Below are 109,750 nucleotides of genomic sequence, written 5' to 3'. Positions count from 1 at the left end.
GACACGACGGCCCACAAGGATCTGAACAAGGTCTTCGTCACCGCCGCCGACGTGACTGAAGCTGGCGTCGTCATCGACGGCAACTACAACGCCTTCAACGGTGCTGGCGGTTCGGCGGCTCTGGGTACGGCCATGGTGATCAACGCCGGCGCTACGACGGCGACCCATGCTTCGACCCCGGCCATCGCTGCCTCGCTGACGGCTGGCGCTGTTCCGTTCATCGTCACTCGTGAAACGGCAGCGACCGCCATCCCGAGCTCGACCTACAAGGCGACCATCAGCTACAAGCTGGACGCGGCTGCCTACACCCAAGAAGGTCCGGTCTCGGGCGATCTGGAAACCATCGGTCGCGACGGCACCAACGTCGTCTTCCCGTGGATGAACAGCAACTCGATCCAGGCTGTCAGCGGCACGACCAACATCATCCGTCTGGGCAACGTCTCCGGTTCGGCTTCGGGCCCGGTCTACGCTCAAGTCCTGAACGCTGCCAGCTCGGGCGCCGGCTACACCGCCGCCGCCGCTCCGGTCCTGCTGTTCCCGAACATCGCCGCCAACGGCGAGCGCGTGATCAACACCGCCACCCTGACGACCGCCCTGGGCGAGTTCGGCCGCGGCGACGTTCAGATCAGCGTCGAAGCTCCGTCGGGCACCATCACCGCCCGCCGTTACGCCACCCTGGCCAACGGTTCGGTGACTGAACTGACCAGCGGCACCGTCGCTTCGGACCAAAACCAAGTCAACGTGCCTTAAGTAACCGAGTGATCCTCGGATCATTTGGGAAAGGGGAGGGCTCACGCCCTCCCCTTTTCTTTTGCGCCACAGGCCTGTCAGCGGCTATCACTCGGACCTGTTTCCGTCGGAGAGCCCCGTGGCCGAATTCAAAGATCAAACCCTGAGCGGCGCCGTCACGCTGGACGACAACATCTTCATCAACATCGACTTCAACGACGCCGTTCTGAACTATGACGGCGGCGTCCCCCCCGGCTTCGACAACTGCCGTTTCCACAACGCCACCTTCACCCTGGGCGGCGCGGCCGGAAGCACCGTGAACTTCCTGCGCTCGATGGCGCCGGCGGCGACGAACATGCGCTCGGTCGTCCTGGGGCTGATCCCCGAGCTTCAGGGCTAAGGCCCTCGCCGCGCCCCTTCCGTCGTCGGAGCATCCCCGCGTGAGCCAGTCCGCCGCCGTCCATCTCAGCCCTGCCCCGGACAGAGGGCGCCGTCGTCTGGGCGAGGTGCTGGTCGAACGTGGCCTGGTGCGCCCCGCCGACATCGCCAACGCCCTGTCGCTGCAGGCGCAGAACGGCGGCCTGATCGGGCTGAATCTGGTGCGTCTCGGCGCTCTGTCGGAAGCCCAGCTTCTCGACGTCCTGTCCGAACAACTGGGCCTGCCGGTCCTCCTGCCCGAGGACGGACCGGCGCCCGAGCGCATCTCGACCTTCCTCGACGAGATCCGCTCGCCCCTGGGCTGGTGGGCCGAGCGCGAGGCCGTGGCCTGGCGCGACGGCGAAGCGGACGATTCCCGCATTCTCTGCGCCGCGGTCCAGCCGATGGACCCGGCCCTGGCCGAGCGAATCGGTCAGGCCCAAAGCGGTCAGGCGACCCCGGAACCCGTCGTCTTCCTGCTGGCCCAACGCTCGCTGATCGAGGCCCTGACCGAGGATCTCAGCCGCGACCACGCCCCGGCGCTGGACATGGGGCAGGGCGGGGCCGGCGCCGACGCCGCCCGCCTGCGCGAACTGGCGCAGGAAGCGCCGACCATCGACTTCGTCAACGCCGTCTTCGCCGAGGCCCTGACGCGCCGGGCGTCGGACGTTCACGTCGAACCCTATGAGGACCGCTTCCTGGTCCGTATGCGGATCGACGGCGTTCTGACCACGGCCCGCAGCGCCCCGCGCTCGAACTTCGACGCCGTCTGCTCGCGCATCAAGCTGCTCAGCGGCATGGATATCGGCGAGCGGCGTCTGCCGCAGGACGGGCGCCAGTCGATTCGCGTCTCGGGCCAGGAGGTGGACCTGCGCGTCTCGACCCTGCCGTGCTCGTGGGGCGAATCCATCGTCCTGCGTCTGCTGGGCAAGACCAGCCGCCTGCCGCAACTGTCCGAACTGGGCGTCAGCGCCGAACAGGAAGCCGGCTTCCTGCGTCTGGCCGAACACCCCAACGGCGTCTTCCTGATCACCGGCCCGACCGGCTCGGGCAAGACCACGACCATCTATCGCCTGCTGACCCACCTGAACGACGGCGAGCGCAAGATCATCACGGTCGAGGACCCGGTTGAACTGGACCTGCCCGGCGTCATCCAGGTGCGGGTGCGCGCCGAGATCGGGCTGACCTTCGCCGCCGGTCTGCGCTCCATCCTGCGTCAGGACCCGGACGTCATCATGATCGGCGAAATCCGCGACCCTGAAACCGCGCGAATCGCCGTCCAGGCGGCGCTGACCGGCCACATGGTCATCTCCACCGTCCACACCAATACGGCGCTCGCCGCCATTCCGCGTCTGCTGGACCTGGGCATCGAGGACTATCTGCTGGCCGACGTCATGCGCGGCGTGGCGGGGCAGCGACTGATCCGGCGTCTGTGCGACGACTGCGCCCGCCCCTCGACCCCGGCCGAGGCCGCCGCCCACGAACGGGCGATCCCGGCCCACCTGCGCCCCGTCGCCGATCGCGAGCCCGCCGCGTGGCGCGAGGCGGTCGGTTGCGCCAAGTGCGGCGGCAGCGGTTTCCGCGGCCGCGTCGGCGTCTATGAGCTGGCCCCCATGTCGCCGGCTATCATCGCCGGGCTGCGCGCCTCGGCCGACGAGGATCAACTGACCGCCGCCGCGCGAAGCGAGGGCTTCCTCAGTTTCGCCGACGACGGCTTCCTGAAGGCGCGGCGCGGCGAGACGGCCCTGTCCGAAGTCTATCGAATCGCCGGTGCCGAAGGAGCGTCCAGTGTCCCATAGCGGCTATTATGATCAGGACGCGGTCAGCGCCGGCGTGCGCGACGGTCATCATCGCCAGGTGATCGGCGGCCTGTGGGACGAGATCGGCGACCTGCAGATGCGCTTCCTGATCGCCCAGGGGATGCAGCCCGGCCACCGTCTGCTCGACGTCGGCTGCGGCTCGCTGCGCCTCGGGGCGCGCGCGGTCGCCTATCTCGACGCCGACCGCTACTTCGGTTCGGACCTGAACGAATCCCTGATCCGCGCCGGCTATGAGCAGGAACTGACCGAGGCGCAGCGCGCCCGGGTTCCGTGGGGCCATTTCGGCGTCAACGACGACTTCAGCTTCGACTTCCTGAGCCAGCCGATGGATTTCGCCGTCGCCCAGTCGGTCTTCACCCACCTGCCGCTGAACCACCTGCGCCGCTGCCTGCACAATCTGGCGCCGCACATGGCCCAGGGCGGTCGGTTCTTCGCCACCTATTTCGAGTGCCTGGACGGTCAGGACCTGTTCGCGCCCCTGGCCCAGCCGGGCGGCGGGATCACCACCTACGACTATCAGGACCCCTATCATTACCGCCTGAGCGATCTGGCCTGGACGGTGGACCCGGCGCAGTGGGCCTTCGAGCCGATAGGCGACTGGGATCATCCGCGCGGCCAGCGCATGGCCTGCTTCCGCAAGCTGTAGGATGACCGACCAACTGACATTCCAGTATGAGGCCGCCGGTCGCGACGGGCGGATGGTCAAGGGTCTGATCGGCGCCGCCGACGAGGCCGTGGCCATGCGCCGCCTGGCCGCCGACGGCCTGACCGTGGTGCGCATCAAGCCCGCCGCCGCCGCCAAGGCGGAGGGACGCGAGCGTGGCCTGCGCACCGGCGAACGGGTGCTGGTGCTGCGTCAGATGGCCCTGATGCTGGAGGCGGGCGTCTCGCTTCTGGAGGCTCTGGATACGGTTGCGCAAGGCATGCAGGCTCGCAAGGGCAAGCGCCAGTTCCAGGCCGCCATCGGCGCCCTGCGGCGCGGCGATTCGCTGGGCGACGCCCTGGAGGAGCACGTCCCCGGCTTCCCCGACTATGTCTACGCCATGGCCCGCGTGGGCGAGGCCTCGGGCCGGATCGCCGACGTGCTCAAGGAGGCCGCCGAGCAGATGGCCTATGAGGACCGGCTGCAGCGCGATTTCGCCAACGCCATGACCTATCCGGGCTTCCTCGGATTCGCGGGCGTGGCCGCCATCGGCTTCATCTTCACCCAGGTGGTGCCGCGCTTCGCCACCATGATCGGCGACGACCGCGAGAACATTCCCGCCATGTCGCGCTGGGTGCTGGAGACCGGCGAGTTCGCCAACGCCAACCTGGGCGTGGTCGGCATCGGCGCGGCCCTGCTGGTCGCCGCCATCTTCTTCGTCGTGACCAACAAGGCGTTTCGCGAGCGGGCCTATACCGTGGCGCACGGTCTGCCGGTCGTCGGGGTGGTGATCCAGGCGCGCGAGGTCGCGTCCTGGGCGCGGCTGACGGCCTTTGCCCTGAACAACGGCGTGCCCCTGCTGTCGGCGGCGGCGCTGGCGCGGGCGGCGGTGCCGATCGGCCCCTTCCGTCAGGGGCTGGACCTGCTGGACAGCGACCTGCGCGCCGGCATGACGCTGGACGCCTCGCTGGGGGCGCACACCAAGCTGGAGGCGATGGACCTCAGCCTGCTGCGCGCGGGCCAGAAGTCAGGGGCTATCGGCGCCATGTTCGGCTTCATGGCCGACAACTACGAGGCGCGGTTGCGCGACCGGATGAAGCGGATGACCGCCCTGCTGGAGCCCATGGCCATCGGCATCATCTCCATCGTCGTCGGCTTCGTGGCCCTGTCGCTGGTTCTGGCCCTGTCGAGCGTTTACGAAGGCGTCGTCTGATGTCGGCGGCCACGCGGGGACGCGACGGCTTCAGCCTGATCGAGGCCCTGGTGGCCCTGGCGATCGCCTCGATGACGCTGATGGCGATCTTCGAACTGCAGATTCAGATGGCCCGCAGCCAGCAGCGCGCGGCCCTGGCCATCGAACAGGTGGCGGCCCAGGAGAACGCCCTGGCCCTGACGCGCAACCTCAATCCGATGGCGCAGCCGCAAGGGCGGATTGAACTGCCCGGCGGCGACACCGTCGTCTGGTCGGCGGAGCCCAAGAGCGAGCGCCGCATCAACGCGGGATTCCCGGCGGGCGACGGCGCCTTCGAGGTGCAGCTTTATCGCGTCACTGTCGGCGTCGAGCGGGCGCAAGGTAGGCCCCCCGCGCCCCTGGTGTTCGATCGCCTGGGCTGGCGACGGCTTCAGTCGCTCGAGGGCTGAGGCCTCAGTCGGCGGCCGGTTCGGCCGGCGGCGTCGGGGCCGGGGCAGTCGCCGACGGCGCAGCGGGCGCGGCTTCCACGCGGCGATCCGAGGGACGGTTCGGCGACGGCAGGTCGAAGCCGACCCCCCGCACGCCGAAACCGGCGTTGAACGGCGTCAGCGTATAGGACCAACCGCGGCCGGTGCGGAAGGCCGCGTTCATGTCGCTGGCGTAGCGGTCGGCATAGTCGGCCATGTCCTCGTCGCCACGAATGACGTGCGGGGTGATCAGGACCAGCAGTTCGGTACGAGCGCCTTTCACAGCATTGTTTTGGAAGGCCGAGCCGACGATCGGCACGTCCTTCAGGAAGGGCACGCCCGTGTTGACCTTGCTGTAGGTGTTGCTGATCAGACCGCCCAGAACTCCGGTCCAGCCATCGGTGATGGCGATCTGAGTGGTCAGGCTGCGGTTCAGGATTGGCGGGCTGGCGATGGCGGGATTGCTCGATTCGCCGACCTCCGAGATTTCCTGGCTGATGGTGATGTCCACCCGGTCGCCATAGACCACGGGCTGCAGATCCAGGATCACGCCGGTCTGGCGATACTGGACGCTTTGCAGAATGTCGGTGCCGCTGTTGCCTGATTGGTTGTCGGTGGCACGTTGCGAGGTGATGATCGGCACGTCGGTGCCGACCTGGAAACGGGCGGTGCCGCCGCTGCGGGCGACCAGTTGCGGCCGTTGCAGGATATTGACCCGGTTGTTTCCAGCTTCGGCGTTCAGCCGGGCGCGGAAGTCCGGGCCTGTGAAGGTCATGAGGAGCCCGCCTGCACCAATCTTGATGCCCTCGGTGCCGCCGCTCAGCACGCCGTCGCCGCGCACGTCGGTGCCGAACAATTGGACGCCCAGGCTGGTGTTGTCGGTCAGGGTGACCTCGGCGATCATGACCTCGATCACCACCTGGGGCGCTGGGGTGTCCAGCGTGGTCAGCAGGGCGCGAAGCTGGGCGAACTCGGTCGCCGTGCCGGTGAAGATGATGCGGTTGCCGATGGGATCGGTCAGCACCTGACCGTTCATGAACTGGCCGCCGCCGCCTTGGCCGGACGCACCCTGTTGCCGAGGCGCGCCTTGCTGGCTGCTGAGGCCGGCATTGGCCGGGGCGGGCGGCGTGCCGGGGACTCCGACCGGCGGCCGGGCCTGAGCCGTCGTCGGCGTCTGGCCCATGGCCAGTTGGCCGAGGGAGGCGGCGTCCGTGTTCCTGACCTGATAGACAAAGGTCGAGGCCTTGTCGCCCAGGGCTGCGGGCTGATCCATGGTCTCGGCCCAATAGCGGGCCCGCGCCAGGATGTCGGGATCCTTGGCGAAAATCAGGATCTGGTTGGCGGTGGGGAAGGACAGAATAACCAGGGCGCGGCTAGCGAGGGCGCTACGCGAAACCACATAGCCCTCGGTTGTCAGCGCCTGCTCCAGCGCCCCGGCCAGGGCGTCGGTGGCCCAGAAGGACGGCTCGATGCGTAGCACTTCGGTCCCGGCGAAGCGCGGCTGGTCGATCTCGCGCAGGGCGCGGACGACCTGGGCCACCTCGCGGCCCGGACCCGAAATGATCAGACTGTTGCTCAACTGATCGGGCGTGATCCGGGCGCCGGACAGGTTGGGATAGAGGTCCTGCAGCAGGCTCTGCAGGACATTCACCTCGATGGTCTGGACCGTGTAGAATTGGACCACGCGACCCGCTGTAGCCGAGGGGGTGCGGCTGCGGTTCACCTCGACGCCAGATCCGCCTTGCGGCGTCGCGCCGACGGTGACGAAGCCGCCGTCGACATAGACCTCGACGCCGTACTGCTTCAGCGCCTGCTGGGTCAGGCTGAACAGGGCGCGCTTGCTGATCGGGCCGCCGCTGCCGCCAGCCATGACCTCGGTGCGGGTGGCGACGTCGGGGGTCAGGGTGAAGGGGACCTTGAGCACGCCGCCGAAGACGGTGGCGGCGAACTGCGGGATCGACTGGGGCGACAGGTTGGCGTCGACCATCTCGTCCGAGACCAGGGCGGCGATCTGCTCCGGGGTGGCGGGCAGGCGGGTCGGACCGGCAGGGGCGGCAGGGCCGGGAATGGCCAGGGTGCTGGCGGCGGGCCGGGCGCGCGATCCGCGGTCCACGGCGACGCCGCCGCCGATCAGGCCGTCCTGCGACGCGCCTTCGACCCGCGTGTCGGGGCGCGACACCATGGTGTTCATCTCGGGGAAGGCGGCGCAGCCGGCCAGGATGATCATGGGCGCCAGACAGACGGCGGCGCGCAGGCCTGCACGACGCAGAACTGTCGGGCGTCGGAAGGGACCCGCGGTCAGGTTCGTCATGCCGTTCTCCTCGATACTCAACCGAACACCCGCACGACGCGCGTCTCGCGTCCCTTGGCCAGGGTTACGGCTTCAGCCGAAATGGTCTTGATGCGCCAGCCGTCGCCGAAGCGGCCGCCTTCGTTGATGGCCGAGACTCCGCCCGAGGCGTCGCTGACCAGGGCGCGGTGACGGCCGGTCGCCGGGTCGCGCTCGACGCCGCGCAGCGCCGCCCGGAAGGTCACGGCCACGTCGGGCGGCGGCGGGGGCGGCGGGGGAGGCGGCGGCGGGGGCGGAGGCGGCGGAGGCGGCGGATCGGACCGCAGCGTTTTCAGGAAGGCCACGGCGCCCACGGCGCTCTCGCCCGGACGCACGATGGGGCCTGAGCGCGCCGACTGGCCGCGCACCACGGCGGGCGGTTCTTCCGGGCGACCGGGATAGGCGCCGCCGGTCAGGAAGGCCAGGGCCAGCGCCAGCGGCGGGATCAGCCACAGCAGCCGCTTCATGACGCCGCTCCCGGATTGGCGATCCGCACGGGGAAGGCCAGGCCGATGCGCAGCTTGCCGCTGGGCGGCGGGGCTTCGACGCCTACCAGCAGCGGGTTGGGCGGCGTGATCTCATAGCGGAAGGCCGTGACGCGGAAGCCCTCGGGCCATTCGCCCAGCTCGTCGAGGAAGGCGAAGGCGGGACCCCAGCGCAGATCCGACTGGATCTCGGCCTCAAGCCACTGGGTCGGGCCGACGGCCTCGACCTTGGCGTTGGTGGTGATGCGCGGATTGGGCAGGCCGGTCGCGGTCGCGGCTTCCAGCAAGCGCTGCTCGATCAGCACCTGGGCGACGGCCGGATTGCTGGCCTCGAAGCCCCAGCCGTTCATGTCCTCCAGCGCCAGACGGTCGGCGGCGCCGGCGGCGACGCGGCGGGCGGCGTTGGCGGTCAGGCGGGCGGTCGACTGTTCGGTCAGGGCGTCGATGTAGCGGTCGGCCTGGACCGTGCGCCAGTCCAGCGCGGCCACGGGGGCGTAGACGGCGGCGCCCAGGACCAGTCCGCCCAGCAGGACGCGCTCGCGCATCGTGGTGCGGCGCAGCCGGTCCTTCAGCGTCTCGATCGACGCGCGCGTCGAAGCGACCATGTCAGCGAAGAAGCCCTGCAAGACCCATCCCGTTTCAGTGTTGCGGCGCACGGGTCTGCATTGCGCATCGACCCCCCATGTGCTGTGAGCTATAGCAACCGTTAAAAGCCCATAACAGCTTAGAAATCCAAGGCGATCGTTTGATGCACCGCGACCGTTCCCGTCTCCGTCACCGTTTTTCGCTGATCGTTGCTTCGTCGCATCAGCGTAGCCGCAAGGCGCGCGAAGGCTACAGCCTGCTCGAGATCCTCGTCGTCCTGTCGATCATCGCCCTGATCGCGGCGGTCGTCGGGCCGCGTCTGTTCGCTCAGTTGGACAAGTCCAAGACCCAGACCGCCCGTCTGCAGATCCGCTCGCTGGAAGCCGCGCTGGAGACCATGCGTCTGGACATCGGCCGCCTGCCGACCGAGCAGGAAGGCCTGGGGCTGCTGATGCAGGCCAACGCTGAAACCGTGCCCGGCTGGTCCGGCCCCTATCTGGACAAGGCCCTGCCGTCCGATCCCTGGGCGCGCCCCTACATCTACGTCGCCCCGGCTGCGCCGGCCTCGGGCGAGGTTGCGCCGGACAATCGCGCCCGCGTCATCAGCTACGGCGCCGACGGCGCCGAGGGCGGCCAGGGCGCCAACGCCGATGTCAGCTCCGATCAGGCCCGCTGATCCCGCGCCGCCCCGGCGTCCCCGGGGCGGCTACACCCTGATCGAGGTGCTGGTGGTGCTGGCGATCTTCGCTCTGAGCACCGCCATCATCATGCCGTCCACGGCGCGAATGCTGGACCAGACCACCTCGCACGCCGTCTTCTTCGAGTTTCAGCGTCAGGTGTCCGACCTGCGGCGCGAGGCGAACCGCACGGGCGAGCCGCTGCGGATCGTCGATCCCTCCATGCCGAAAACCGAGGGCGACCGGCTGCTCGAGCTGCGTGCGCCGTGGCGCTATACCCTGGCGCCCGCCCTGGACATCGCCGAGGGCGGCGGCTGTTCGACCGTCAGCGCCAATCTGATCAATCAGGACCGGGTGGTCATGACCCTGCGGACCGATGACGGCACCTGCCGCTTCATCCGGCTGCAGGCGCCCTCGGCCAAGGGGCGCGGCGGCGCCTAGGGTTCGGGCGTCAGCGGCGGGGCTGCCTCGCGCACCTTCATTTCCAGCGTCAGGGTCTGGGCCGTGCCGTCGGTGCGCGGCTGGACGTCGTGGAAATAGCCGGAGCTTTCCAGTTCCTCGACCAGAGGCGCGACCTTGTCGATCGCGGCGTAGGGCAGGACGAAGCTGAGGGTCTCGGCCTCCGCGTTCAGCGACGTCGGCGTCAGTTCGTGGAGAGCCAGGATGCCGATGGCGGCGCCGGCGGCGCTCAGCGGACTGGTCTGTTCCTCGATACGGCGATAGGCGATCAGCTTCTTCTGGCTGGCGTCCAGGTTGCGCACGGCGGCGGCGCGCGGCGTGGCGGCGCGGATCTCGGTCGTCTCGACCTCGACGCGGTCGGCGTCCTTGGACAGCTGATAGCCCTGCCCGAACAGGAAGGCTCCGAAGCAGAGCGAGGCGAAGGCCGCGCCGCCGCCGACCAGCAGGGCTGTCTGCTCGCGCGTCAGCTCGACCGGGGCCAGGGCGAAGGCGTCGCGGTTGTCGAAGGCGATGGGCAGGTCGGCGGGGGCCGGCGGGCTGTCCGGCGCGGTCTCGGCGGCGCGCTGCAGCCGCACGAAGGCCGACCAGGCGGCGGGGTCGTAACGCTCGCGGCGCCAGGCCGAGGCGACCAGGGCCTTGCCGCGCCACAACTGGGCCTCATAGCCCAGCTTCAGCCGGACGATGCGCCAGCCCTCGCCGCGCGGCTGGGCCAGGGTCTCGGGGTTGATCAGCGGGCGGACGGTCACGGCGCGGGACGCCAACAGGGCCTCGACGCGGTCCGCGTCCCACCACCAGACGCCGAAGTCGTCGCCGGCCTTGCTCAGGGCCGAGCCGGAGCGGACATAGGGCGCCGCCATGCGGGCGTGCAGGACGGCGGCCTGACGCCGACGACCGCGCGGCAGGGCGGCGGTCTGGAACAGGCTAAAGGCGCACAGGTCGCGCGCCAGCAGCAGCACGGGCCGACGCAGCATCCGGCCCACGGCGCCGCCGGGGTGGACGACGTCGATGGCGCCATCGGCGTTGAGCCGCTCAACGCGGGGCGTAAGGAAGTCGAGTTGCATCGGATGTGTCGGCCACGGCCCGGCGGGGGGCCTCTGTCAGTTCAGTCTGATCGATCCAGAGCGGTTGCTCAAGGCCGGAAGGCGTCAAAGTTAGTCGTCCGCGATATACCCATGCCGACTGTGTATCTCTAATGGTGAAGATCATTCGCCCTGATGGGAAGACATATGATCTTTCGTCATCCGGTGTGAATTCCACGCCGGAAGCATTTTTGAAATCTTCGAAGCTGCCGAATGCGGATGTAGATCTCAAGTTTATCGCGGATTCCGCCTGACGTTCATCGGCACCAAACAGCACTTTCAAGCTTTCTTTAGTTGCGGTGTTTATATTTGAATTTAGCAACGTATGATCTGTTGATAGGCTTGGCTTCAATTCTCTCCATTTTTTCTGGTTGATGCTGTTTCTTGCATCAAGAATGGATAGCCACTCTGAGGTGGTCCTAAGTGGCCTGTTGGGTGGTGTGTTAGTTGAGTATTCGTTTTTTTCAGCGCCATCGGGTCGACGCAGGTCGTCAGCATCAACGTAATCTAGATATATATCTCTTAGGCGAGACGATTCAGCCGCATCGACGCCTAGGCGTCGCATTAAGCGTGCATGTTGGTCGTCTGTTAGAGCTGCGAGGTTTATTAGGCCTGCTTGGTCTTGAATTTCCATGATCACCTTTCCCGTCAAGTTGAGCGAGTAGGGATGGCCATCGAGTAGAACGGCGGCGGTTTCCAAATTTGAGGGGTTGCCCTCAGTCCCCGAGAGGAAGTCGAGAATGCGCGGGGCGCCAATTGCAATTGTGCTTGATCGAATGGGTTCTGTCGACGCAAGAAGGCTGAGGTTTGCCTCTGCTGTTAGTGCATTCTGTAGGAATCTAATTCTTGCTCGGGCGGATTTTGCTTCTGCAGACAGGCTAGATAAAGCCGTAATTGCGACAAGAAATATAAGCGTGACTACGCCAGCAACTGTCAATACGGCAGGGAGTGCGAAGCCTTGACGCGCAGTTTTCACGTTTCTTGGGATAGATGAAAGGTCAGACTCCTTCATCAGCTCTAATCCATGCTTCCGGCCTGCCAGATGAGGCGAGTTCTATTATTTCAACAGACTTGCCGGCAAATCGTATCCAGACTGAGGTCGATGATAGATTCTGAAAACCCGAAGGGCCTGAGGGGGTGTTCGTGAAATCAGAAGTCCAGATAATTCTGTCAGTCGAATACGAGAATCCGCCTGATGCATTGCTGGCCTGAAGCAGCTTTGTGCGGCGTGTTCCCACAATGCAGAAGAGCGTTCTGCCTTCCTGAGAAGATTCGACCCGCAACGTAAGGCGGCCAGCCCAACCCTGAGGTGCGCATTGGGTAGCCCTTTCCATGACGACATCCATTTGCAACTCCTCGGATGAGCCGATCACAGCGGGATCGACTCCCTCCCGGAATGCCCGCGCCGGTACCAGAACGGTGCTGCGCAGTATGACGCGAAGATCGCTTGCCGATATATCCAAATCTGCAGCATCCATGGCCCGCCGCCCCAGCGAGAAGCCCGTGTCGCCGGCCTTGATCCCGATCGAGAAGATGACGGCCAGCGCCATGCCGCCGATCGCCAGGACGACCAGGGCTTCAATCAGGGAAAAGCCGGCGCGGCGGGCGGTCTGCATGACAGGGCCTTGATAGGGCTTCGTGACGCGCCTGCCAATCGGGCGAAGCAACGCCTCAGCTTGGCGCTTATGGTCGCGGCTGGTATGCAGATCGCTCAGGTTTTTTTGGGGGGGGATGATGCGCGGCGTCGCCTCGGTGCTGATCGCAGGGGGATTGGGGTGCGCCGTCTGGGCGGGCCTGGCCAATCACGCCCGCTTCGCCCAGGCCGAACCCGGCGCGGTCAAACCCATCCCCGCCTATGCGACGGCTCCCGTCGAAACGCCGGTTGAAAGCGACCACGACCGTCGCGCGCGGCTGAACGCCCGCCTCCAGACCATGATCAAGGACGGCGAGGGCGTCCGCCTGACCGACGCGCCGGCCGCTGCCCAGCGTCGCCGGGCCGAGACCCGCCGTCCGGCGTCGGCCGCCCGCGCCGCCGCAACGCCGACCCGCGCTGAGCCGGCCTCGAGCTTCGCTCCGCCTCCGGTCAATGCGAACGCCGCGCCGTCCGTGCGTCGCGCCGGCTATACGCCGCCCTATCTGGATCTGAAGACGCCGCCGCGCGTGCCGGACAACGACCTCGAGTGTCTGACCCAGGCCGTCTATTACGAGGCCCGCAACGAGAGCGAAGTCGGTCAGGCGGCGGTCGCCGAGGTGGTGCTGAACCGCTCGCGCCACCGCGCCTATCCCAAGCGGGTCTGCGAGGTCGTCTATCAGCGCAACAGCCGCACCTGCCAGTTCACCTTCACCTGCGACGGCTCTATCGGGCGGCGCGCGGTCAATCCGGTGGCCTGGGCCCGCGCCGAGCGCATCGCGCGCGAGGTCTACGAGGGCCGCTCGGCCAGCCAGTTGCCCAAGAACTCGGTCAACTACCACGCCAACTACGTCCGCCCGTCGTGGGGCCAGCGGCTGGCGCGCGTGCGCCAGATCGGGGCGCATATCTTCTATGGCTCGCCGCTGAACGGCGGGACCAACCCGGGCGCCTATGAGCCCCCGCCGCCAGCCCAGGCCCGGACCCTGTTCGTGCGCAACGAGGCGCTGGACCGGGCCTACGCCCTGATGGTCGCCGAGGCCTCGAATGACGCTCCGGCCGCCCCGGCGGGTTCGTGACGGGCGACGTGATCCTGGTGCGGACCCCGCGCCATGGAGACGACAGGGGCTGGTTTTCGGAGACCTGGTCGCGCGCGCGCTTCACCGCCGCCGGGATCGACTGCGACTTCGTGCAGGACAATCATTCGCGCTCCGAGGCGGCGGGCGTGGTGCGCGGCCTGCATTTCCAGCGTCCGCCCTACGCCCAGGCCAAGCTGGTGCGCTGCGTGCGCGGCGCCATTCGGGACGTGGTGGTGGACCTGCGCGCGGGCTCGCCGACCTTCGGCAAGCATCACGCGGTCGAGTTGTCGGCGGAGAGCGGCGACCAGTTGTTCGTGCCGCCCTGTTTCGCCCATGGCTTCGTCACCCTGCAGCCGGGGACCGAGGTGGTCTACAAGGTCTCGGCCCCCTATGCGCCCGCGCACGAGGCGGGGCTGGCCTGGGACGATCCGGACCTTGACATCGCCTGGCCGGTGGCGGCGTCCGAGGCGGTCCTGACCGAACGCGACCGCAACTGGCCGCGTCTGCGCGATCTGGAGACGCCCTTCGCCGGAGAGACCCCCATGACCCTGTCGGTCGTGGACCTGGCCCGGATTAGCGGCTAGCCCGGTCCGGTCGGCGGCTGAGGAGACGAGCGTTGAGGATATTGCTGACCGGCGGCGCCGGCTTCATCGGCTCGGCCCTGACGCGCGAACTGCTGGCGCGGGGCCACGAGGTCCGCGTGCTGGACCTGCTGACCTATGCCGGGGTCGCCGCCTCGCTGGCCGAACTGGAAGTCGATCCCGCCTACAGCTTCGTGCGCGCCGACATCGCCGACCCGGTCGCGGTCGCCGCCGTCTTCGCCGGCTTCCGCCCCGAGGCCGTGGCCCATCTGGCGGCCGAGACCCACGTCGACCGCTCGATCGACGGTCCCGCCGTTTTCGTGCGCACCAATGTCGTGGGGACGCAGGTGCTGCTGGATCAGGCCCTGGCGACCTGGCGCGGCCTGTCGGGCGAGGCCCGCGACGCCTTCCGCTTCCTGCACGTCTCGACCGACGAGGTGTTCGGTTCTCTGGGCGAAGAAGGGCTGTTCTCGGAGACCAGCCCCTATGACCCGCGCTCGCCCTATGCGGCGTCCAAGGCGGCGTCGGATCATCTGGTCCGGGCCTGGGGCCACACCTTCGGCCTTCCGGTGATGATCAGCAACTGCTCGAACAACTACGGCGCCCGCCAGTTTCCCGAGAAGCTGATCCCGACCATGATCCTGCGGGCGCTGCGCGGCGAGACCTTGCCGGTCTATGGCGACGGCGGAAACGTGCGCGACTGGCTGTTCGTCGATGACCACGCTCGCGCCCTGGCGGACATCCTCGAGCGCGGCGCGGCGGGCCGGACCTACGCCGTCGGCGGCGACGCAGAGCGCACCAATCTGCAACTGGTCCACGCCCTGTGCGCCGTGCTGGATCGGGTGCGACCCGCCGAGAGCGGCCGACCACATGCCGAGCGAATCCTCATGGTCGAGGACCGACCGGGTCACGACCGCCGCTACGCCATCGACGCGGGTCTGATCCGCGCGGAGCTGGGTTGGACGCCCCAGGTCGGCTTCGACGAGGGGCTGGAGCGGACGGTGCGCTGGTATCTGGACAACGAGGCCTGGTGGGCGCCGCTGATCGCCGATCCTCAAGGACTGGCGCGTCTGGGGACGCTCTAGCCGATCCGGCTGACCTGGGCGCCGCTGAAGGTCAGCCGGCCCTCGAACACGCCTTCCAGAACCAGCACCCGCAGTTCACAGGGCGAGGGTTCGGTCCACTCATACTCCTGGACGATTTCGAACACGCCGGGGCGACCGGGCGTGAATTCCTCGGAGACGTAGTCGGTCTGGCCGCCCCAGTCGACGCGGAAGCGCGGACGGCTGCCCTTGGCGTCGAAGGTCAGGCGATAGGTCGCCCGCCAGCGCCCGGCGGGCATGGTGATGTAGGGGCCGGTGATCATGAAACGCGGGCGTCCGGTCAGATCCAGCTGGCCGCGCGTGCCGCCGGGCACGACGCGGGAATCATAGTTGAACAGATCCGGCGCCCAGGTCGCCTGGGGGTGCGCGGGGTCGAGCAGGGCGGCGGCCTGGCTCACCGCCTCAAGCCGAGGCGACAGGGCGCCGCCGCACCGGAGCGTCGGGCGATGCAGGATCACGCCAGGCAGGATCTCGACGGGGCCGGCGGTGAAGTCGGCGCTGCGGAACACCCGAGCCGGAGGCAGCAGGGCGATGCGGCCCATCAGGTCGGTCAGGACCGCGATATGCGGCGGCAGGGCGTCCGGCGCCTCGTCGCCGTTCAGGCGCAGGCCCGCCCCGGCGATCAGGCCGGCGACAGCCTCAGCCGCGACGCCGGCCGCCAGGGCCTGATTTGCGTCGGCGGTCAGAATGACAGCCCGGGCGTCGTCGAGCGGCGCGCCTTCCGGGGCGGCGTCCAGGTCGTGCAGCCGCAGGCCGGCCTCGGCGACGGCGGCCGCCACGGCCTCGCGCCAGACGGCATCGTGCTGGAAGGGCGGAACGACGATCCAGCGGGCAGGCGAAGAGGAAGAGCGGCTCACGCGGCGCGCAACCAGGTATAGACCTCGACCGCCTCGTCGATGTCGTCGAACACCTTGGCCTGGCCGCCCTCGATGATCAGGGCGCGGTCGCAGTAGCTGGCGATCAGATGGGTGTCGTGCGACGCCATCAGGAAGGCGCGGTGGGCGCGGTGCTCGAACAGGGCTTCCTGACACTTGCGCTGGAAGCGGGCGTCGCCCACGGCCACCAGTTCGTCGATCAGGTAGCAGTCGAATTCGATGGCCAGCGACAGGCCGAAGGCCAGACGCGCGCGCATCCCCGAGGAGTAGTGCTTGACCGGATCGCGCAGCGCCTTGCCCAGTTCGGCGAAGTCGTCCACCCGCGCCAGCATGTCGTGGTAGTCGCGATCATAGAGGCGGGCCAGGAAGCGGACGTTGTCCAGTCCCGACAGGCTGCCCTGAAAGCCGCCGCCGAAGCCGATCGGCCAAGACGACGACATCCGCCATTCGATCCGGCCCTGGGTCTCGGGCAGGACGCCGCCCAGCATCTTGATCAGGGTGGATTTGCCCTGGCCGTTGCGGCCGAGGATCGCCAGTCGGCCGGACTTGCCCAGGTCGAAGTTGATGTTCTGGAACAGGGGCTTGGGAGCCCCATGATAGGTCTTCCCGACGTTGATGACGCGCAGGCCCGGAGCCTCGGGGGTCTGCATCAGTCCTGCCTGTGCTCCCGCACGCCGGCCCAGATGAGCCAGCCCACGGCGTAAACCAGCAGCGACGAGGCGAAGACGGTCAGCAGGGCCAGCCAGCGCTTGGGTTCGGTCGGCTTGTCCGGCTCGCTGGGGGCGACGATGCGTTCCAGATAGAGCTTCTGGCGACGGGCGTCCTGTTCGGCGGTCAGCAGGGCGGCGGTGGCCTGGCCCATCACCTTGTCCGCGATCTCGCGGCGCATCACCAGGTCCTCGTAGACGCCGACCTTGGGGGCCAGAGACGAGGCGGAGCCGGTGACCTTGGCGCGAGCTTCCGCGACCTGACGCTCATAGGCCGCGATGCGGCTGTCGAGAATGGGCAGTTGCGGGCTGGACGGCGCCTCGGCGGCCAACTGGGCGCGGTCGGCGCGCAACTGGGCGATCGTCACCAGCAGGCCGCTGACGACCTCGGTCGATTCGGTCACGGCGGCGCGCGGGTCGATGAACTGGGCGCTGTTGCGCAGGTTGGTCAGGGCCTGCTGCGAGGCGGCGACCTCGGCGCGGGCCTGTTCGTAGGACACTCGGGCGTCCCGCACGGCGTTGGCGGTCGAGCGTTCGTTGAGCCGGTTGACCAGGGCCTCGCCGCTGTCGAGCATGGCGGCGTTGATGGTCTGGGCGTCCTTGGCGCTGAAGGCCTCGACCCGCAGGGTGCTGATGCCCGAGGTGGCGTCATAACCGACCGTCAGGAAGCGCTGGAAACCCTTGTAGAGGGTCTCTTCGCTCTTGCCCTCCCAGGGGCGCGGCGAACGCGAGAACCAGTCGGTCCCCGGCTTGGCCAGCATGGCCTTCAGGTTGAAGCGCGACTGAAGGGTTTTCAGGCTGTCGCGCGACGCCATGTATTCGTGCACGGCGAAGGCGTCGTTCATGCCGCTGGAGAGGCCGACGCCCTGCAGGGCGATGCCCAGGCCGGTCGGCTGGGACGAACTGGCCGAGCGCACCACGAAATGGGATTCCGAGACATAGCGCGGCGAGGCGATCAGGCCGTAGTAGATCCCGCCGACAAGGGTCGGAATCCCGACCACGATCAGGAAGCCCAGCGGCAAACGCCGGCGCCACGAACGTTTGGCCGGACGGGCGGCGCGGGGTTCGTCCGCTGCGCCGATATAGGTCAGGTTGGTGTCAGCCATTCGTCTTCTGGGTGATGTGATTCATTGTCGGACGACGTCTCTATTCAACCGAAATACGGTCTCGGGCCCCTGCGATCAGCACCAGGCCCAGTATGTTGAAAACCGACCCCACGGCGAGCGCGTAGAGCGGATCGTAATAGGTCGGGATGAACTCCCCAAAGACGCCTGCGCGGATCATCTCCACCCCGTGCGGGAAGGGGACATAGAGATAAAGGTCTCTAACGCTCGGCGGCAGCCACGACACCATGAAGAAGACGCCCGACACCGGAATCAGGATGTAGCTGATCAGGCCGACCACCCGTTCAAAGGTCTCATAGCGCATGGCGAGGCCCGTGAGAATGAGGGCGAAGCCGCACGATATCCAGGCCAGCAGGAACCAGCCCGCGTAGAGCAGCAGATAGTTGTGCGGCAGGCCGACCTGCTTGAGGCAGAACAGCACTACATAAACGATGAAGAAGGCGGCGGTCGCGCCGCCCAGTTCCAGCAGGATGCGCGCGCCGAAGATGTGCAGCGGCGCGATCTGGCGGTGATACAGCAGGCCGAGGTTGGCCTGGAGCGCGCCGCCCAGCAGGCCGATCATGTGTCGGGTCAGGATCAGCGACATATAGCCGGTCATGACGAAGGGCGCGAGGCGAACCCCGTGCTCATAGGCCGGCTTGGTCACGCCCCACAGGATCAGGACGCCGAAACAGAAGATCAGCGGCTCGCCGACGACCCAGGCGAAGCCCAGTCCTTCGCGCCCGAAGCGCGTCGCCATTTCGCGCATGATGAGCGCGCCGACGATTCTGAAATGGCGGACAATGGGTTCGAACATCAGGGCATTTGAAGCGCGCCGGAGCGCGAGAGGAAATCGGTCGAGAAACAGCCTCTACCGTCGGCCGATCACGCCGCGACCATACTCTGCGCCGTCGCAAGCGCAAGCGATCGCGGCGGGGTGGCGGAGAAACTTGCGCCGCATTTGCGAACCTGGCGGGTCGCCTGAATTCGTCTTGGCCTAGCCGGCCGATCCTTGATCCCCGCGCAGGCGGGCCATCACGGCGTCCGCCGCCGCCTCGGCGCTCATCCGGTCGGTCCGCAGGTGCAGGTCGGGTTCCAGGGGAGCTTCATAGGGGCTGCTGACGCCGGTGAAATTGGCGATCTCGCCGCGCCGGGCCTTGGCGTAGAGGCCCTTGACGTCGCGCGCCTCCACGACGTCCAGCGGCGCGTCGACGAAGACTTCGAGGAACTCGCCGTCCGGCATCATCTCGCGGACCATGCGGCGTTCGGCCCGGAAGGGCGAGATCAGCGACACCAGGACGATCAGCCCGGCGTCGGCCATCATGCGCGCCACCTCCGCCGCCCGACGGATGTTCTCGACCCGATCGGCCTCGGTGAAGCCCAGGTCGCGGCTGAGGCCGTGCCGCAGGTTGTCGCCGTCGATCAGATAGGCGTGGCGGCCTTCGGCGGTCAGCCGCTCCTCGACCAGGTTGGCGATGGTGGACTTGCCCGATCCCGACAGTCCGGTCAGCCAGACGACAGCCGCCTTCTGGCCCTTCAGCGCGGCGCGCTGATCGCGGTCCACCTTGATCGCCTGGCGATGGATGTTGTGGGCGCGGCGCAGGGCGAAGCGGATCATGCCCGCGCCGACCGTCGCCCGCGTCAGGCGGTCGATCAGGATTAAGGCCCCCAGTTCGCGATCGACCTCATAGGGTTCGAAGGCGACGTCCTGACCCAGGGACAGGTGGCAGACGCCGATGTCGTTCAACACCAGCGAGCGGGCCGCGAGTTTCTCTTGCGTGTTGACGTTCACGCGGTGGCGGATGTCGGTGATCTGGGCGGCGACGGTGCGGGCGCCGATCTTCAGGTCATAGACCCGGCCGGGAATCATCTCCGCCTCGGCCATCCAGACGATCGTGGCCTCGAACTGGTCGGCGGCTTCCAGCGGCGCTTCGGCGGCCGCCAGGACGTCGCCGCGCGTCACGTCGATCTCGTCGACGAAGGTCAAGGTGACGGACTGGCCGGCCTGCGCCCTCTGCAGGTCGCCGCCCATGACGACGATCCGTTCGACGCGCGACCGGACGCCCGAGGGCGAGACGGCGACGGCGTCGCCGACCGCGACGGCGCCGCTGCTGATGCGGCCCGTATAGCCGCGGAAGTCGAGGTTGGGGCGGCTGACGCCCTGAACGGCCATGCGGAACGGTCGCGTCGTCTCGGCGGCGGCGGGGAGGGTCTCCAGCACCTCCAGCAGGGTCGGACCCGCATACCATTCGGCCGCCTCGCCATGACGGACCAGGTTGTCGCCGTTGACGCCGGAGACGGGAATGACGGTCGGCGCCGGCAGGCCGGCGGCCTCGGCGAAGGCCAGATAGTCAGCGGCGATGGCGTCGAACACGTCCTGCGACCAGGCCACCATGTCCATCTTGGTCACGGCCAGGATGACGTGGCGCACGCCCAGCAGGGCGACGATGTGGCTGTGCCGCCGGGTCTGGGTCAGAACCCCCTTGCGCGCGTCGACCAGGACCACGGCCGCGTCGGCGGTCGAGGCGCCGGTGGCCATGTTGCGAGTGTACTGCTCGTGTCCCGGGGTGTCGGCGACGATGAACTGGCGGCGCGGCGTCGAGAAATAGCGATAGGCCACGTCGATGGTGATGCCCTGTTCGCGCTCGGCCAGCAGGCCGTCGACCAGAAGCGAGAAGTCCAGTCGACCGTCGGCGTCGCGCAGGGCCGCGATCTGATCGTCGGGCACGGCGCCCGCGTCATGCAGCAGGCGGCCGATCAGCGTCGACTTGCCGTCGTCCACCGAGCCGCAGGTGATGAAGCGCAGCAGGTCGCGCTCAGGCAGGGGCGCGGTCAAAAATAGCCCTCCTGCTTCTTCTTCTCCATCGACCCGGCCTGATCGCGGTCGATCAGCCGGCCCTGACGTTCGGAGCTGCGCGAGGCGCGCATCTCGGCGATGACGGCCTCCAGCGTCGAAGCCTCGCTCTCGACCGCGCCGGACAGGGGGTAGCAGCCCAGGGTGCGGAACCGCACCGACATCATCTCGGGCGTCTCGCCGGGGTTCAGCCGCATCCGTTCGTCGTCGACCACGATCAGGGCGCCGTCGCGCCGGACCACGGGGCGCCTGGCGGCGAAATAGAGGTCCACGACGGGAATGTTTTCCAGGGCCACGTATTCCCAGACGTCCATCTCGGTCCAGTTGGACAGAGGGAAGACGCGCATGCTTTCGCCGGGCGCGACGCGGGCGTTGTAGAGGCTCCACAGTTCCGGCCTCTGCCGACGCGGGTCCCAGCGGTGGCCGGGGCCGCGGAAGGAGAAGATCCGCTCCTTGGCGCGGCTGGCCTCCTCGTCGCGGCGCGCGCCGCCGATGGCGGCGTCGAAGCCGTGCAGGTCCAGCGCCTGTTTCAGGCCTTGCGTCTTCCACATGTCGGTGTGGGCCGCCGAGCCGTGGTCGAAAGGGTTGATGCCTTGCGCCTGGGCCTCGGGGTTGTGATGCACGATCAGGCGGGCGCCGCTCTCGGCCGCCATCCGGTCGCGCAGGGCGTACATGGCGCGGAACTTCCACGTCGTATCGACGTGCAGCAGGGGGAAGGGCGGCGGCGCCGGATAGAAGGCCTTGCGCGCCAGATGCAGCAGGGCCGCCGAATCCTTGCCGATGGAATAGAGCAGGACCGGGCGCGCGCACTCGGCCGCCACCTCGCGCAGGATGTGGATGCTTTCGGCCTCAAGCCGCTGCAGGTGCGTCAGTCGGTCGGAGGCTGTGGCGGCGGTCGTCATGTCAGGCCGCCGACACTCCGACCTTGCGATAGAGGTCCGTGAGGCGCGTCTGATAGGCTTCGGGCGTGAACTTTCCGGCCTGAACGATGCCGCGCGCCTGCAGGTCCAGGCGCAGCCCCTCGTCGGCGTCCAGCGCCTGGATGCCGCGGGTGATGGCCTGGACGTCGTAGGGATCGACGATCACCGCCGCGTCGCCCGCCACTTCCGGCAGCGAGCCGCCGGTCGAGGTCAGCACCGCCGTCGACAGGGCCATGGATTCCAGCACCGGCAGGCCGAAGCCTTCGTACAGTGAGGGGAAGAGGGTCGCCTTGGCCCCTCGGATCAGGCTGATCAGCATGGAGAAGGGCATGTATTCATACTGGCGGATGCGGTCGGCGCTGGGGCCGCCGTCGCGCTTCACCTGGTTCAGCAGGGCGGTCTCGCCCTCGTCCAGCCAGGCCCGGCCGCCGATGATGACCAGGGGCGTCTGGCTGCCCGACGCCAGATAGGCCTCGACGATCCGGCCCAGATTCTTCTTCGGCTCAATGGCGCCGAAATGCAGGAAGTAGTTCTTCCAGCCCAGGTTGAAGACGCCTTCCAGCTCCAGCGTGACGTCGGCCTGACTGCGCGAGGTCAGCTTCTCGGGCAGGCTGACCGCCTGATAGGTGTTGGTGACGCGGTCCTCGCTCACGCCCAGCAGACGGATGACGTCCTGGCGGGTCGTCTCCGAGACCACGGCGATATGGTCGGCGCGGCGGGCGATGGCGTCGCACAGGGCGCGATAGGTCGCCTTGTCGTCCAGGGTCGTGTGCGGCAGGCGCAACGGGATCAGGTCGTGGATGGTGTAGATGTTGGGGACGCTGCGCGCGTAGAGCGGCAGGGTCGCGGTCCAGTGCATGACGTCGGGTGCGGGGGCGCCGGCCGTGGCCTCGAACGAGACCGGGGTTTCCTTGCCATAGGCGGCGAAGCAGCGATTGGCGTGGCTGAACAGGTCCCGCGCCGCCCAGAAGCGGTCGGCGGCCGGGCGGCCGCCCGATCGCGCCGGCCAGATGACCTCGCCTGACGGCAGGATGGAATGCGCGGTGCGGCCGTAGCGCGAGGCGAAGGTGTCGGCGAAGCGCTGGACCTTCTGCTTGCGGTTCAACCGCTGCGGCGGCCGCTCGGCGTCGACCAGGGCGGTCTCGTTCAGCAGGTTGTCGTCGCGACGGCGCGCGGCGGGGCCGTAGAGCACCTGGGTCCCGAAGCCGACCGCGCGGGCGCCTTCCAGCAGATTGCGGCCATAGGTGGCGATGCCGGTTCCCTTGGCCAGGGCCAGATTGAAACCGTCGATGCAGATGGAAGTCATGAAATCCTGAGGGGCCGAGCGTTCGGTCGGGGATGTGGACGACAGGCGGGAAGGCAGGTCAAGCGCTTATGCCGAGACGCCTGCTGATCTTAATGCGCCGTTAAACCCTGTAGCGCTCCGGCCACGGTGTGTTGCAACCTTCGGTAAATCGGGCGTTTGCCGCTCGACCACCCACGGCAACGCTGATAGGGAGTGGGGTAGGCGACGTATCCGTCGTCCACGAACAACAGATCTCGGAGGGCCGCATCTATGCGCGTCAAGAGTTTGATCCTGGCATCCAGCGCGGCGGCGGCTCTGGCCCTGTCGGCGGGCGCCGCTTCGGCTGAGCCGGATGGCTGGTACGGCGCGATCGACGCCGGCTATCACATCATCGACGACATCAACACCGAGTCGTCGACCAACAGCTCCAACTGGAACTGGGAAGTGAACGACGGCTGGGCCGCCTTCGCCCGCCTCGGCTATCGCTTCAACCCGAACTGGCGCGTCGAGCTCGAAGGCGGCTACCGCTCGGGCGACGTCGGCACCGTGCGCGCCGTCTCGGGCGCTCAGGGCCTGTGCAACGTCACCCCGGCGACCGGCCCGTGCCACTCGCCCGACGGCGACATCACCTCGACCACCCTGATGGCCAACGTCATCTATGACTTCGGCTACTCGGCCTGGGGCATCCGTCCCTTCGTCGGCCTCGGCGTCGGCGCCAACCACGTCAACACCGACGTCGTGGGCCGTCTGCGTCAGACCCCGGCCGTGGCCTTCGGCGCTGACGACAGCTCGACCAAGTTCGCCGCTCAGGCGATCGCCGGTCTGGCCTGGGCCGTCGGCGACCGCGCCAACATCGACCTGACCTACCGCTACCTGACGGGCGACGCCGAGTTCCAGACCTTCACGAACTCGACGACCAACACCTTCGGCGAAATGGCCGGCGACTACGACCAGAGCCACACCGTGACCCTGGGCCTGCGCTACGCCTTCGGCGCCGAGCCGGCTGCTCCCCCGCCGCCGCCGCCGCCGCCGCCGCCGCCCCCGCCGCCGCCCCCGCCGCCCCCGCCGCCGCCTCCGCCGCCTCCGGCCAAGCCGGCTGCGCGTCAGTTCGTGGTCTACTTCGACTGGGATCGCTCGGACCTGACGGCGGAAGCTCGTTCGGTGGTGACGCAAGCCGCCAACTACGCCAAGTCGGGCGCTCCGACCCGCGTCCTGATCGTCGGCTACACCGACACCTCGGGCTCGGCCGCCTATAACCTCGGCCTGTCGAACCGTCGTTCGCGCACCGTCGCCGACGCCCTGGTCGCCCAAGGCGTCAACGGCGGCGTCATCGCCCTCGACGGCAAGGGTGAGACCAACCTGGCCAAGACCACCGCTGACGGCGTGCGCGAGCCGCTCAACCGTCGCGCCACCATCGACATCAACTTCTAAGACTCTGAGGGGCCGGTTCGCGCCGGTCCCGATGATCTTGAAGGTCGATAAGATTGAGGGCGGTCGATCCATTCGGATCGGCCGCCCTTTTTCTTTGCTCACGGCCTGTGCCGTTGACTGGCAAACGTCATGCTTGAACGTTATCTCGGCCTGACTGCATCAAGAGGATGACTGCATGCGCGTCGCAATGATCGGCACTGGCTATGTCGGACTGGTGTCCGGCGCCTGTTTCGCGGACTTCGGTCACGTCGTGACCTGCGTCGACAAGGACGCGGCCAAGATCGACCATCTGAACGCGAGCCGGATGCCGATCTATGAGCCGGGGCTGGAAGATCTGGTCGCCGCCAACGTCCGTGACGGCCGCCTGGCTTTCGCCCTGGACGGCGCCGAAGCCATCCGTACGGCCGACGCCGTCTTCATCGCCGTGGGCACGCCGTCGCGGCGCGGCGACGGCCATGCCGACCTTTCCTATGTCTACGCCGCGGCTGAAGAGATCGCTGACCTGATCGACGGCTTCACCGTGATCGTGACCAAGTCGACCGTGCCTGTCGGCACCGGCGACGAGATCGAGCGAATCATCCGCGCCCGGCGCCCCGACGCTGACTTCGCCGTGGTCTCCAATCCCGAGTTCCTGCGTGAAGGCGCCGCCATCGGCGACTTCAAGCGTCCGGACCGCGTCGTGGTCGGCATCGAGGACGAGCGCGCCCGTCCCGTCATGGCCGAACTGTATCGCCCGCTGAACCTCAACGAGACGCCGATCCTGTTCACCGGCCGGCGCACGTCGGAACTGACCAAATACGCCGCCAACGCCTTCCTGGCGCTGAAGATCACCTTCATCAACGAGATGGCGGACCTGTGCGAGAACCTGGGCGCCGACGTGCAGCAGGTGGCGCGCGGCATCGGCTTGGACAATCGCATCGGATCCAAGTTCCTGCACGCTGGACCGGGTTACGGCGGCTCCTGCTTCCCCAAGGACACCCTGGCTTTGGTGCGGACGGCGACCGACGCGGGCGCGCCGCTGCGCCTGATCGAAACGACGGTCGAGGTGAACGACGCCCGCAAGAAGGCCATGGCCGACCGCGTGGCCGCCGCCCTGGGCGCGACCGACCTGAAGGGCAAGACGGTCGCCCTGCTGGGTCTGACCTTCAAGCCGAACACCGACGACATGCGCGACGCCCCGTCGCTGGACGTGGCCCCGGCCCTGATCGCCAAGGGGGCCACGGTCCAGGCCTTCGACCCCGAGGGCATGACCGAGGCCGCCAAGCTGCTGGACGGCGTGGTCTTCCGCGACGGTCCCTATGACGCGGTCGAGGGCGCCGACGTGGTGGTCATCCTGACCGAATGGGATCAGTTCCGCGCCCTGGATCTGGACCGGGTCAAGCTGCTGCTGAAACAGCCGGTCATGGTCGATCTGCGCAACGTCTATCGCCCCGAGGACATGAAGGCGCGCGGCTTCCGCTACACCTCGATCGGCCGGCCCGAGAGCGCTCGCTAAGGGCGACAGGCAAGAAAAAAGGGCGGCGCTGAAGCGCCGCCCTTTGTCGTTTCAGCGATTGAGGCTGAAGGATCAGCCCTTGAACGGGCGGATCAGGATCTCGACGCGACGGTTCTGCGCCTTGCCCTCGACCGTGTCGTTCGAGGCGATCGGATTGCGCGCGCTCATGCCGGCGACATAGAGGCGCTCGCGGATCACGCCGTGGTCCACCAGGTAGGCGGCGACCGACGAGGCGCGGCGCTCCGACAAAGGCTGGTTGATGGCGTCGCCGCCCGAGGCGTCGGTGTGGCCGATGACGTCGACCATCGAGCGGTCGTACTCGTTCAGCACACGAGCAACGTCGTCGAGAACCGGGAGGAAGCGGCTGTCGAGGTTCGACTGGTTGGTGGCGAAGGTCACGTCCGACGGCATGCGCAGCACCAGGTTGTCGCCTTGACGCGCCACGCCGACGCCGGTGCCCGACAGCTCGGCCTCAAGGGCGCGCTGCTGGCGGTCCATGTACTGGCCGACGCCGGCCCCGGCCAGAGCGCCGATGCCGGCGCCGATCAGGGCGTTCTTGCGGCCCTGTTCGCCGCTGGAGGTGTTGGTCAGATAGCCCAGAACCGCGCCGCCCAGAGCGCCGGCGATGGCGCCGGTCGCTGTGTTGTTGCGGTTGGGCGTGGAGCTGTAGGGATCGGTCGTGGTGCAGGCGGCGGCCCCCAGAAGGGCGGCGATGCTGACGCTGGCGACGGCGATCTTGGCGCGCATGAAAAGTCCTCTCGAGTTGGCGGTCTGGCCGCAGAACGTGGCTCTACAGTGAAGGCTACGACCTGTATGTCACGTGAACAATCGCAACGCCTAGCGCTCCTGTTGACCGGGCGGCGGCGCATAACCATTTGTTGCAAACGGCCGCGCGTCCTTGCCGCTTCTGGGAGGGCGCGGATGGTCGGGTCGCTTCTTGCGAGGGCCTTATGACGACACGCGCCATTTTGTTCGACAGCCCCTTTTTGTTGGGGTTTGACCATACCCGCGCCCTGATCGACCGCGCGGCCAAGGCGGCCGCCGAGAGCTATCCGCCCTACAACGTCGAACAGCTTGGCGAAGCGACGGTGCGCATCAGTCTGGCCGTGGCCGGCTTCGCGCCGGACGAACTGGGCATCACGCTGGAGGGGCGGCAGCTGACCATCGCCGGCAAGCGGGACGACGCGAGCAGGGGAGAGCAGGCCTTTCTGCATCGCGGCATCGCGGCGCGCGGCTTTGTCCGCAGTTTCGTTCTGGCCGACGGGCTGGAGGTGGCCGAGGCGCGGCTGGAGCATGGCCTGCTGCACGTCGATCTGGTCCGGCCCGAGCAGGACCGGCAGATTCGACGCATTCCCATCACGACGGGCTGATTTCAGCCGTCGAACCGCCTGGCTTCCCAGGCGTTCAGTCAAGCGTAAGGAGGCGGTCCTATGACGCCTGTCATGACCAATAAGGACTTCGCGGGCCTGGGCGCCCCCGACCTCGTCTATGTGCGCGCGATCCGCGCTTCGGACGTGATGGCAGACGCCCACATCGACGCGCCGGGCATCGAGATCGATCCGGAACAGATCCTCTACGCCGTCCACGGCGCCGACGGCGAGCGCCTGGCGATCATGCTGGATCGAGAGACCGCCTTCGCGGCGGCGGCGGCGCACGAGCTGGAACCCGTTTCGGTTCACTGACTTCTTGGTGCGCTGTCGGCCTCAGGGCCTGCTTGAGCGACATTCTTGGTGCGCTATCGGCCTCAAGGCCTGCTTGAGCGCGGGATTGGCGCGCTACCGGCCGTTCGACCTGCTTGAGCGCGGGCGGGATAGTGTCAGGCGGCGGTGGCCGGCACGTCCTTGACGAACAGGGCGCGGACGGCGTCGACGGTGCGGGCCTGGCGCAGTTGCTCGCGCAGTTCCGGCGAGCGCATGGCGCGCGACACGGCGGCCAGCGCCCGCAGATGCTCGGCCCCGGCGTTCAGCGGAGCGAACAGGGCGAAGAGCAGGTCGACCGGACGGTCGTCCACCGACTCATAGGCCACGGGCGTATCCAGGCGGACGAAGACGGCGCAGACGCGCTCCAGGCCCTTGATCCGCGCGTGCGGCACGGCGACGCCGGAGCCCAGGCCGGTCGAGCCCAGAGCCTCGCGTTCCAGCAGCGCGTCCAGCGCGCGCCCCTCGTCGAGACCCAGCGCGATCGCGGCGGCTTCGGCGACGGCGTGCAAGGCTTGGCGTTTGGATGACGCGCCGCCGCGCAGGACGATCCCGTCCGACGACAGCAAATCAGCGATGTCCATGATGACCCCGAAACTCGAACCCGACATTGGCGGAAGGGCGAGGCGTCTTCTAGCGCCTTCGCCCTCCGCATGAAAGCCTCAGCCGCCCGAGCCGCTTCCGTTCTTCGCCGCCTTCAGGGTGCGTTCCGGGTCGACCCAGCCCACATTGCCGTCCGGACGGCGATAGACGACGGACAGGCCGCCGTGCGCGGCGTTGCGGAACATGACCAGGGGATAGCCGGTCATATCCAGCTCCAGCACGGCCCGGCCCACGGTGATGGTGCGGATTTCGGCCTCGGTTTCGGCGATGACCATGCCGACCGGCGGCGGTTCGTCCGGCGCCCCGGCGTCGCCGAAGGCCTCGTCCTCGACCATGTCCGGATTGCGGAAAATGGTCAGGGAGGCGACCTCGCGGGCGGCGTCCTCGGTCTTCTCGGGCGACAGGCCCTTGGGACCGATGTGGTGGTCTTTCAGGCGGCGCTTGTAGCGACGGACCCGCTTCTCAAGCTTGTCCAGGCTGTCCGAGAAGGCCGCTTGGGCGTCGCCGCCGAAACCCGTCGTCACCAGGCTCTGGCCCGAGGCCAGGCGGACCCAGCAATCAACGCGGAAGCCGTGGCGGTCCTTGGACACCACGACCTCGGCGTATTCGCCGCCACGGGCGAAATACTTGCCGACTCCCTCTTCGAGTTCCTGGGAGATGCGCGAGCTTAGCGCTTCGCCGACATCCACTTGCTTGCCGCTGACTTGGATCTGCATACGCATAGAACGCGACGGGTTGCGTTTGGTGTCAACGCCGATCACCGATTTGTGGTGACGCTTCGTCGCAGACGTGATCAGCCGGTCTTCATCAGCCGTCGGCGCTGCACCGACGACGGAATTCTTAACGCTTCCCGATATTTGGCGACGGTCCGCCGAGCGATGTCGATGCCGGCCTCGTTAAGGATTTCGACGATCCGGTCGTCGCTGAGCACGTCGCCGCCGACCGCCTCGCCGTCGATCATGGATTTTATCCGGTGGCGGACGGCCTCGGCCGAGTGCAGGGCCCCGCCTTCCGACGACTGGATGGCGGCGGTGAAGAAGAATTTCAGCTCGAACACCCCGCGCGGGGTGGCGACATATTTGTTCGAGGTGACGCGGCTGACCGTCGATTCATGCATCTCGATGGCGTCGGCCACCGTCTTCAGCGTCAGGGGGCGCAGGAACTCGACGCCGAAGGCCAGGAAGGCGTCCTGCTGACGCACGATCTCGGAGGCGACCTTGAGGATGGTCTTGGCGCGTTGGTCCAGCGACTTGACCAGCCAGCTGGCCTGGGCGGCGCAGTCGGCGACGAAGGCCTTTTCCGTATCCGAGCGCGCGCCGGCGGCGACCACGCCGTGATAGCGCTTGTCCATCAGGAGGCGGGGCAGGGTGTCGGCGTTCAGCTCGACCCGCCAGCCGCCGGCCGGGTCAGGCCGAACGTGGACGTCGGGCACGACCGTCTGGGCCGGCTCGCCGCCGAAGCCGGCGCCGGGACGCGGCGTCAGGGCCTTCAGCTCGGCGATCATGTCGGCCAGGTCTTCGGCGTCGACGCCGCAGGCCTTGCGCAGGGCGGGCAGGTCGCGCCGCGCCAGCAGCTCCAGATTGTCCAGCAGGGCCGCCATGGCCGGGTCGAAGCGGTTGCGCTCGATCAGCTGCAGCTTCAGGCACTCGGGCGCCGAGCGAGCCATGACGCCGGTCGGCTCGAAGCCGTGACAGACGGCCAGGACCGCCTCGATCCGTTCCAGGTCCACGCCCAGCCGGTCGGCGACCTCAGCCAGCTCGCCGCGCAGATAGCCGCCCTCGTCGGTGGCGTCGATCAGGGTCAGGGCGATGGCGTGGTCGGCCGGGCTGAAACCGGCGGACGACGCCTGGGCCTGCAGATGCTCCCACAGGGTCGCCTCGCGGGTGTCGGGGCGCTCCATGCCGTCGCCGTCCAGACCGCCGCCGCCGCCCGCGCGGGACCAGTCGGACAGACCGGGTTGTTCGCCGCTTTCGCCCGCGTCGCGCTTGCGATCGGCGTCACGTTCGCCGGGCGGGGCGTCGTCGTAGAGGTCGTCCGATCGCGCATCCATGGCGCGTTCGGCGTCGCCCGAAGGTTCGGTGAATTGCAGTTCGCTGTTGTCGGCGGAGGTCGGGGCTTCGGCGGCGTCGTTCGCGGCCTCGCCGCCCGGCTCGCCCTCGTCGCGCTGCAGCAGGGGGTTCCGTTCCAGCTCGCCCTCGACGAAGGCGTCCAGCTCGAGATTCGACAGTTGCAGCAGCTTGATCGCCTGCTGCAGCTGGGGCGTGATGACCAGCCCCTGACCCTGTCTGACCTCCAGCCTCTGACCGATCACGGCGCCTCAATCCCTCCAACGGGCGAATGTGGCCCGGTTCTTGCTGGGATCGTGCGGCAGAGAACTTAACGTCTGGCGAACAGCAGGTTCGTCAGAAGGTCGCAGCCTGTCAGGCGTACATTTCGCCCAGATAGACGCGGCGGACCTCGGGGTCGCTGACGGCCTCGTCGGCGGTGCCTTCGAACAGGACCGAACCGGCCGAGATGATCGAAACGCGGTCGATGATGTCCAGGGTCTCGCGCACATTGTGATCGGTGATCAGCACGCCGATGCCCTGGCTGGACAGGTAGCGGATCACGTGGCGAATGTCGGCGATGGCCAGGGGGTCGATGCCGGCGAAGGGCTCGTCCAGCAGCATGAAGCTGGGGCGGGCGGCCAGCGCCCGGGCGATCTCGACGCGACGACGCTCGCCGCCCGACAGGCCGGTGGCCGGGGCGTGGCGCAGATGGTCGATGCGCAGTTCTTCCAGCAGGCGGCTGGTCTCGTCGCGCACGCCGGCGGCGGTCTTTTCGCGCAGTTCGACCACGGCCTTGATGTTCTGCTCGACCGTCATGCCGCGGAAGATGGAGGCTTCCTGCGCCAGATAGCCCAGGCCCATGCGGGCGCGCTGATACATGGGCTGCTGGGTGATCTCTTCGCCGTCCAGCCAGATCGAGCCGCTGTCGGCCGGGATCAGGCCGGTGATCATGTAGAAGCAGGTGGTCTTGCCTGCGCCGTTGGGGCCCAGCAGGCCGCAGACCTCGCCGCGCTGGACGGTCAGGGACACGTCCTTGACCACCTGGCGCTGGCCGAAGCTGCGGGCGATATGTTCGACGCGCAGGCCGGTGTGGCGCGCCTCTTCAGGGGCGGGCGCTTCGTCGGCGGCCGCCTGATCGAGGTTGAGGGCTGAGAGTTCCTTGCGCGCCAAGCGGGGTCAGTTCCCTTGCGGGTAGAAGACGCCCTGGACGCGGCCGGAGCCGCCTTCCATGCGGGCGGTCTCGGTGCGGACGTTATAGACCAGCCGGTTGCCGGTCAGGACGTTCTTGCCCTGGGTCAGGATGACGTCGCCCGTCACCACGACCTCGCCGTTGGACAGGGTATAGACGGCGCGGTCGCCGCGCATGCTCTGGTCCGGCGTGACGAAGTAGACGTTGCCGACCGCCTCGACCCGGCTCAGGTCGCCGTTGGCGGTGACGCCGGTGATGGCGTCGGCGCGCAGACGGTTGCCGCCCTGGGTCAGTTCCGCCCGGCCGCGCAGGGCGAAGCCGTTGGGCGTGTATTCGCCGCCGTCGGCCCCGTACTGGACCGGCTGCTGGCTGGCGTCAGAGCGTGCGGACTGGGCGCCCGAAGTCGCGGGGACCGTCAGGGCCAGCAGCAGGGCGGCGCCTGCGATCATGGTGTTCGACTTGGACATGGTCATCTGCCGGATCCCGCGGGGTTGATGGTGCCCCGCATCTTGTTTTCGCCCTGGCCGCTGAAGACGACCCGTTGGCCCTGATCATAGATGGCATAGGACGAAGCATCGATGGTTCCAAGGGGACCGCGCCCCTGGACGCCCTTGTCGCCCGTCACTACGCCCGTATTGGTGTCGACCACGGCTTCCGGCGTGGTCAGGACGAAGCCGGAGCCGCCGTCCGAAATCTTCACGTTCGGCCCGATCACCACCTTGCGGCTCGTCTCGATATAGGTGCCGCCGTCGGCGGTCAGTTCCGTGACCTTGCGTCCGCCCAGGTTCAGCCGCAGCAGCGGCCCGACCAGACGGAAGTGGCCCGTGGCCGGGTCGCGGATCGCGCCCTTGGCCCCGATGACGAAGGAGCGCCCCTGGGCGTCCTGGCCATGGAACATGGGGTTGTCGAGGCGGATCTCGCGCGTCTCGCTGGCCTTGCGCTCGACCCCCGACATGACGGTGCGGAACACGGTCCAGGTCAGGGCGCCGCCCGCCAGCATCAGGATGACGATGGGCAGGACGCGGCGGTACAGCTTGACCCGGCGCGAGCGCGCGCGCCAGCGCTCGCCCGCCTGGGCGACCCGGGCCTCGTCGGCGCGCTTGCGCGCTTCCTGGGCGTCGAGGTCGCTCATGGGGCTCCTCAGGCGTGCGCGAAGATGTCGATCTCGTCCCAACCGGCCAGGTCGAGACGCGAACGGGTGGGCAGGAAGTCGAAGCAGGCGCGGGCCAGCTCGGCGCGGCCTTCGCGCTCCAGCATGACGTCCAGCTTGGCCTTGATGACGTGCAGGTAGAGGACGTCCGAGGCGGCGTAGTCCAACTGCGCCTGCGACAGGACCGGCGAGCCCCAGTCCGAGCTCTGCTGGGCCTTGGACATGTCGATCCCGGCCAGTTCCTTGGCCACGTCCTTCAGGCCGTGACGGTCGGTATAGGTGCGGGCCAGCTTGGAGGCGATCTTGGTGCAATAGACCGGGCGGGTCTCGACGCCGAGGTGCAGGTCGAACATGCCGATGTCGAACCGGCCGAAGTGGAAGAGTTTCAGCACCTTCGGGTCGGTCAGCAGCCGCTTCAGGTTGGGGCAGTCATAGCCGGGGCGGTTCAGCCGCACGACATGGGCGTCGCCGTTCCCCGAGGACAGCTGCACCACGCACAGGGGATCGCGACGGAAGCGCAGGCCCATGGTCTCGGAATCGATCGCGACCTCGGGGCCGAGGTCGAGGCCGTCGGGCAGGTCGCCTTCGTGCAGGTAAACGGTCATGCTCAGAAACTCGGGTGGTCGTTCAGGGCGACAACATAGACGAACCGCGCGCTATCGCTAGGACGCAGCGCCAACCTTTGCTGTCGCACGAGATAAAGAGGAGGGCTGAAATGACAAACGGCGCCGTATCCGATCGGATACGACGCCGCTTGAGAATGTGGTGCCCAGGAGAGGACTCGAACCTCCACGGCCGTTAAGCCACTGGCACCTGAAGCCAGCGCGTCTACCAATTCCGCCACCTGGGCCCGGTGGGTTGCCCCGCCGAGGAGCGATCTAATAGGGGGGACCTTTCGGCCGGTCAACAGGCTTTTTCCCGATCTCCGAAAAAACTGCACTGTTGACCGAAATTCCCGCGAAATCAGTGTTCTATCAGGCCAGCCAGACCATCATCCGGGTGTCGGCGATGGCCCCGCGCGCCTGGCTGAAGGCGGGGCGGGTTTCGCCCGTATAGAGGAAGCCGGCCTTCTCCAGCACGCGGCCCGAGGCGGGGTTGTCGGCGAAGTGGCCGGCCACCAGGGCGCGGCGCTTCCAGCGCTTCGAGGCCCAGACCAGGGCGCCCTCCAGGGCTTCGGTGGCGAAGCCCCGGCCCCAGAAGTCGCGACCGATCCAGTATCCGGCTTCGGGTACGCTGTCCTCGCCCTCGAACAGGCCGATGACGCCCACGGGACCCAGGTCCTCATGCTCGATGACGAAGGTGTTGGCCCGCTTCGGGTCCTGGGCTGCGACGTGCAGGACGAAGTCCTCGGCGTCCTCCACCTGGAAGGGGTGGGGCATGCGCTTGGTCATGCGCGCGATGTCGCGGTCGTTGGCCAGGGCCGCGATGCGGCTGACGTCCTGGGCGCCCGGCGCACGCAGGATGAGACGCCGGGTTTCGACGACGGGAGAAGTTTCAATCACGCACATGGGTCACGCCCCTTTGGTGCGACCGCCATCCTTGTTCATCAGGGCTCGGGCGATCAGCGAGGCGGGGAAACGCAAACGGGGAGCCTGGTGATCCAGACTCCCCGCGGAAAATTTCCCTGGTCCGGATCGCGGCTTCTTGAGCAACGCGATCCCGGATTTTGTCCAGTTCGCGTTACTCGGCGGCCATAGCCTGAGCGTCGTCGTTGGCCGCGAGAATCGACACGTAACAACGGCCGCCACGTTTGGTGGTGAATTTCACCGAGCCGTTCACCGTGGCGAACAGGGTGTGGTCGCGGCCCAGGCCGACGTTCACGCCCGGGTGGAAGGTGGTGCCGCGCTGACGCACGAGGATGTTGCCGGCCAGAACCTTCTCGCCGCCGTACTTCTTCACGCCAAGGCGCTTCGACTCGGAGTCGCGACCGTTACGCGACGAACCACCGGATTTCTTGTGAGCCATAGGTCTGCTCCTCTTCCTTGGTCGCCTCCAGCCACTGCGGGCTGATGGAGCGCGACCCTCGTCCTGCTAGGCGCCGATCCCGGCGCCGGTGAATATCTTAGGCTTCAGCGCCTTCAGCCTTGGCGGCTTTCTTGGCGGGAGCCTTCTTGGCCGGAGCGGCTTCAACAGCTTCGACGCGCGGGGCCAGGCCACGGGCGCGAGCGTTGATTTCAGCCTTGGTGATCAGCTCGACCTTGCCGTCCCACTTGGCCTTCTCGCCGGCGCCTTCGATGCCGGTGATGCGCAGGACCGATTCCATCTGGCGGTGGCCGTTCGTACGGCGGTAGCCCTGACGACGGATCTTCTTGAAGATCTTGATCTTCTCGCCCTTGCGGGTCTCGATCAGCGTCGCTGCGACAGCGGCGCCGTCGATCAGCGGAGCGCCGACCGTAACACCCTTGTCGCCGCCCAGCATAAGGACTTCACCGAAATTGACGGCAGCGCCAGCGTCGCCGTCGAGTTTCTCGACAACAATCACATCGCCCGGTTGAACCCGGTACTGCTTTCCGCCGGTCTTGATCACCGCGTACATTTGGAAGCCTCAGCGTGAACGCAAAAAAGAATGCGCCCGTCAGGAAACCCTGCGGGCGAAGAGCGGCGACATATACGGAAGGGGGAGCCAGAGTCAACGTGCGCGGCGCGAAAAGCCCGCGCGGCCGCCGATTGGTTTGGGCAGGCTAGCCCCGCGTCGCCGCGCGTGCAATTGGCGAACATCGTTCGAGAAGGGGGCTTCTATCGTGGGCATGACCACTGACCGGCGCGTCGTCGCCGCGCGTCGCATCGTCGGCCATATCGCCGACCATCTCAAGGCTGACCTGTCGCTGCGGCTCTGGACCGGGGAGGTTCTGCCGCTGGGCGCGGGCGCGCGGGACGACATCCAGATCGTGATCGCCCGTCCCGGCGCGGTGCGGCGGCTCATCCTCAGACCCAGTCTTATGACTCTGTTCGAACTGTTCGCCTCGGGGGACCTGAAGGTCGAAGGCGGCAGTCCGCTGGAAGCGGCGGATCGCTGGGACCACGGGCGGGCGGTGCACCTGATGCGTTCGCTGGACCGCTGGCTGATCGCGCGCGAGGCTCTGCCCTTCCTTATGGGGCGAGGCGAGGGCGGGGCGAATGTCCTGCCGGCCTGGGACGCAACCGGCGACGACGGCGTGGGTCAGGATCGCAGCGGCCGGCGCGACCAGGACTTCATTCAGTTCCACTATGATGTCGGCAACGACTTCTACGGCCTCTTCCTCGATCCGGAGATGGTCTATTCCAGCGCCTACTTCACCAGCCATGACGCGACGCTGGAGGCGGCGCAGCAGGAGAAGCTGGATCGGATCTGCCGCAAGCTGCGGCTGAAGCCTGGCCAGCGCATGCTCGATGTCGGTTGCGGCTGGGGCGGTCTGTCGTGCTGGGCGGCCAGCAAGTACGGCGTCCATGTTCACGGCGTGACCCTCAGCCAGGCGCAGCTCGACTTCGCCCGCGCCAAGGTCGAGCGGCTGGGCCTGTCGGACAGGGTGACGTTGGAACTGAAGGACTATCGCGAGGTCGAGGGCGCCGGGGCCTATGACGCCATCGCCCAGGTCGAGATGTTCGAGCACGCCGGTTTCGCCAACCACGAGCGGCATTTCGATCAGATGCGCCGCCTGCTGAAGCCCGGCGGTCTCTATTTCCATCAGGCGTCGGTGCGTCGCGGCGGCAAGGGCGAACTGCGGCCGACCCCGACCACCAAGGTCATCACCCGCTTCATCTTCCCGGGCGGGGAACTGGACACGATCGGCATGACGGTCGGCAACCTCGGCCGCCTGGGCTTCGAGACGCTGGACGTCGAGGATATGCGCGAGCATTTCGAACTGACGCTGCGCGAATGGACCCGGCGTCTCTATGAGCGGCGCGAGGACGCCTATCGGCTGGCGGGCGAGGCGCGCACCCGGCTCTGGCTCATCTATTTCGCCCTGTTCGCCAAGGGGTTCGAGCGCGGCGCGGTGCTGGTCTATCAGACCGTGGCCCAGAAGCGTCGGTCGGGTCCCTCGGGCCTGCCTTTGGACCGGGCCAGCCTCTATCAATAGCGGTCGAAAGCGCCTCAGCCGCGCCGGAGGATGTCGCGTATGAGCGAAGGGGCGATGCGGGCCAGAGGGGGAATCAGCCGGGATCGTCCGACATAGATTTCACTGCGGCCGCGTCTGAGGCCTCGCATGATCTGATCGGCGGCCTGGGCGACGGGCATTTTTCCGCTCCCGCGGCCCCTGGTCATGGGAGTGTCGACGATCGGCAGGATGACCTCGATCACCCGCACGCCGCCTTCCTGCTGATAGCGCAGGCTCTGGGAGAAGGAGTGGAGGGCGGCCTTGGTGGCGCAGTAAACGGCCGAGGTCGTCTTGGGATAGAAGGCCAGACCCGAGGAGATGTTGACTATATGGCCGCCATCCGGGTGCGACTGCAGGCCCGGGAGACAGAGAGCGCTGAGCCATACGGGGGCCAGGAAATTGACCGTCGTCTCGTAACGGATGCTGTCGTAGCGGAAGCCGGCCTCATGAAGCTGAGGCAGAAATTGCACGCCGGCGTTGTTGATCAGGACGGACAGGTCGGGGTGGTCGTTCCAGACCGCTTCGATCGAGTCTTCGATATCCTGCTGGTCTGACAGATCGCAGCGATAGACATCGACCGTCGGGCGTTCGGCTTTCAGCGCCGTCAGGGCGGCCTCAGAGCGGGCCAGGACCACCACCTGATGCCCCGCGTCGCAGAGACGGTCGACCAGTTGACGACCGATGCCGGACGTTCCTCCGGTCAACAGGATTTTCCGAGGGTAGGATAACATGGGCGCCTCCGCATAGTGTGGAGACTGCGTTCTGCCCCGCCGCGAGCGGCTGCGACTTAACCTGGGTTCAGTCCGATGGCAGCGCGGGATCGCCAGGGGGGAAAGTGGGTCTTGATCTTCTACTAGAGCGGCTGGCGTCAGATCCGGTCCTGGCCCGCCATGCTCAGCGACGCAGCTTCGACAAGGGCGAGGTCGTCTTTCGCCAGGGCGACCATTCCCGCGACATCTATGTCCTGCGGGGCGGGCTGGTGAAGCTGTTTTACCTCACCCATGACGGCAAGGAGTGGATCAAGAGCTTCATCGCCGACGCGGGGGTGTTCGGCTCGCGACGATCGCAGATCGGGGGCGAGACCAGCGCCTTCACCGCCGCCTGTCTCGAGCCCTGCGAGGTTCTGGTCCTGGGGTATGATCGCTTCCGTGCGGCGATGGCGCAGGACGCGGGCCTTTTGGAACTCTTTCTGGAGATGTCCGAGTCCATGGCGCTCAGAAAGGAAATCCGCGAGCACGACCTTCTGTGCCTGTCCGCCGAGGCGCGATACCGGCGCTTCATCGCCGAGCAGGGGGATCTGGCGGCGCGACTGATGCAGGTGGACATCGCCCGCTTCCTGGGCGTGACGCCCGTGGCGCTCAGTCGGATCAGGCGGCGGTATGCGGAATCGGACGCGTCCCTCTCGACCGTTACAAAGTAACAGGATAGAAGCCGCGGAATGTCGCCGCCCGATCTTCAGCAGCCCGTTCTGATTTCGCTTCTGGGCGGGGGATTCGTCGCGGCCTTCCTGCATGCGGCCCTGCCGACCCACTGGCTGCCCTTTGTTCTGGTAGGGCGGGCGCAGCGGTGGAGCCTGATGCGGGTCATGACGGTCGCGGTGACGGCGGGCCTGGCCCATATCGCCTCGACCGCCCTGGTCGGCTCGCTGATCGTGGCGGCGGGTCTGGCGCTGAACGCCTGGATCGGGGGGCTGCTGCCGCATCTGTCGGCGGCCCTGCTGTTCATCTTCGGCGCCTTCTATCTGGCGCGGGCCTCGCTGCAGAAGCCGATCACGGCGACAGGACCCGAGGCCGAGGTGCCCGAGCCCGCCGTGTCGGACCGCGCCGCCTTCTGGGGGCTGGTGCTGATGATGGCCGTGACGCCGGGCGAGGTGCTGCTGCCTATCTATCTGTCGTCGGCGACGGAAGGGGTCATGGCCCTGGCCCTGCTGACCGCCAGCTTTGCGGCAGGGACGGTGCTGGGCATGACCCTGCTGGCGGCCCTGGCCAGCGCCGGATACTCCATCCTGCGGCTGGAGCGCTGGGCGCGCTATGAGGGCGCCATCCTGGGCGTGGCCCTGATCCTGATCGGCTTCCTGGTGATGACTCATCAGCACTGATGCGCTGATAGGTTATATGTTTACATTCAATGACTTATGTTCGTTCGCATTGACGATGTGCGGCGGGCGGGCCTAGAGAGGGCGGCATGGCGCACGATCACGCACACGACCATGACGGCTGCTCGCATGCGGGCCATGACCATTCGGGTCACGACCACGGCCACGGCCATTCCCACGGCATCGGCGGCCATCATCATGGGCCGGTGGATACGGGCGACTGGCGCTACGCTGTCGGTCTGATCCTCAACCTGGCCTTTGTGGCCTGCGAGTTCGGGGCCGGGATCTGGGCCGGGTCGACGGCGCTGATGGCCGACGCGGGCCACAACCTGTCCGACGTCCTGGGTCTGGCCATGGCCGGCGGCGCGGCCTGGCTGGCGCGGCGCGCGGCGGGACCCAAGCGCACCTATGGCTATGGCAAGGCGACGGTGCTGGCGGCGCTGGGCAATGCGCTGCTGCTGATCTTCGCCTGCGGCGCCATCGCCTTCGAGGCCGTGCGGCGGCTGGCCGAGCCGGCGCCGGTGGCGTCGGGCGTCATCATGGTTGTGGCGGGCATCGGCTTCTTCATCAACCTCGGCACGGCCCTGCTGTTCATGAAGGACCAGCACAAGGATCTGAACGTGCGCGGGGCCTATCTGCACATGATGGCCGACGCCGCCGTGTCGCTGGGCGTGGTCATCGCCGGGGCGGTGATCCTGCTGACCGGCTGGGCCGTGATCGACGCCCTGGTCAGCCTGGCCATCGTCGTCGTCATTCTGCTGGGGACCTGGGGCCTGCTGAAGGACTCGGTCAACCTGGCGCTGGACGCCGCCCCGAGCGGGGTCGAGGTGGCCGAGGTCCGCGACGCCTTCCTGGCCTTGCCGGGCGTCAGCGCGGTGCATGACCTTCACGTCTGGGGCCTGTCGACCACGGACACGGCGCTGACGGCGCATCTGGTCCATGACCGGCCCGACGCCGACGCCCTGCTGATTGAAGCGCAAGGCGTGGCCCGCAGCCGCTTTGGCGTCAGCCACACGACGTTCCAGTTGGAAAGCGGCGTCCTGCCGGCTTGCCCGGCCTGTTGATCCTTCTCCTCCCCATGCAATGGGGAGGTGGCGCGGGCGCGCAGCGTCCGTGACGGAGGGGCCGCTTCATTCAGGCGCAGAAGCCCCTCCACCGCTACGCGGTCCCCCTCGCCACAAGTGGGGAGGAAAGAGCGCCGCCCTTTTCTTTCTTCTCTTGAAGCTCCATCTAGCCGCCCATGACCCAGAAGACTCCCGTCACCGTCCTCACCGGCTACCTCGGCGCCGGCAAGACCACCCTGTTGAACCGCATCCTCACCGAGGATCACGGCAAGCGTTACGCCGTCATCGTCAATGAGTTCGGCGAGATCGGCATCGACAACGACCTGGTGGTCGGCGCCGATGAGGACGTGTTCGAGATGAACAACGGCTGCGTTTGCTGCACGGTGCGCGGCGACCTGATCCGCGTCGTCTCGGGCCTGATGAAGCGCCAGCGTCCCGGCAAGCCCGCCTTTGACGCCATCATCGTCGAGACCACCGGCCTGGCCGACCCCGGCCCGGTGGCCCAGACCTTCTTCGTCGACGAGGAGGTCAAGGCCAAGACGCAGCTGGACAGCGTCACGGCCCTGGTCGACGCCAAGCACGTCATGGCGCGCCTGGACGACAGCAAGGAAGCGCGCGAGCAGGTGGCGTTCGCCGACCGCATCATTCTGAACAAGATCGACTTGGCCTCCGAGGACGAACTGGAGGTCGTCGAGAGCCGTCTGCGCGCCCTCAACCCGCTGGCCCCCATCGTTCGCGCCGAGCGCTCGAACGTGCCGCTGGATCAGGTGCTGGGCCTGCACGCCTTCGATCTGGAGCGCATCCTCGAGGTCAAGCCGGACTTCGTGAACCCGCCCCACGGCGCCGAGGGCCACGTCCACGACGCCGACTGCGGCCACGATCACGACCATGACCACGTTCATGACGAGCACTGCGGCCACGACCACGTTCATGGGCACGATCATCACGACCACGGCCCGCGCGGCCACGCCCACAACGACGACATCAAGGGCATCTCCCTGACCCTGGATCGTCCGCTGAACGGCGCCAGGTTCACCGCCTGGCTGGACAAGCTGCTGGGCGAGCAGGGCCAGAACATCCTGCGCGCCAAGGGCATCATCGACGTGGACGGCGAGGACCGCCGCCTGGTCTTCCAGGCCGTGCACATGATCCTGGAAGGCGACCTGCAGAAACCCTGGGGCGACAAGGAGCGCCGCTGGAGCCGCGCCGTCTTCATCGGCCGCGATCTGGACGAGGCCGCGCTGAAGGCCGGGTTCGAGGCCTGCGCGGCATGAACCCGCCGCCCCGCGCCCGGGTCGAGGCCAAGCTGATCTACGGCACGCCCGAGTTCGAGATCGTCAAGGGCGGCGACCATGTGGTCTGCGCCGTCTCGGGCGCGGTGATCCCGCTGGATATGCTGAACTACTGGAGCGTTGAGCTTCAGGAAGCCTACGCTACGCCCGACCTGATGACCCAGCGCTGGGTCGAGACGCACAGGTAGGACCCTCTCCCGGTGGGAGAGGGCTTGAGCGCGCGAGAGTGCAGCGATCGTTCTGGCGCGAAAGGGTGAGGGGCTGACGTTTCAGTCGGCGTAAGGCGTCGCGCTACGGCCTTCGGCCGACTTCCGCCGTGAACCCTCACCCTTTCGGCTGGCGGATCGCCTGCGGCTCTCCGAGCCTCAAGCCCTCTCCCATTGGGAGAGGGTGGACAGCCACTCCGCCATGATTTTCGCCAGCGCCTTGGGCCGTTCCAGCGGGATCATGTGGCCGCTGTCGGCGATGTGAACCAGCGTCGAGCCGGCGATCCCGCGATGCAGTTCCTCGGCCTCGTCGGCGCCGCGCAGACGGTCGGCGTCGGCGGCGACGATCAGGGTCGGCTGGCGGATCTCGTCCAGCCGGTCCAGGTCGCCGGCGCGCGCCATGGCCGACTGGCGGTGGAAGACCTCGCCGCCCAGCCGCAGACCCATGTCGCGGATGCGGGCGATCAAGGCTTCATCCCCGGCCAGATCGGGATGCAGGGACGAGACGATGGCGGGGCGGCTCAGGCCCTTGAACGCCTTGGGCGCGGCCTTCAGGGCTGAGCGGCGCTGGCGGATCAGTTCCTCGGTGTCGCCGCGGGCCGAGGTGGCGATCAGGATCAGGGCCGTGACCCGCTCGGGCGCGATGCGCGCCAGTTCGCGCGCCACATAGCCGCCCATGGAAAAGCCCACGGCGACGAAGCGATCCGGCGCGTCGCTCAGGAGGGCGGCGGCCATGCTTTCGATGTCTTCGCCGCGGCTCAGGTCGGTCGCGACCAGAGGCCCGAACGGGGCCAGGTCGTCGGTCATGGCGTCCCACAGGGTGGCGTCGGCCATGAAGCCGGGAATGAGCAGCAGGGTCATGGGCGCCTCTATAGGCCCAAGTCAGGCCAGCGCGCGACAGACGCGATGCGGAGCGCTATGAGGCGCGTCTGACTTCTTCTGCGTGAGCCGACATGACCACCTTCAACTTCGACGCCCAGGTCACCGCCGCCCTGTTCGACAAGACGGGCGCGATTTTCGCCCTGGGCGACGGCTCGGTGCGGTTCGAGAACGGCGCCCGCAGCGAGGTCCATGACGGGGCCATCCTGTGCGCCGCCGTCCACCCCTCGGGCGAGGGCATCGTCACCGGCGGCGACGACGGCAAGGTGGTGTGGAGCCGCGAGGGCGAGGCTGTGCTGCTGGCCACGGCCAAGGGCCAGTGGATCGACTCCATCGACGCCTCGGCCGAGAGCGGCCTGATCGCCTTTTCGGCGGGCCGCACCCTGTCGGTGATCGACAGCAAGGACGCCGTCTTCCGTCGCGACTTCCAGCACGAACGCACCGTCTCGGGCGTGGCCTTTGATCCCAAGGGGCGGCGCATCGCGACCTCGACCTATGGCGGCGCCTGGCTGTGGTATGCGCGCATCGAGCAGCAGCAGCCGGTCAAGATGCCCTGGGCGGGGTCGCACCTGGCGGTGTCCTTCTCGCCCGACGGCGCCTTCGTCGTCACCGCCATGCAGGACAATCAACTGCACGGCTGGCGGATGAAGGATCAGAAGAACATGCGGATGGGCGGCTATCCGTCCAAGATCAAGAGCTTCGCCTTCCTGGCCAAGGGGCAGCTTCTGGCCACCTCGGGCGCGCAGGGCGTGGTGCTGTGGCCCTTCATCGGCGCCAACGGGCCGATGGGCCGCGAGGCGACCGAGATCGGTTTCGACGAATCCACCCTGATCGCCCAGGTCGCCGCCGCGCCCGCGCACGGCCGCCTGGCGGCGGGGCTGGAGGACGGCCGCGTCTGGTGGGCCGATCCGGCGGGGCAGGGGCTGGCCTTCATCAAGGAAGAAAAGGGCGCGCCCATCGTCGCCCTGGCCATGAGTTCCGGCGCCGCCCGCGTCGCCTGGGCCGACGAGGACGGTCAGGCGGGCGTGGTCTCGCTCTGAGATCGCGCTTGCGCTGAAGCTTGAGCCCGGCAGGATGGCGTCATGACCCGTGCGAAGACCCGCAAGCGGCGCCCGCTGCTGACCCTGCTGCTGATCCTGGCCCTGATCCCGATCGGCGGGGTGGTGCTGCATCGGTTCGTCCCGCCCCTGTTCACCATCCTGATGGTCAAGCAGGCGGTCGCGGGGCACGGCATGGACTATCGCTGGCGCTCGCTGGACCATATCTCGCCGCGTCTGGTCGAGGCGGTGATCGCCGCCGAGGACGCCCGCTTCTGTCAGCACCACGGCTTTGACGTCGAGGCCATCCAGAAGGCGATGGAGGCCAATGAGCGCGCCGAGCAGCGCGGCTCGGACAAGCGACGCGGCGCCTCGACCATCAGTCAGCAGACCGCCAAGAACGTCTTCCTCTGGCCCAGCCGCGACTGGGTGAGGAAGGGGCTGGAGGTCGGCTACACCGGTTTGATCGAACTGGTCTGGGGCAAGCGCCGGATCATGGAGATGTATCTGAACGTCGCCGAGTGGGCGCCGGGCGTCTATGGCGCCGAGGCCGCGTCGCAGCACTGGTTCCACAAGAGCGCCGAGAAGCTGACGACGCGCGAAGCCGCCCGCCTGGCCGCCATCCTGCCGAGTCCGCGCCGCTACAAGGCCGCTTCGCCCAGCCCCTATGTCCGCCGCCGCGCCAGCCGCATCCAGGCGGCCATGGGCACGGTGCGCGAGGCGGGGCTGGACCGCTGCGTCGACCGCTAAGACGGCGTTAACCCTTGCCGTAGGGCCATCCCTTAACCGAACCGCGCCACAGTCGTCTGAAATGCGGGCCTGCGTCCGCTGCGGAATTCAGGGGCCGAGACGGTGAAGCACGGGGCGAGAAACGGACTGAACCGGCTGACGCGCGCGGCGCGGGGCCTTGTTTCGCGGTTCAAGGCCAGCACGCGCGGCAATGTGGCGATGATGTTCGCCCTGGCGCTGCCGATGCTGGTCATGGTCACTCTGGGCGCCATCGACATCCACCAGGCGTCCAAGGTGAAGGCCAATCTCCAGGACGCCCTGGACGCCGCCGCCCTGGCCGCCGCCCGTTCCAAATACACCGACGAGGTCAACCTGGACCGCATCGGGCTGGACGCGCTGAAGGCCAATATGCCCGCCTATTTCAAGGCGGGTTCGAGCGACACGGCCAGCTTCAAGCTGCAGGGCAACACCATCGTCGCCGACGCGCAGGTGAACGTGAAGGTGCTGGTCGCCAACATCGTCCTGCCGCCCTACGGCAAGATCATGGACGACTACCTGCCGGTCGGCAGCCACTCCGAAGTCCTGCGCGCCTCGCGCGATGTCGAGGTGGCGATGGCGCTGGACATCACCGGGTCGATGCAGGGCCAGCCGCTGATCGACCTGAAGGCGGCGGCGAACGAACTGATCGATATCGTCGTGCAGGATCAGCAGACGCCCTTCTACTCCAAGGTCGCCCTGGCGCCCTACGGGGTTGGGGTGAACCTGGGGACCTATGCCGCCGATGCGCGGGGGGCGATCCCGGCGCCGGTCTCGATCACCAACGCCCAATGGAAGACGGGCGCCGCCAAGAACATCGGCGGCATCACGCGCGCCAATCCGGCGGTCTTCACCTCCAACAACCACGGCTTCGCCAATGGCGACTACGTCTGGGTCAGGGGCATCAGCGGCATGACCCAGATGAACAACCGCGCGCTGGAGGTCGTGAACAAGCAGACCAACACCTTCCAGGTGCGCATTCCCGGCCAGTCCAGCCCGCTGAGCACCACCTCGGGCTACAACAGCTATTCGTCCGGCGGCACGATCCAGAAATGCCTGGTGTCGGACTGCTCGGCGGTCGTCACCGCCAGCGGTCATGGTCTCTCGAACGGCGAGGCCGTGTGGATTGAAGAAGTGAATGGCATGACCCAGCTGAACAAGAAGAGCTGGGTGGTGGGCAATGTCACCGCCAACACCTTCTCGACCGGGGTTTCGGCCGCCAGCTACGGGACCTACACCAGCGCCGGTCGGGCCTGGTGCGCTCAGCAGGGGTGCGAGTGGTATCGTTTCGACAACGCCGCCGGCGGCGTAACCAACTACAAGGTCAGCGACTGCGCCAGCGAGCGCACGGGGGCGGAAGCCTATACCGACGCCGCGCCGACCAGCGGTGCGCGGTTCGGCCGCAGCTATACAACCAGTCCGTATGCTTCGTCCGGCAATCCCTGCCCGGCGTCGACCATCATGCCCTTGTCCAGCAGTCGCGATGACCTCAAGGCCAAGATCAACGCTCTGACGGACGACGGCTCGACGGCGGGCCAGATCGGCCTGGCCTGGGGTTGGTATCTGGTGTCGCCGAACTTCTCGTCCCTGTGGACCGGCGCCAGCACGCCGGCGGCCTATAGCCCGCAGAAAACGTTGAAGGTCGTGATCCTGATGACGGACGGCGAGTTCAACAGCCCCTTCTGTCAGGACGCGATCGCGCGCGACGCCGGCCCCAGCAGCGGCGGGGCCGCCACCCACATCAACTGCGACGCGACCAACGGAAACGCCTTCTCGCAGGCGGTGGCCCTGTGCGACGCCATGAGGCAGCAGAGCGTGATCGTCTATACGGTCGGGTTCAACCTCAACACCAGCACGGGCGGGCCGGGCGTCGATACGGCCATCGAGGTGCTGCGACGCTGCGCGACCAACGAAAACACCCACTTCCACAACGCCAACAGCGGCACGAGCCTGAAGGAGGCCTTCAAGGCCATCGGCCGGGACATCACCCGGTTGCGCATCGCGCGCTGACGCGAGCGACAGGCGGACAGACAAAAGGGCCGGCGGATCGCTCCGCCGGCCCTTTCTTCGTTCCAGTCGATGCGCCGATCCGTCAGATCAGGCGGATCTCCTTGAGGCGCTCCATCAGGAAGTCCTCGGCCAGGATGGTCTTGCCGGCGTAGCGGTCCGGGTTTTCCGGGGTGATGGTCGAGGCCAGGGTCTCGATCGGGAAGTCCGGGTTGAAGTGCAGGAAAAAGGGCGTCGAATAGCGAGCGAAGCCGCGACGCTCAGGCGCCGGGTTGACCACCCGGTGCGTCGTCGACGGCAGGACGTGGTTGGTCAGGCGCTGCAGCATGTCGCCGATGTTGACCACCAGGGCGCCCGGCGGCGGCGCGATGTCCAGCCACTCGCCGTCGGCGTCCTTGAGCTGCAGCCCGGCCTCCTCGGCGCCCAGCAGCAGGGTGATGACGTTGATGTCCTCATGGGCGCCTGCGCGCACGCCCGGGGCGTCGGCGGGGACCGGCGGATAGTGCAGCATCCGCAGCACGCTGTTGCCCAGCTCGACCTTGTCCTCGAAATAGTCGTCGCCCAGCTTCATGTAGCGGGCGATGGCCTTGAGGATCTTGCGGCCCAGCTGATCCAGGGCGTCGAACATGCCGTAGAGATGCGGCTGGAAGCCCTCGATCTCGGTCGGCCAGACGTTGTCGCGCATGTATTTGCGATAGGGGTGGTCCGCCGGCAGTTCGCGGCCGACGTGCCAGAACTCTTTCAGGTCCACGGCGGCGGCGCCCTTGGCGGCTTCGACGCCGAAGGGGGTCAGGCCGCGCGCGCCGCCGGTGCCGGGCTGGTGGTACTGGCGCTTCACATCCTCGGGCAGGGCGAAGAAGGCCTTGGCGTCGGCGATGGCGGCGTCGATGGTCGGCTGGTCAAGGCCGTGGTCGGCGATCACGGCGAAGCCGTAGCGCGAGAATGAGGCGCCCAGGGCGTCGGCGAAGGCCTGGAAGTCGGCGTCATAGCCCCGCATCGACACGGGGACGATGGCGCGGGTCTTGGTCTTGTCCTCGGCGGAGGCGGCGGCCAGCGGGGCAGGGGAAAGCGGAGAGCTCACGGGCGAATATGGCCTCTGAATGGGTGATATGGAGGGTTCCATACGCCTTGCCGGAACAAATTGGCAGTCCGGCGCCGTCGCGGGGCGGTCTCGCCTTTGACTCTCAAGCGTCGCTGTTGTCGTGTGTGGGTTCAGCCAGGACGGAGGACGACATGGACGCGCGATCTCGGCCCGAGCCGCCGAAAGGAGAGGGGGAGTGGACCCTGCTTCAGGTCCGGCCTGACCGCAGCTTCTGGCAGCAGACGCGCACCCTGGTCCCCGGGCGGACCGTGTCCTGGTTCGTCATCGTCCGCCCGCCCGAGCAGTTGAGCTATGACAGCTTCGACGAGGCCGAGGCCATGTTCCGGGCGATGGACGAGGATTGAGCGGAGGCAGATAGGACAAAGGCCCCGCGGGGCTTCCGCGAGGCCTTTGATGGTGGAGCTTAGCGGAGTCGAACCGCTGACCTCTTGCATGCCATGCAAGCGCTCTACCAACTGAGCTAAAGCCCCGTGCCTTGCGGCTTGGGTATGTGCCGGCGAACCGGGTAGATAGGACGAAGGCCCCGCGGGTGCTCCGCAGGGCCTTCGATGGTGGAGCTTAGCGGAGTCGAACCGCTGACCTCTTGCATGCCATGCAAGCGCTCTACCAACTGAGCTAAAGCCCCGAACCTTTCGGTCGGCCCCGCCGGAGACGTTGTGGTCTCCAGCGAGGGGCGGAAACTATGTCAGGCCTTTTGAGAGATCAAGCCGCTCTGACAACTTTTTTTCCGCTTATTTTTCCGACCCTTGGTCCTAGAGCCTGATCGGTTGAGGAGGAATCGCTTCGCGATCCCTCCGATGGCGTGAATCAGGCTCCAGGCATAATACTGGAGCGAATATCTGGGTCTGGCCGCGAAGCGTCCAGACCGATTTCGCTCTAGTCGTCGTCGCGCGACGGCTTGACGATGTCGTCGTCGAGGCTGTCGTCGTCTTCGTCTTCGATGAAGGGCACCGAGTCATCGTCGTCGTCGGCCAGGGCGTCGTCGTCGTCGCCGTCCGAGGCGCCCATGCCGGCGTCGTCGGCGCTGGGTTCGGCGTCGTCGTCGTCGTCCGGGGTCAGGATCGGCTCATGGCCTTCCTCGTCGATCTCGGGGGTCGAGGCTTCAGCGTCCTCTTCCTCTTCGTCGCCGTCGACCGACTTGTCGGCGACTTGATCCTCGGCCTCGTCGTCGGCGGCGAAGCCGGCGCCGGTGCGACCGCGAACGCGGCGGTTGCGCATGGCTTCCTCAAGCGGATCGAACTCGGTGTCGCACTTGGGGCAGTGCGCCGGGCGACGGTTCAGGTCGTAGAATTTGGCCTGGCAGTTCGGGCAGACCTGCTTTTGGCCCAGTTCGGGTTTGGCCACGGGATAACCTTCGGCAGGAGTTGAATTCCGGAATTCGGCCGGCTCCCTTGCCACCCAAGGGGGCCGCTGTCAAAAGCCTTCTTATCCGCGCTGGCGCGGCGTTTCCTGAACAATCGGAGTTTCTGGCCGGGTGACTGCCCCCTCGACCCTCACCGCGCGACCTGTTTCCGCCCTGTTGAAGGGCGCTGTCCGCGCGCCCGGTGATAAGTCCATGTCGCACCGCTCGCTCATCTTCGGCGGCATGGCCGAGGGCGTGACCGAGATCGAGGGGTTGCTGGAAGGCGACGACATCCTGGCCACCGCCCGCGCGGTCGAGGCCTTCGGCGCGACGGTCGAACGGCTGGGCGAGGGGCGCTGGCGGGTGACGGGCCAGGGCGGTTTTCGCAGTCCCGGTGCGGTCATCGACTGCGGCAACGCCGGCACCGGCGTGCGCCTGCTGATGGGCGCCGCCGCCGGCTATGGCCTGACCGCCACCTTCGACGGCGACGCTTCGCTGAGGAAGCGGCCGATGAAGCGCGTCACCGGCCCCCTGGCCGACATGGGCGCGCGCTTCGACTGGAACGGCGCCGAGGATCGCGTGCCGCTGACCCTGCATGGCGGCGGTCTGACCGGCATTGAATATGTGCAGACGGTGGCCTCGGCTCAGATCAAGTCGGCCATCCTGCTGGCCGGTCTGAACGCGGCGGGTGAGACCGTCGTGGTCGAGCCGGAAAAGAGCCGCGACCACACCGAGCGGATGCTGCGCGCCTTCGGGGCGACGGTGGACGTGGCCGAGGAGGGCGAGGGCTGGCGCATTCGCCTCAAGGGCGGGCAGCGTCTGACCGGAACCTTCGTGGCTGTGCCGGGCGATCCGTCGTCGGCGGCCTTCCCCCTGGCGGCGGCGCTGATCGTTCCGGGCTCGGAGGTCACGGTCGAGGGCGTCATGCTGAACCCGCAGCGCACGGGCCTGTTCGCTGCCTGGATCGAAATGGGCGCCGACCTGACCATCTCGAACCGTCGCGTCAGCGGGGGCGAGGACGTGGGCGACATCACCGCCCGATATTCGCAGCTCAAGGGCGTGACGGTGCCGGAAGACCGCGCCGCCTCGATGATCGACGAATATCCGATCCTGTCGGCGACCGCCGCCTATGCTGAGGGCCGCACCGTCATGCGCGGCATCGGCGAGATGCGCGTCAAGGAGAGCGATCGTATTTCGCTGATGGTCGCCGGCCTGACCGCCTGCGGCGTCGCGGTGGAGGAAGAGGCCGAGGGCTTCATCGTCACCGGAGGGCCTGTGCGCGGCGGGGCGACCGTCGCCACCGCCCACGATCACCGCATCGCCATGAGCCACCTGATCCTCGGCCTGGCCGCCGAGCAGCCCGTCTCGGTGCTGGACCCGGAAATGATCGCCACCAGCTTCCCCGGCTTCGTCGAGATGATGAACGGCCTGGGGGCTTCGGTGTCGGAGGGCGCGGCGTGAGCCTGATCATCGCCGTCGACGGCCCCGCCGCCTCGGGCAAGGGCACCATCGCCGCGCGTCTGGCGGCCTATTACGGCCTGCCGCATCTGGACACGGGCCTGCTGTATCGCGCCGTCGGTCTGGCCGTGCTGGGCGCGGGGCAGGATCTGGGCGACGCCGAAGCGGCCGAGGCCGCCGCGCGCTCCCTGGACCTTGCGGGCCTGTCGGACAACCCGCGTCTGACCGAGCGCGACGCGGGCGAGGCGGCCAGCCGGGTCGCCAGCCACCCCGGCGTGCGCGCGGCCTTGCTGAAGCTGCAACAGGACTTCGCCCGCCAGCCCGGCGGCGCCGTTCTGGACGGGCGCGACATCGGCACGGTCATCGCCCCCGACGCCGTGGCCAAACTCTATGTCACCGCCACGCCCGAGGTCCGCGCCGAGCGCCGCTGGAAGCAACTGACGGCGCGGGGGCAGGACATCGCCTTCGCTGACATGCTGGAAGACATCCGCCGTCGCGACGAGCGGGATTCCGGCCGGGATTCCGCCCCCATGGTCCAGGCCGAGGACGCGGTCTTGCTGGACACGACCGATCTAGGTATAGAAGCCGCCTTCGATGCGGCCCGCCGTATCGTCGAGGCGGCGCGCGTCCGCGCCGGGGTCTAGAATTCCCTCAAGCAGCGATGCGGTAGGGAAGGCATAGAGCCCGGCGGACAAATCCAACGCTCCTGACCTCGGCTTCCGCGGGCGTCCTGGCTTTATTCGTTCGCGCCTCTTGCGCCGGCCTCGCGTCCTGACGACCTGACTTTCCCTATTCCCTGTTTATCCACCCGTGCGGGACCCTGCGGTCGCGCGCCTCAACCCCAGAGCTACATGACCGACACCCTGAACCCCTCGCGCGACGATTTCGCCGCGCTGCTCGACGAACAACTGCAAGGTCGCGACCTTGGCGAAGGCCAGGTCGTTCACGGCCGCGTCGTCGGCATCGAGAAGGACATCATCATCATCGACGTCGGTCTGAAGACCGAAGGTCGTATCCCGGCCCGCGAATTCGGCATCGGCGAAGGCGCCGTCATCCCGAAGGTCGGCGACAACGTCGAAGTCTACCTGGAGCGCGTCGAGAACGCCCTGGGTGAAGCGGTCATCAGCCGCGACAAGGCTCGTCGCGAAGAAGCCTGGACCCGTCTGGAAGTCGTCTTCGCCGAAGGTCAGCCGGTCAACGGCGCCATCGTCGGTCGCGTCAAGGGCGGCTTCACCGTCGACCTGGGCGGCGCCTCGGCCTTCCTGCCCGGCTCGCAAGTCGACATCCGCCCGGTGCGCGACGTCGGCCCGCTGATGGGCAAGGAACAACCCTTCGCCATCCTGAAAATGGACCGTCCGCGCGGCAACATCGTCGTCTCGCGTCGCGCCATCCTGGAAGAAGCCCGCGCCGAACAGCGCACGGAGCTGGTCGGCCAGCTGCAAGAGGGTGAAGTCCGCGAAGGCGTCGTCAAGAACATCACCGACTACGGTGCGTTCGTCGACCTGGGCGGCATCGACGGCCTGCTGCACGTCACCGACATGTCGTGGAAGCGCGTCTCGCATCCGTCGCAAGTCCTGGCCGTCGGCGACACCGTCAAGGTCCAGATCGTCAAGATCAACCCGGACACCCAGCGCATCTCGCTCGGCATGAAGCAGCTGCAGTCGGATCCGTGGGACGGCGTCGAAGCCAAGTACCCGGTCAACGCCAAGTACACGGGCCGCATCACGAACATCACCGACTACGGTGCGTTCGTTGAGCTGGAAGCCGGCGTCGAAGGCCTGGTCCACGTCTCGGAAATGTCCTGGACCAAGAAGAACGTCCACCCGGGCAAGATCGTCTCCACCTCGCAGGAAGTGGAAGTCATCGTCCTGGACGTCGACAGCGCCAAGCGCCGTATCTCGCTGGGCCTGAAGCAAGCCCAGAACAACCCGTGGGAAGCCTTCGTCGAGGCTCACCCGATCGGTTCGACCGTCGAAGGCGAAGTCAAGAACGCCACCGAGTTCGGCCTGTTCGTCGGCCTGGACAACGACATCGACGGCATGGTCCACCTGTCGGACCTGGACTGGAACGTGTCGGGCGAAGAAGCCATCCAGCGTTACCGCAAGGGTGAAACGATCAAGGCCAAGGTGCTGGACGTCGACATCGAGAAGGAACGCGTCTCTCTGGGCGTCAAGCAACTGGGCGGCGATCCGATGGAAGGCGACGTCTACAAGCGTGGCCAGCAGATCACCGTCACCGTGACGTCGATCGAAACCGGCGGCATCGAAGTCAAGTTCGGCGAAGACGACGCGCCGGTCACGGCCTTCGTCCGCAAGTCGGACCTGTCGCGCGACCGCAACGAGCAACGTCCGGAACGCTTCGCCGTCGGCGATCGTATCGACGCCATGATCACGGGCATCGACAAGGCCACGCGCCGCGTCTCGGTGTCGGTCAAGGCGCTGGAAATGAAGGACGAGGCCGAGGCCATCGAACAGTTCGGTTCGTCGGACTCGGGCGCTTCGCTGGGAGACATCCTGGGCGCCGCGCTTCGCGAAAAGGCCGGTTCGAAGGAATAATCTTCCTTTCTGACCAGAAAACGGGGCGGCTGGAGCGATCCAGCCGCCTTTTTTCTTGCGCGTCGGGCAAGAACCCGCGCCAATGGCGAGGCTTGCCCGTGAGAATCGCTCCTGAACCGACGCGACCCCCTTTCTTCCTGTGGCGTCAGACGGTTAGGGTGCGAACCTGAGCGGAAGCGATTGCATCTGAAACAGCGACGGGCGGGGGCCTGAATGATCAAGTCTGAACTGATCGAGAAGCTGGCGGCCGAGAACATCCACCTGACCCACGCTGAGGTGGAGCGGGTCGTCAACGTCATCCTGGGGCAGATGACCGAGGCCCTGTCGGACGGCGGCCGGGTCGAACTGCGGGGCTTCGGCGCCTTTTCGGTGCGCAGCCGGCCCGCTCGGGTAGGGCGCAACCCTCGCACCGGCGAAACGGTCGAGGTTCCGGCCAAGGCCGTGCCCTTTTTCAAGAGCGGCAAGGAACTTCGCGAGCGCCTGAACGCTTCCGGCGACGCTTGAAACGAAAGACTGAAGAATGAGCCTGCTGACCGAGTTTCGTGAATTCGCCGCGCGCGGCAACGTCGTCGACCTGGCGGTCGGCGTCATCATCGGCGCCTCGTTCGGCAAGATCGTCACCAGCCTGGTCGATCAGATCATCATGCCGCCCATCGGCCTGCTGCTGGGCAAGGTGGACTTCTCCAAGCTGGAGTGGGTCCTGGTCCCTGAAAATCCGGCGACAGAAGCCGTCGAGAAGGTGGCCATCCAGTACGGCGCCTTTATCAACACTCTGATCCAGTTTCTGATCGTGGCCTTCGTGGTCTTCCTGCTGGTCAAGGGCATTAACAAGATGCGCCGCGAGCAGCCGGCCGAAGCCGCCGGCCCGACCCCGACCGAGGCCCTGCTGGCCGAAATCCGCGACGAGCTGAAGGCGCGGCCCTAGGCTCCGATCGAGGCCCTGGCTTCCGACGGAGCGTCCTTGCTGGACGCCCATCGGCCGGGCGTCGCGATCGACCGTCGCGGCAGCGGACGTATGCAGAAAGAATAGTCGCCGTCGAACGGGGTGGGGCGCCAGTCGTCGGCTCCCTCGACGCCCGGCGTGAAGGCGACGTGGCAGTGTCCCCAGCCGCCTTCGCGTCGCGCCCGGCGCGCCAGGTCGCCCAGATCGCGCAGGGTGTTCTCGGTCACGACCTGAAGCCGCACCTTGGCGGCGCCGAGCGCCGGGGCGAGTTGCAGCAGGGCGGCGGCCAGGGCGGGGATCGCCGGGCGGTCCCGGTCCAGCGCTTCCAGATCGAGGATCTCCAGCGTCAGCGGCTCGATGGAGTTGCCCTTGCCCAGCAGCGCCAGGGCGTGGCCGGTGATCTCGCCTCTCAGGCGGCGCACCAGATGGAGGGGCTGGACGGTCAGATCCGGGTCGGACAGCCGCCAGCGCAGCATGGCCGGGCTGCGGTCGGCCGTCAGCCGCCCCTGATCGCGCAAAGCCGACCAGAAGCGGGCGTAGGGCGAAGCGTCGGACAGGTCGTCCAAGACCGCAACGCCGTCCGCCAGCCGTGGCGTGTCCGAAGGTCGCGCGGCGCGGCGCGGGGGCAGCAGCTGTTCGCCGAGCCAGCGCGCGGCGCGCGGCTCGCGCGCCACCAGCGTGCGCAGGCCCCGGCTGTAGAGGCAGGCGGCCGGATTGATGATCCACGACAGCTTCAGCGCATGGGTTTGGGCCGGCCAGGGAACCATGCCGAAGCGTTGATACAGGGGGCTGGAGCGGGCGTTGGCGTTCAGGGTGTAGCGGGCGAAGCAGCCGGGTTGCGCGACGAAGGCCCCGATCAGATCGCGACTGCGGCCTCTCTGGTCGGGCGGCACGATGACCGAGAACCCCGTCGCCCCATACAGAGGGCGGCCGCCGGACCAGAAGCGCTGGATGAAGTTGCCGAGAAAGGCGGCGGGACCGCCGTCGGCGGCCTCGACCACCCAACCCGCCGGAGCGTCCAGCGCGCGGCGCGCCGGATTCTCGTCGAGCCAGCGCCAGCCGTCGGGCGAGCGCTCGGGCCACCAGACGTTCCGGTGCAACCGGTTCACGCCGGACACGTCAGAGGGTTGAAAGCGGCGGACGGCCATGTGCGTCAGGTCTTCCTCGAGGCTTGGCGATAACGAATCGGTTCGAGCTTCGAGTTGTACGATCGACCCATAGGGATTAATTATTCAATCTTTGGTTGCATCATGCAGTCTGGCAAATGCGTCATTGCGGTGACGGATCGCCGCGTTAACGCTTGTTCCCGCGGCCCCGCCGTGCTGTTTCTCCCGGCTTAATGCGCCAGTCAGGGCGCAGCATTTGGGAGAACGCCGTTGAGCACGACGGATGGGGGGGGCGCGCTGTCGGCGACGCCTCGCAAGACGTTTCTAGGACACCCGCGGGGGCTGGTGGTCCTGTTCCTCACAGAGATGTGGGAACGCTTTTCCTTCTACGGGATGCGGGCGCTTCTGGTCCTGTATCTGACCCAGCATTTCCTGTTCGGCCCGAAAGAGGCCCAGGGCATCTACGCCGCCTATGCGGCGCTGGTTTACCTGATGCCGGTCGTCGGCGGCATGCTCGCCGACAAGTACCTGGGCTCGCGCAAGGCGGTCATCATCGGCGCTGTCCTGCTGGTCGCCGGTCACTTCATGATGGCCTTCGAGGGCACCGGCGGTCGGGAACGGCTGACCATCGGCGCCACGACCTATGAGCTTCAGGTCGAAGGCCGCGATCAGAACCGCACCATCTTCGCCGTCAACGGCGACGAGCGGACCCAGATCAAGATTTCGCCCGAGGGCGTTTCCAAGGTCGGCGCCGAACCGGCGGCGGCCGTCGCGGCCGACGCCGCAGCGCCGGTCGCAGCTCCGGCCCCGGCCCAGGCGAGCGGCTTCCCCGCCTTCACCGCCACGGACGGCTACAAGCTGGAAACGACGCGGGACCTCGGCTTTGGGGAGCCGGTCCTGTTCTTCGCCCTGTCGCTGATCATCGTCGGCGTGGGCTTCCTGAAGGCCAATATCTCGACGGTCGTCGGCTCGCTGTATGAAGAGAACGACCCCCGTCGCGACGGCGGCTTCACCATCTTCTACGTCGGCATCAACCTGGGTTCGGTGCTGGCCACGGCGGCCTGTTCCTACCTCGGCATGAAGTACGGCTGGGCCTATGGCTTCGGCCTGGCCGGCATCGGCATGTTGCTGGGTCTGCTCACCTTCATCCTGGGCCAGAGCTGGCTGGAAGGTCGCGGCGGCCCGCCGCAGCCGGAAATGCTCAAGACCCGCAAGGTCTTCGGCGTGCCGTTCGAAGCCATCTTCTGGATCGGCGGCCTGGTCGCCGTCTTCCCGGTCTGGCTGCTGATGCAGCGTCACCACATCATCGAGACGGCCCTGCCCTGGCTGGCCGGCGTCATCTTCGCCTCCGTCGTCGGCTACGTGGTGTTCAAGCTGCGCGGCGCAGAGCGCAGCCGCATGCTGGTCGCCCTGTCGCTGATCTTCTTCTCGGTCCTGTTCTGGGCCCTGTTCGAACAGGCCGGGTCTTCGCTGACCCTGTTCGCCGACCAGTCCACGGCCATGCCGTCGTGGTTCAACGCCCCCATGACCCAGATGTTCAACCCGGGCATCATCGTCATCGGCGGCCCGATTGTCGCCGCCCTGTGGGTGTGGCTGGGCAAGCGGAACATGGAACCGTCGACCCCGGTCAAGTTCTCGTTCGCCCTGATGCTGGTGGGCGGCGGCTTCCTGCTGCTGACCTGGGCGGCGGGAACCCAGGCGAACGTGGACTTCCGCGTGCCGCTGATCTTCCTGTTCCTGACCTATTTCATGCACACGATGGGCGAGCTGTGCCTGTCGCCGGTCGGACTGTCGATGATCACCAAGCTGTCGGTGGATCGCGTCGTCGGCATGATGATGGGCGTCTGGTTCCTGTCCAGCTCGGTGGCCCACATCGCCGCCGGCTTCATCGCCCAGGCGACCTCGACGGACACCGTGGCCGGCGTCGTCACCAGCCCCGAACTGGCGCTGCAGACCTATGGTTCGATCTTCGGCACCATCGGCTGGACCGGCGTCATCGTCGGCGTGGCGCTGTTGGTCCTGTCGCCCCTGCTCAAGAAGGGCATGGCCGGCATCCACTGATCGCCTGACAGGCTTTGAGCCAAGATGAAGGGCGGCGTCTCGCAAGAGGCGCCGCCCTTTTCAGTTGGTCCGGGGAAGGCCCGCCTTGGCCCCTTCCGGCGTCGGGGGGACGGGAAGGGGGCGGGTTCTTGCTCTTGCGCCTCAGAAGGTCTTGCGGACGCGGATCTGGTAGAAGGTGCGCGGGTCGACGATGCGGTCCTCGACGAAGGCCACGGGGCGCGTCACGCGATCGGTGAAGACGGTGCGTTCGAAGTCGAAATTGTTCCAGATGTTGACCTGGGCGCGGATCGACAGGGTCGGGGCGGGCTTATACTCGGCCCACAGTTCGTAATAGTCGCGGCCGCGCCAGCCCGAGACCTGATCCGGCTGGAAGTTCTTCTGGCCCAGCAGCGGGATCCAGGCGCCGCCCCACTGCAGCTTCCACGAGGTGATGTCCTGCTGGAAGGTGATGGTGGCCTGGGTCGGGCGGACGCCCGAGATCGGCCGGGTCCTGCCCGTGGTCGGGTCCGTCACCTCGGTCTTGTTCCAGGTGTTGCGGAAGCCGAACTTGCCGCCCGAGACGCCCAGTTTGGTGGTCGGGATGGTCACGTTCAGCGCCAGCTGGTCCAGGGTCCCGTCGCCGATGTTGCCGACCGCCGCCAGACCGCCGTCCAGCGGGATCAGGTCGATGGCGTTGGTGATCTCGTCGTGACGCAGGCCCAGGCTGACGATGCCTTCGCCCCAGAAGCGCTTTTCATAGGTCACTTCGCTGACCCAGCGTGATTCCGGCTGCAGGTTGACGTTGCCCCCGAAGACGTTCTCGTCGGCGAACTCGGCCGAGGCGGCGAAGTCGCCGAAGTCCAGCTGGCCCACGGTGCGCTCGAACCGCAGCCGCAGCTGGTTGTTGGGCATGGGGGTCCAGGTCGCCAGGATGCGCGGCTTGGCGAAGAAGAAGCTCTTCTCCTGCGAGGCGTCGCCCGACTGGCTGATGGTCGAGGATTCCAGCCGCAGGCCGCTTTCCAGCGTCCATTTCGGATTGATCCGCCAGGTCGCCTTGCCGAACAGCTCGCCGCGCGTCTCCTCGACCTTGACCGAGGCCGAGGGCAGGGGCACGCCGACGCCGCCGACCGAATAGGCCTGTTCGGTCTCCAGCATGTTGTAGGCGATCTCGCCGCCCGTCTCGAGGTCCATCGACGGCGAGCGCTCGTAGCGGATCAGGCCGCGCAGGATGGTCTCCGACGAGTTGCCGTTCGAGCTGAACAGCTGTTCGGGGCTGTCGACGGCGCCGAGGCGGGTGCGCGAGGTGGAGACGTCGTCGAACTCGCTGAACTCGTGAATGAAGCGGGTTTCCAGCTTCAGCTTCTGCGTCAGGGGGCGGGTGAAGACGACGCCTAGTTCGCCGCTCTTGCTGTCGCTGTCAAAGAGGTTCTCGCGCCGGATATCCGGCGCGGTCTGCCGGCTCAGGTTGTGGAAATCGTTGATTCCGTAGCGCGCCGTCAGATCGACCTTGCCGCCCAGGAAGGGGCTGGAGAAGTTGCCCCGGATCGCGTTCCCGCCGCCGTAGCTGTCGTTGTAATAGCCCTCGTCGCGCAGCACCGTCCCATTCGGCGCGACGCGCAGGACGCGGCCGACGCCGTTGGAGTCGCTCATGGACATGCCGTCGCCCAGGGTGACGCCCCAGGTGCGGTCGCCGTCGCGGGCGGTGAACTGATAGGTGCCGCCGAAAGTGTCCCGGCCGCCCTCGAACAGGTTGGCGTTGGTGGTCAGGATATGCTCGCGGCTGGAGGTGGTCTTCAGGATGACGTTGGCCACGACCGAATAGCCCTGCATCTCGATGCCCGGCGCGCCGCCGCGCACCAGTTCGATGCGCTCGACCTGCGCCGCCACGGTGCGGCCCAGGACGTTGGAGCCGGTGTCGTTCTTGGAGGCCGGGCGCGACCCGTTGATCAGGATGTTGCCGACCGCCCCTTCGAAGCCCCGGGCGCCGTCGCCGTCGTTGACCGAGAAGCCGGGGACGCGGTTGACCATGTCCAGCGCCGTGTTGGGGCGGGCGTCCTTGAAGAAGTCGGGCGTGAAGACCAGGACGCCCTGATCGCTGGCCTGCGCGGTCTGCGGCGCAGGCGTCGTGTCGGCGAAAGCCGGCGCGGCTGCGGCGAACGCCAGTGCGGCGGTGGTGGCCAGCAAAATGGTCTTGGTCATCATTCTCTCCCTCGGTCGTGGGGAAGGTGTGACGGCAGCAAGGCCCAGTCTCCAGTTACAAGCCGGACAGGTGGATTAAATCGCGGACAGCATTACCGATTAGTCAGATTACAGGTCGGTTGGTGACTGTTACGCCAGTGTTTATGACCTCTCATGTCCTTGCCGTTTCGGCGCTAGTTCTTGGCTTGTCATTGGGCGCGCCCGCGCGGGCGCAGGACCCGACGCCCGTGACCACGGTGGAAGAGATCGTCGTCACCGCCCGCCGCGCTGGGGCGCCGATGTGGACTGTGCGTCAGGATGATCGGACTCTGATCCTGGTCGGCGAGATCAAGGAGGCTCCGCGCGGATTCGAATGGCGCGCCCAGGCGCTGGAAGACGCCGCCGGCCGCGCCGATCGTATCTTGTTCCCGCAGGAGGGCCGTGCTTCGCCAGCTGACTTCATGCGGCTGATCTGGCGCATCCGCACGATCGGGTTTTTGCCGGCAGGGCGGACGACCAGCGACTATCTGGACGTTGTCGATCAGGCGCGGCTCGACGCCTTGATGGCCGAGGAGAAGAGTGATCGTTGGCGTCGGCTCAGTCTGCTGATGATCGCCATAGACCTGATGAACGAGAAGGCGGGAGGCGATGCGTCGCGGCCCGTCGGGGTGGCGGCCGCCGTACGAAAGGCGGCGCGCAAGGCGGGGACGCCGATACGGCCCATCGGCGTCGTGCGCGGCGACGAAGTGATCGAGGCGCTGATCGTGGCGCCGCCTGCCGGCCATGTCCCTTGTCTTCGCGCGGCCTTGGCTGCTGCTGAGGAGGGGGCGGACGCGACCGCGCGACGCGCCGAAGCCTGGCGTGGGCTGAGGGTAGCCGAAGTCATGGCTTCGCCGGTCGATCAGGCGTTTGATCGCTGTTGGCCCTGGGGTGACCCGGAAATCGGCCCCCGTGTGCGCAGCGAATGGACGACCGCCCTGGAGCAGGCGCTGACCGAACTGGGCGTCACCATGGCCGTGGTGCCCCTGCGCACCTTGGCCGAGCCGGACGGCGTGCTCGATGCCCTGGTGGCCCAGGGCTATGAGATCGAGGGGCCGGAGTGGAAGGCTGCATCCGCCGGCGACTGATCGGACCGAATGATCCAGGTTGATGAACGCCGGGGAGGGCGACGATGCCGAGATTTGTGATGCTTCTCGCTGCGGCCGCGAGTCTGGCCCTCGGGCTTCCTGCGGCCGCGCAGGATGATCCGACGACCGAATTGGAAGACATCGTCGTGGTCGCGCGCCGTTCGGGCGCCCCGGTGTGGCGGATCTACGACGGCGACAGCACGGTGATTCTGGTCGGGTCGATCCGGTCGATCCCGCGCGACATCGTCTGGCGGCCTGAAGCGCTCGAGGCGGCTGTGCAGCAAGCCGACGCCATCGTCATGTCGCAGTCCGCCACGATGAGCCTGGGGGATTTCATGCGTCTGCGCCGGGCCAAGGCGCGGCTGCCGCAAGGCCAGACGGTCGCCGACTATCTCGACGCTGGGCAGCAAGACCGGCTTCAGCGCCTTGGGGCGAGCTATAGACAGGATTATTCCGAACGCGGTCTGGTCGCCATTGCTCAGGACCTGCTCGACCGTCGCCTGGCCTATGGGCGCGGGAGCGGACCCAGTGCGGAGGGCGTGATCCGTTCTACCGCCCGCAAGGTGGACAAGACGTCGGTTCTGGTTGGAAACATGGAAGCGTATCACATCGATGAAGCTGTCGTCGTGCCGGATCAGGGCCAGGTCGCCTGTCTGACCGCCGCCATGACCGCTGCGGAGGCCGGACGGGACGGCGTCGGCCTGCGGGCGTCGAGCTGGGCCCGCCAAGACGTGCCGACGCTCATGGCGACGCCGCTGGAACAGGCCATTGACCGCTGCACATGGTATGCGGACGGTGATCTGCGCCGCCAGGGCCGCGTCCAGTGGAGCCAGGCGCTCTCGGATGCGCTGGCTGCCCCGAAGACCACCATGATGGTCACATCCGTCAGCATCGCCGCCGAGGCGGGCGGACTGCTTGATCAGGCCGAGTCCCGAGGACTGGAAATCAGCGGTCCCGACTGGAAGGCCGACTGACCTCGATCAGACCGCCGTTCCGCCCACCGTCAGTCCGCCGATCTTGAGGCTGGGCTGGCCGATGCCGACGGGGACGCCCTGGCCGGCCTTGCCGCAGGTGCCGACGCCGGGGTCGAAGGCGAAGTCGTCGCCGACCATCTGGATATGGGTCAGGGCAGTGGCCCCGTCGCCGATCAGGGTGGCGCCGCGCACCGGGGCGGTGATCTTGCCGTCCTCGATCAGATAGGCCTCGGTGCACTGGAAGACGAACTTGCCGTTGGTGATGTCCACCTGGCCGCCGCCGAAGTTGGCGGCGTAGAGGCCGCGCTTGGTGCTGGCGATCATGTCGGCCTTCGAATCCTTGCCGCCCTCCATGAAGGTGTTGGTCATGCGCGGCATGGGCATGTGGGCGAAGGACTGACGCCGCCCGTTGCCGGTGGCGTTCGCGCCCAACTGACGCGCCGACAGCCGGTCGTGCATCAGGCCGACCATGATGCCGTCCTCGATCAGGACGGTGCGCGAGGTCGGGGTTCCTTCGTCGTCGAACGACAGCGAGCCGCGCCGCCCGGCGATGGAGCCGTCGTCCACGACCGTCACGCCCGGGGCGGCCACGCGCTGGCCCATCTTGCCGCTGAAGACCGACGAACCCTTGCGGTGGAAGTCGCCCTCGAAGCCGTGGCCGACCGCTTCGTGCAGCAGGACGCCGGGCCAGCCGGCGCCCAGGACCACGTCCATCTCGCCCGCCGGGCAGTCGACGGCGTCGAGGTTGATCAGGGCCTGGCGCAGGGCCTCGTCGATCTGGCCCTGCCAGCGGTCGGGGGCGATCCAGGCCTCGAAGCCCGCGCGGCCGCCGGCGCCGGAGGAGGCGCTCTCGCGCTTGCCGTCGCGCTCGACCGTGACCGAGACGTTCAGGCGGACCAGGGGGCGCACGTCGCTGAGCAGCCGGCCGTCGGCGCGCAGGATCTCGACCGCGCGGCGCTCGCCGATGATGGAGGCCGAAACCTGAACCACGCGCGGGTCGCGAGCGCGCGCCCAGGCGTCGATCTCCGACAGCAGTTCGATCTTGTCCGAGAAGCCGGGCGAGGCGAGGGGATCGACCTCGTCATAGAGTTTCTGATTGGTGGCGCGCGGGGCCTCGGCGGCGTGGCCGGCGTAGCCGCGCTTGGCCAGCGACGCGCTGTCGGCGGCGCGGCGGATGGCGGCGGCGGAAATCTCGTTGGCGTGGGCGTAGCCGGCGGTCTCGCCGGCCACGACGCGCAGGCCGAAACCCTCGACCGCATCGTAGGAGGCGCCCTTCAGCCGCCCGTCGTCGAACACAAGAGATTCGCTTTCGGTCTTTTCCAGGAACAGCTCGCCGTCGTCCGCGCCGGCCAGGGCCGTCTGCAGGATGGACAGGGCCTCGTCGGGGGCCACGCCCGCGGCGTCGAGGATGGGGGAGGGGGAGGCGACTGCGGTCATGCAGGCTAGATAGGGTCTGCGGGGCGCGGCGTCACGGCCCGCAAAAGCAATCGGTCGCCGGCGGGGCAAATAAAAGCCCTCCCCCTCGAGGGGGGAGGGTTGGGCGGGGGTGAAGGCAGGCGGTTTGACCGGAGGACGCGGGAGGCGCCGCCTCTTGCGTTTTCATAGTCAGGGCAGCGACCGCACCCCCATCCCCGACCCTTCCCCCCTCGAGGGGGAAGGGGGACTATCGTGCTGTCAGTCCTGGGTGACGTCGCCCGAGCCGCTGATGTCCTGGCGCAGTTGAGCCGGGCGGCGGGTCAGGCGCACCGAGCCGCTGCCCGAGACGTCGACCTCGGCCTTGCCGGTCGGGCCGACCTCGGCGTCGCCGCTGCCGCTGACGCGCAGCTTGGCGTCGGTGACGAACAGTTCTTCCAGTTCGGCGTTGCCGGCGCCCGAGATGTCCAGCGTGACGGCGTCGGTCTTGCCCTGGGCCTGCACGTCGGAGCCGCCGGTCATGGTCAGGTCCAGCGTCGGCTGGTCATAGCCGCGGATGTTCAGCTGGGTCTGGCCCGACAGGTCGAAGGCCTTCACCGAGGGGGCCTTGATGACGACCTTCAGCACGTCGGTCTCGCTCCAGCCGTGGATGCCGGTGCGGGTCCAGCGGATGTAGCTGCGGTCGCCGCGCGGGGCGTCGTCCATCGTCAGGCGGCCGTTGGCGAAGCGAACGCGGTCCACGACAGGCTTGGGACCGATGATGGTGATGCCGGGTTCGTCGGCCTGCTGGTCGTAGGTGATGTCGGCGGGCAGGTTGATGGCCAGCCGTTGGTCGCCGCTCCAGGCCAGGGTGCGGGTCACGTCGGGCGAGACGGCGCCGCGCTCGATCTTGAAGCTGTCGTCGCCGGCGTCGTCGTCGGTGACTACCCAGGTCCAGTCGTGGCGGGCCAGGTCGCGGCCCCCCACAGCAAAGGCGCCGCCGATGCCGACGATGGCCAGGATCAGACCGGCGCCGGAGATGATGAGCAGATTGCGGATCATGTCAGTTCCTCCCTCAGAACCGGATCAGGCTTGCGATTGGGGTTCGAGCGCGGGCTTGACCACGCGGTAGTGCAGGCGGGCGTACCAGACGGTGGCGTCGATCAGCCACTTGGTCAGCAGGGCCATCAGGCCGCCCATGAACAGGCCCAGACCCATCAGGCCGACGCCCAGCAGGGCCGCCGCCAAAGCGCCGCCCGGCACGCCGAGGAAGGGCCCGGCCACCAGGACGAAGCCGCCGGCCACGAAGACTGCGATACAGCCGATCAGGATGGACAGGACCGTGCCGAACACCGGCAGGGCGATGGGCAGCAGGATCAGGATGTCGATCGCGCCCAGGCCCAGGATGCCGAAGATGGCTCCGGCGGCCGAGGAGGCGGTCTGCTCCTGTCCCCAGCGCTTGGCGCTGGCCTCGGCCTTCAGCTCGCGGGCCAGGCGATCGGGATCGCCTAGGGCCGCGGCGACCTGCGCCTCGGAGCGGCCGGCGGCGGCGCCGTCGGCGAAGTGGCTTTCATAGTCGGCGACGATGTCGGCCGCCGTCGTGGTCGGCAGCCCGACCAGGCCGCGTTGCAGGCGGGCCAGGAATTCGGCGCGGTTCATTGTTCAGCTCCCCGTTGAGCGTCTGCGGATTGATCGGTCAGGGCGGCCGTTTCGGCCGGCGCGCCCGCCGTTATGGTGTCGCTGTGCGGCGCGGTGTTCGCCACCAGAGCCTCGACCGCTTGGGCGAAGGCGCGCCATTCGGCGGTCTGGCCCTCCAGGGCGGCGCGGCCGGCGGTCGTCAGCCGATAGTATTTGCGCGACGGTCCGCTGGAGGACTCGACCATATAGGTCTCGACCAGTCCGTCGGACTGCATTCGCCGCATCAGCGGATAGATGGTGCCTTCCCCCATGCCGATGGCGTCGGACAGGCGGCTGGCGATTTCGTAGGCGTAGCTGTCGGAGCGGGCCAGCAGGGCCAGCACGCACAATCCCAGCACGCCTTTCTTCAGTTGGATGTCGATGGAGTCGGGCATGGCGTTCCCTTCGGTGATGGCGAATGAATATCGCAAGGTATCATGCGCTGCAAGGTAGCTGTCGCTACATGACACCGAATTAATCCGCCGATCTTCGCCTCCATCCAGCCACTTGAGCGTCTTGATCGCTTGGCAAGCGTGAAACGAGCCGATAAGGACCGGCCTGAAACGCCGAGGTCCGTCCGGGCCCGGCGGTGCTTGCGAATTGCTCGCAAGTATCGGCTGCAGAACGGTTTATGAGGACTCGAATGGGGATGGGCACGCGAGCCATGGCGCGGATCGGAGGCGGAATCGCCGCGACCGCCCTTGCCGCCTTCGTAGCCGCGCCGGCTTGGGCGCAGGATGTGCTGGGGCAACCGACTCCGGGCGGGATCGACCTGCAGCCGGCTGCGTCGCCGCTGAAGCATGAGGCGATCTTCTTCCATGACGTGGTGTTGATGCCCGTCATCACGGTCATCACCCTGCTGGTGCTGGGTCTGCTGATCTGGATCGCCATCCGCTACAACAAGCGTGCCAACCCGGTTCCGGCCAAGTGGAGCCACAACACGGTCATCGAGGTCATCTGGACCGTGGTGCCCGTGCTGATCCTGGTCGGCATCTCGCTGTTCTCGTTCCGCCTGCTGTTCGCCTATCACGACACGCCGGAAGTCGATCTGACGGTCAAGGTCACGGGCAACCAGTGGAACTGGGCCTATGAATATCCGGATCAGGGCGTGGCCGAGTACATCTCGAACATGCTGCCCGAGGACAAGGCTCCGGCCCACCTGTATCGCCTGGCCGCTGACGAGCCGATGGTGGTTCCGGTCGGCAAGACCGTCGAACTGCTGATCACCGCTTCCGACGTGATCCACGCCGTCGCCCTGCCGGCCTTCGGCCTGAAGACCGACGCCGTTCCGGGCCGCATCAACCACACCTGGTTCAGGGCCGAGAAGACCGGCGTCTATTACGGTCAGTGCTCCGAGCTGTGCGGCGTCGATCACGCCTTCATGCCGATGCAGATCAACGTCGTCACCGAGGCCGAATTCGCTGCCTGGGTCGCCTCCAAGGGCGGTTCCATGACCAAGAAGGCTGACGAAGCCGCCGCGGCCGCCGCCGCCGCTGCTGCGGTTCCGGCCGCGGCTCCGGCCGCAGTCGCCGCTCCGGCTGCTGACGCCGCCGCCCCGACCGACGCCGCCGCCGCTCCCGCGGCCCCTGCCGCCGCGCCTGCCGCGCCGGCCGCCCAGTAACAGAGACGCGAGAGCCCCACGATCATGGCCACCGCTGCCGCAACGCACGACGATCATCACGATCACAAGCCGGGTTTCTTCACCCGCTGGTTCCTGTCGACGAACCACAAGGACATCGGTCTTCTGTACCTGGTGTTCGCCATCTTCACCGGTCTGGTGGGCGGCGCCCTGTCGGGTCTGATCCGCTGGGAACTGGCTGAGCCGGGCATCCAGCTGTTCAAGGAAGGCACGATCATCCAGCAGCTGGGGATCGTTGAGGCCTCCAAGCACGGCTACAACGTCACGGTCACGGCCCACGCCCTGATCATGGTCTTCTTCGTCGTCATGCCGGCGACCATGGGCGGCTTCGCCAACTACTTCACGCCGATCATGATCGGCGCGCCGGACATGGCCTTCCCGCGGATGAACAACATCTCGTTCTGGCTGCTGGTCGCGGCCTTCATCCTGCTGGTCATCTCGATGTTCGTCGACGGCGGCCCGGGCAAGGGCTTCGGCGGCGGCTGGACGGCCTATCCGCCGCTCTCCACCATGGGCCACACGGGTCCGTCGTTCGACCTGGCGATCTTCTCGCTGCACGTCGCCGGCGCCTCGTCGATCCTGGGTGCGATCAACTTCATCACCACCATCTTCAACATGCGCGCGCCGGGCATGACCCTGCACCGCATGCCGCTGTTCGCCTGGGGCGTGCTGATCACGGCCTTCCTGCTGCTGCTGTCGCTGCCGGTTCTGGCGGGCGCCATCACCATGCTGCTGACGGACCGCAACTTCGGCACTTCGTTCTTCGATCCGGCCGGCGGCGGCGACCCGGTGATGTACCAGCACCTGTTCTGGTTCTTCGGCCACCCCGAAGTCTACATCATGATCCTGCCGGGCTTCGGCATCATCTCGCACATCGTCTCGACCTTCTCGAAGAAGCCGATCTTCGGCTACCTCGCCATGGCCTACGCCATGGTCGCCATCGGCTTCATCGGCTTCATCGTCTGGGCGCACCACATGTACACCGTGGGCATGAGCATCAACCTGCGCGCCTACTTCGTGGCCGCGACGATGATCATCGCCGTGCCGACGGGCGTGAAGATCTTCAGCTGGATCGCCACCATGTGGGGCGGCTCCATCACCTTCAAGACGCCCATGCTGTGGGCGATGGGCTTCATCTTCCTGTTCACCCTCGGCGGCGTGACCGGCGTGGTCCTGTCGAACGCAGGCATCGACTACAGCCTGCACGACACCTACTACGTCGTGGCCCACTTCCACTACGTGCTGTCGCTGGGCGCCGTCTTCTCGATCTTCGCGGGCTTCTACTACTGGTTCGAGAAGATGTTCGGCGTGAAGTACAACGAGTTCCTCGGCGCGACCCACTTCTGGATCATGTTCGTCGGCGTGAACCTGGTCTTCTTCCCGCAGCACTTCCTGGGTCTGCAGGGCATGCCGCGTCGCTACATCGACTATCCGGAAGCCTACACCTACTGGAACCAGATCTCGTCGATCGGCTATCTGATCACGGTCGTCGGCGTCGCCGTCTTCCTGGTCATGCTGCTGGAAGCCGCCGTTCGTCGCCGTAAGGGCGAGGCCAATCCGTGGGGCGAAGGCGCCACCACCCTGGAGTGGACTCTCTCGTCGCCCCCGCCGCACCACCAGTTCAACGAACTGCCGGTGGTCAAGGCGGACAACCACTGATCCGAAACCGGATGAACCCTTGAGAGGCCGCCCTTTCGTAACCGGAAGGGCGGCCTTTGGCTTTTATGACCATGACTGACCGCCCCGATCGCGAGACCCCCCTCGTCACGACCTCCCAGCCGGAAGACTTCTTCCAGCTGCTGAAACCGCGCGTCATGTCGCTGGTGGTCTTCACCGCCGTGACTGGACTGGTGGTCGCGCCGGGGCGCCCCAACTTCCTTCTGGCCGCCATCGCCGTGCTGTGCATCGCCGTGGGGGCAGGGGCCGCCGGCGCCCTGAACATGGCGCTGGAGGGCGAGACCGACGCCCTGATGCGGCGCACGCGCGGCCGTCCCGTCGCGGCGGGCCGCGTTCGCAAGAATGACGCCATGGCCTTCGGCGTCATCCTGTCGATCTTCTCGGTCATGCTGCTGGGCATGACGACCAACTGGCTGGCCGGCGGCCTGCTGGCCCTGACCATCGTCTATTACGCCGGCTTCTACACCCTGCTGCTCAAGCGCCGGACGCCCCAGAACATCGTCATCGGCGGCGCCGCGGGGGCCTTCCCGCCGGTGATCGGCTGGGCCGCGGTGACGGGCGACGCGCCGTGGCAGGCCTGGCTGCTGTTCCTCATCATCTTCCTATGGACCCCGCCGCACTCCTGGGCCCTGGCCCTCTATTCGGCCGGCGACTACGCCAAGGCGGGCATCCCGATGATGCCGGTGGCGCGCGGGGCCAAGTCGACCCGGCTGCAGATCCTGATCTACAGCCTGATCTTCGTGCCGGTGGCCATTGCTCCGGCCTTCCTGGGTCTGGGCGGCGTCGTCTATCTGGCGGTGTCGGTCGCCGGCGGGCTGTTCTTCCTGGCCCTGGCGGTGCGGCTGTGGCGCTCGCGCGCCGGCGACCAGCCGGACAAGGCCGAGGCGGTGGGGCGAGAGGCCGCATTGTATGACGTCCGGGCCGAGGCCAAACCGGCCCGCAACCTGTTCGCCTTTTCCATTCTGTATCTGATGGCGCTGTTCTCGGCCCTCCTGGTCGAGCAGCTGCCGGGCCTGGGAGCCTGACCGCGTGACCCGTCCGAATTTCGTCAAACTGACCGAAGAACAAGTGCGGGCGCGCAAGCGCCGCAACGTCGCCATCGCCCTGGGCCTGGTCGGCTTCATTGTCCTGGTCTTCATCGTCACCGTGGTGAACCTTCAGCGCAACACCGAGGCCCGCAAGGCCGCCGAGGCCGCCGCCGTCGCCACGCTCGAGCGCGCTGATCCGGCCCTGCCGGCCCCTGCGGAGCCCGCGCAGTGAAGGATCGCAAGAACCTCATCGCCCTGATCTGCGCCGCCGTGGTCATGGGCATGACGGGCGCGGCCTTCGCCGCCGTGCCGCTGTATCGCCTCTTCTGTCAGGTGACGGGTTTCGACGGCACGGTGATGAAGGCCGAGGCGGCGCCGACGCAGATCCTGGACCGCAGCGTCCTGATCCGCTTCGACACCAACGTCCGCGACCTGCCGATGACCTTCAAGGCCGAACAGGTCAGCCAGCGCGTCCGCATCGGCGAAACCGGCATGGCCTATTTCAACGTGACCAACACCTCGGATCAGCCGATCCACGCTACGGCGGCCTACAATGTCGTGCCCGAGCGCGCCGGACCCTACTTCCAGAAGCTGCAGTGCTTCTGCTTCGAGGGGCAGGAGATCGCGCCCGGCGAAACCAAGGCCTTCCCGGTCCAGTATTTCGTCGCGCCCGAGCTGGCGACCGACGCCGAAGCCAAGGGGGTGCGTGAAATCACCCTCAGCTACACCTTCTATCCCACCAAAGGGTTCCAGCAGGCCGCTTCCGGCCAATCCCCTGTTGGCAAAGCGGGATAGCGGGCGCTATAGCCCCTGTTATAACGATCTCTCGCCTTAATTCAGAGACCCTGGAATGGCCGACGCGCACGCGAAACCGCAACACGACTACCACCTGGTGGACCCGAGCCCCTGGCCGCTGATCTCGTCCATGGCCTGCGTGGTCATGTTCGTCGGCGCGGTCATCTGGATGAAGGGCCTGTTCGGCCTGCCGGAAGGCACCAAGTACGTCTTCTTCGCCGGTCTGGCCGGCGTGCTCTACGCCATGTTCGGCTGGTGGTCGGACGTGATCAAGGAATCGAAGAAGGGCGACCACACCCCGGTCGTTTCGATCGGCCTGCGCTACGGCATGGTGCTGTTCATCGCCTCGGAGGTGATGTTCTTCGTCGCCTTCTTCTGGATGTTCTTCGACATGGCGATCTTCAATGAATCGCGCGCCATCATCCCGGAAGTCGGCAACTGGATGGACACGGGCAAGGCCTGGTCGACCTGGCCGCCCAAGGGCGTCGAGCTGCTGGACCCCTGGGGCCTGCCGCTGCTGAACACCGTCATCCTGCTGCTGTCGGGCACGACCGTGACCTGGGCGCACCATGCGCTGGCGGTCGGCGACCGCAAGGCCGCCAAGCTGGGTCTGCTGATCACCGTCCTGCTGGGCGTTCTGTTCACCGGCGTTCAGGCCTACGAGTATCAGCACATCATCCACGAGCACCTCTTCTTCAACGAAGAAGCGGCCCAGTCGGGGCTCTATGGCTCGATCTTCTTCATGGCCACGGGCTTCCACGGCTTCCACGTCCTGGTCGGCACCATCTTCCTGGCGGTCTGCCTGCTGCGCCTGCAGATGGGCCAGATGACCCCGCAGAAGCATTTCGGCTTCGAAGCCGCCGCCTGGTACTGGCACTTCGTGGACGTGGTCTGGCTGTTCCTGTTCGCCTTCGTCTACGTCACCTTCGGGTGAAGCTGAGCGAACCAGCTGCTGCACTTCAAACGGCGCGGGACGAACAGTCCCGCGCCGATTTGCTTGGCGGTCAGGCCATCCGCGCCGGCCTTCTGGGCCGCTGCCCCAACTGCGGGCAGGGGCGCCTGTTTCAGGGCTTCCTCAAGGTTCGCCCGACTTGCGAAACCTGCGGCCATGACCTCGCCTCGATCGAGACCGGCGACGGCGCCGCCACCTTCATCATGCAGATCGCCGGCTTCATCGTCGGCTTCACGGCCCTGGCGGTCGAGATCGCCTGGCATCCCCCCATCTGGCTGCACCTGATCGTCTGGCTGCCGTTGGTCGCCGCCCTGGCCCTGGGCCTGATGCGGCCCGGCAAGGGGCTGATGACCGCCCTGCAGATGCTGCGAACCCGAGACCCGAAATGACCGCTGCCGTCCGCCCGCGCTTCCCCGTCGTCCTGACGGTCCTCGCCGTCCTCCTGCTGGGCGTCCTGCTGACGCTCGGCGTCTGGCAGGTGCAACGGATGCAGTGGAAGGAAGGGCTGATCGCCGGGGCCGAGGCCGCCGCTGACCTGCCGCCCGTGCCGCTGGCCGAGGCGCTGAAGGCCGAGAACCCCGAGTTCCGCCGTGTGATCCTGACCTGCCGCGGCCTGGCGGCGGCGCCCTGGGTCGAGCTGCAGTCCATCGAGAACAGCGACGCGGGCGTGCGGCTGGTCTCGGCCTGCCGACCTGAAGGGATGGAGGGCGAGGGCGGCCCGACCCTGCTGGTCGATCGCGGCTTCGTTTCCGCTGAGATTTCGGCCCGTCCGCCGGTCCAGGCCGACGACGCCATGCCCATCGTGATCACGGGCGTCCTGCGCCGTTCGCCCCCGCCCAGCGCTCTGACGCCGCCGCCGGCCGAGGGCCGCTTCTACGGCCGCGACGCCGAGGCCATGGCCCGCGCGTTGAAGGTCGAGGGGCCTGTGTCGCCCTTCACCGTCTTCGCCGTGACCTCGACCAATCCCGACTGGGCCGCGCTGAAGCCCTCGGCGCCGCCCGCCGCCTTCTCGAACAACCACCTCGGCTACGCCCTGACCTGGTTCGGTCTCGCCGCCGCCCTGATCGCCTTCTATGCAGTGCTGCTGCGCCGCCGCATGACCCGCAAGGACACCGCATCCTGACCGCTCGCCTTCACACCCTGTCCAACGGCGTCCGCATCGTCTGCGACCCCATGCCCGGTCTGCGGACCTTCGCCCTGACCGTCGCCGTGCGCGGCGGGGCGCGGATGGAGGACGAGACCCGCTCCGGCTGGTCGCACCTGCTGGAGCACCTGGTGTTCAAGGGCGCCGGCGACATGGGCGCGCGCGACATCGTCGAGCGGATCGAGGCCGAAGGCGGCTCGATCAACGCCGCCACCGGCTATGAGCGCACCAGCTTCGAGATCCGCGCCCTGCACGGCTCGCTGCCCCTGGCCATGCAGGTGGTGTCCGACCTGGTCTTCCGCCCCACGCTCGATCCCGCCGAGATCGTCCGCGAGAAGGACGTCGTGGCCCAGGAGATCGCCGAGGCCTTCGACACCCCCGACGACCACGTCTTCGAAATGGCCCAGACGCGGGCCTACGCCGGTCAGGCGCTGGGGCGGCCGATCCTGGGCACCGTCGACAGTTTGGCGTCCGCCGACCGCGCCGCCGTGGCCCAGTGGCGCGCCCAGCTCTATTCGCCCGACCGGATGGTGGTGGCGGTCTCCGGCGCGGTCGATGAGAACGAACTGCTGGCCCTGGCCGAGCGCTGGTTCGGTCAGGAAGCCGCAACACCGCTCGATCCCCTGGCGCCCGCTGTCTTCGTCGGCGGCGAGGCCAAGCTGACCCGCAAGATCGAACAGGCCAACCTCGTCTTCCAGTTGCCGACCATGGGGGCGCTGGACGCGCGCCTGCCGGCCCTGCGCCTGTTCACCGAAATCCTCGGCGGCGGCATGGCCTCGCGCCTGTTCCAGAGCGCCCGCGAGGACCGGGGCCTGGCCTACGCCATCGACGCCTATCAGGAGGCCTATGAGGACGCCGGGCTGCTGGGCGTCTACGCCGGGGCCGCCGCCGACCGGGCGGTGGAGCTGGCCGAGGTCTGCGCCGCCGAACTGCTGGACCTGGCCGAGAAGGGGCCGACGGACGCCGAACTGTCGCGCGCCAAGGCCGTCCTGAACGCGACGCTGTGGATGGCCGACGAAAGCCCCGCCAGCCGAGCGGGCCGCAACGCCGCCCAGACCCTGATCTTCGGCGCGCCCGTCTCGTCCGAGGACAGCGCCGCCCGCATCCTGGCCCAGAGCCGCGACGACCTGCGCGCCGTGGGGCGCGACATGGCCTCGGCCGGGCGTTCGGCCTCGGCGGTCCTTGGCCCCAAGGCGGCGGCGCCCGCGGGCGCGGCTTTCGCGGCGCGTCTGGTGGGCCGCTAAGTCGTGGCTGGCGTCGGGCGCGGGCTCAGGTAGTCTGCCGTCATGGCCCTGTTCGACTGGATGGCCGAGGCGACCGGACCCGTCCTGCGCGGACAGGGGGTCTTGCTGCGTCCGCCGCGGCCTTCGGACTATGCGGAATGGGCCGAACTGCGCGGCGGGTCGCGCGACTATCTTCAGCCCTGGGAGCCGGCCTGGGCCGAGGACGACCTGACCCGGGCGGCGTTTCGGCGGCGGCTGGGCGTCTATGCCCGCGAGATGGAGCTGGGCACAGCCTGGCCCCTGTTCGTCTTCGATCCCGATGAAGAGGCCCTGATGGGGGCCATCACCCTGTCCAACATCCGGCGCGGCGTGGCCGAGACGGGGACGCTGGGCTACTGGGTGGGCCAGCCCTATGCGGGGCAGGGCGTGGGCACGGCGGCGGCGCGGGCCATGCTGGGCTTCGCCTTCGGGGTGCTGAAACTGCATCGGGTCGAGGCGGCCTGCGTGCCTTCGAACCAGGCTTCGCGTCGGGTCCTCGAAAAGGCGGGCTTCCGCCACGAAGGTTTGGCGAGGGCTTATCTGAAAATTAACGGCGCATGGGCAGATCATCTGCTGTTCGGCGTCATCGAGGACGAGTTTGTCCCTGACCCGGCCGCGTTCAGTTCTTACATCCGGGATTCGCTTTGAGCACACGATCCAGAGCGCTGGCCTGGGACCCGACGACGGCGATCGAGGCGCTGGCCGCCGCCGACGCCGCCCTGTGGATCTGGACCCCGGCCGACGACCAAATTCGCTTTACCGGGGCCACGCGCGCCTTGGGCCTCGGCCCGCTGGCGCCGGAATGTTCGGGCGCCGCCTTCGCCGCCCTGGCCATGCCCCAGGACCGCGCCCTGGCCGACCGTCTGCTGAAGCCCCAGGCCGAGGGCACCGAGATCGCCGTGCGTCTGCGGATGCGCGGGTGCGAGACCTGCCTGTGGCGCGGGGTTTGGCTGGAGGACGGCCTGCGCGCGGCCGGCGTGGTCGCCCTGGAAACCAAGTTCGCCGGCGCCGACCGAGACACGCTGACGGGTCTGCTGGACCGTCGCACCTTCCTGGTCCGCGCCGCCGAGACCCTGGCCGTGCCGGGGCAATATGAGCTGGTGGTGGCCGACGTCGACCGGCTGCGTCGTCTGAACGAGGCTCTGGGGCACGAGCGCGCCGATCTGGTCCTGTCGGCCCTGGGCTCGCGGCTGTTGGGCGCCTTCGCCCAGGACAGCTCGCCCGCTCGCATCGGCGAGGACGAGTTCGCCATCCTGACGCGACGCGGCGCCACGGGCGCGAGCGAACTGGTGCGCGAGGCGCTGGAGCAGCCGCTGCGGGTCGCCGGCTTCGACATCTACCCGACCGTCTCCATCGGCGCTGTCGCGGCCGAGGGCGGGCCGGACGCGCCCGATCCCGCCGAACTGCTGCGCCGGGTCGAACTGGCGGTTGAACAGGCCAAGTCGGCGGGGCGCGGCGGGGCGGCGGCCTATGGCCGGGCGCTGGAGTCCGACAGCCTGTCGCGGTTGGCGCTGGAAGCCGATCTGCGCAACGCCTTCGTGCGGGGCGAGATCGAGGCCTTCTATCAGCCCATCGTCAATCTCAACAGCGGCGCGGTCGCCGGCTTCGAAGCCCTGGTGCGCTGGCGCCACCCCCGGCGCGGCTTGGTGCCGCCGGACGAGTTCCTGACCCTGGCCGACGAAATGGGCCTGATGAACGAACTGGGTCTTCTGATGATGACCCAGGCGGCGCGCCAACTGGCCGAGTGGCTGCAGCGCCACCCCAGCGCGGGCAAGCTGTTCTGCAGCGTCAACCTGTCGGTCGGCGAGATCGAGCGGCCGCATCTGGTCGAGGACGTGGCCCGCATCATTCAGGAAACCGGCCTGCCGCGCGGCGCGCTGAAGCTGGAAGTCACCGAGGGCGACATCATGCGCGACACCGCGCACGCCGCCGAGGTCCTGACGCAGCTGCGCGAGGCCGGGGCCAGCCTGGCGCTGGACGACTTCGGCACGGGCTTCTCGTCCCTGTCCTATCTGGCGCGGCTGCCCTTCGACACGCTGAAGATCGACCGCTACTTCGTTCTGACGATGGACAAGGACGAGGGCTCGGCCAAGATCGTCAAATCGGTCGTCAACCTGGGCCGCGACCTGTCGCTGGAGGTCGTCGCCGAGGGGGTGGAGAACGCCGGGCTGGCGCGTCTGCTGCTGGACGCCAGCTGCCACTACGGCCAGGGCTTCGGCTATGCCCCCGCCCTGCCGGCCCAGGAGGCCGAGGTCTATCTGAACGAGTCGCTGGCCGACGGCACGGCGCCGATCAAGGCGCGCTCGGCCTAGGCGCGCCTGATCGCCTTCAGGCGCGCCCGCTCTGAGCGGACAGGCGGGCGGCGTCGATGCCCAGACCCGCCAGCGCCCGGCTCCATTTGGTCTGGTAGTCGCCGTCGAAGATCAGCTCGGCATCGGCGTCGGCGGTCAGCCAGACGTTCTCGCCGAGTTCCTCCTCCAGCTGACCTTCGCCCCATCCCGCGTAGCCCAGCAGCAGGATCGACTGGCGCGGGCCTTCTTCGACGTCGGTCATGGCGCTCAGGGCGTCGCGGGTGCCCGTCATGGCCAGGCCGTCGCCGAAGGTCAGGGTGGCGTCCTCGCTGGACCAGTCGTCGGTGTGCAGGACGAAGCCGCGCTCGCGCTCCACCGGCCCGCCGATCAGGACCGAGCGGCCCTGCATGGCGTCGGCGTTCGGCGTGTCCAGCTTGGCCAGCACTTCGGACAGGGTGACGCCCGGCGCCGGCTGGTCCAGCCGCAGCCCCATGGCGTGCTCGTCGTCGTGGGCGCAGATCAGGATGACGGCGTGGCGAAACCGATCGTCGTCGATGCCTGGCATCGCCACCAGAAGACGCCCGGTCAGGGAGGAAAAGGCGGTCATGCCCCTATCATCGGCGGCCGACGCTTCGGGCGCAAGGCGCGCATGGAACGAAGTGCGCTTGGCGATCCTTGTCCGCCTCTCTATCTGACAATCGAACGCCGCCCGGATTCCCCGGGCCTTCAGCCCGGAGCTTCCGCATGACCATCCAGATCGGCGACCGCATCCCCGACGCGACCCTGACCACCATGACCGCCGACGGCCCCAAGCCGGTGACGACCAGCGAGCTGTTCGCGGGCAAGACCGTGGCCCTGTTCGCCGTCCCCGGCGCCTTCACCCCGACCTGCTCGGCGCGCCACCTGCCGGGCTACAAGGACAACCGCGCCGATCTGGCCGCCAAGGGCGTCGACACCGTGGCCTGTCTGTCGGTCAACGACGCCTTCGTCATGGGCGCCTGGGCCCAGTCCCATGAACTGACCGGCGCTGACGACATCGTCATGCTGGCCGACGGCAACGGCGACTTCACCCGCGCGGTCGGCCTGGCCCTGGACGCCAAGGGCTTCGGCATGGGCGAGCGGTCGCAGCGCTACTCCATGCTGGTCAAGGACGGCGTGGTCGACCAGCTGAATGTCGAGCAGGGCGGCGAGTTCAAGGTGTCCACGGCCGAGCACCTGCTGGCTCAGCTCTGATCCGGTCTGTCATGGGGTGATCCATGACCGACGTCTTCACCCCGGAGAAACGCAGCGCGGTCATGCGCCGGGTGAAGGGGCGCGACACCGCGCCTGAACTGAAGGTCCGGCGGATGCTGCGCGCCGCCGGGATCGGCTACCGTCTGGGCGGCTGCGGCCTGCCCGGACGGCCCGACGTGGTGATGAAGGGGCGCAGGGTCGCCCTCTTCGTCCACGGCTGCTTCTGGCACGGCCACGACTGCCCGCGCGGGGCGCGAAAACCTCAGACCAACCCTGACTACTGGGCGGCCAAGATCGCGCGCAATCGCGCCCGCGATGTCCGGGTCGAGGCGGAATTGACGGCGGCGGGCTGGCGCGTCGTGACGGTGTGGGAGTGCCGCCTGCGCGAGCCGGGCTTCCCTGAACGGCTAGTGGCGCAGGTCCGCGGTCAGGCCGCCGCGCTCTCCGCCGTCGCTTCTTCCAGCACCTGAGACAGGGCCTGAAGCAGAGAGCCGGGCGTCAGGGGTTTGGAGACGAAATAGTTCATGCCGGCGGCTGTGCAGGCGGCGATGTCCTCGGGCGCGGTGTCGGCGGTGACGGCGATGACGGGCGTCGCGGCGTTGACGCCGCCCGCCGCGCGCAGGCGCCGCGTGGTCTCGCGGCCGTCCAGCTCGGGCATCCGCACATCCATGAAGATGACGTCGAAGGGCGCGCCTTCGCAGGCCTGAAGCGCGGCCAGCCCGTCCTCGGCCATGGCGATCTCGCAGTCCACGGACTGCAGGATCAACTGGATGGCGCGGCGGTTGATGGCGTGGTCGTCCACCACCAGAACCCGCAGCGGGCGCTCGCCGTCCGATGGGGGCGCGTCCTCGGCGACTGCGTCCTCGGCGATTACGGGGGCGGCGACCTCCGGTTCCGGCGCGGGCGCGGGCGGCGGCGCGGCGGGCGTCGCGCGGGGCAGGGGCTTGGCGACCAGGCCGCGCGCTTCGGGCGTCAGGGTGGTCTGGATCTCGGCCCCCGAGCCACGCGGCAGGACCAGGGAGATGGTGAAGACGGCGCCTTCGCCCGGCGCGCTGCGCACGGTCAGGCGTCCGCCCATCAACTGGACTAGGTCGCGGCTGATCGCCAGCCCCAGGCCTGATCCGCCGTAAAGGGCGGCCACGCCGTCGGTCGTCTGGTCGTAGGGGGTGAACAGGCGGGTCAACTGATCGGCGCTCATGCCCGGACCCGTGTCGGCCACGGTGATCAACAGCACATGGGCGCCGTGCTCGTCCGGCCAGGCCTGAAGGCCAAGGGTGATCGACCCCGCTTCGGTGAATTTCATCGCGTTGGAGATCAGGTTGTTCAGCACCTGACGCAGCCGCATGGCGTCGCCCCGCACCATGCGCGGCAAGGTCCGGGCGCCCGCCAGGCGCAGGCGCAGACCCTTGGCCCGCGCCGGGCCGGCCCACAGGCGGGCCGTCTGGGACAGCAGCTGCCGCAGGTCGAAATCGCGGCTCTCGACGTTCATCCGCCCGGCGTCGAGCCGGGCATGATCCAGCAGGTCGTCCAGCATCGCCTTCATCATCAGGCTGGCGTCGGTGATCAGGGCGATCTGCTGACGCGCCGAGGCGGGCTTGGCGGCGTTTTCGAGTTCGGTGGCGCCCGTCAGGATGGCGCTGATCGGGGTGCGCAGGTCGTGGCCGACCGCCGCGAGGAAGGCGCTGCGGTTCGCCATGGCGGTCTCCGCCTCCTCGCGCCGGACCTCGGCGTCCAGGCGGGCGCGGCTTTCAGCCAGGCCGACGCGGAAAATGTGCCGGCGCGTGTTCAGGCAGAAGACAGCATAGGCCAGGACGCCGATGGCGACGGCGGTGACGAAATGGGGCGGAGCGCCCCACTGAATCATGAACAGCGGCGTGAGGGCCAGATAGGCCAGCTGCGGCAGAACGGTGCAGGCGAAGACCCGCATCGAACCCGAAGACATGACCACGGAATTGACTGTGCCGGCCGACAGGAAGACGGCGGCTGCAACGCCGCCCATCGGGCCGCCGACCAGCCACAGCGGGATGGTCAAACTGCCCAGGAAGCCGGCGTTGAGGATCAGCACCAGGTCGCCGGACAGTCCGCGCCACCCGGACGGTTCCTTGACCCGCCCAGCGATTACGGGCGCAAAGATCGCCGCTTCAGCGAACTGGATCAGGATGTAGACCGCCAGCCAGGCCGTGCTGAACACCCAGCCCAGAACGGGACTGAACACCAATGCCGTCGCCGCGCCCATGACGAGGCGTTGCAGCATCGACTTGCGTCGCTGGCGAATGGCGGGCGCCCATACGGTCAGGGCGTCGGCGGCGGTTTGCGTCATGCGTCCTTCCGAGCAGGCGGGGTTCCGCCGATCGAGGTCATGATGCGCGGTTTGCCCTAATGCTCCGTCAACGCCCCGAACCGACCGCTTCGGACAGGTCGGCGAAGCCTTCGGCCCGCAGGCGCGCGGCCAGATCGCGCTTGATGGCGCCGACCAGTCCGGGACCGTCATAGACGAGGGCGGAATAGACCTGGACCGCCGCAGCGCCGGCGCGGATGCGGGCGAAAGCGTCCGCCCCGCTTTCGATCCCGCCCACCGCGATCAGCGGCAGGCGTCCGGCGGCGGCTTCGGCTGCGGCCTCCAGGGCCTTCTGCGCGAAGGGCTTGAGCGGCGCGCCCGACAGGCCCCCGGCCTCGCCCGCGAAGGCGGATTTCAGCGAGGCGGGGCGCTCCAGCGTGGTGTTGGAGACGATCAGCGCGTCGATGCCGTGGGCCAGCGAGGCCTCGACGATCATGCCGATCTCTTCGCCGACCAGGTCGGGGGCGATCTTGAGGAAGACGGGTGCGCCGTCGGCAGGGCGGGCCTCGTTGATCCGGCCCAGCAGGTCGTCCAGCGCCTCGCGGCCCTGAAGCGCCCGCAGGCCCGGCGTATTGGGCGAGGAGATGTTGATGGTGAAATAGTCGGCCAGACCCGCCAGACGGCGCAGGCCTGCCACGTAGTCCGCCGCCTTGTCCTCGGTGTCCTTGTTGGCCCCCAGGTTGGCGCCGATGGCCGTGCGTTTCGGACGCCGGGCCAGGCGCGCGGCGAAAGGCTCCAGCCCCTCGTTGTTGAAGCCCATGCGGTTGATGACGGCGCGGTCTTCCGACAGGCGGAACAGGCGCGGCTTGGGGTTGCCCGGTTGGGCGCGCGGCGTGACCGAGCCGCATTCCACCGCGCCGAAGCCGAGACGCGACAGGCCCTCCAGCGCCTCGCCGTTCTTGTCGAGACCGGCGGCCAGGCCGACCGGATTGGACATCTCCAGCCCGGCGATGCGGGTCTTCAGGATCGGATCGTCGGCGCCGGGGGCGGGCAGGGGCGTGACCTGCAGGGCGCGGATGGCCAGCCGGTGCGCGGTCTCGGGGTCCATCTGGCGCAGGAGGACGGCGCCGAGGTCGGTCAGGCTCATGGATTCTCGCTCAGGATCATTTCGCCAGCCTCTGTCACCGACAGCGCGCGCGCGCCCCGCGTCGCCGCGATGGGCAGGGGGCCGTAGATATGGGGAAACAGGGCGCCGCCGCGCGACGGCTCCCAGACCAAAGTGTCGCCCAGCGCGCTGAGATCGACCTCGACCAGCATCAGGTCGGCCTGACCCGCATAATGCTTGGCGGCGGTCACGGCCAACTGGTCGGCGGCGGACAGGTGGATATAGCCGTCGGCGTGGTCGACGGGCGAGCCGTCATAGGCGCCCTCGGCCAGGGTCGCCCGCCAGTCGGCGCGGCTCAGGATCTTGAAGGCCGTGGTCGGCAGGGCGTCGGTCATTTTTCGAGATCGTGCGGCGTCAGCCAGCCCTCATAGGAAGGGCGTCCCGCGACATCGACGGTGAAGACGGCCGCCGCCCCGGTGGGGAAGCCGCCGCTCATCTTGTCCAGCACGCTGGGCGAGGCTGCGCTCTCGATCAGATACTCGACCGCCAGCTGGTGCACGCCCGGATTATGCGCCACCAGCAGCAGGCAGCCGGCCTCGTCTTCGGCGGATTCGACCGCCCGGCGCAGCGCATCCGCCGAGGCGTTGTAGAGGGCGGGAAGCAGATGCGCCTCGACGTCGCCCATGGATTCACTGACCGCGTCCCAGGTCTGATGCGTGCGGCGGGCGCTGGACACCAGGGCCATGTCGGGACGCAGGCCGCGTTCGGCCAGGGCGCGGCCCATGGCCAGGGCGTCGTCGCGGCCGTGCTTGGACAGGGGGCGGTCGATGTCGCCGCCGGGGGCGGTCTTCTCGGCCTTGGCGTGGCGCATCAGGATCAGTCGCTGCATGGGCTCGCCTTAAGGCCGTTTGCGCGCGCCGACCAGAGCATGGGCGGGCGGTCCATGGTCGCGCGAGGCGGGCGAGGGGGTCAGCGCCGGGCGCGCCGCCATCACAGCCTGGGCCAGACCCTGCGGGCGGATGCGGGCGTAGGACTGTCGCGAGGCCTCCAGCATGATCAGGCCCGCGGCCCCTGGAAAGACCCAGCGGCCCACCTGTTCGAAGCCGTCGGCCAGCGGCAGCAGGGGCCGCCACGGCGGGACATAGAGGGCCTGGGACCAGGCGGCCGGCTCCAGCCCGACCTCGCGCACCAGCCGCTCCAGCTGGCTGCGGGTGAAGGGGCGACCGTGGCCGAAGGGCGTCGTCTCGGCCCGCGCCCACAGACCGCCGCGCGCCGCCGTGGCCAGGATGATCCGCCCGGCCGGAGCCAGCGCCCGCACCGCCTCGGTCAGCAGGGCCAGGGGATCGTCGGCCTCCTCCAGCGCATGGACCAGCAGGATGCGGTCAAAGGTTCCGGCGGCGAAGGGCAGACGTTTGTCGTCGACCAGGACAGTGCGGTTGCGCCCTGCCGCCGCCCATTGTTCAGCGCCCTGTCCGCCCGGCATGGCGGCGATCACGCGCCGCGCGCCGACGAACCCGCCCAGCCAGGGGGTGGCGTAACCGATGCCCAGAACGTCGCAGCCCTCAGCCTCGCCCCAGGCGTCGTCCAGCCGCCGCGCCAGCATGCGCCGCACCAGCACGCCGGTCGGCTCGCCGTAGAAGGTGCGAAGATCGTCGATGCTGCGCCGCATGGACGCCATTATGGCTGAAATCGCGATGAATGTCGGCCTTTCCCGCCCCAACCAAACCGCTCATCCCCACGGAGGCGGGGACCCAGTACTTTGGCCGCAAGCGCCCTGCCCAATGGCTAGCGGCAATCCGGCGATAGAGCTTGAAGTTCTCACTGGGTCCCCGCCTCCGCGGGGATGAGCGGAAAATGTGAGGCCGCCTGCCAATCCCAATTGGTTCTGGCGCTATTCTCGGGATGCGGCCCTGCTAGGATGGGTCTGATTGGAGGCCTCATGACCCTGACCGTGCGCCAGTTCGCCTGCCTGTCCGACAACTACGGCTTCCTGATCCGCGACGAGGCGACGGGGATGGTCGCGACCGTGGACACGCCGGACGCCGAAGCCGTCCTGGCCGAGATCGAGGCGTCGGGCTGGGGCCGGCTGGACCTGATCCTCAACACCCACTGGCACCCGGATCACACCGGCGGCAACGAACGGCTGAAGGCCGAGACCGGCTGCGAGATCGTCGGCCCCGAGGAGGTCCGCCGCGCGGCCCCGCTGGACCGCGTGGTGGCGGGCGGCGATGTCGTGCGGCTGGGCCAGACCGTGTTCGAGGTCACGGCTGCGCCCGGCCATACCCTGGGCCACGTGGTCTATCGCGCGGTCGAGGATCAGATCGCCTTCGTCGGCGACACCCTGTTCGCCCTCGGTTGCGGGCGTCTGTTCGAGGGCACGCCCGAACAGATGTGGGACAGCCTGAACCGCATCGCCGCCTGGCCCGAGGCGACCACGCTTTATTGCGCCCACGAATACACCGCGTCCAACGCCCGCTTCGCTCTCAGCCTGGACGACCGGCCGGAGATGCAGGCCCACGCCGAGGCGATTTTCGCCGCCCGTGAACGGGGCGAGCCGACCGTGCCGACCAGTGCCGGGATGGAGCGCCGCTTCAACCCCTTCCTGCGCGCCGCCGACGCCGCGGACTTCGCCGCCCGCCGCGCGGCCAAGGACGGCTTCAGGGGCTAGGGCTGGCCCTTCGCCTTGCCGTCGATCAGGACGGCCTGTTGCCAGCGGCTGGGCGCCTTGTCGGTGCGGTGGATGCAGCCGACCCAGCAGCAAGGGCGCTTCTTGCCCTCCAGCAGTTCCTCGGCTGTGCGTTCGATGCGGCGCTGGCGGGTCGCCGGCTGTTTCGCGTCCTCCACCCAGCAGATGAACTCGTTGCGACCGAGCGGGGTCAGGTCTTCCCATAGCCCAAAGACCCTGGGATCGGCCCGCAAGGCCGCCTGAAGGTCCGCGCCGGCCTCATGGACGACGCCATGTGGAAAATCACTCGCCATGAAGCCTCCGAGACATGCGGCCCTGACGCCGCGTTCCGAGCTTGTTCGCGGCGCGACGGAATGTCCACCACGGGTCGTGAAACCAAGTTCGCTTAAGGGGTGGTGCGGACGTTAGGGGAGGCTTCCCGTGACGCAATCGGGCCGCGTGGCGTCTTGCGAACATGGCAAGTCGCAGTGGGAAGAATTCTTGCAAGCCTGCTTAGCCGCTCCTGCACCCAGGCTAGCCCAATTGACCTTCGCAGTAGCGCAGGCGGACAGGCCGACAGCCAGCACGACAACGGCTATGGCGGTTTGGCAGGTTTTTGTGACCTTCAGAGCGATCGGCATCATCACCATCCTGGACTTCGGATGGATCGATGTTCTTTCAGAGCGCGGTAGTTTGCAACGGCTCGAAAGCGAACTCTCGCCGCGTCCGCTGCCCTTTCCGTCAGTCCTGCGGGATCACCGCGCGGATGACGCGGGCCGAGGAGGGGCGGCCGGCGATGCCGCGCTTGGGATCGACCACGACGCGCAGGTCGCCGCGGGCGTAGCTGACCGTGGCGCGCGGGCCTTCGATGATGGTGATGCTGCGCAGGCGCTCCAGGAAGGGGCGGGCGCTGGGCGAGCGGGCGATACGGATCACCGCGTCGGTGGTGACGATCAGGGCCTCGATGCACAGGGCTTCGGATTCGTCGCCGTCGAGGTTGATCAGGACCAGCCGCCCCATGGCCTCGCTGACCAGGCCGCTGCGCCGGGTCATCAGGTTGAACATCTGCACCGGGCCGAGGGTCGGCGGCTCCAGGCTGACGGCGGGGCCGGACAGGGAGACGGGCGAGCCGCCGGGATTGCGGGCCGTATAGACGGTGACGCCGCCCGAGGGCGTGACGCGCAACACCTGCTCGCCGGCGTCGTTGCGATAGATGGTGTCGCCGCGCGGCGCCGAGGACGGGCGCAGGGCCCAGGTCTCGGTCGAGCGCTCGAACCGCAGCAGGGTCAGGGAGCCGGCGCGATCCAGCATGAAGCTCTGACCCGCCTCGGAGACGTAGCGCCCGGGGGGCGGCAGGGTGCGGGTGACGGACTGGTCGCGGATCACCCGGCTCTGTTCGACCTGGACGTTCGAGCGCAACTGAGCCGAGGCCGGGGTCGCCGCGAGACAGCCGGCCACCAGCATCAGGGCGGCGAGGTCCAGGCGCACGCCTCCGACCGTCCTGGCGCGCGGCGCCGGGACGGCGAAGCATGGCGGATTCTCCGCCTCAACCTCGACCGCAGCCATCATGGTTGAAGTCGTGGAACGCCCGAACGGCGGATTTTAGGCAAAGCCGGTTCAGCCAACCAGGTACTGGCCGCCGTTCAGCGACAGGGTGCAGCCTGTGACATATCCGGCACGCTCGCCCGACAGCCAGGACACCATGTCGGCGATTTCCTCGCCTTTTCCGAGCCTTCCGACCGGGATCTGGGCGATGATGCTGTCCAGCACCTTCTGGTCCATGGCGCCGACCATTTCGGTGTCGATATAGCCGGGCGCGATGCAGTTCACGGTCACGCCCTTGCGCGCGTTTTCCAGCGCCAGCGCCTTGGTGAAGCCGATCATCCCGGCCTTGGCGGCGGAATAGTTGGCCTGGCCGATCTGGCCCTTCTGGCCGTTGATCGAGGAGATGTTGACGATGCGGCCGAAGCCCCGGTCGCGCATGCCGTTGATGACCTGGCGCGTCATGTTGAAGACGCTGTCCATGTTGACGCGGATCACGTCCGACCACTGGTCGGCGCTCATCTTGTGGAAGAAGCCGTCGCGGGTGATGCCGGCGTTGTTCACCAGGGTGTCGATGGGGCCCAGTTCGGCCTCGACCGCCTTCACCGCCCGCTCGCAGTCCTCGAACGAGCCGACGTTGCCCTTCACCACCATGACGCCCAGTTCGCGGGCGGTCGCCGCCGCCGCCTCGTCATTGCCGGAATAGCCGGCCGCGACGGCCATGCCGTCTTCTCTCAATCGTTGGACGATCGCCTTGCCGATGCCTCGAGTTCCACCCGTAACCAACGCCACTCGCGCCATGATGCGTTTCCCTGTCCCTTGATTTGAGGCGCCGTCGTCGACGACGCCCCACCCTCAAGACTACGCTTTAGCTTGGCAAGCGTTGCCGGAGAAGACGCCGTTACGCGGCCTGGCCAATCTGGCCCATGTCGATGACGAAGCGATAACGGACGTCGGACTTTTCCATCCGCGCATAGGCTTCGTTGATCTGATGCGGGGCGATGGTCTCGATGTCGCAGACGATGCCGTGCGCGGCGCAGAAATCGAGCATCTCCTGGGTCTCGCGGATGCCGCCGATCAGGCTGCCGGCCACGCTGCGACGACGCCACAGCAGGGGCATGGCGAAGACCGGCAGACCCTCCGTCGTCAGGCCCAGCATGACCATGGTCCCGTCGCGGGCCAGCAGGTTCAGGTGGCTGGCGATTTCGTGGGTGGCCGAGACAGTGTTGATGATCAGGTCGAATTTCTCGGCCGCCGCCTTCATCGCATCCTTGTCGGAGTTGATCAGGAAGTGCTTGGCGCCCATCCGTTCGGCGTCGGCGCGCTTGCGGTCCGAGGTCGACAGGACGCTGACTTCGGCCCCCATGGCCACGGCCAGCTTCACAGCCATGTGACCCAGGCCGCCCAGGCCTACGACCGCCACCTTGGACCCCGGCCCCACCTTCCAGTGACGCAGGGGGCTGTAGGTGGTGATGCCGGCGCACAGCAGGGGCGCGGCCGCGTCCAGCGGCAGGCTGTCGGGGATCGACAGGACGTAGTTCTGATCCACCGTGATCCGGTCGGAGTAGCCGCCCTGGGTGATGGTCTGGCCGACCGCCTCGCCCTTGGGGTCAGGCGAGCCGTAAGTTTGCGTCATGCCGGGGACGCAGTACTGCTCCTCGCCCGCCTGACACGAGGAGCAGGTGCGGCAGCTGTCGACCATGCAGCCGACGCCGACCCGGTCGCCTTGCTTGAAGCGCGTGACATTGGCGCCGACGGCGGTGACGACGCCGGCGATCTCATGGCCCGGCACGATGGGATAGCGGGTGCCGCCCAGGTCGTTGTGCACGACGTGCAGGTCGGAATGGCAGACGCCGCAGTATTTGATCTCGATGGCCACGTCGTCCGGCCCCGGATCGCGCCGGTCGAAGCTGTAGGGGCTAAGCGGCGCGTCGGCGGCGGTGGCGGCGAAGGCGCGAGCGGCGATCGGCATGGGGGCGTCCTTGAGCTTGGCGGGAAGGCGCGCCGCAGATGGGACGCGCTCCGCATCGCCGCAAGACGACCCGGCGGCTATTTCAGCTTTGCGATCAGCGCCTGGGCCGCCGCCGGGTTCCGCACCTTGGCCCCCGAGATGAAGTAGGCGAAGACCGCGCCGCGCTCGGCCCATTGGCGGGTCTGGGCCGCCACGGCGTCCAGTTCGCTTGAGGTCATGCCCGTCGGCTCGTCCTCGCGGCTGGACATCAGGCGGGCGTAGCTGAAGTCGGCGGTCGCCTCGTCGATCTGGGGCCAGGTCGGGGATTCGTCATCGACGGCATAGACGATGGCCGCGCCGTATTGGCGGGCCAGATCATAGAATTCCTGACAGGCGAAGGTCGGGTTGCGGACCTCCAGGGCGTGACGCAGCCGCACGCCGTCCTTTTCCTTGGGCAGCAGCTTGAGGAAGCCCTCGAAGTCCTCGGCGTCGAACTTCTTGGTGCCCATGAACTGCCAGTTGATCGGCCCCAGCTTGTCGCCCAGCAGGGTCAGCCCCTGCGACAGGAAGCGGTCGAAGCTTTCGCCGCCCTCGGCCAGAACCTTGCGGTTGGTGCAGAACCGGCTGGCCTTGACCGCAAAGACGAAGCCGTCGGGCGTCTCGTCGCGCCACTTCATCCAGCTGTCGGGCTTGAAGGTGGAATAATAGGTGCCGTTGATCTCGATCGAGGTCAGCGCCCGGCTGGCGAATTCCAGTTCGCGCTTCTGCGTCAGCCCCTCGGGATAGAAGACTCCGCGCCACGGCTCGAAGGTCCAGCCGCCGACGCCGATGTGGATGGAACCTGTCATGGCCGAGCCTCCCTGAATGCCTGCGCCTTCATGCACCCGGCGCGGGTTCGCGAGCAACTCTTGAACCGCGCCGCTCGGCGCCTGCTGCGGCCTTGATGGTGGGCTGCCGGCGCCGCGATCTTTCGCTGGCTCCAGCAATCGCAACTTGCCTGCCTATCGCGGCACATAGCTCGTGGGTCGACGGACAGCCACCATCTGGAACCTCTGCCCGCCGTGGTACAGAACGGTCCCGCACATGGTGTCGGGCCTCCCTGTGAGGCGGCCTTCGAACAGAACCTCGCCTTCCCGAGAGGCCACCGACATGCTCACGGCCCCGCCGTCGAGCGTCAGGCGACGAACGGCGACGGTATTTGTCCTGTAGGGGGTGAGCGAGCCGGCGTAGGCGCCATCCATATGGCCCAGGGCGAGAAGGCCCGGTGAAGGCGTTTCGCCGACCTGCATCAAGACATCCCATTGGCCAGCCAGGTCGGGCGCCTCCCCCGCGGGAACGAAAGGCGCCGCCTCACACGCCGCGAGCGAAGGCGTCGTCTGTGCTCGCAGGGGCCCCGCCACGGCGAGGGCTGCGGACAGGATCAGAACAGCCGACAGGCGCTTCATGGATCTATTCTCCTGGTTCTCGCGGTTTCAGCCGCATGTCCGCCGTTTCTCGCCCGGGCGCTCACCTCGACAACCCGGAATTTCGCCAATAGCTTTTGGCGCTTCGGAGGTGCTGGGCGGATGCTGTTCACGATGCGCCAACTACCCGCCTGGCCCTTGGCGAGGCGCGCCGCGCCCGTGCTCGGGATGGGGGTGCTGCTCGGATCCGCGGGGCCGTTCGGGTCGTATCCGCCGCTCAGTGCGCCGGTTCGCTATGCCTTCTGGATCGGCATGGTGTTCGTGGGTTACGCCGCCGCGCTGGCGGCGGAGAAGCTTGTTCCCGAGACATCCATTTCGCGTCCCCTGCTGCGCCTGACTGCAACGGCGATGGTCTCCGCCTTGCCGGTGACCTTTGTCGCGGCCTGGGTGGTGCCGATCATCCGGCCAGGGCATGTGTACGACCCCGCGCAACTCCCGGCCTTGTTCTGCGTCGTCGCGGCTGTCCAGCTGGCAATCGTTTTCACGCTGCTGCGCAAGTCGAATGCACCGCCCCGACCGCCCTTGGCGCGACGCAGAGATACGTCAGGCGCGTTTCCAGGCGCTCTGCTTTCGCGCTTGCCGAGCCGGTTGGGCGAAGAGATCGTCGCCCTCGAGGCCGAGGACCACTATCTGCGGGTTCACACCATCCTCGGGTCGGATCTTGTCTTGATGCGTCTGTCAGACGCCATCGCCGCGATTGAACCTGACCGGGGTCTTCAGGTGCACAGGAGCTGGTGGGTGGCCCAGGATGCGATCTGCGAGATCGTCAGGTCGGAGCAGCGGTCTCATCTCAAGTTGACGAACGGGCTGTTGGTGCCGGTAGGTCGAACATATTCGGCTGCCGTGCGCGCCCGAACCGCCCGTCTGCCATTGGGCGACTAGCCGCCGCTGTCGTGTCACTGATGTCTGCAGAGGGCCGAAAGCGGACCTCGCCGCCCGCGCGGTGGCGGTTTCCTGCGCCTGCGTCTATAGCGCCGCTGTTGCTGGAGTATCGCGCGCGTGCCGGAACTGACGCCTGAGATCATCGCCCTTCTGGGTCTGGCGTCGGTCATCGCCGGCTTCATCGACGCCATCGCCGGCGGCGGGGGCCTGATCTCCTTGCCGGCTCTGCTGTCGGTGGGGCTGAACCCGGTCGCGGCCATCGCCACCAACAAGGTGCAGGGCAGCGTCGGCACGGCTTCGGCCCTGTGGAATTTCTGGCGCAAGGGCCGCGTGGATTTCCGTCTGATCCGCTGGCCTCTGGCCCTGGTCGGCGTCGGGGCGGGGCTGGGCGCTTTCGCCGTGACCCTGGTGGACGCGCGCTGGCTGATGATCCTGCTGCCGGTGCTGCTGGTCGGCATTGCGCTATATTTCCTGCTCGGCCCCAAGGCCTCGGACGAGGACGCCCACGCCCGGCTGACGCCCCTGGCCTATGCGGTCGTGGCGGGCGGGATCGGCTTTTATGACGGCTTCTTCGGACCGGGGACGGGGTCCTTCTTCGCCCTCAGCCTGGTCATGCTGCTGGGCATGGGGCTGACGCGGGCCACGGCCCACACCAAGGCGCTGAACCTGATGAGCAATGTCGTCGGCATTGTCGTGCTGGCGGCGGGCGGCCACGTGGTCTGGGCGCTGGCGGGGATCATGGCCGTGGGGCAGTTCATCGGCGGGCGGATGGGCTCGCACGCGGCCATGCGCTTTGGGCCGCGTCTGATCCGACCCCTGCTGGTGGTCATCTCCCTGGCCATCACGGCGCGGCTGCTGTCGGATCCGACCAACCCGCTGCGGGTCATCGTGGCGGGCTGGCTGGGCTAGTTCGGAACCAGCATGGCCAGGGCGGTCAGCAGGTCGCGGGCGGTGACGGGCTTGGCCAGATGCAGGTCGGCGCCGGCGGCGCGGGCGCTGTCGCGGTGTTCGGCCATGGCGTTGGCGCTCAGCATCAGGATCGGCGTACGCGGGGTCGCCGGACGGGCGGCCTCGACGGCGCGCAGGGCGCGGGTCGCCGTCAGCCCGTCCATGCCGGGCATCTGCATGTCCATCAGGACCACGTCGAAGCGGCTGGTCTCGAAGGCCGTGACGGCTCGGGCTCCGTCATCGACGATGATCAGGTCGGCGGCATGGTCGGCCAGGATCAGCTGGACCAGACGCTGGTTGACCGGATGGTCCTCGGCCAGAAGGACGCGGACAGGGCGCGGCAGTCTGGGCACGGCGCCGACGCCGGGCGCCTCGATGTCATGGGTGCGAGGCAGGGGCAGTTCGACCCGGAAACGGCTGCCGACGCCGGGGGTGGAGACGGCCTCGATCCGCCCGCCCATCATCTCGGTCAGCGAACGACAGATCGACAGGCCCAGTCCGGTGCCGCCAAAACGGCGCGTGATGCTGCTGTCGGCCTGGCTGAAGCGCTGGAACAGCTGGGCGGCGTGGTCGGTGTCGAAGCCGACGCCGGTGTCCTCGATCTCGAACGACAGCAGGGTGGGGGCGCCGACGTCCTCGCTCAGGGCGAAGCGGACGCAGACAGAACCCTCCGCGGTGAACTTCACGGCGTTGGACAGGAGGTTGCCCAGGATCTGGCCGATGCGGACGCTGTCGCCGACGAAGGCGCCGTGCACATGGGCCGGGCGCTCGACGTGGAAGGCCAAGCCCTTGTCCTCGGCCCGCCTCCGCAGGGTGTCCAGCGGCGCGGCCAGGGCCTCGTCCAGATCGAAGGGGCGCAGCTCCAGCTCCAGCTTGCCGGCCTCGATGCGCGACACGTCCAGCATGTCCGAGACCAGCCGCTCCAGCGTCACGCCGGACGCAGCGATCAGGCCGACCATCTCGGCCTGGTCCGGCGACAGCGGCGTGCGCGACAGGGCGTCGACGATGCCGATCACCCCGTTCAGCGGGGTGCGGATCTCGTGGCTCATGTTGGCCAGGAAGTCGGACTTGGCGCGGTTGGCGGCCTCGGCGGCGCTCTTGGCCTCAATCAGGGCCTGTTCGGCGGCGATCTTGGCGGTGACGTCGCGGGCCACGGCGTAGATGCGGTCGCCGAACCTCTGGGCGCGCCATTCCAGGGTGACGTAGTGGCCGTCGCGGTGGCGGTAGCGGTTGATATGGCCTTTGACCGGCGCGTCCGGGCGACGCGTTTCGACCTCGGTGACGCTGTGCAGCGTGCCGGGCAGGTCGTCAGGATGGACCAGGGTCAGGATGGCCAGGCCGATCAGGTCGTCGGGCCTATATCCTAGGGTCGCGGCCCAGGAGGCGCTGACCCGGACGATGAGGCCCTCCAGATCGCGGATCACCAGCAGGTCCAGCGACACGTCGAAGAAGGTCGCCAGATCGGCCGCCATGCCGCGCGCCGACTGCGGCTGTCCCGTCAGCGATGGGGCCGGGGCGAACGTCATGGGCGATCCTTGCGAACTGGACGCCCTGTCTAGACCCCGCCGGTTAAGGGCGGATTTCAGTAAGCGCCGTTTCAGTAGGCCCTGGTAGGCCCCGTTCAGTAGGCGAAGTCGCGATAGATGCGGCTGACGTCGCCCTGCCATTCGCCGTGATACAGTTCCAGCAGGCGGTCGGCGGGGGTCACGCCGCTGTCGGCGATGTCTTCCAGTTCCGACAAGTAGCCGCGCTCGTCGACCATGCCGCCCGAGAAGCGGGCGCGGTTCTTCAGGCCGTGCTTGGCGATCTCGACCAGGTCGACGGCGATGTCGCGGACGCTGCGGCCGGCGACTTCGGCCTTGAGGCCCAGGCGGGTCACGTCGCGGCGCAGGCGCTCGTGGTCGGCGATGTCCCAGTCCTTGCACAGATCCCAGGCGGCGGCGAGCGACGGCGCGTCATAGAGGATGCCGGCCCACAGGGCGGGCAGGGCGCAGATCCGGCTCCACGGGCCGCCGTCGGCGCCGCGCATCTCCAGATACTGTTTCAGGCGCACCTCGGGGAAGAGGGTGGTCAGGTGGTCGGCCCAGTCCTTGGCCGTGGCGCGCTCGCCCGGCAGGGCGTCCAGCTTGCCGTCGATGAAGGCGCGGAACGACTGGCCCGACAGGTCGACATAGGTCTCGCCGCGCTTGGCGAAATACATCGGCGTGTCGAGGGCGTAGTCGGCGTAGCGTTCGTAGCCGAAGCCGTCGGCGAAGACGAAGTCCAGCATGCCGGTGCGGTCGGGGTCGGTGTCGGTCCAGACGTTGGCGCGCGCCGACAGGAAGCCGGTCGGCTTGCCCTCGATGAAGGGCGAACAGGCGAACAGGGCGGTGGCGATGGGCTGAAGCGCCAGCGAGGTGCGGAACTTCATGATCATGTCGGCTTCGCTGTCGAAGTCGAGATTGGCTTGGATGGTGCAGGTGCGCAGCATCATGTCGAGGCCCAGCGAGCCCTTCTTGGGCATGTAGGCGCGCATGATCTCATAGCGGCCCTTGGGCATGACGGGGATGTCTTCGCGTCGCCACAGGGGGTCGAAGCCCGCGCCGAGGAAGCCGAGGTTCAGCTGGTCCGCGACCTGCTTCACCTCCATCAGGTGCTGGCCGGTTTCCGAGCAGATGTCGTGGATGGTCTGCAGCGGCGCGCCGGACAGTTCGAACTGACCGCCCGGCTCCAGGCTGATGGAGGCGGTGAAGCCCTCGGCGTTCTTGCGCTCCAGGGCGATGACGTGGCCGGCTTCCTCCACCGGCGACCAGCCGAAGCGCTGCAGGCCGGTCAGCATGGCCAGGATGCCGCTGTCGCCCTCATAGGCGGGGCGGCGCAGGGTGGTGCGGTCGAAGCCGAACTTCTCGTGCTCGGCGCCGATGCGCCACTGGTCCTTGGGCTTGGCGCCCTTCGACATGGCGGTGATCAGGTCGTCTCTGGAAAGCGGCGCCGTGTCGGACATCTGTAACCCCTGCTGTCGCGGCTAGATGGGCGACGAAACGGCCCCGCTCAAGAGGGGCGACACAACTTCTATCGTTCCCAGTCGCCGATGGCGGCTTGCCACAACGTCAGGGCGGCGATGGCGGCGGTGTCGGCGCGCAGGATGCGCGGGCCGAGAGAGACAGCGGTGGTGAAGGGCAGGGCGCGCAGACGCTCGCCTTCTTCCGGCGAGAAACCACCCTCGGGACCGATCAGGATGGCCCACTTCTGTTCTTGGGTGTCGCCGCCCGCAGCGGTCAGCGCCGACACGGCCGGCGCGCCGCCGGTCTCGTCGCAGAACATCAGCCGGCGCGAGGCGTCCCAGCCGTCCAGCAGGGCGTCCAGCTTGACCGGATCATCCACCAGCGGCACGTCCAGACGCCCGGTCTGCTCGGCGGCTTCCTCGGCGATGGCGTCCAGCCTGTCCAGTCGCAGGCGGTCAGCGTTGGTGCGGTGGGTCAGGACCAGACGGACCCGTTTGGCGCCCAACTCGGTGGCCTTCTCGACGATGGTTTCGATGCGCGCCTTCTTCACCACGGCGACGATCAGTTCCAGGTCGGGGCCGTGGGTCTGATTCCGCACCTGCTCCTCGGCGCGCAGGACGACGCCCTTCTTGAGGACGTCGGCGACGCTGACGCGCCATTCGCCGTGGCGGCCGTTGAAGACCAGCAAATCGTCGCCCGCCTTCAGCCGCATCACCTGGGTCAGGTAGCGCGACTGGTCGAGGGTCGGAGCGACGGCGAGGCCGGGGGCGAGGTCGCCCTGAACGTGCAAACGGATCATGCCGCTCAATGGGGTCAGAGGGTGCGCGCGATCAAGAGTTTCATGATCTCGTTGGTGCCGCCGTAGATGCGCTGGACGCGGGCGTCCTTGTAAAGCTGGGCGATCGGGTACTCGTTCATGTAGCCGTAGCCGCCGAACAGCTGCAGCATCTCGTCGATGGTCTCGCCCTGGATGTCGCTGACCCAGTATTTGGCCATGGAGGCGGTGGCGGCGTCCAGCTGGCCCTTGAGGTGCAGGCCGATGCAGTGGTCGACGAAGACCTTGGCCACTGTCAGCTTGGTCTTGACCTCGGCCAGCTTGAACTGGGTGTTCTGGAAGTCGATGACCCGCTTCCCAAACGCCTTGCGCTGCTTGACGTAGTCGAGCGTCGCCTCCAGGCCGCGCTCGGCGGCGGCCACGCCTTGCACGGCGATGTTCAGGCGTTCCTGCGGGAGCTGCTGCATCAGCTGGACGAAGCCCTGGCCCTCGCCGCCGCCGATGGCGTTGTCCAGCGGCACCTTGACGTCGTTGAAGAAGAGCTCGGAGGTGTCGTTGGCCTCCATGCCGATCTTGTGCAGGTTGCGGCCGCGCTCGAAGCCTTCGGCCCCGTCGGTCTCGACCACGATCAGGCTGGTGCCCTTGGCGCCCTCGGCCGGGTCGGTCTTGGCGACGACGATGATGAAGTTGGCCAGCTGGCCGTTGGTGATGAAGGTCTTGGAGCCGTTCAGGACATAGTGGTCGCCCTGTTTGATGGCGGTGGTCTTGACGCCCTGCAGGTCGGACCCGGCGCCCGGCTCGGTCATGGCGATGGCGCCGACCAGTTCGCCGCTGACCAGACGCGGCAGCCAGCGCGCCTTCTGCTCGGCGGTGCCGTAGTGCCAGATGTAGGGCATGACGATGGCGTTGTGCAGCGAGATGCCGAAGTGGTCCGCGCCCTTCCAGCCCAGCTGGCGCATCAGCACGACCTCATGGCGATAGTCGCCGCCCATGCCGCCGTCTTCCTCGGGCAGGGACAGGCCCAGCAGGCCGGCGTCGCCGGCGTCGTTCCATAGCTGGCGGGGCACCGAGGAGGCGGCGATCCACTGCTGGAACTTCTCGGGCGGGGCGTGCTCGTCGATCCATTTGCCGACGCTGTCGGAGAAGAGGACGATCTCCTCGTCCTGCATGAAGTCGGGTTCGGGGACGTTGAGCACGTTCATGAGCGTTTCCTGTCATCCCGGCCGTAGCGAAGCGGAGAGCCGGGATCGCCGCAGAACTCGACCGTTGTTGTCTTGGGGCGGCCCCGGATCACGGCTTTCGCCGTGTCCGGGGTGACGTTTACCGGGGCTTTAGAAAGCCTCGGCGGGCATCTGCATCAGCACTTCGGCGCCGGTCTTCATCTTGACCAGATGGGCGGCGGCGTCGGGCAGGATGCGCTCGACGAAGTAGCGGCCGGTCTGCAGCTTGGTGACATAGTAGGGGTCGGCGTCGCCGGCGGCGATCTTGGCCGACGCCGACTTGGCCATCTGCGCCCACATGTAGGCCAGCGCCGTCAGGCCGAAGATGTGCAGATAGTCGGTCGAGGCGGCGGCGGCGTTGTCCGGGTTGGCCATGCCGTTCTGCATCAGCCACATGGTGCCGTCCTGCAGCTTCTTCTTGGTGTCGGCCAGGCCGTCGACGAAGGGCTTGATCGCTTCATTGTCGCCGTTCTCGGCTGTGAAGGCGTCGATGTCGGCGAACCAGCTCATGATGGCGCGGCCGCCGTTCGACGGCAGCTTGCGGCCCACCAGGTCGAGCGCCTGAATGCCGTTGGTGCCTTCATAGATCATGGTGATCCGCGCATCGCGCAGATACTGCGAGGCGGGGAAGTGCTCGGTATAGCCCGAGCCGCCGTGGACCTGCATGGCCAGCGAGGCGACATGGAAGCCCTTGTCGGTCAGATAGGCTTTCAGCACGGGCGTGATCAGGCCCATGTAGTCCTTGGCCTTGGTCGCCGTGGCCTCGTCCGAGGACTTCTGCAGGTCGGCCTGCAGGGCGGTCCACAGGATGAAGGCGCGGCCGCCTTCGACGAAGGCCTTGGATTCCAGCAGCATCCGGCGCACGTCGGGGTGAACCATGATGGGGTCGGCCGGGCCGTCCGGGTTCTTGGCGCCGGTCAGGGCGCGGCCTTGCAGGCGGTCGTTGGCGAACTCGACGGCGGCCTGATAGGCGGCGTCGCCGATGGCCAGGCCCTGCAGGCCGGTGCCGAGGCGGGCCTCGTTCATGACCACGAACATGTTGTTCATGCCGCGGCCTTCTTCGCCGATCAGCCAGCCCTTGGCGTTCTCATAGGCCATGACGCAGGTGGCGTTGCCGTGGATGCCCATCTTGTGCTCGAGGCCGGCGCACTGGACGCCGTTGCGCTCGCCGAGCGAGCCGTCGGCGTTGACCAGGAATTTCGGCACCACGAACAGGCTCAGGCCCTTGATGCCCGGAACCGCGCCTTCGACGCGGGCCAGCACCGTGTGGATGATGTTGTCGGCGAAGTCGTGCTCGCCCGCCGAGATCCAGATCTTCTGGCCGGTGATCGAATAGGAGCCGTCGCCGTTCGGCACGGCCTTGGTGCGGACCATGCCCAGGTCGGTGCCGCACTGCGGCTCGGTCAGGTTCATGGTGCCGGTCCATTCGCCGGTCGCCATCTTCGGCAGGTAGGTCTGCTTCAGCTCGTCCGAGGCCGAGGCTTCAATGCCGTGATAGGCGCCGGCCGTCAGGCCCGGATACATGGAGAAGGCCGCCGAGGCGCCGGCCGTGAACTGACCCACCGCCATCGAGACGATCGAGGGCAGGCCCTGACCGCCGAACTCCGTGCCGAAGGACAGGCTGGTCCAGCCGGCCTCGACCATCTGATGATAGGCTTCCTTCCAGCCCTTGGGGCCGGTGACGACGTCGCCCGCGATATGGCAGCCTTCCTGATCGCCCTGGCGGTTGATCGGGGCGATGACTTCCTCGGCGAACTTGCCGCCTTCCACGATGATCTGGTCGATCAGGTCGCGCGACAGGTCGGCGTCGGCGAAGTGGTTGGCGTAGCGTTCGACCTCCAGCACGTCGTGCAGGACGAAGGACAGGTCGCGGACAGGCGCCTTGTAGGCCATGATTACGCTCTCGCTTTGAAAGGCTGGAATTGGTTGTCGGGGTTGAGCCGTTCGCTCAGCAGGGTGGCGTATTCATCCGCCCCCGGCAGAAGGTCGGGGCGGTGTTCGCCCAGCTTGGACTCCATCCAGGCGCAGGCCTCTTCGGCTGTCTGGATGGCGCCCTCGAGGTCTTCGAGCTGCTGCTTCAGCGCCTCGACCTGGGCGCGGTGACGGCGCAGGGCCACGGCCATCTGATGGACGTTGTGATCCTTGCGGTCATACAGATCCAGCATCTCCTGGATCTCTTGCAGGGTGAAGCCGATGCGGCGTCCCCTCAGGATCAGCTTCAGCCGGGCGCGGTCGCGCGCGTCATAGACCCGCGTCTGGCCCTTGCGGGCCGGGGTCAGCAGACCCTTGTCCTCATAGAAGCGCAGGGCGCGCGCGGTCGCCCCGAACTCGCGGCACAGGTGCCGGATGGAATAGGTGCGGTGATCGTCAGCGGTCGCCATGTGTCACACATAACTTGACGCGGACGTAAAGGGAAGCTTCTCACGCGCCTCCCTCGACAAGTTGTGATCGGCGCGGGGTTCCAAACGCAAATCGGCCGCGGAGAGCTTGTGCCCGCCGCGGCCGATCCGGGGAGGAAACTTTCGGGGTCGCTAGTGGCGGCGGAACCAGAGCACCGGGGCCGTGATGGCGATCAGGAAGAGGTTGGTCAGGGCCAGGCCGATGTCCAGGCCCAGGCCGTGGAGGACCAGCATGATGCTTTCCAGCGCCAGCAGGCCGACGCTCGCCGTCAGCAGCAGCGGGCGGCCGAAGCGCCAGGAGATCAGCGGGCTGAGGACCATGAGGGCCAGAACCATCTCGGCGACGCCCAGGCCGCGCACGAAGCTGGCGCTGGCCATGGCGGGCCAGTTCATCAGCACCGTCAGGTTCTCCATCGACTCGGTCAACTTGGCGTAGCCGGCGGCGATGAAGAACATCGCGATCCACCCCTGAAGCGTCCACAGCGTCAGGTTCAGATAGTCGGCTTTTGCACGGGAGCGGGGGGTGAGGGTGGCGGAGGTCATGGCCGTAACCAGTGAGGTTGATTGGTAACAGTAGCTAGATCAGATTGCCGGGCCGGGGATTCAATAGGCCGTAACAATCTGTGAACGGGGGTAGGCGCGACCTGCGGCGAGGGCGTGGCTGTAACCACAATTTCCCGTAATCCGACGCGGGTCGTCAAACGGCATTAGGCCTGCCGAAGCGGCCTGTCAACGCTTGATGACATCAATTGATGACTTATGGCGCGGGTGTCGCCAATACCGCTCATCCCCGGGAGGAATCGGCTATAGCGCCCAGGCGCTTCGGGCGGCGTCCAGACGGGCCAGCTTGGCGTGCAGGGGCGCCCAGTCGTCGCCCTGTTCGATGGCCGCCCAGATGGCCTCGACCTCGTCGATCAGCATTTCTTCCGGCTCGGGCGCGGCGAACATCGGATGCTCCAGCCGCTCGGGCCGGTCCGGCTCATGCTCCAGCAAGGCGAAGCGGAAGGCGTCGAAGGCCTCGCCCTGATAGATCTTGCCGCGCGCCCCGCCCAGGGCCCGCGCGCCCGAACTGAAACCGCCGAACCAGTCGAAGAAGAGCGGCTCCCAGCGCAGGGCCTCGCCCTTGTCGCGCAGCAGGGCCAGGGTGGCGTCCAGCAGCCGCTGGTCAGCGGCCTCGCTCAGGCTCCGGACGCCCAGCCGGTTCAGGAAGGCGGCGCGCAGATGGCGGATATAGGCGGGACCAAAGCCGTTCAACGCCTCGGTCAGGGCCGCGACCTGCGGCTCCGCGATCAGCTTCAGACAGCCAGCCAGCTGGGTCAGGTTCCAGAACACGGCCTCGGGCTGACGCGCGAAGGCGTAGAGGCCCGAGTTGTCGAAATAGGCGGCGGTGAAGCCGGGCTCGTAGTGGGGCAGGAAGCGCCACGGACCGTAGTCGAAGCTTTCGCCCGTCACGTTCAGATTGTCGGTGTTCAGCACCCCGTGGACGAAGCCGGCGGCGATCCACTTGGCCGTCAGCCGCGCCGAGGCCTCGACCACGGCGGCCAGGAAGCCAGGCGCGTCGCCGGTTGCGACCGAGGGGTGATACAGGCTGCGGGCGTGCTCCAGCAGCACTTCGATCTGATCCTTGCGGCCGTAATAGGCGGCGCGCTGGAAGGTGCCGAAACGAATGTGGCTGTGCGACAGCCGCACCATGACGGCGGAGCGGGTGGGCGAGGGCTCGTCGTGGCGCTCCAGCGCCTCGCCGGTCTCGACCAGCGACAGGATGCGGCAGGTCGGCACGCCCAGGCTTTCCAGCATGGCGGCGGCCAGCACCTCGCGCACGCCGCCCTTCAGCGTCAGCCGCCCGTCGGCGTGGCGGGACCAGGGCGTCTGGCCGGAACCCTTGGTGCCCAGGTCCAGCAGTCGACCATCGTTGTTTTCCCTATCGCCTCCCTCGCGGAGGGAGGCTGCGTGAGGGGCTTCCCTCATCTGCGCCGCCAGGAAGCCGCGCCCGTCGCCGATCTCGGGATTGTAGGTGCGGAACTGATGGCCGTGATAGCGCATGGCAATCGGCCCCGGCTGGCCGGGCAGGGGGGCGAACCGGCCGAAATGGGCGATCCATTCCACATCCGTCAGCGTCTCCAGCCCGACGGTCGCCGCCGCCCGGTCGTTGCGCACGCGCAGGATCGTCTGGGGAAAGTCCGCCGCCTGCACCGCATCGGCATAGTCGGGGCCGAGGTCGATGAAGCGCGGGTCGGGGCGATAGGCGGGAGAGACGGGCATGGGCGGCAGATGCGCGCTCGCGCCGGCTTTCGCAACTGCAAGGTGAGCGGCGAGCCGGGGTTGAACCTGCGGGCGGCTTGCGTATTTTCAACGGCAGAGATCAGGTCCCGTTTCGCCATCGCGCGTCGGGGCCAGGCCGGCGCCGTCGTTTGACGGACGAATCCGGTCCGGCGTCCGTCGATAACCTGACGCCACGACAGTCCTTTTGATTTCGGAGACCGCCGTGGCCACAAAAAGCACGCTCGCATTCCTCAAGACCGAAGCCGGCTCGGGCGCCGCCCTGGGGCTGGCCGCCGTCGCCGCCCTGATCGTCGCCAACTCGCCCTGGGCCGGCGAATACTTCGCCTGGCTGAAGAGCGTTCATGTCCTTCAGGTCGGCCCGCTGCGGCTGGAGGAGACGATCTCCGGCTGGATCAAGGAAGGCCTGATGGCGGTCTTCTTCCTCGTGGTCGGGCTGGAGATCAAATACGAGATTCTCAAGGGCGAGCTGAGCAATCCCAAGAAGCTGGCCCTGCCGATCATCGCGGCCGTGGGCGGGATGGCGGTTCCTGGCCTGGTCTATCTGGCCGTGGCCCAGGCGATGGGCGGGCCGGGGCAGGGCTGGCCTGTTCCCCTGGCCACTGACATCGCCTTCGCCCTGGCCGTCTTCGCCGTGGTGGGCAGGGGGCTGCCCAGTTCGCTGCGGGTCTTCCTGCTGACCCTGGCCATCGTCGACGACCTGGGCGCCATCGCCCTGATCGCCGTCCTGTTCAGCCAGGGGGTGCAGTGGCTGCCTCTGCTGGGCGTGGCGGGGCTGCTGGCCGCCTTCGCGCTTCTGGGTCGTCGTCGCCTGGCCGGCCCCTTCTGGGTGCTGGGCTTTGCGGCGGTCTGGTATCTGACCGTCCTGTCGGGGTTGTCGACCTCGCTGACGGCCGTGGCCTTCGCCATGATCGTGCCGGTCGAGCCACGCCGCGAGACCTCGCAGAGCCCGCTGAAGGAGGCGATGCACGACCTGCACCCCTATGTCGCCTTCCTGGTCCTGCCGCTGTTCGCCTTTGCCAAGGCGGGCGTCTCCTTCGCCGGCCTGTCGCTGGAGCAGGCCTTCGCCCCCCTGGTCATCGCCATCGCCCTCGGCCTGTTCGTCGGCAAGCAGGTCGGCGTCTTCGGCGCCGCCTGGCTGGCCGCCAAGCTGAAGATCGGCGACAAGCCCTCGGGCGCCAGCTGGCTGCAGCTTTACGGCGTCAGCCTGCTGTGCGGCATCGGCTTCACCATGAGCCTGTTCATCGGCGTTCTGGCCTTCCCTGGCGCCGTGGATTCACCCGAGCAGATCGAGGTCAAGCTGGGCGTCATCGGCGGATCGGTGCTGTCGGCGCTCGCCGCCGCTGTGATTCTGCACCTCGCGGCGCGGCGCCAGCAGCAAAGAGAAGACGCCTCATCGGCCAAAATCTTGCAGTAAACGTTGATAATATTGACCTTGCGTAATCGGTTTTTGTCGCTTTCTCGCCACACGTAGAGCGACGTTGGCTGAAATCGCCGCTCGCAGCTTGGCGGCTTCTTGTCGCTGTCCCGACCGTGGCTTACCCCTGTCAACGGAGAGTTCACGCCGCTCAACGAGCGTGGATCGACAGGGACAGGAATCGCCACGGTCGCCGCGGGCGGCCGGGCCATAGAGCCGGGGAGCCGCTTATGCGTTTCAACAACATCCTTCGCAGCACTGCGTCGGCCGCCGTCGTCGGCGTCGTCGCCTTCGGCTTCGCCGGCGCCGCGTCGGCCCAGGAAGGTCCGACCACGGTCGACGACATCATCGTCACCGCCCAGAAACGCGAACAGAGCCTGCAGGACGTGCCGATCGTGGTCACGACCCTGTCGCAGGAGGCGCTGGACGGCGCCGGGGTGCGCGACATCAAGGATCTGCAGATCCTGACGCCGGGCATGACCGTCACCTCGACCCAGTCGGAAGCCTCGACCACGGCCCGTATCCGCGGCGTCGGCACGGTCGGCGACAACCCCGGCCTGGAAAGCTCGGTCGGCGTGGTCATCGACGGCGTCTATCGCTCGCGCAACGGCGTCGGCTTCGGCGACCTGGGCGAACTGAGCCGCATCGAGGTGCTGAAGGGGCCGCAGGGCACCCTGTTCGGCAAGAACACCTCGGCCGGCGTCATCAACATCATCACCGAGGCGCCGTCCTTCACCCCCGGCTTCAACGCCGAGGCGACCTACGGCAACTATGGCGCCTGGGGGATCGCGGGTTCGGTCACGGGCCCGATCACCGATCAGATCGCCGGCCGCCTCTACATGGCCAAGCGCGAGCGCGACGGCTTCTATGACGTGATCACCGGCCCTGGCCCGCGTCAGGAAAAGGACGATCAGAACCAGGACTTCTGGACCGCCCGCGGCCAGCTGCTGATCCTGCCCTCGGACGACGTGTCGATCCGTCTGATCGCCGACTATTCCAAGCGCGACGAATACTGCTGCGTCTCGACCCAGATCCGCACCGGCCCGACCTTCGGCGCCGTCACCGCCGTCGGCGGGCAGCAGCGTCCGCCGGCCCCCGGTTTCGGTCCTCTGCCCTTCTCGCGCACGGCCTTCGCCAACCGCGGCACGGGCCAGACGATGGAGGACATGGGCTTCTCGGCTGAGGCCAACATCGACATCCCGTCGTGGAACGCCACCGTCACCTCGATCAGCTCCTGGCGGAACTGGGACGGGGTCAACGGCATGGACCTCGACTACACCACCGCCGACCTGCTCTATCGCAACAACGACGGCAACTATGGCTTCGAGCTGGAGAACCTGACCCAGGAGTTCCGCCTGGCCGGGACCACCGACCGTATGGACTGGCTGGTCGGCGCCTTCTTCACCAAGGAGGACATCAGCCGCGCCGACAGCTACCTGTACGGGGCCGGCTACACGCCCTTCATTTCGCTGCTGCTGTCGTCGCAACTGAACGCCGCCAACCCGGCCTTCCCGGTCAGCCCCAACGACATCGGCTGCTTCAGCCGTCCCGGCCAGTCGGTCGCCGGTCTGGCCGGCTGTCTGGCGACGGGCGGCATGGCGCCTTCGGGCCCGACGGCTGCGACCGGACCGGGCTTCGGCGTCGGCGAGGGCGTGCGCGACCACTACAGCCAGAGCACGGAATCCTTCGCCTTCTTCACCAACAACACGGTCCGCCTGACCGACCAACTCGATCTGACCCTGGGCCTGCGTTACACCCAGGATCACAAGCGTCTGCTGGCGATCCAGGACAATGTCGGCACCAACGGCGCGGCCTGCGGCGGAACCCTGGCCAACGCCGCGGCCATTCAGGGCCTGTTCGGCGCCACGACCGGGCCGCGCCTGATCGGCAACATCTGTCTGCCGTGGGCCAATCCGCTGTATGACAACCGTCGTTTGTCGGAAGAAAACACCGGCGGCGACTTCACCGGCACGATCAAGGCCAGCTATCGCTTCAACGACAGCGTCATGGCCTACGGCTCCTACGCCCACGGCTACAAGTCGTTCGGCTACAACCTGGACCGCGTGCAGACCGGCGTCACGCCGACGGCTTCGCTCTACTTCCCGGCTGAAACCGTCGACAGCTATGAACTGGGCCTCAAGAACACCCTGTTCGACCGCACGGTCCTGCTGAACGTCACCTACTTCCATCAGAAGTTCGAGGACTTCCAGCTCAACACCTTCCTGGGCACGGCCTTCGTGGTCGAATCCATCCCCGAGCTGAAGTCGCAGGGCTTCGACGCCGACTTCGTCTGGTTCACCCCGGTCGAGGGCCTGTCGTTCAACGGCGGCGTGACCTACACCGACACCAAGTACGGCGTCTTCACCGCCGCCGACATGACCAACCCCGGCAACTTCCCGCAGCTGTCGCTGCTGCCGGGGGCGCGGGCGTCGTTTGCGCCGGAATGGTCGACGACGGGTTCGGTTTCGTTCGATCGTTCGATCGGCATGGGCCTGAGGGTGGGCTTCAACCTGTCGGCCAAGTACACGACCGAGTTCAACACCGGGTCGGATCTGCTGCCCTACAAGATGCAGGACGCCATGACCCTGCTGAACGGCCGCGTCACCCTGGGTTCGGAAGACGACCGCTGGAGCCTGGACCTGTGGGCCCAGAACCTGACGGACGAAGAGTACAAGCAGGTGGCCATCAACGCCCCGCTGCAAGGCTCGGCCTTCCAGTCGACGGTCCAGCCGAACGGCACCTTCTACGACCCGACCAGGGACACCCAGACCTACAACGCCTTCCTGGGCCAGCCGCGCACCTACGGCGCGACCCTGCGCGTCAAATACTGATCGACCCATCGCCTGCGGGCGGAGGCGAGGCGGCCCGGAGCAATCCGGGCCGCCTTTTCTTTGAGGCGGACCTCACGACGGGGATCTGATCAGGGACGGCCATCCGGCGGGCGCCGCTCGGGACGCGCGGCAGGAGCCAAGAGAAAGCCCCCGGAGATGGCTCTCCGGGGGCTTGGGTCGGCGCTGCGGCGCTTTCAGTCGTGGAGGACGGCGGGGGATTCGCCCGGCCGGCTGCCGTCGGCCAGCTTGCGCTGTCCGGCGAACATCCGGCTCAACATCCGACGTCCCCAGCCGGCGATATCGTCCACGATGGTGAAGAAGGCCGGGATGTAGAGCAGGGACAGGAAGGTCGAGGAGATCAGGCCGCCCAGAACCGCGATGGCCATGGGCGAGCGGAACTCGACGTCAGCCCCAATGCCCATCGAGATGGGCACCATGCCGGCCCCCATGGCGAAGGTGGTCATCAGGATGGGGCGCGCCCGCTTGTGGGCGGCGTCCATGATGGCCTCGCGACGGGTCATGCCGTCCTTCTCGGCGACGATGATGTAGTCGACCAGCAGGATGGAGTTCTTGGCCGCGATCCCCATCAGCATCAGCACCCCGATCAGGGCCGACATGGAGAAGCTCTTGCCGCCGATGACCAGGCCGATGAAGGCCCCGCCGATGGCCAGGGGCAGGGCGGCCATGATCGTGACCGGATAGGCGAAGCTTTTGAACATCAGGGTCAGGACGGCGTACATCAGCAGGATGCCCGAGATGAAGGCGATGCCGAAGCCGACCAGCATCTCCTGGATGAACTCGGCGTCGCCGGCGGGCACCTGGCGCACGCCGACCGGCAGGGTCTTCACCGAGGGCAGGCGGTTGACGGCCTGACCCGCCGCGCCGGTGGTGATGCCGTCCAGCTCGGCCGTGATCGAGGCGATGCGCGAGCGGTCCTGACGGCTGACCGTGGCCGGGCCGGCGCCGAACGCGATGTCGGCCACGGCGCTGAGCGGCACGGCGGCGCCCGAGGCGGTCGGGACGCGCAGGTTCTCCAGCACGTTCAGGTCCTCGCGCGCGGCCTCGGTCAACTGCAGCCGGATCGGGATCTGCCGGTCGCCCAGGTTGTACTTGGGCAGGTTCTGCTCGATGTCGCCGATGGTGGCGACGCGCACGGCCTGGGAGATGGCCCCCGCCGATACGCCCAGCATGGCGGCTTCGTCCGGGCGCGGCGTGATCAGGATTTCGGGGCGGGCGATGGCGGCGCTGTTGACCACATTGGCCAGCCCCTTCACCCCGCGCATCTCCTCCTCGACCTTGCGGGCCGCGGCTTCCAGGGCGACGGGGTCGTCGCCGAGGATGGAGAAGGTGTAGCTGGTGCCGTCGCCGGGGCCCCCGCCCTGCTGGGCGATGCCGGCGCGGATGCGGGCGCCGGGGATCTGCTTCAGCTCATCGACCATGACGCGGGCGAAGGCCTGCTGGCTGAGGGCGCGTTCGCCCTTGGGAACCATGTCGGCGTAGATGTTGGCCTGGCCCACGTCCTGGCCGCCGATGGCGGCGTAGACGGAGGTGACTTCGGGTCGCGCGCGCAGCTTGGCGGTGACCTGCTCCACCACGGCGTCGGTCTGGCGTAAGGTCGAGCCGGGCGGCAGTTCGACCTGGAAGGCGGCGCGGCCTTCGTCGCCGGGCGACATGAACTCGAACGACATCTTGGCCGCGACCGACAGGAAGATGGAGCCGAACAGGAAGACGCCGCCCAGGACGAAGACCTTCCAGCGGTTGCCCAGGCACCAGTGAAGGGCGCGCAGATAGCCCGCCATCCAGAAGGGGTCCTTGTCCTCGTGCTTGGTGTGTTTCAGCAGATAGGCCGCCATCAGCGGCGTCAGCGTCCGCGCCACCACCAGCGAGAAGAAGACGCTGATGCAGGCGGCCAGGGCGAAGGCCTTGAAGAACTGGCCGATGATGCCGGGCATGAAGCCGACGGGGGCGAAGACGGCGATGATGGTGCCGGTCGTGGCCACGACCGCCAGACCGATCTCGTCGGCGGCCTCGAAGGCGGCGTCGTAGGGCGGTTTGCCGTCGCGCATGTGGCGGACGATGTTCTCGATCTCGACGATGGCGTCATCGACCAGGATGCCGATGGTCAGCGACAGGGCCAGCAGGGTGACGACGTTCAGCGACTGATCCATCGGCCCGAGCAGGGCGAAGGTCGGGATCAGCGACATCGGCATGGCCGTCGCCGCAATCAGGGTCGCGCGCCAGTCGCGCAGGAAGATGAAGACCACGATGACCGCCAGGACGGCGCCCAGCAGCAGGGCCTCCAGCGAGGCGAGGTAGCTCTCCTCGATGTACTGCACGCTGGACGTGACCTGTTCGATGGTCAGCTCCGGGTGGGCCTGGTCGATCTTGGCGACTTCGGCGCGGACCTTTTCGGCGACCTTGACCTCGCTGGCTTCGCGCGACCGCAGGAAGTTGAAGGTCACGGCCTCCTGGCCGTTGTAGCGGGCCAGGCGGCGAGGCTCGCCCCACTTGTCGATGACGGCGCCGAGATCGCCCAGGCGGACGCTCTTGCCGCCGCCCAGCGGCACCAGGGTCTCGCGCAGTTGATCGACCGAACCGGCAGCGCCCAGGGTGCGCACGGCGCGCTCGGATCCGGCCACGGTGACGCGGCCGCCCGGCAGGTTGTTGTTGACGTTGTTGAGGGCCTGGCTGACCTCGGCGGCGGTGACGCCGTAGGAGGCCAGACGCTGGGGGTCCAGTTCGACGCGGATCTCGCGGTCGACGCCGCCGGAGCGGTTGACCTCGCCCACGCCGCCCAGGGCCAGCAGGGCGCGGCTCATCTCGTTGTCGATGAACCAGCTGATCTGCTCCGGGGTCATCGTCGGCGAGCGGACCACATAGGTGATCAGGGCGTCGCCGGTGATGTCGATACGCTGGACCGTCGGCTCCTGCATGTCCTGGGGCAGGGAGCCGCGTACGCCGCTCATGGCGTTGCGCACGTCGTTAGTGGCGCGTTCCGTGTCGGTGCCCAGCTCGAACTCGATGGTGGTCGAGGACACGCCGTCGGTGACGTTGGAATAGATGTGGCGCACGCCCGACAGGCCGGCGATCGAATCCTCGATCACCCGCGTGACCTGGACCTCCATCTCGGCCGGGGCCGCGCCCGGACGGGCGGCGGAGACGGCGACCAGGGGGAAGTCGATGTCGGGGTTGTTGTTGATCCGCATCCCCATGAAGCCTGTCACGCCCGCGAGCGTCAGCAGCAGGAACAGCAGGATGATGGGGATGGGGTTCTTGATGGCCCAGGACGATATATTGTTCATGGCCGGGTCTTACTTCTTGGCCGGAGCGGCCGCTGCGGGGGCGGCGGCGGGCGCAGCGGCGATCGTCACCTTGTCGCCCTCGCTCAGGAAGCCGGCGCCCTGAACCACGACGCGGGCGCCCGGCTCGATCCCGCTGACCGAGGTCTGGTCGTCGCGACGCGACAGGACCGTCACCGTGCGGAAATGGGCCGAGGCGTCGGCGTTCAGCACGAAGACGCCCGACTTGTTGTTGCGGTAAAGCACCGCGCCGGTCGGCACCACGGTGGCGGGCTGGGCGCCGGCGTCGATCGCCGCGCGGGCGAACATTCCGGGCTTCAGGCCGCTGCCGGGCGCAAGGCTGATGCGGGCCAGGCCCAGGCGGGTCTGAACATCGACCTCGGGAGTGACGATGCGGATCGTGCCGGAGGTGGTCAGGCCCTCGTTGGAGGTGATGGTCGCGGTCTGTCCGGCGCGGACGACGGGCAGATCGGTCTCGGGCACCTGAGCGTCCAGCTCCAGCCGGCCGTCGCGCACCATGCGGAACAGCTGGGTTCCCGACTCGACGATCTGGCCGCGCGTGACGCTGCGGCTGATGATCAGGCCCGAGACGGGGGCCTTGATTTCGCTCTGCGCCAGGCGGGTGCGGGTCTCCGACAGGGAGGCGCGGGCCGAGGCCAGATTGGCCCGCGAGGCGCGCTGGTCGGCCAGGGCGGCGTCCAGCGAGGCCTGGCTGAGGAAGCCGCGCTCTTTCAGCTCCTGCGCGCGGCCCAGGGCGGCGTCGTCGCGGGCGGCGTTGGCCTCGGCGGTCTGCACCCCCGCCTGTTGCTGGCGCAGCTGGGCCTGCAGCAGGGCGTCGTTCAGCTTGACCAAGGTCTGGCCCTGACGAACGTAGCTTCCTTCATCGACATAGACGCCGACGGCGGTCAGGCCGCCGGTCTCGGCGCCGACCGGCACCTCTTCCCAGGCCGACACCGTGCCCGAGGCGATAATGATGCGCGGCAGGGCGACCGAGGCGGCGGTCGCCACGCTGACCGTCTGGCGCGAAGCCCCGGCGGGCTTGTCGCCGGCTTTGGACTTGTCGTCGCCGTGTCCGCCGCAGGCGGCCAGAGACAGGGAGGCGGCCGCAGCCAGCAGCAAGGCCGGGGCGGCGGCCGGAATGCGAAGTGTGTACGCCACGTGCGAGGATCCTTGAAGGGTCGGTGCAGGGAGGGCGCGAACCTTCAGTCCGGCGCCGGACGCGAGTTTGACAGCCACGCTTCATAGCGTTCCGCGAGCCGTTCTCAAACCTCGCACACCACCATTACCGCGAAGTAATCCCCAGGCGACGGGGCGCCGTCAGGGGCGGTCGCGTTCCGGCAGGGCCGCGACCTCGGCGTCGCTCAGACGCTTGACGATGCGCGCACGGCAGAGCGTGGCCGGGGGCGTTGCGCCGGACGGCACGACCTGGGTCCAGTCGCCGGTGCAGAGGCGGTTCAACCCGCCGTGCGGCAGGAAGGCCACCGCCATGGCGGTGTCCAGGTCGCGGCAATAGCCGACCGTCTCCAACTGAAACACCGCCTTGCCCGGCCCGCGAATGAACATGTCCTGGTCCCGCACGCGGAAGCTCTGGATCTGGTTCTGGAAGAAGCACTGGCGCTCTGGCGCAACCGACGCCGCGCGCTCGGGCGACGCGGTCGGGGCGCATCCGGTCAGGGCGACGACGCCGGCGGCGGCGACCAGAAGGGCGGGGGCAAGGCGCGACATGGGGAGGCTCCGTGAAAGCGTTGCGGCCGTCATACGGGCGGGATGATGAACCTTGGCTGTCTAAGCGCCCGACCCGGCCGCCGGGTTGCCTAAGGCCGATCGCGTTCCGGCAGGGCGGCGACCTCGGCCGCGGTCAGACGTTTGACGATCCGCGCACGGCAGGGCCCCGGGGACGAAGGCGACGCGATCATGGTCCAGTCACCAGCGCAGACCCTTGAGACCTGATCGACGATGGCCAGTCGCATGGCTTCGTTCAGCCCGCGACAGTCGCCCGCAGGTTGAAGTTCGAACACTGCATTGCTCGTCCCGCGCACGAACACGGTCTGATCCGTGGAACGCACGCGGAAACTCTGAACGTCGTCCGGGAACATGCATTGGCGCTCGGGCGTCGCCGTGGCGATCTGATCGGTCGAGGCCGGCGCGCATCCGGCCAGCACAAGGCTGCCGATCATCAGAATGGAGGGCGTCAAACGCGACATGATGGTGCTCCGGCCAAAGGTTGAGGGATCACTGTAATGCAGGCGGCGGGTCTTGGCACATCTTGTCCGCACCCGCTTCCAGGTCGCGTCAGCCGGCCGTGAAACGCCCTGGCGACAGGCGCTGTCGAGCGGCGCGAGGCAGGGGCGACGGGCGGTCCAGGATCTGCGCCGCCAGATCTTCGGCCAGCAGCGGGGCGACGCAGAAGCCGCGCGAGCCGAGGCCGGTCAGGGCGTAGAGGCCGGGCAGGGCGAGGCCGCCGCAAATGGGCAGACGGTCGGGCGTGGTGGCGCGCACCGCCTTGCGGTTCTGGACCGCGTCTGCGGCCTCGACCTTGACGGCTAGGCCGGGCAGGGCGGCGGACAGGGTCGCGAGATTGCGCGCCGAGGCCTCGGCGGTCGGCGCGAGATCGGTCTGGCCCCGGTCGTGAGTGGCGCCGAACAGCAGGCCGGTTCCGGTGGGCACGGCGTAGCCGCCCCAGGCGGCGGGCGGGGTGGTCGGGCCTTCGACCCAGTCGGCCTGACCAGCGACGGGGGCGAGCGGCAGGTCAGGCGCCATGTCGCCCATCAGGGCGGCGTTTCCCCACCCCGCCGTCAGGACCACGGCCTCGGCTTCGACGATGAGTGCGCCGTCTGCGTCGACCAGGCGCCAGCCTTCGCCTTGCGGCAGCAGCGCGGCAACGCGGGCGGTCAGGCGTTCGGCGCTCGCCAGCCAGGGCTCCAGCACCGCCGACGGCCGCAGGGCCAACGCGCCCTGCATCAGCAGGCCGCCGGATTGGACGGCTTCGCCCAGGCGGTCGGAGGCGGCCTCGGCGTCGAGGCGCGTCATGGCCCCGACGGGCCAGAGGTCCTGGGCCGCGATCTTGTCGAAGCGCGCGGCGTCGCGCGGGGTCTGTTCCAGTTGCAGCACGCCTTCGGCGATCACGGCGTCGGGCAAGGCGCTGTAGAGGGCGCGGGCGCGCTCCAGGGCCTGGGCGTGAAAGCCGGCGATCAGGGCGTCGCCCGCGTCGAGGCGGGGCGTGACCAGGGCGGCGGGAAAGCCCGAGCCGCCGGCGCCGGGGCGCTCGGCCTCGATGACCGTGACGCGGGCGCCGCTGGCGATCAGGGCGCGGGCGACCGAGGCCCCGGCGATGCCGGCGCCGACCACCGCGACGTGGCGCGAGGGGGCGGGCTGGGGCGCCGGCGAGGGCAGGCGCGCCTCAAGCCGTTCGCGCTTCCTGCCGTGGCCGGGCTTCTTCTCGACGACGAAGCCGTGCTCGGCCAGGCCGCGCCGCACGGCGCCCGCCACGGTGAAGGTGGCGACCCGCGCGCCGGGGGCGGAACGGGCGGCGATCAGGGCCATGATCTCAGGCGACCACATGCCGGGGTTCAGGGCGGGCGAGAAGCCGTCCAGGAACCAGGCGTCGGCGGGACCGGACCATTGGCTCAGCGCCCATTCGGCGTCGCCGACGGCCAGATCTATGGTCGTGTTCCATTGCGGCAGGTCGAGCCGATGGAAGCCGGGCGTGCCTTCCGGCCAGACGGCGAGCAGGGCGTTCGCGGTCT

At 67.9% G+C, this 109,750-nt stretch carries 110 protein-coding genes and 3 tRNA genes (2 of these 113 running past the window's edge); 51 read left to right on the top strand and 62 right to left on the bottom strand.

Annotated elements, in window-relative coordinates; genetic code table 11:
* The 6 genes from AC3IS2_RS12435 to AC3IS2_RS12410 form a co-directional block, all read left to right on the top strand.
* A protein-coding gene (locus AC3IS2_RS12435) for a hypothetical protein (RefSeq protein WP_489198093.1) crosses the window boundary here: on the top strand, positions 1-750 show its 3' portion. 708 nt of this gene lie to the left of the window's left edge; the window shows 750 of its 1,458 coding nt (coding positions 709-1,458); its start codon lies off the left edge, out of view; the stop codon is at positions 748-750.
* Positions 751-868: 118 nt separating this feature from the next.
* On the top strand, positions 869-1,129 hold the full coding sequence (locus AC3IS2_RS12430) for a hypothetical protein (protein ID WP_489198092.1): 261 nt from the start codon (positions 869-871) through the stop codon (positions 1,127-1,129).
* A gap of 40 nt (positions 1,130-1,169) precedes the next feature.
* Positions 1,170-2,945, top strand: a complete 1,776-nt coding sequence (locus AC3IS2_RS12425; protein WP_489198091.1) for a GspE/PulE family protein — start codon at positions 1,170-1,172, stop codon at positions 2,943-2,945.
* Positions 2,935-3,612, top strand: a complete 678-nt coding sequence (locus AC3IS2_RS12420) for a methyltransferase (protein WP_489198090.1) — start codon at positions 2,935-2,937, stop codon at positions 3,610-3,612. The genes AC3IS2_RS12425 and AC3IS2_RS12420 overlap by 11 nt, the downstream gene beginning before the upstream one ends.
* A gap of 1 nt (position 3,613) precedes the next feature.
* A complete protein-coding gene (locus AC3IS2_RS12415) occupies positions 3,614-4,822 on the top strand; it encodes a type II secretion system F family protein (protein ID WP_489198089.1) in 1,209 nt (402 codons plus the stop codon).
* Positions 4,822-5,250 (top strand): PulJ/GspJ family protein, encoded by a 429-nt coding sequence (locus AC3IS2_RS12410; protein WP_489198088.1) that lies wholly within the window; start codon positions 4,822-4,824, stop codon positions 5,248-5,250. Before AC3IS2_RS12415 ends, AC3IS2_RS12410 begins: the two co-directional genes overlap by 1 nt.
* A 4-nt stretch (positions 5,251-5,254) precedes the next feature.
* Here AC3IS2_RS12410 and AC3IS2_RS12405 read toward each other — a convergent pair whose 3' ends face one another.
* Genes AC3IS2_RS12405 through AC3IS2_RS12395 form a run of 3 tightly spaced genes read right to left on the bottom strand, consistent with a single transcriptional unit; the run spans position 5,255 to position 8,738 of the window.
* A complete protein-coding gene (locus AC3IS2_RS12405; RefSeq protein ID WP_489198087.1) occupies positions 5,255-7,579 on the bottom strand; it encodes a secretin N-terminal domain-containing protein in 2,325 nt (774 codons plus the stop codon).
* Positions 7,580-7,596: 17 nt separating this feature from the next.
* Positions 7,597-8,064 (bottom strand): hypothetical protein, encoded by a 468-nt coding sequence (locus tag AC3IS2_RS12400; protein ID WP_489198086.1) that lies wholly within the window; start codon positions 8,062-8,064, stop codon positions 7,597-7,599.
* Positions 8,061-8,738: a hypothetical protein gene (locus AC3IS2_RS12395; protein ID WP_489198085.1), complete on the bottom strand. Its 678-nt coding sequence runs from the start codon at positions 8,736-8,738 to the stop codon at positions 8,061-8,063. Before AC3IS2_RS12395 ends, AC3IS2_RS12400 begins: the two co-directional genes overlap by 4 nt.
* 92 nt (positions 8,739-8,830) lie before the next feature.
* Here AC3IS2_RS12395 and gspG point away from each other — a divergent pair, with 92 nt between their 5' ends.
* Both gspG and AC3IS2_RS12385 read left to right on the top strand, forming a co-directional pair.
* Entirely contained in the window at positions 8,831-9,343 is a 513-nt protein-coding gene (gene gspG / locus AC3IS2_RS12390) for a type II secretion system major pseudopilin GspG (protein WP_489198084.1), read from the top strand.
* Entirely contained in the window at positions 9,318-9,785 is a 468-nt protein-coding gene (locus tag AC3IS2_RS12385) for a pilus assembly FimT family protein (protein WP_489198083.1), read from the top strand. The genes gspG and AC3IS2_RS12385 overlap by 26 nt, the downstream gene beginning before the upstream one ends.
* Here the strand turns inward: AC3IS2_RS12385 and AC3IS2_RS12380 are convergent.
* Genes AC3IS2_RS12380 through AC3IS2_RS12370 form a run of 3 tightly spaced genes read right to left on the bottom strand, consistent with a single transcriptional unit; the run spans position 9,782 to position 12,498 of the window.
* A complete protein-coding gene (locus AC3IS2_RS12380) occupies positions 9,782-10,864 on the bottom strand; it encodes a hypothetical protein (RefSeq protein ID WP_489198082.1) in 1,083 nt (360 codons plus the stop codon). The two genes, AC3IS2_RS12385 and AC3IS2_RS12380, sit on opposite strands and share 4 nt — an antisense overlap.
* The gene (locus AC3IS2_RS12375) at positions 10,833-11,894 is read right to left on the bottom strand and encodes a type II secretion system minor pseudopilin (protein WP_489198081.1); all 1,062 of its coding nucleotides are present in this window, start codon (positions 11,892-11,894) and stop codon (positions 10,833-10,835) included. The genes AC3IS2_RS12380 and AC3IS2_RS12375 overlap by 32 nt, the downstream gene beginning before the upstream one ends.
* Positions 11,881-12,498 (bottom strand): prepilin-type N-terminal cleavage/methylation domain-containing protein, encoded by a 618-nt coding sequence (locus tag AC3IS2_RS12370; protein WP_489198080.1) that lies wholly within the window; start codon positions 12,496-12,498, stop codon positions 11,881-11,883. The genes AC3IS2_RS12375 and AC3IS2_RS12370 overlap by 14 nt, the downstream gene beginning before the upstream one ends.
* A 118-nt stretch (positions 12,499-12,616) precedes the next feature.
* On the opposite strand from AC3IS2_RS12370, the gene AC3IS2_RS12365 reads away from it, so the two are divergent.
* The 3 genes from AC3IS2_RS12365 to rfbB are packed head-to-tail and all read left to right on the top strand — an operon-like array spanning position 12,617 to position 15,254.
* Entirely contained in the window at positions 12,617-13,588 is a 972-nt protein-coding gene (locus tag AC3IS2_RS12365; protein ID WP_489198079.1) for a cell wall hydrolase, read from the top strand.
* Positions 13,585-14,172, top strand: a complete 588-nt coding sequence (gene rfbC / locus AC3IS2_RS12360) for a dTDP-4-dehydrorhamnose 3,5-epimerase (RefSeq protein WP_489198078.1) — start codon at positions 13,585-13,587, stop codon at positions 14,170-14,172. The genes AC3IS2_RS12365 and rfbC overlap by 4 nt, the downstream gene beginning before the upstream one ends.
* A gap of 32 nt (positions 14,173-14,204) precedes the next feature.
* Complete coding sequence (gene rfbB / locus AC3IS2_RS12355) at positions 14,205-15,254, top strand: dTDP-glucose 4,6-dehydratase (protein WP_489198077.1); 1,050 nt, start codon at positions 14,205-14,207, stop codon at positions 15,252-15,254.
* Here rfbB and AC3IS2_RS12350 read toward each other — a convergent pair.
* The 7 genes from AC3IS2_RS12350 to AC3IS2_RS12320 all read right to left on the bottom strand — a co-directional run bounded on the left by AC3IS2_RS12350 (position 15,251) and on the right by AC3IS2_RS12320 (position 23,037).
* Positions 15,251-16,129, bottom strand: coding sequence for a hypothetical protein (locus AC3IS2_RS12350; RefSeq protein WP_489198076.1), 879 nt, complete (start codon positions 16,127-16,129; stop codon positions 15,251-15,253). The genes rfbB and AC3IS2_RS12350 overlap by 4 nt on opposite strands.
* Positions 16,126-16,797 carry an ABC transporter ATP-binding protein gene (locus AC3IS2_RS12345; protein WP_489198075.1) on the bottom strand — a complete coding sequence of 224 codons (672 nt, stop codon included), beginning with the start codon at positions 16,795-16,797 and terminating at the stop codon, positions 16,126-16,128. Before AC3IS2_RS12345 ends, AC3IS2_RS12350 begins: the two co-directional genes overlap by 4 nt.
* Positions 16,797-17,960 carry a KpsE/RkpR family capsule polysaccharide export protein gene (locus tag AC3IS2_RS12340; RefSeq protein ID WP_489198074.1) on the bottom strand — a complete coding sequence of 388 codons (1,164 nt, stop codon included), beginning with the start codon at positions 17,958-17,960 and terminating at the stop codon, positions 16,797-16,799. Before AC3IS2_RS12340 ends, AC3IS2_RS12345 begins: the two co-directional genes overlap by 1 nt.
* Before the next feature lie 40 nt (positions 17,961-18,000).
* Complete coding sequence (locus tag AC3IS2_RS12335; RefSeq protein WP_489198073.1) at positions 18,001-18,774, bottom strand: ABC transporter permease; 774 nt, start codon at positions 18,772-18,774, stop codon at positions 18,001-18,003.
* 180 nt (positions 18,775-18,954) lie between these two features.
* Entirely contained in the window at positions 18,955-20,793 is a 1,839-nt protein-coding gene (gene cysC, locus AC3IS2_RS12330; RefSeq protein ID WP_489198072.1) for an adenylyl-sulfate kinase, read from the bottom strand.
* Complete coding sequence (gene cysD / locus AC3IS2_RS12325; protein ID WP_489198071.1) at positions 20,790-21,713, bottom strand: sulfate adenylyltransferase subunit CysD; 924 nt, start codon at positions 21,711-21,713, stop codon at positions 20,790-20,792. The genes cysC and cysD overlap by 4 nt, the downstream gene beginning before the upstream one ends.
* 1 nt (position 21,714) lies before the next feature.
* On the bottom strand, positions 21,715-23,037 hold the full coding sequence (locus tag AC3IS2_RS12320) for a glycosyltransferase family 4 protein (protein WP_489198070.1): 1,323 nt from the start codon (positions 23,035-23,037) through the stop codon (positions 21,715-21,717).
* 249 nt (positions 23,038-23,286) lie between these two features.
* Between AC3IS2_RS12320 and AC3IS2_RS12315 the strand changes: the two genes are divergently transcribed.
* Both AC3IS2_RS12315 and AC3IS2_RS12310 read left to right on the top strand, forming a co-directional pair.
* Positions 23,287-24,447: an outer membrane beta-barrel protein gene (locus AC3IS2_RS12315; RefSeq protein ID WP_489198069.1), complete on the top strand. Its 1,161-nt coding sequence runs from the start codon at positions 23,287-23,289 to the stop codon at positions 24,445-24,447.
* Between the two features lie 175 nt (positions 24,448-24,622).
* A complete protein-coding gene (locus tag AC3IS2_RS12310) occupies positions 24,623-25,942 on the top strand; it encodes a UDP-glucose dehydrogenase family protein (protein WP_489198068.1) in 1,320 nt (439 codons plus the stop codon).
* 72 nt (positions 25,943-26,014) lie between these two features.
* Here AC3IS2_RS12310 and AC3IS2_RS12305 read toward each other — a convergent pair whose 3' ends face one another.
* Entirely contained in the window at positions 26,015-26,689 is a 675-nt protein-coding gene (locus tag AC3IS2_RS12305) for a YiaD family glycine zipper/OmpA-like lipoprotein (protein WP_489198067.1), read from the bottom strand.
* A gap of 203 nt (positions 26,690-26,892) precedes the next feature.
* On the opposite strand from AC3IS2_RS12305, the gene AC3IS2_RS12300 reads away from it, so the two are divergent.
* Positions 26,893-27,312 (top strand): Hsp20 family protein, encoded by a 420-nt coding sequence (locus AC3IS2_RS12300; protein ID WP_489198066.1) that lies wholly within the window; start codon positions 26,893-26,895, stop codon positions 27,310-27,312.
* Between the two features lie 60 nt (positions 27,313-27,372).
* On the top strand, positions 27,373-27,624 hold the full coding sequence (locus tag AC3IS2_RS12295) for a DUF1150 family protein (RefSeq protein WP_489198065.1): 252 nt from the start codon (positions 27,373-27,375) through the stop codon (positions 27,622-27,624).
* 134 nt (positions 27,625-27,758) lie between these two features.
* Here AC3IS2_RS12295 and AC3IS2_RS12290 read toward each other — a convergent pair whose 3' ends face one another.
* The 11 genes from AC3IS2_RS12290 to rplU form a co-directional block, all read right to left on the bottom strand.
* Positions 27,759-28,223 (bottom strand): PTS sugar transporter subunit IIA, encoded by a 465-nt coding sequence (locus tag AC3IS2_RS12290; protein WP_489198064.1) that lies wholly within the window; start codon positions 28,221-28,223, stop codon positions 27,759-27,761.
* Positions 28,224-28,301: 78 nt separating this feature from the next.
* On the bottom strand, positions 28,302-28,958 hold the full coding sequence (gene hpf / locus AC3IS2_RS12285) for a ribosome hibernation-promoting factor, HPF/YfiA family (RefSeq protein ID WP_489198063.1): 657 nt from the start codon (positions 28,956-28,958) through the stop codon (positions 28,302-28,304).
* Positions 28,959-29,035: 77 nt separating this feature from the next.
* Positions 29,036-30,553 (bottom strand): RNA polymerase factor sigma-54, encoded by a 1,518-nt coding sequence (rpoN, locus tag AC3IS2_RS12280; protein ID WP_489198062.1) that lies wholly within the window; start codon positions 30,551-30,553, stop codon positions 29,036-29,038.
* A 109-nt stretch (positions 30,554-30,662) separates the two neighbouring features.
* On the bottom strand, positions 30,663-31,460 hold the full coding sequence (gene lptB / locus AC3IS2_RS12275) for an LPS export ABC transporter ATP-binding protein (RefSeq protein WP_489198061.1): 798 nt from the start codon (positions 31,458-31,460) through the stop codon (positions 30,663-30,665).
* 6 nt (positions 31,461-31,466) lie between these two features.
* The gene (locus AC3IS2_RS12270; protein ID WP_489198060.1) at positions 31,467-31,952 is read right to left on the bottom strand and encodes an LptA/OstA family protein; all 486 of its coding nucleotides are present in this window, start codon (positions 31,950-31,952) and stop codon (positions 31,467-31,469) included.
* The gene (gene lptC / locus AC3IS2_RS12265) at positions 31,949-32,611 is read right to left on the bottom strand and encodes an LPS export ABC transporter periplasmic protein LptC (protein WP_489198059.1); all 663 of its coding nucleotides are present in this window, start codon (positions 32,609-32,611) and stop codon (positions 31,949-31,951) included. The genes AC3IS2_RS12270 and lptC overlap by 4 nt, the downstream gene beginning before the upstream one ends.
* Positions 32,612-32,619: 8 nt before the next feature.
* Positions 32,620-33,234 (bottom strand): ribonuclease D, encoded by a 615-nt coding sequence (locus AC3IS2_RS12260; protein WP_489198058.1) that lies wholly within the window; start codon positions 33,232-33,234, stop codon positions 32,620-32,622.
* Positions 33,235-33,392: 158 nt separating this feature from the next.
* Positions 33,393-33,479: transfer RNA gene (locus AC3IS2_RS12255), tRNA-Leu, on the bottom strand.
* 124 nt (positions 33,480-33,603) lie between these two features.
* Positions 33,604-34,137 carry a GNAT family N-acetyltransferase gene (locus AC3IS2_RS12250; RefSeq protein WP_489198057.1) on the bottom strand — a complete coding sequence of 178 codons (534 nt, stop codon included), beginning with the start codon at positions 34,135-34,137 and terminating at the stop codon, positions 33,604-33,606.
* Between the two features lie 172 nt (positions 34,138-34,309).
* Positions 34,310-34,594 (bottom strand): 50S ribosomal protein L27, encoded by a 285-nt coding sequence (gene rpmA, locus AC3IS2_RS12245; protein ID WP_489198056.1) that lies wholly within the window; start codon positions 34,592-34,594, stop codon positions 34,310-34,312.
* Positions 34,595-34,691: 97 nt separating this feature from the next.
* Positions 34,692-35,165 (bottom strand): 50S ribosomal protein L21, encoded by a 474-nt coding sequence (gene rplU / locus AC3IS2_RS12240; RefSeq protein WP_431565229.1) that lies wholly within the window; start codon positions 35,163-35,165, stop codon positions 34,692-34,694.
* 211 nt (positions 35,166-35,376) lie between these two features.
* Between rplU and AC3IS2_RS12235 the strand changes: the two genes are divergently transcribed.
* Positions 35,377-36,687: a class I SAM-dependent methyltransferase gene (locus AC3IS2_RS12235; protein WP_489198055.1), complete on the top strand. Its 1,311-nt coding sequence runs from the start codon at positions 35,377-35,379 to the stop codon at positions 36,685-36,687.
* Positions 36,688-36,701: 14 nt separating this feature from the next.
* On the opposite strand, the gene AC3IS2_RS12230 is transcribed toward AC3IS2_RS12235, so the two are convergent.
* Complete coding sequence (locus AC3IS2_RS12230; RefSeq protein WP_489198054.1) at positions 36,702-37,409, bottom strand: SDR family oxidoreductase; 708 nt, start codon at positions 37,407-37,409, stop codon at positions 36,702-36,704.
* A gap of 131 nt (positions 37,410-37,540) precedes the next feature.
* Between AC3IS2_RS12230 and AC3IS2_RS12225 the strand changes: the two genes are divergently transcribed.
* From AC3IS2_RS12225 to AC3IS2_RS12205, 5 genes are all read left to right on the top strand, one after another.
* Positions 37,541-38,125 carry a Crp/Fnr family transcriptional regulator gene (locus AC3IS2_RS12225; protein ID WP_489198053.1) on the top strand — a complete coding sequence of 195 codons (585 nt, stop codon included), beginning with the start codon at positions 37,541-37,543 and terminating at the stop codon, positions 38,123-38,125.
* Between the two features lie 18 nt (positions 38,126-38,143).
* Positions 38,144-38,803 (top strand): hypothetical protein, encoded by a 660-nt coding sequence (locus AC3IS2_RS12220; RefSeq protein WP_489198052.1) that lies wholly within the window; start codon positions 38,144-38,146, stop codon positions 38,801-38,803.
* Positions 38,804-38,889: 86 nt separating this feature from the next.
* Positions 38,890-39,864 carry a cation diffusion facilitator family transporter gene (locus AC3IS2_RS12215; RefSeq protein ID WP_489198051.1) on the top strand — a complete coding sequence of 325 codons (975 nt, stop codon included), beginning with the start codon at positions 38,890-38,892 and terminating at the stop codon, positions 39,862-39,864.
* Between the two features lie 176 nt (positions 39,865-40,040).
* Entirely contained in the window at positions 40,041-41,138 is a 1,098-nt protein-coding gene (locus AC3IS2_RS12210; protein WP_489198050.1) for a CobW family GTP-binding protein, read from the top strand.
* A complete protein-coding gene (locus AC3IS2_RS12205; RefSeq protein WP_489198049.1) occupies positions 41,135-41,344 on the top strand; it encodes a DUF2093 domain-containing protein in 210 nt (69 codons plus the stop codon). The genes AC3IS2_RS12210 and AC3IS2_RS12205 overlap by 4 nt, the downstream gene beginning before the upstream one ends.
* Positions 41,345-41,521: 177 nt before the next feature.
* Here the strand turns inward: AC3IS2_RS12205 and AC3IS2_RS12200 are convergent, their stop codons facing one another.
* Positions 41,522-42,223 carry an alpha/beta fold hydrolase gene (locus AC3IS2_RS12200; protein ID WP_489198048.1) on the bottom strand — a complete coding sequence of 234 codons (702 nt, stop codon included), beginning with the start codon at positions 42,221-42,223 and terminating at the stop codon, positions 41,522-41,524.
* A 92-nt stretch (positions 42,224-42,315) separates the two neighbouring features.
* Here AC3IS2_RS12200 and AC3IS2_RS12195 point away from each other — a divergent pair, with 92 nt between their 5' ends.
* The 3 genes from AC3IS2_RS12195 to AC3IS2_RS12185 all read left to right on the top strand — a co-directional run bounded on the left by AC3IS2_RS12195 (position 42,316) and on the right by AC3IS2_RS12185 (position 46,053).
* Positions 42,316-43,281: a WD40 repeat domain-containing protein gene (locus tag AC3IS2_RS12195; RefSeq protein WP_489198047.1), complete on the top strand. Its 966-nt coding sequence runs from the start codon at positions 42,316-42,318 to the stop codon at positions 43,279-43,281.
* A 42-nt stretch (positions 43,282-43,323) separates the two neighbouring features.
* A complete protein-coding gene (gene mtgA / locus AC3IS2_RS12190; protein ID WP_489198046.1) occupies positions 43,324-44,028 on the top strand; it encodes a monofunctional biosynthetic peptidoglycan transglycosylase in 705 nt (234 codons plus the stop codon).
* Positions 44,029-44,130: 102 nt separating this feature from the next.
* On the top strand, positions 44,131-46,053 hold the full coding sequence (locus tag AC3IS2_RS12185) for a ubiquitin-activating E1 FCCH domain-containing protein (protein WP_489198045.1): 1,923 nt from the start codon (positions 44,131-44,133) through the stop codon (positions 46,051-46,053).
* Positions 46,054-46,135: 82 nt separating this feature from the next.
* Here AC3IS2_RS12185 and AC3IS2_RS12180 read toward each other — a convergent pair whose 3' ends face one another.
* Positions 46,136-47,047 carry an isopenicillin N synthase family dioxygenase gene (locus AC3IS2_RS12180; RefSeq protein WP_489200151.1) on the bottom strand — a complete coding sequence of 304 codons (912 nt, stop codon included), beginning with the start codon at positions 47,045-47,047 and terminating at the stop codon, positions 46,136-46,138.
* 236 nt (positions 47,048-47,283) lie between these two features.
* Between AC3IS2_RS12180 and AC3IS2_RS12175 the strand changes: the two genes are divergently transcribed.
* A complete protein-coding gene (locus AC3IS2_RS12175; RefSeq protein ID WP_489198044.1) occupies positions 47,284-47,496 on the top strand; it encodes a hypothetical protein in 213 nt (70 codons plus the stop codon).
* Between the two features lie 50 nt (positions 47,497-47,546).
* Here the strand turns inward: AC3IS2_RS12175 and AC3IS2_RS12170 are convergent.
* From AC3IS2_RS12170 to AC3IS2_RS12160, 3 genes are all read right to left on the bottom strand, one after another.
* Positions 47,547-47,622 (bottom strand) — tRNA-Ala (locus tag AC3IS2_RS12170).
* Between the two features lie 79 nt (positions 47,623-47,701).
* A tRNA-Ala gene (locus tag AC3IS2_RS12165) sits at positions 47,702-47,777 on the bottom strand.
* Positions 47,778-48,028: 251 nt separating this feature from the next.
* A complete protein-coding gene (locus AC3IS2_RS12160; protein ID WP_489198043.1) occupies positions 48,029-48,496 on the bottom strand; it encodes a TIGR02300 family protein in 468 nt (155 codons plus the stop codon).
* Between the two features lie 211 nt (positions 48,497-48,707).
* Here AC3IS2_RS12160 and aroA point away from each other — a divergent pair, with 211 nt between their 5' ends.
* The 5 genes from aroA (at position 48,708) to mscL (ending at position 53,432) form a co-directional block, all read left to right on the top strand.
* Complete coding sequence (gene aroA, locus AC3IS2_RS12155; RefSeq protein WP_489198042.1) at positions 48,708-49,955, top strand: 3-phosphoshikimate 1-carboxyvinyltransferase; 1,248 nt, start codon at positions 48,708-48,710, stop codon at positions 49,953-49,955.
* Positions 49,952-50,596, top strand: coding sequence for a (d)CMP kinase (gene cmk, locus AC3IS2_RS12150; RefSeq protein ID WP_489198041.1), 645 nt, complete (start codon positions 49,952-49,954; stop codon positions 50,594-50,596). The genes aroA and cmk overlap by 4 nt, the downstream gene beginning before the upstream one ends.
* Before the next feature lie 207 nt (positions 50,597-50,803).
* Positions 50,804-52,507 (top strand): 30S ribosomal protein S1, encoded by a 1,704-nt coding sequence (gene rpsA / locus AC3IS2_RS12145; protein WP_489198040.1) that lies wholly within the window; start codon positions 50,804-50,806, stop codon positions 52,505-52,507.
* Between the two features lie 213 nt (positions 52,508-52,720).
* Positions 52,721-53,011, top strand: coding sequence for an integration host factor subunit beta (locus AC3IS2_RS12140; RefSeq protein ID WP_105562595.1), 291 nt, complete (start codon positions 52,721-52,723; stop codon positions 53,009-53,011).
* Between the two features lie 16 nt (positions 53,012-53,027).
* Positions 53,028-53,432, top strand: a complete 405-nt coding sequence (mscL, locus tag AC3IS2_RS12135; protein ID WP_489198039.1) for a large-conductance mechanosensitive channel protein MscL — start codon at positions 53,028-53,030, stop codon at positions 53,430-53,432.
* On the opposite strand, the gene AC3IS2_RS12130 is transcribed toward mscL, so the two are convergent.
* Complete coding sequence (locus tag AC3IS2_RS12130; protein ID WP_489198038.1) at positions 53,429-54,559, bottom strand: N-acetyltransferase; 1,131 nt, start codon at positions 54,557-54,559, stop codon at positions 53,429-53,431. The two genes, mscL and AC3IS2_RS12130, sit on opposite strands and share 4 nt — an antisense overlap.
* A gap of 267 nt (positions 54,560-54,826) precedes the next feature.
* On the opposite strand from AC3IS2_RS12130, the gene AC3IS2_RS12125 reads away from it, so the two are divergent.
* On the top strand, positions 54,827-56,617 hold the full coding sequence (locus AC3IS2_RS12125; RefSeq protein WP_489198037.1) for a peptide MFS transporter: 1,791 nt from the start codon (positions 54,827-54,829) through the stop codon (positions 56,615-56,617).
* Between the two features lie 141 nt (positions 56,618-56,758).
* Here AC3IS2_RS12125 and AC3IS2_RS12120 read toward each other — a convergent pair whose 3' ends face one another.
* Complete coding sequence (locus tag AC3IS2_RS12120; protein WP_489198036.1) at positions 56,759-58,798, bottom strand: TonB-dependent receptor plug domain-containing protein; 2,040 nt, start codon at positions 58,796-58,798, stop codon at positions 56,759-56,761.
* Between the two features lie 224 nt (positions 58,799-59,022).
* On the opposite strand from AC3IS2_RS12120, the gene AC3IS2_RS12115 reads away from it, so the two are divergent.
* Together AC3IS2_RS12115 and AC3IS2_RS12110 are read left to right on the top strand one after the other, a co-directional pair.
* Positions 59,023-59,901 carry a TraB/GumN family protein gene (locus AC3IS2_RS12115; RefSeq protein WP_489198035.1) on the top strand — a complete coding sequence of 293 codons (879 nt, stop codon included), beginning with the start codon at positions 59,023-59,025 and terminating at the stop codon, positions 59,899-59,901.
* A gap of 59 nt (positions 59,902-59,960) precedes the next feature.
* On the top strand, positions 59,961-60,875 hold the full coding sequence (locus tag AC3IS2_RS12110; RefSeq protein ID WP_489198034.1) for a TraB/GumN family protein: 915 nt from the start codon (positions 59,961-59,963) through the stop codon (positions 60,873-60,875).
* A gap of 6 nt (positions 60,876-60,881) precedes the next feature.
* Here AC3IS2_RS12110 and tldD read toward each other — a convergent pair whose 3' ends face one another.
* The 4 genes from tldD to AC3IS2_RS12090 form a co-directional block, all read right to left on the bottom strand.
* Entirely contained in the window at positions 60,882-62,312 is a 1,431-nt protein-coding gene (gene tldD / locus AC3IS2_RS12105; protein ID WP_489198033.1) for a metalloprotease TldD, read from the bottom strand.
* 237 nt (positions 62,313-62,549) lie between these two features.
* Positions 62,550-63,329, bottom strand: a complete 780-nt coding sequence (locus AC3IS2_RS12100) for a GIN domain-containing protein (RefSeq protein ID WP_489198032.1) — start codon at positions 63,327-63,329, stop codon at positions 62,550-62,552.
* A gap of 24 nt (positions 63,330-63,353) precedes the next feature.
* Positions 63,354-63,926, bottom strand: a complete 573-nt coding sequence (locus tag AC3IS2_RS12095) for a DUF1700 domain-containing protein (protein WP_489198031.1) — start codon at positions 63,924-63,926, stop codon at positions 63,354-63,356.
* Positions 63,923-64,339: a PadR family transcriptional regulator gene (locus AC3IS2_RS12090; RefSeq protein WP_489198030.1), complete on the bottom strand. Its 417-nt coding sequence runs from the start codon at positions 64,337-64,339 to the stop codon at positions 63,923-63,925. The genes AC3IS2_RS12095 and AC3IS2_RS12090 overlap by 4 nt, the downstream gene beginning before the upstream one ends.
* Positions 64,340-64,587: 248 nt before the next feature.
* On the opposite strand from AC3IS2_RS12090, the gene coxB reads away from it, so the two are divergent.
* The 11 genes from coxB (at position 64,588) to AC3IS2_RS12035 (ending at position 74,753) form a co-directional block, all read left to right on the top strand.
* Positions 64,588-65,565 carry a cytochrome c oxidase subunit II gene (coxB, locus tag AC3IS2_RS12085; RefSeq protein ID WP_489198029.1) on the top strand — a complete coding sequence of 326 codons (978 nt, stop codon included), beginning with the start codon at positions 64,588-64,590 and terminating at the stop codon, positions 65,563-65,565.
* 24 nt (positions 65,566-65,589) lie between these two features.
* The gene (gene ctaD, locus AC3IS2_RS12080; RefSeq protein ID WP_489198028.1) at positions 65,590-67,242 is read left to right on the top strand and encodes a cytochrome c oxidase subunit I; all 1,653 of its coding nucleotides are present in this window, start codon (positions 65,590-65,592) and stop codon (positions 67,240-67,242) included.
* A 65-nt stretch (positions 67,243-67,307) separates the two neighbouring features.
* Positions 67,308-68,285 (top strand): heme o synthase, encoded by a 978-nt coding sequence (locus AC3IS2_RS12075; protein WP_489198027.1) that lies wholly within the window; start codon positions 67,308-67,310, stop codon positions 68,283-68,285.
* 4 nt (positions 68,286-68,289) lie between these two features.
* The gene (locus tag AC3IS2_RS12070) at positions 68,290-68,520 is read left to right on the top strand and encodes a hypothetical protein (protein ID WP_489198026.1); all 231 of its coding nucleotides are present in this window, start codon (positions 68,290-68,292) and stop codon (positions 68,518-68,520) included.
* 44 nt (positions 68,521-68,564) lie between these two features.
* Complete coding sequence (locus AC3IS2_RS12065; protein WP_489200150.1) at positions 68,565-69,083, top strand: cytochrome c oxidase assembly protein; 519 nt, start codon at positions 68,565-68,567, stop codon at positions 69,081-69,083.
* A gap of 55 nt (positions 69,084-69,138) precedes the next feature.
* Entirely contained in the window at positions 69,139-70,017 is an 879-nt protein-coding gene (locus tag AC3IS2_RS12060) for a cytochrome c oxidase subunit 3 (protein ID WP_489198025.1), read from the top strand.
* A gap of 59 nt (positions 70,018-70,076) precedes the next feature.
* On the top strand, positions 70,077-70,424 hold the full coding sequence (locus tag AC3IS2_RS12055; protein WP_489200149.1) for a DUF983 domain-containing protein: 348 nt from the start codon (positions 70,077-70,079) through the stop codon (positions 70,422-70,424).
* A complete protein-coding gene (locus tag AC3IS2_RS12050) occupies positions 70,421-71,158 on the top strand; it encodes an SURF1 family protein (RefSeq protein WP_489198024.1) in 738 nt (245 codons plus the stop codon). The genes AC3IS2_RS12055 and AC3IS2_RS12050 overlap by 4 nt, the downstream gene beginning before the upstream one ends.
* Positions 71,159-71,208: 50 nt before the next feature.
* Positions 71,209-72,423, top strand: coding sequence for a M16 family metallopeptidase (locus AC3IS2_RS12045; protein WP_489198023.1), 1,215 nt, complete (start codon positions 71,209-71,211; stop codon positions 72,421-72,423).
* 42 nt (positions 72,424-72,465) lie between these two features.
* A complete protein-coding gene (locus tag AC3IS2_RS12040; protein ID WP_489198022.1) occupies positions 72,466-73,089 on the top strand; it encodes a GNAT family N-acetyltransferase in 624 nt (207 codons plus the stop codon).
* A complete protein-coding gene (locus AC3IS2_RS12035) occupies positions 73,086-74,753 on the top strand; it encodes a putative bifunctional diguanylate cyclase/phosphodiesterase (RefSeq protein ID WP_489198021.1) in 1,668 nt (555 codons plus the stop codon). Before AC3IS2_RS12040 ends, AC3IS2_RS12035 begins: the two co-directional genes overlap by 4 nt.
* A gap of 16 nt (positions 74,754-74,769) precedes the next feature.
* Here the strand turns inward: AC3IS2_RS12035 and AC3IS2_RS12030 are convergent, their stop codons facing one another.
* Positions 74,770-75,339 carry a YqgE/AlgH family protein gene (locus tag AC3IS2_RS12030; protein WP_489198020.1) on the bottom strand — a complete coding sequence of 190 codons (570 nt, stop codon included), beginning with the start codon at positions 75,337-75,339 and terminating at the stop codon, positions 74,770-74,772.
* Positions 75,340-75,476: 137 nt separating this feature from the next.
* On the opposite strand from AC3IS2_RS12030, the gene AC3IS2_RS12025 reads away from it, so the two are divergent.
* Together AC3IS2_RS12025 and AC3IS2_RS12020 are read left to right on the top strand one after the other, a co-directional pair.
* Positions 75,477-75,965: a peroxiredoxin gene (locus tag AC3IS2_RS12025; protein ID WP_489198019.1), complete on the top strand. Its 489-nt coding sequence runs from the start codon at positions 75,477-75,479 to the stop codon at positions 75,963-75,965.
* Between the two features lie 23 nt (positions 75,966-75,988).
* Complete coding sequence (locus AC3IS2_RS12020; RefSeq protein ID WP_489198018.1) at positions 75,989-76,435, top strand: very short patch repair endonuclease; 447 nt, start codon at positions 75,989-75,991, stop codon at positions 76,433-76,435.
* Here AC3IS2_RS12020 and AC3IS2_RS12015 read toward each other — a convergent pair.
* The 5 genes from AC3IS2_RS12015 to AC3IS2_RS11995 form a co-directional block, all read right to left on the bottom strand.
* Positions 76,393-78,285 (bottom strand): ATP-binding protein, encoded by a 1,893-nt coding sequence (locus AC3IS2_RS12015; RefSeq protein WP_489198017.1) that lies wholly within the window; start codon positions 78,283-78,285, stop codon positions 76,393-76,395. The two genes, AC3IS2_RS12020 and AC3IS2_RS12015, sit on opposite strands and share 43 nt — an antisense overlap.
* Positions 78,286-78,352: 67 nt before the next feature.
* Positions 78,353-79,390 (bottom strand): quinone-dependent dihydroorotate dehydrogenase, encoded by a 1,038-nt coding sequence (locus AC3IS2_RS12010; protein ID WP_489198016.1) that lies wholly within the window; start codon positions 79,388-79,390, stop codon positions 78,353-78,355.
* A complete protein-coding gene (locus tag AC3IS2_RS12005) occupies positions 79,387-79,743 on the bottom strand; it encodes a DUF952 domain-containing protein (RefSeq protein WP_489198015.1) in 357 nt (118 codons plus the stop codon). Before AC3IS2_RS12005 ends, AC3IS2_RS12010 begins: the two co-directional genes overlap by 4 nt.
* Positions 79,740-80,237 carry a SixA phosphatase family protein gene (locus AC3IS2_RS12000; protein WP_489198014.1) on the bottom strand — a complete coding sequence of 166 codons (498 nt, stop codon included), beginning with the start codon at positions 80,235-80,237 and terminating at the stop codon, positions 79,740-79,742. Before AC3IS2_RS12000 ends, AC3IS2_RS12005 begins: the two co-directional genes overlap by 4 nt.
* A gap of 9 nt (positions 80,238-80,246) precedes the next feature.
* Entirely contained in the window at positions 80,247-81,017 is a 771-nt protein-coding gene (locus tag AC3IS2_RS11995) for a class I SAM-dependent methyltransferase (protein WP_489198013.1), read from the bottom strand.
* Positions 81,018-81,287: 270 nt separating this feature from the next.
* Here AC3IS2_RS11995 and gloB point away from each other — a divergent pair, with 270 nt between their 5' ends.
* A complete protein-coding gene (gene gloB / locus AC3IS2_RS11990) occupies positions 81,288-82,016 on the top strand; it encodes a hydroxyacylglutathione hydrolase (RefSeq protein ID WP_489198012.1) in 729 nt (242 codons plus the stop codon).
* On the opposite strand, the gene AC3IS2_RS11985 is transcribed toward gloB, so the two are convergent.
* From AC3IS2_RS11985 to AC3IS2_RS11960, 6 genes are all read right to left on the bottom strand, one after another.
* Positions 82,013-82,327 carry a YdeI/OmpD-associated family protein gene (locus AC3IS2_RS11985; protein WP_489198011.1) on the bottom strand — a complete coding sequence of 105 codons (315 nt, stop codon included), beginning with the start codon at positions 82,325-82,327 and terminating at the stop codon, positions 82,013-82,015. The genes gloB and AC3IS2_RS11985 overlap by 4 nt on opposite strands.
* Before the next feature lie 427 nt (positions 82,328-82,754).
* The gene (locus AC3IS2_RS11980; protein WP_489198010.1) at positions 82,755-83,501 is read right to left on the bottom strand and encodes a DUF4908 domain-containing protein; all 747 of its coding nucleotides are present in this window, start codon (positions 83,499-83,501) and stop codon (positions 82,755-82,757) included.
* A 129-nt stretch (positions 83,502-83,630) separates the two neighbouring features.
* The gene (gene phbB, locus AC3IS2_RS11975) at positions 83,631-84,356 is read right to left on the bottom strand and encodes an acetoacetyl-CoA reductase (RefSeq protein WP_489198009.1); all 726 of its coding nucleotides are present in this window, start codon (positions 84,354-84,356) and stop codon (positions 83,631-83,633) included.
* A 100-nt stretch (positions 84,357-84,456) separates the two neighbouring features.
* A complete protein-coding gene (locus tag AC3IS2_RS11970) occupies positions 84,457-85,527 on the bottom strand; it encodes an NAD(P)-dependent alcohol dehydrogenase (protein WP_489198008.1) in 1,071 nt (356 codons plus the stop codon).
* A 77-nt stretch (positions 85,528-85,604) separates the two neighbouring features.
* Positions 85,605-86,354, bottom strand: coding sequence for a DUF72 domain-containing protein (locus AC3IS2_RS11965; RefSeq protein ID WP_489198007.1), 750 nt, complete (start codon positions 86,352-86,354; stop codon positions 85,605-85,607).
* A gap of 153 nt (positions 86,355-86,507) precedes the next feature.
* Complete coding sequence (locus AC3IS2_RS11960; RefSeq protein WP_489198006.1) at positions 86,508-86,951, bottom strand: hypothetical protein; 444 nt, start codon at positions 86,949-86,951, stop codon at positions 86,508-86,510.
* A 120-nt stretch (positions 86,952-87,071) separates the two neighbouring features.
* Between AC3IS2_RS11960 and AC3IS2_RS11955 the strand changes: the two genes are divergently transcribed.
* Complete coding sequence (locus tag AC3IS2_RS11955; protein ID WP_489198005.1) at positions 87,072-87,851, top strand: LytTR family DNA-binding domain-containing protein; 780 nt, start codon at positions 87,072-87,074, stop codon at positions 87,849-87,851.
* Positions 87,852-87,968: 117 nt separating this feature from the next.
* Positions 87,969-88,760 (top strand): TSUP family transporter, encoded by a 792-nt coding sequence (locus AC3IS2_RS11950; RefSeq protein WP_489198004.1) that lies wholly within the window; start codon positions 87,969-87,971, stop codon positions 88,758-88,760.
* On the opposite strand, the gene AC3IS2_RS11945 is transcribed toward AC3IS2_RS11950, so the two are convergent.
* From AC3IS2_RS11945 to AC3IS2_RS11910, 8 genes are all read right to left on the bottom strand, one after another.
* The gene (locus tag AC3IS2_RS11945) at positions 88,757-90,325 is read right to left on the bottom strand and encodes a PAS domain-containing hybrid sensor histidine kinase/response regulator (RefSeq protein ID WP_489198003.1); all 1,569 of its coding nucleotides are present in this window, start codon (positions 90,323-90,325) and stop codon (positions 88,757-88,759) included. The two genes, AC3IS2_RS11950 and AC3IS2_RS11945, sit on opposite strands and share 4 nt — an antisense overlap.
* 95 nt (positions 90,326-90,420) lie before the next feature.
* Positions 90,421-91,782: a glutamate--cysteine ligase gene (locus tag AC3IS2_RS11940; RefSeq protein WP_489198002.1), complete on the bottom strand. Its 1,362-nt coding sequence runs from the start codon at positions 91,780-91,782 to the stop codon at positions 90,421-90,423.
* A 68-nt stretch (positions 91,783-91,850) separates the two neighbouring features.
* On the bottom strand, positions 91,851-92,582 hold the full coding sequence (locus AC3IS2_RS11935) for a 16S rRNA (uracil(1498)-N(3))-methyltransferase (protein WP_489198001.1): 732 nt from the start codon (positions 92,580-92,582) through the stop codon (positions 91,851-91,853).
* A gap of 14 nt (positions 92,583-92,596) precedes the next feature.
* Entirely contained in the window at positions 92,597-93,760 is a 1,164-nt protein-coding gene (locus AC3IS2_RS11930; protein ID WP_489198000.1) for an acyl-CoA dehydrogenase family protein, read from the bottom strand.
* Between the two features lie 129 nt (positions 93,761-93,889).
* Positions 93,890-95,671, bottom strand: coding sequence for an acyl-CoA dehydrogenase C-terminal domain-containing protein (locus tag AC3IS2_RS11925; protein WP_489197999.1), 1,782 nt, complete (start codon positions 95,669-95,671; stop codon positions 93,890-93,892).
* Between the two features lie 2 nt (positions 95,672-95,673).
* Positions 95,674-96,159, bottom strand: coding sequence for a MerR family transcriptional regulator (locus AC3IS2_RS11920; RefSeq protein WP_489197998.1), 486 nt, complete (start codon positions 96,157-96,159; stop codon positions 95,674-95,676).
* A gap of 150 nt (positions 96,160-96,309) precedes the next feature.
* Positions 96,310-96,720 (bottom strand): DoxX family protein, encoded by a 411-nt coding sequence (locus AC3IS2_RS11915; RefSeq protein WP_489197997.1) that lies wholly within the window; start codon positions 96,718-96,720, stop codon positions 96,310-96,312.
* 261 nt (positions 96,721-96,981) lie between these two features.
* Positions 96,982-98,439: a protein adenylyltransferase SelO gene (locus tag AC3IS2_RS11910; protein WP_489197996.1), complete on the bottom strand. Its 1,458-nt coding sequence runs from the start codon at positions 98,437-98,439 to the stop codon at positions 96,982-96,984.
* A 223-nt stretch (positions 98,440-98,662) separates the two neighbouring features.
* Here AC3IS2_RS11910 and nhaA point away from each other — a divergent pair, with 223 nt between their 5' ends.
* Both nhaA and AC3IS2_RS11900 read left to right on the top strand, forming a co-directional pair.
* Positions 98,663-99,874: a Na+/H+ antiporter NhaA gene (nhaA, locus tag AC3IS2_RS11905; RefSeq protein ID WP_489197995.1), complete on the top strand. Its 1,212-nt coding sequence runs from the start codon at positions 98,663-98,665 to the stop codon at positions 99,872-99,874.
* A gap of 230 nt (positions 99,875-100,104) precedes the next feature.
* Positions 100,105-102,705: a TonB-dependent receptor gene (locus tag AC3IS2_RS11900; RefSeq protein WP_489197994.1), complete on the top strand. Its 2,601-nt coding sequence runs from the start codon at positions 100,105-100,107 to the stop codon at positions 102,703-102,705.
* A gap of 194 nt (positions 102,706-102,899) precedes the next feature.
* Here AC3IS2_RS11900 and AC3IS2_RS11895 read toward each other — a convergent pair whose 3' ends face one another.
* The 5 genes from AC3IS2_RS11895 to mnmC all read right to left on the bottom strand — a co-directional run.
* Positions 102,900-106,007: an efflux RND transporter permease subunit gene (locus tag AC3IS2_RS11895; RefSeq protein WP_489197993.1), complete on the bottom strand. Its 3,108-nt coding sequence runs from the start codon at positions 106,005-106,007 to the stop codon at positions 102,900-102,902.
* Positions 106,008-106,016: 9 nt separating this feature from the next.
* On the bottom strand, positions 106,017-107,162 hold the full coding sequence (locus AC3IS2_RS11890) for an efflux RND transporter periplasmic adaptor subunit (RefSeq protein ID WP_489197992.1): 1,146 nt from the start codon (positions 107,160-107,162) through the stop codon (positions 106,017-106,019).
* 159 nt (positions 107,163-107,321) lie between these two features.
* Positions 107,322-107,729 carry a hypothetical protein gene (locus AC3IS2_RS11885; RefSeq protein WP_489197991.1) on the bottom strand — a complete coding sequence of 136 codons (408 nt, stop codon included), beginning with the start codon at positions 107,727-107,729 and terminating at the stop codon, positions 107,322-107,324.
* A gap of 89 nt (positions 107,730-107,818) precedes the next feature.
* Entirely contained in the window at positions 107,819-108,208 is a 390-nt protein-coding gene (locus tag AC3IS2_RS11880) for a DUF6491 family protein (protein ID WP_489197990.1), read from the bottom strand.
* Positions 108,209-108,296: 88 nt separating this feature from the next.
* Positions 108,297-109,750: the 3' portion of a bifunctional tRNA (5-methylaminomethyl-2-thiouridine)(34)-methyltransferase MnmC2/FAD-dependent 5-carboxymethylaminomethyl-2-thiouridine(34) oxidoreductase MnmC1 gene (gene mnmC / locus AC3IS2_RS11875; protein ID WP_489197989.1), read on the bottom strand. 361 nt of this gene lie beyond the right edge of the window; only the last 1,454 of its 1,815 coding nucleotides appear in the window; the start codon falls outside the window, past its right edge; it ends in the stop codon at positions 108,297-108,299.

It is taken from the genome of Brevundimonas sp. KH_025 (assembly GCF_057839885.1).
Note: the sequence above shows the minus strand (reverse complement) of the source record. Positions and strands in the feature narration are given on the sequence as shown.

Excerpts from the sequence above, each read along its gene's own strand:
- lptC (WP_489198059.1), bottom strand. The coding sequence starts at position 32,611 with ATGAGCGACCTCGACGCCCAGGAAGCGCGCAAGCGCGCCGACGAGGCC.
- AC3IS2_RS11995 (WP_489198013.1), bottom strand. The coding sequence starts at position 81,017 with ATGCGGCGCAGCATCGACGATCTTCGCACCTTCTACGGCGAGCCGACC.
- AC3IS2_RS12180 (WP_489200151.1), bottom strand. The coding sequence starts at position 47,047 with ATGCGGGGCTATGACGCCGACTTCCAGGCCTTCGCCGACGCCCTGGGC.
- AC3IS2_RS12260 (WP_489198058.1), bottom strand. The coding sequence starts at position 33,234 with ATGACCGTTTACCTGCACGAAGGCGACCTGCCCGACGGCCTCGACCTC.
- AC3IS2_RS12010 (WP_489198016.1), bottom strand. The coding sequence starts at position 79,390 with ATGAGCCTGACCGACCTCGGCGCCGTCCTCCTGCGCCAGATGGACCCC.
- AC3IS2_RS11930 (WP_489198000.1), bottom strand. The coding sequence starts at position 93,760 with ATGAACGTGCTCAACGTCCCCGAACCCGACTTCATGCAGGACGAGGAG.
- AC3IS2_RS12095 (WP_489198031.1), bottom strand. The coding sequence starts at position 63,926 with ATGAACCGCGCCGAATTCCTGGCCCGCCTGCAACGCGGCCTGGTCGGG.
- AC3IS2_RS12315 (WP_489198069.1), top strand. The coding sequence starts at position 23,287 with ATGCGCGTCAAGAGTTTGATCCTGGCATCCAGCGCGGCGGCGGCTCTG.
- AC3IS2_RS12405 (WP_489198087.1), bottom strand. The coding sequence starts at position 7,579 with ATGACGAACCTGACCGCGGGTCCCTTCCGACGCCCGACAGTTCTGCGT.
- AC3IS2_RS11940 (WP_489198002.1), bottom strand. The coding sequence starts at position 91,782 with ATGTCCGACACGGCGCCGCTTTCCAGAGACGACCTGATCACCGCCATG.
- AC3IS2_RS11965 (WP_489198007.1), bottom strand. The coding sequence starts at position 86,354 with ATGACAGGTTCCATCCACATCGGCGTCGGCGGCTGGACCTTCGAGCCG.
- AC3IS2_RS12215 (WP_489198051.1), top strand. The coding sequence starts at position 38,890 with ATGGCGCACGATCACGCACACGACCATGACGGCTGCTCGCATGCGGGC.
- AC3IS2_RS11880 (WP_489197990.1), bottom strand. The coding sequence starts at position 108,208 with ATGTCGCGTTTGACGCCCTCCATTCTGATGATCGGCAGCCTTGTGCTG.
- AC3IS2_RS12295 (WP_489198065.1), top strand. The coding sequence starts at position 27,373 with ATGACGCCTGTCATGACCAATAAGGACTTCGCGGGCCTGGGCGCCCCC.
- AC3IS2_RS12100 (WP_489198032.1), bottom strand. The coding sequence starts at position 63,329 with ATGATCCGCAATCTGCTCATCATCTCCGGCGCCGGTCTGATCCTGGCC.
- AC3IS2_RS11885 (WP_489197991.1), bottom strand. The coding sequence starts at position 107,729 with ATGTCGCGCCTTGCCCCCGCCCTTCTGGTCGCCGCCGCCGGCGTCGTC.
- AC3IS2_RS11945 (WP_489198003.1), bottom strand. The coding sequence starts at position 90,325 with ATGACGTTCGCCCCGGCCCCATCGCTGACGGGACAGCCGCAGTCGGCG.
- AC3IS2_RS12375 (WP_489198081.1), bottom strand. The coding sequence starts at position 11,894 with ATGAAGGAGTCTGACCTTTCATCTATCCCAAGAAACGTGAAAACTGCG.
- AC3IS2_RS11920 (WP_489197998.1), bottom strand. The coding sequence starts at position 96,159 with ATGGCGACCGCTGACGATCACCGCACCTATTCCATCCGGCACCTGTGC.
- AC3IS2_RS11960 (WP_489198006.1), bottom strand. The coding sequence starts at position 86,951 with ATGAAGCGCCTGTCGGCTGTTCTGATCCTGTCCGCAGCCCTCGCCGTG.
- AC3IS2_RS12025 (WP_489198019.1), top strand. The coding sequence starts at position 75,477 with ATGACCATCCAGATCGGCGACCGCATCCCCGACGCGACCCTGACCACC.
- AC3IS2_RS12200 (WP_489198048.1), bottom strand. The coding sequence starts at position 42,223 with ATGACCCTGCTGCTCATTCCCGGCTTCATGGCCGACGCCACCCTGTGG.
- AC3IS2_RS12300 (WP_489198066.1), top strand. The coding sequence starts at position 26,893 with ATGACGACACGCGCCATTTTGTTCGACAGCCCCTTTTTGTTGGGGTTT.
- AC3IS2_RS12030 (WP_489198020.1), bottom strand. The coding sequence starts at position 75,339 with ATGACCGCCTTTTCCTCCCTGACCGGGCGTCTTCTGGTGGCGATGCCA.
- AC3IS2_RS12140 (WP_105562595.1), top strand. The coding sequence starts at position 52,721 with ATGATCAAGTCTGAACTGATCGAGAAGCTGGCGGCCGAGAACATCCAC.
- AC3IS2_RS12220 (WP_489198052.1), top strand. The coding sequence starts at position 38,144 with ATGTCGCCGCCCGATCTTCAGCAGCCCGTTCTGATTTCGCTTCTGGGC.
- AC3IS2_RS11910 (WP_489197996.1), bottom strand. The coding sequence starts at position 98,439 with ATGCCCGTCTCTCCCGCCTATCGCCCCGACCCGCGCTTCATCGACCTC.
- AC3IS2_RS11985 (WP_489198011.1), bottom strand. The coding sequence starts at position 82,327 with ATGGCGAGTGATTTTCCACATGGCGTCGTCCATGAGGCCGGCGCGGAC.
- rpsA (WP_489198040.1), top strand. The coding sequence starts at position 50,804 with ATGACCGACACCCTGAACCCCTCGCGCGACGATTTCGCCGCGCTGCTC.
- rplU (WP_431565229.1), bottom strand. The coding sequence starts at position 35,165 with ATGTACGCGGTGATCAAGACCGGCGGAAAGCAGTACCGGGTTCAACCG.
- AC3IS2_RS11925 (WP_489197999.1), bottom strand. The coding sequence starts at position 95,671 with ATGGCCTACAAGGCGCCTGTCCGCGACCTGTCCTTCGTCCTGCACGAC.
- AC3IS2_RS12110 (WP_489198034.1), top strand. The coding sequence starts at position 59,961 with ATGCTTCTCGCTGCGGCCGCGAGTCTGGCCCTCGGGCTTCCTGCGGCC.
- AC3IS2_RS12120 (WP_489198036.1), bottom strand. The coding sequence starts at position 58,798 with ATGATGACCAAGACCATTTTGCTGGCCACCACCGCCGCACTGGCGTTC.
- AC3IS2_RS12335 (WP_489198073.1), bottom strand. The coding sequence starts at position 18,774 with ATGTTCGAACCCATTGTCCGCCATTTCAGAATCGTCGGCGCGCTCATC.
- cysD (WP_489198071.1), bottom strand. The coding sequence starts at position 21,713 with ATGACGACCGCCGCCACAGCCTCCGACCGACTGACGCACCTGCAGCGG.
- AC3IS2_RS11900 (WP_489197994.1), top strand. The coding sequence starts at position 100,105 with ATGCGTTTCAACAACATCCTTCGCAGCACTGCGTCGGCCGCCGTCGTC.
- AC3IS2_RS12060 (WP_489198025.1), top strand. The coding sequence starts at position 69,139 with ATGGCCGACGCGCACGCGAAACCGCAACACGACTACCACCTGGTGGAC.
- AC3IS2_RS12320 (WP_489198070.1), bottom strand. The coding sequence starts at position 23,037 with ATGACTTCCATCTGCATCGACGGTTTCAATCTGGCCCTGGCCAAGGGA.
- AC3IS2_RS12045 (WP_489198023.1), top strand. The coding sequence starts at position 71,209 with ATGCCCGGTCTGCGGACCTTCGCCCTGACCGTCGCCGTGCGCGGCGGG.
- AC3IS2_RS12000 (WP_489198014.1), bottom strand. The coding sequence starts at position 80,237 with ATGCAGCGACTGATCCTGATGCGCCACGCCAAGGCCGAGAAGACCGCC.
- aroA (WP_489198042.1), top strand. The coding sequence starts at position 48,708 with ATGTCGCACCGCTCGCTCATCTTCGGCGGCATGGCCGAGGGCGTGACC.
- AC3IS2_RS12015 (WP_489198017.1), bottom strand. The coding sequence starts at position 78,285 with ATGACGCAAACCGCCGCCGACGCCCTGACCGTATGGGCGCCCGCCATT.
- AC3IS2_RS12205 (WP_489198049.1), top strand. The coding sequence starts at position 41,135 with ATGAACCCGCCGCCCCGCGCCCGGGTCGAGGCCAAGCTGATCTACGGC.
- AC3IS2_RS12235 (WP_489198055.1), top strand. The coding sequence starts at position 35,377 with ATGACCACTGACCGGCGCGTCGTCGCCGCGCGTCGCATCGTCGGCCAT.
- AC3IS2_RS11895 (WP_489197993.1), bottom strand. The coding sequence starts at position 106,007 with ATGAACAATATATCGTCCTGGGCCATCAAGAACCCCATCCCCATCATC.
- AC3IS2_RS12175 (WP_489198044.1), top strand. The coding sequence starts at position 47,284 with ATGGACGCGCGATCTCGGCCCGAGCCGCCGAAAGGAGAGGGGGAGTGG.
- gloB (WP_489198012.1), top strand. The coding sequence starts at position 81,288 with ATGACCCTGACCGTGCGCCAGTTCGCCTGCCTGTCCGACAACTACGGC.
- AC3IS2_RS12310 (WP_489198068.1), top strand. The coding sequence starts at position 24,623 with ATGCGCGTCGCAATGATCGGCACTGGCTATGTCGGACTGGTGTCCGGC.
- AC3IS2_RS12410 (WP_489198088.1), top strand. The coding sequence starts at position 4,822 with ATGTCGGCGGCCACGCGGGGACGCGACGGCTTCAGCCTGATCGAGGCC.
- AC3IS2_RS11970 (WP_489198008.1), bottom strand. The coding sequence starts at position 85,527 with ATGCCGATCGCCGCTCGCGCCTTCGCCGCCACCGCCGCCGACGCGCCG.
- AC3IS2_RS12210 (WP_489198050.1), top strand. The coding sequence starts at position 40,041 with ATGACCCAGAAGACTCCCGTCACCGTCCTCACCGGCTACCTCGGCGCC.
- phbB (WP_489198009.1), bottom strand. The coding sequence starts at position 84,356 with ATGGCGCGAGTGGCGTTGGTTACGGGTGGAACTCGAGGCATCGGCAAG.
- AC3IS2_RS11955 (WP_489198005.1), top strand. The coding sequence starts at position 87,072 with ATGCTGTTCACGATGCGCCAACTACCCGCCTGGCCCTTGGCGAGGCGC.
- AC3IS2_RS12380 (WP_489198082.1), bottom strand. The coding sequence starts at position 10,864 with ATGCAACTCGACTTCCTTACGCCCCGCGTTGAGCGGCTCAACGCCGAT.
- coxB (WP_489198029.1), top strand. The coding sequence starts at position 64,588 with ATGGGGATGGGCACGCGAGCCATGGCGCGGATCGGAGGCGGAATCGCC.
- AC3IS2_RS12195 (WP_489198047.1), top strand. The coding sequence starts at position 42,316 with ATGACCACCTTCAACTTCGACGCCCAGGTCACCGCCGCCCTGTTCGAC.
- mscL (WP_489198039.1), top strand. The coding sequence starts at position 53,028 with ATGAGCCTGCTGACCGAGTTTCGTGAATTCGCCGCGCGCGGCAACGTC.
- AC3IS2_RS12400 (WP_489198086.1), bottom strand. The coding sequence starts at position 8,064 with ATGAAGCGGCTGCTGTGGCTGATCCCGCCGCTGGCGCTGGCCCTGGCC.
- AC3IS2_RS12340 (WP_489198074.1), bottom strand. The coding sequence starts at position 17,960 with ATGGCTGACACCAACCTGACCTATATCGGCGCAGCGGACGAACCCCGC.
- AC3IS2_RS12365 (WP_489198079.1), top strand. The coding sequence starts at position 12,617 with ATGCGCGGCGTCGCCTCGGTGCTGATCGCAGGGGGATTGGGGTGCGCC.
- AC3IS2_RS12050 (WP_489198024.1), top strand. The coding sequence starts at position 70,421 with ATGACCGCTGCCGTCCGCCCGCGCTTCCCCGTCGTCCTGACGGTCCTC.
- AC3IS2_RS12290 (WP_489198064.1), bottom strand. The coding sequence starts at position 28,223 with ATGGACATCGCTGATTTGCTGTCGTCGGACGGGATCGTCCTGCGCGGC.
- gspG (WP_489198084.1), top strand. The coding sequence starts at position 8,831 with ATGCACCGCGACCGTTCCCGTCTCCGTCACCGTTTTTCGCTGATCGTT.
- tldD (WP_489198033.1), bottom strand. The coding sequence starts at position 62,312 with ATGACCGCAGTCGCCTCCCCCTCCCCCATCCTCGACGCCGCGGGCGTG.
- AC3IS2_RS12020 (WP_489198018.1), top strand. The coding sequence starts at position 75,989 with ATGACCGACGTCTTCACCCCGGAGAAACGCAGCGCGGTCATGCGCCGG.
- AC3IS2_RS12385 (WP_489198083.1), top strand. The coding sequence starts at position 9,318 with ATGTCAGCTCCGATCAGGCCCGCTGATCCCGCGCCGCCCCGGCGTCCC.
- mtgA (WP_489198046.1), top strand. The coding sequence starts at position 43,324 with ATGACCCGTGCGAAGACCCGCAAGCGGCGCCCGCTGCTGACCCTGCTG.
- hpf (WP_489198063.1), bottom strand. The coding sequence starts at position 28,958 with ATGCAGATCCAAGTCAGCGGCAAGCAAGTGGATGTCGGCGAAGCGCTA.
- AC3IS2_RS11915 (WP_489197997.1), bottom strand. The coding sequence starts at position 96,720 with ATGACCTCCGCCACCCTCACCCCCCGCTCCCGTGCAAAAGCCGACTAT.
- ctaD (WP_489198028.1), top strand. The coding sequence starts at position 65,590 with ATGGCCACCGCTGCCGCAACGCACGACGATCATCACGATCACAAGCCG.
- AC3IS2_RS12250 (WP_489198057.1), bottom strand. The coding sequence starts at position 34,137 with ATGTGCGTGATTGAAACTTCTCCCGTCGTCGAAACCCGGCGTCTCATC.
- AC3IS2_RS12345 (WP_489198075.1), bottom strand. The coding sequence starts at position 16,797 with ATGCAGACCCCCGAGGCTCCGGGCCTGCGCGTCATCAACGTCGGGAAG.
- AC3IS2_RS12040 (WP_489198022.1), top strand. The coding sequence starts at position 72,466 with ATGGCCCTGTTCGACTGGATGGCCGAGGCGACCGGACCCGTCCTGCGC.
- AC3IS2_RS12075 (WP_489198027.1), top strand. The coding sequence starts at position 67,308 with ATGACCATGACTGACCGCCCCGATCGCGAGACCCCCCTCGTCACGACC.
- AC3IS2_RS12090 (WP_489198030.1), bottom strand. The coding sequence starts at position 64,339 with ATGCCCGACTCCATCGACATCCAACTGAAGAAAGGCGTGCTGGGATTG.
- rpmA (WP_489198056.1), bottom strand. The coding sequence starts at position 34,594 with ATGGCTCACAAGAAATCCGGTGGTTCGTCGCGTAACGGTCGCGACTCC.
- AC3IS2_RS12270 (WP_489198060.1), bottom strand. The coding sequence starts at position 31,952 with ATGACCATGTCCAAGTCGAACACCATGATCGCAGGCGCCGCCCTGCTG.
- AC3IS2_RS12370 (WP_489198080.1), bottom strand. The coding sequence starts at position 12,498 with ATGCAGACCGCCCGCCGCGCCGGCTTTTCCCTGATTGAAGCCCTGGTC.
- AC3IS2_RS12305 (WP_489198067.1), bottom strand. The coding sequence starts at position 26,689 with ATGCGCGCCAAGATCGCCGTCGCCAGCGTCAGCATCGCCGCCCTTCTG.
- AC3IS2_RS12415 (WP_489198089.1), top strand. The coding sequence starts at position 3,614 with ATGACCGACCAACTGACATTCCAGTATGAGGCCGCCGGTCGCGACGGG.
- AC3IS2_RS11935 (WP_489198001.1), bottom strand. The coding sequence starts at position 92,582 with ATGATCCGTTTGCACGTTCAGGGCGACCTCGCCCCCGGCCTCGCCGTC.
- AC3IS2_RS12005 (WP_489198015.1), bottom strand. The coding sequence starts at position 79,743 with ATGACCGACGCCCTGCCGACCACGGCCTTCAAGATCCTGAGCCGCGCC.
- AC3IS2_RS12065 (WP_489200150.1), top strand. The coding sequence starts at position 68,565 with ATGGGCATGACGGGCGCGGCCTTCGCCGCCGTGCCGCTGTATCGCCTC.